Origin of the sequence: Nocardia flavorosea, assembly GCF_015477805.1 — a bacterium.
GTDB classification, from domain to species: domain Bacteria; phylum Actinomycetota; class Actinomycetes; order Mycobacteriales; family Mycobacteriaceae; genus Nocardia; species Nocardia flavorosea_A.
In genome coordinates this window covers 1-113,402 of the sequence record NZ_JADLQL010000005.1, presented here as the reverse complement: position 1 = coordinate 113,402, position 113,402 = coordinate 1, and the positions used below count along the sequence as shown (strand labels likewise).

Genomic DNA, 113,402 nt, shown 5'->3' with positions numbered 1-113,402 from the left:
CTGAGCCCGGCGGCCGGCGCGGCCACCACGCGTGACACCGCGCTGAGCAACCGGCGCGGCTCGCGGCCGGGACGGTGCCGAACACGCGAGCCGGAGGCCGAACTTGCCAACCCGGCCGCCTGGACTACGGTTGCCCCGTGACCGTTCTCGCCGTACCGGAAACCACCTCGACCGCCACCGAACTGCTGGCCTATCTGCCCAGCCCGCCGCAGGGTGTCTGGGATATCGGGCCGTTCCCGCTCCGCGCGTACGCGGTGTGCATCATCGTCGGCATCATCGTCGCCATCTGGTGGGGCGAGAAACGCTGGCAGGCCCGCGGCGGTGAGGCCGGCACCGTCCTGGACGTCGCCGTTTTCGCCGTACCGTTCGGACTGATCGGCGGCCGGCTCTACCACGTCGCCACCGACTGGCAGAAGTACTTCGGCGCCGACGGCAACCCCGTGGATGCCTTGAAGATCTACCAGGGCGGCCTCGGGATCTGGGGTGCGGTATTCCTCGGCGGAATCGGTGCCTGGATCGCCTGCCGCATCTACAAGATCCCGCTGCCCGCGCTCGGTGACGCGATCGCCCCGCCGATTCTGCTCGCCCAGGCCATCGGCCGGCTCGGCAACTACTTCAACCAGGAACTCTACGGCCGGGAAACCGATCTGCCGTGGGGCCTGGAGATCTACCTGCGCTTCGACGAGTCCGGCCGGCTCGACATGATGAACGGTGTGTCCTCCGGCGAGGTCCATTCCGTCGTGCATCCGACATTCCTCTACGAGCTGCTGTGGAATGTCGCGGTGGTGCTCGCACTGGTCTATATCGACCGGCGTTTCCGGATCGGGCACGGGCGGCTGTTCGCCCTGTACGTCGCCGGCTACTGCTTCGGACGCTTCTTCGTCGAACTCATGCGCGACGACGAGGCCACCCAGATCGCGGGTATCCGGATCAACTCCTTCACCTCCGCCCTGGTCTTCCTGGCCGCCATCGCGTACTTCCTGTTCGCCACCAAGGGCCGGGAAACCCCCGAACAACTCCGCTCCGAGTGGGGGCCGCGCCCGTGGCCCTGGCAGATCGGCGCCCTGCGGACTGCAGGCGAGGCGTCCGAGACCGGTTCCGGCGCGGAAGCTTCGGCCGCCGCACCCGATTTCGAGACCGGGAACGAGTCCGAGTCCGGGGAGTCCGGTCCTGCGGACCCGCTCGAGAAGGCGGCGGTGACGAAGGAGGACGGTGAGTCCGGCACCGGCGATTCGCTCGCGAAGCCGAAGGGAGCCGGCGAGCCCGAGAAAACGGACGACTCCGCCGATTCCGCAGCCGGCCCGCAAGTTTCGTCCGCCGAGGCCGATCCCGCGGACCCGGGCGGGTCTGCGGAGCCGCCGAAATCCGCGACAGGCGAAGATGCCGTGGATCCGAAGTCCAGCGCGAACGCCGAATCCGATGCTGCCCACACCGAATCCGTATCACCGGCGGATACGGATTCCGCGGCCACCGCACCGAAGAAACCCTGAGCCGGCCGGAACAGCCTTCCACAGCCCAACACGAGGTACGGGCCCTAACCTTGCGCTGCCGGATGCGGCGCCACGTCACAGCGGGGGGAGCGAGCGAAGAACGACGAGACAGATACTCCCCGGACTCTGCGCCGCCGAAGAGCCCTGCCCATGACTGCCAACTCGAGGTTCGGGGCATGTCTCGTTCTGGAGCGACCGAGCGGGGAGCGCAGGAGTGAAGAACGAGATCAAGGGGTCCCGATCCCTGCGCTGCCGGAGGCGGCGCCGATAACACAGGAGGAGCAGTGACCGATCCGTACCAGCAGGGCGGACCGCAGTACGGCCCGCCGGGCACCGGCCCGGATCTGAGTAAAGCGCCGGGATATCCGTCGCAACCGCAGGCACAGCCCTACCCGTCCCAGCCGTACGGCGCGCAGCCGTATCCGGGGCAGCCGGACCCGCAGTACGGGGCCGCACCCGGGTACGGGCAACAGGATCCCGTTTACGGTCAGCCGGGCGCTTACGGACAGCCGGGGCCGGGCTACGGCGCGCCCATGGGCTACAACCCGATGGACCCGGAGGCCCCTTACGGCCGCGATATGTACGGGGTGCCGCTGTCGGACAAGCAGAAGATGGTTGCGGGCCTGCTGCAGATCTTCTTCGGTTACCTCGGGATCGGCCGGTTCTACCTCGGCGATACCGGGGTGGGGATCGGCCAGATCGCGGCCAGCATCTTCACCTGCGGTATCGCCGGGTCGATCTGGGGGCTCATCGACGGCATCATGATCCTCACCGGCAAGGTGACCGATACCCACGGTCGTCCACTGCGGGACTGAATCCTCCCGGTATGCGGAATGCGGGTCCACCCACAGTGGGCCCGCATTCGTGTATCCGGGGCGATTCGTAGCGCCGAGGTAAGAGTTGCGCACGGCCCCCGGTTCGTCCTGACGCGGGCGGCGTTGGGTCGCCGTTCACTCAGAGTTCGGCGGCCCCGACGCCGTCCGCGGGCCGGACGGGACGCCGGACTCCGGCAGGTTAGGCTCGACTCGTGATGCGACGGACGAAGATTGTGTGCACCCTCGGCCCGGCCACTGCCACCGAGGAACGTATTCGAGAGCTCGTCGAAAGCGGTATGGACGTCGCCCGGCTGAATTTCAGCCACGGCGAGCACTCCGACCACGCCGAAAACTACAAGAAGGTGCGGCAGGCCTGCGAAGATCGCGGCCGCGCCGTCGGCATTCTCGCCGATCTGCAAGGCCCGAAGATCCGGCTGGGGCGTTTCGCCGAGGAACGCACCGTCTGGGCAACCGGTGAGGTCGTGCGCATCACCGTCGACGAGATCGTCGGTGATCACGACCGCGTCTCCACCACCTACAAACAGCTCGCCGCCGACGCCAAATCAGGTGACCGGCTGCTCGTCGACGACGGCAAGGTCGGGCTGGAGGTGATCCGCGTCGAGGGCAACGACGTGGTGTGCGAGGTGACCGAGGGCGGCCCGGTCAGCAACAACAAGGGTGTTTCGCTGCCGGGGATGGATGTCTCGGTGCCCGCGCTCTCCGAAAAAGACATCGAAGATCTGGAATTCGCCCTGAACCTGGGCGTGGATTTCATCGCGCTCTCGTTCGTCCGGTCGCCGTCGGATATCGAACTCGTCCACGATGTGATGGACCGTGTCGGACGGCGGGTGCCGGTGATCGGCAAATTGGAGAAACCCGAGGCGATCGACAACCTCGAGGCCGTGGTCCTGGCCTTCGACGCGGTGATGGTGGCCCGCGGCGATCTCGGCGTGGAACTGCCGCTCGAGCAGGTGCCGATCGTGCAGAAGCGGGCCATCCAGATGGCCCGCGAGAACGCGAAACCGGTGATCGTCGCGACCCAGATGCTCGAATCCATGATCGAGAATTCGCGGCCCACCCGCGCCGAGGCCTCCGATGTGGCCAATGCCGTCCTCGACGGCGCCGATGCGGTGATGCTGTCCGGTGAGACCTCGGTCGGCAAGTATCCGATCGAGACCGTGCGCACCATGGCGCGCATCGTGCACGCGGTGGAAACCGAATCCACCAATGTGCCGCCGCTGACGCATACACCGCGCACCAAACGTGGTGTCATCTCGTATGCCGCCCGCGATATCGGGGAGCGGCTCAACGCCAAGGCGCTGGTGGCGTTCACCCAGTCCGGCGATACGGTGCGCCGGCTGGCCCGTCTGCACACCCCGATCCCGCTGCTGGCGTTCACCCCCCTTCCGGAGGTGCGCAGCCAGCTGGCGCTCACCTGGGGCACCGAAACCTTCATCGTGCCCACCGTGGACAGCACGGACGCGATGATCAAACAGGTCGATCAGGCGCTGCTGAGCATGAACCGCTACAGCAAGGGGGACCTCGTGGTCATCGTGGCGGGCTCCCCACCGGGTACCGTCGGGTCCACGAACCTGATCCACGTGCACCGTATCGGCGAGGAGGACCACTGATGCCGAGCAACCCCGGAGACGCCCGGTGAGCGCGCCGGTCGACGAGACCGTCACCGACCGCCACCGCGATCTCGACACCCTGCTGGAGCTGCTGGACCTGGAGGAGGTGTCCGGGGATGTGTTCCGCGGGCACCATCCGGAGAAGGTCGCCAGCCGGACCTTCGGCGGGCAGCTGGTCTCGCAGGCGGTGATCGCGGCCGGCCGTACCGCCGGGGATCGGCCGATCCACGCGCTCAACGCCCATTTCGTCCGGGGCGGCGATGTGAAGAAACCGATCGACTTCCACGTCGAACGGCATCGCGACGGCCGCGCGTTCGCGAACCGGACCGTCACGGCGGTCCAGGACGGCCAGGAGCTGTTCGTGATGCTGGCCTCCTTCCAGGAGTGGGGGAAGGGGCTCGAACACGCGCACGAGCGGCCGGAGGTACCGGATCCGGAGACACTGCCGCGGATCCAGGAGAGCTTCGCCGGGTTCGAGGACAAGCTGGAGATGTTCGTCAACGCTCCGCACCCGATCGATATGCGTTACACCAACGATCCGGCCTGGATCCTCAAGGGCACCGGCGAGAAGTTGAACCACAACCGGGTGTGGATGCGCGCCGACGGCACCCTGCCCGACGATCCGCTGATCCATGTGGCCGCGCTGAGCTACTCCTCGGACACCACGGTGCTGGATTCGATCATCACCACGCACGGGCTGTCCTGGGGCCTGGACCGGATCGTCGCCGCCACGGTGAACCATTCCATCTGGTTCCACCGCCCGTTCCGGTTCGACGAATGGGCGCTGTACGCCACCGAATCCCCCGTGGCCGCAGGCTCACGGGGATTGGCGACCGGGCGCTTCTACTCTCGATCGGGTGATCTGCTGGCCACCACTGTGCAGGAAGGCGTTATCCGCCATTTCCCGGCACGGAGCTGATTGCGCGCGGGCGGTCAGAGCCGCTCGGCGAGCAGCGGTTCGAGATCGGCTTCGGTGCGCTCTTCGGCGCTGAGCGTGAACGGCGCACCGGGGCCGAATTCGTCCAGCCCCCGCAGCAGCCGATGTTCCAGCGCGTCGATGTAGCCGTCGGTCAATTCGGCCGGATCACCGACCAGGCTCAACGCGATCTCGAACGTCGCATGCCCGCACGGGTCCGCGCCGGGGTGCCCGGCGCGCCAGCGGCTGTCGAACTCCTGATGCCGCGAATCGTCTTCGGCGACCGGCAGCGTACAACGCCACGCGCACACCTCACCGTCGTCGAGGTGTTCGGCGAGGTCGGCCCGAACGGACTCGACGAGTCTGTCCAGCGTTTCCGGGGTCACATAAACATGAAGCGAAACATCCGAAATACGTTTCGGCATGCGCGATTCCTGTCGTGTGTCGAACCTGCAACGGAATGGATTTCTCGGTGTTCCGGACCGCGAGTGTAGTGCGCCTGGCTCGGAAAGTCAGACTCCGATTCGGCATCGTTGTCAATCGCCCGATATCGACGTGTCCACGGTTACGCGTACCAGCCGGTGTGCTGGGCGGCGACCAGCGGTGACAGCCGGGTCGCCGACGGGCCCGGCTGCACCACCAGCGGCGGCCGACCCCACTGGGGTTGCGCCGGTGTGCTCACCGGCGCCAGCGCCACCAGCAACGGCACCAGCGCCTCGGCGATCTTGTCTCCTACCTCGCAATACGCCTGCGCCGAAAGCCCCACCGGATCGCCGATGTTCTCCCGCCCCACCAGCGACAGGTTGTGCCGGCTGCGATGCAGTTCGGCCACGCTGCGCGCACCGGTGACCCGCGCGATCCGATATGCCTCCAGCAACGTGAACGTCCGCGACCCCGCCGCCGCCGTCTCGGCCACCTCGTCCCGGATGTTCTCGGTCATGGTGAGTACCAGATCCGCGCGATCGATATGCTCGGCTTTGAGCCTGCGGGCCCGGAAGTTACTCGGATCCCCGCCCAAACCGGTGATGGCCTCGGCGGCCCGTGGCTCCACCGGAAAACCCACCAGGGCGCGGGTCCCGGCGCTCTCGGCGGTGATCCCGGTCAGCCGGTATTCGACCGCGATGGAACGGGTCAGCCGTTCGGCGATCACCGAACGGCACACATTGCCATTGCAGACGAACAGGATGTGCATGCGGCTACGGTAGGTCGCTCGCGACCTGCGCAGAAGCGGTGTTCGCACGAAATCACATCCCCGCGCCGATGAATTCATCCGCCCTTAGCGTCGGGTTTCTCCAATGGTTCGGATACCCGCCGAGTCGGCCTTTTCCCACCGCAGCCAGGATCATCGGCGGTGACGAGATCGGCGAGCCCCGATACCGCTGTCCACAGCGGCTCGGCGAAACCTCGGCGCCGGTGAGGTGCGAGATCACCACTACTTCGGCATTGTGCTCGAGGATATGCCGGCCGGCGATCAGTAGGACCGGTTTGGGAGCCGAGGGGCCGAAGACCGGGAACACCACGTCGAGCCGGACACTGCGACTGATGGAACCCAGGCTCGACGCCTACATCGATCCCACACGCAGCCGAGGGTTCGATCTGCTGGTAGCTCATATCGACGGTGCTGCAGCAGGGCAAACGTGGGGCCGGCCGCTTCGATCTGGCACGGCGGGGTGAGGCGGCCTGCACCTCGACGACGGCGGCCTGGACGACAGCGATCTGGACGAGTTCACCGCCGAGACCGGTGACCGGACATTCGCCTTTGTCGGAGGTCATGGTGTGCGCCGAGCACGCCGGTCGGGGACTCGCCTGCGCCCTGCACAACCAGCTGCTGCGCAACCGGTCCGAGCAACGCGCGACATTGCTGGTGGAACCGGAAAACGAGTGTGCCTACACGCGGTACCGGAAGTGGGGCTGATACCGGGTCGGTCGGTTGCGCCCGAACTGGGAGAACGCGCCCACATTCGATGTGCTGATGCACGACCTGCCGCTCTGAACCTCAGGCCGGTGACTGCCGTTGTGTGGCTCGAACCGCTGTCGAATTGTGGTTCCGTAATGTGGATGCGTGAATCGATCGGGGCCGTTTTCCGGTAATCGGCCGGATGCCGCGCGGTGGCCGGAAAGCGTGCTGTTGGCGGGTGCGGTCGCAGGGGCGGTGCTGAGCGCGATCGATTGGCTGGGAATTCCGGTTGTGGTGGTGTGCGGGTTTCTCGCCGGGTTTCGGGCACGTTCAGCTCTGCCTGCGGCGGTACTCTCGATCGCGGTGGCGGCGGTGGCGGTGATCGTTGCCTTCGTCCGGCCGTCCGCGACGGCTTCCGTCGGTGTTTTCTCAGTTGTGCTCGTGGGCGCCGGCATGCTGCCCTGGTTCACCGGACGGCTCTGGCAGTTGTCGCGGGCGTTGGCTCGGGCCGGTTGGGAGCGCGCCGCACAAGCGCAGCGAGAGATGGCCTTGATCGGTGAGCAGGCGCGCCTACGAGAACGCCTGCTGATAGCCCGGGACATGCACGATGGGCTGGGGCATGAGTTGAATCTGATAGCGCTGTCCGCCGGGGCGCTGCAAGTGTCCGATGGGCTGTCCGCGGAGCACCGGGATACTGCCCGCCAGATCAGGACACGCGCGGCGGTAGCGGTGGACCACCTCGGTGAGGTGATCGGCGTCCTGCGGTCCTCGTCCGGAGCATCGGCCGCGCGGGATGTCGTCGGCCTGGTCGAGGACGCACGCGCCGCGGGCCTGCGGATCGAATTGCAGATCGCGGGCTCGCCGTCGGCGGCGCCCCGGATGGTGCAGCATGCCGTATACCGTGTTGTGCAGGAGGGGTTGACCAACGTGGCCAAACATGCGCCGGGCTCGACGACATATGTGGTGATCGGATTCCATGAGGCGCACACGGAGATGTCGTTGACCAACGGGCCGGTCCCGGTCGCCGCCAACTCGGCCGGGAACGGAAGCGGTCTCATGGGTTTGGCGGAGCGTGTTCGTTCGACCGGCGGAAGGTTGTCGCATCACCGCCTCGGTGACGAGTTCGTGGTCCGCGCATGGTTTCCCAACAGCCCCGCGGCTCTCGGCGACAACGGCGCTCCGATTCCGGAGATCGACTCGGGCCCGCGGATCATCGAACAGCGGCAGCGCGGCCGATCCCATCTCCGGATGGTCGCGGTGTCCGCCGTTGTGGTTCCCCTGGCGACCGGGGCGGTTCTGACCGGCGGATTGCGGATATGGGAGGCGATGACCGTTCGGAGCTCGGTCCTGGACGCGACCGCTTTCGACCGGTTCCGTGTCGGACAACACCGCAGTACGCTGGCCAATTACCTGCCTCCACAACAGTTGGCCGCGCCACCTGCGCCTTCGCCCGCTCCGGGCACGGTTTGCGAGTATTACGCAATCACAGCGAACCCGTTCGACGATCACTCGGGAGACGTCTACCGCCTGTGTTTCCGCGCCGTCGACGACGTACTGGTCGGCCTCGACGTGATTGCCGGGGGACACAGCCGATGATCCGGGTGCTGATCGCTGACGACGAACCGCTGGTCCGTGCCGGTGTCCGTGCCATCTTGTCTACCGACCCGCAGGTCACGGTCGTGGCCGAAGCCGCCGACGGTCACGAGGCGGTCGAGGGTGTGCGGCGACACCGCCCGGATATCGCTGTCCTGGATATCCGGATGCCAACTCTGGACGGCATCACCGCTGCGGTGCAGATCCGCGAGATCGCGCCCGGAACCGGATTGATCGTCCTCACCACGTTCGGTGAGGACGACTACATTCTGCGCGCGCTGAGCAGTGGCGTCGCCGGGTTTCTCACCAAGTCCGGCGACCCGGCGGAACTGATCGCCGGGGTGCGCGCAGTGGCGGACGGAGCTGCCTACCTGTCACCGAAGGTTGCGGCGCGAGTTGTCGCGCATCTGGCGAGCTCCGGGCAACGGTCCGCGGCCGGGCGCCGGGCCGGCGCCCGTGCCCGGGTCGAAGCGCTCACCGGGCGCGAGCGAGAAGTGTTGACCCTGCTCGGTGCCGGGCTGACCAACGGGCAGATCGCGCGGCGGCTGAACGTGGTGGAGGGGACGGTCAAGGCTCATGTGAGTTCGATCCTGGCCGCGCTCGGGGCCGACAACCGTGCGGCCGCTGCTGTGGTGGCCTACGAGGCCGGGCTTGCCCCGGCCGATTCCGGCACGCACGAAAGGCTCCGCTGATTTCATCGCGGCCAGCAGGGCACCGACCGTGCATGCACCTAGAACAACGCCGGCCAGCACGTCGTGTGGATAGTGAACTCCCGACGCCACCCGCGTTGCGGCCGCCACCACCGCCAGTACTGTGGCAGGAGCGGCGAACCTGCGTTGCGTGACCGCGAGCCCCACTGCCAACCCCGCCGCCAGCGTTGCGTGATTACTAGGAAAAGACCAGTCGCCGGGCTCCGGGCAGAGACCGGGCTCGAGCGCCGCACTCATGGCGCGGCAGGGACGCTCCTCATCCACCACCAGCTTCACGGATTCGCTGATGACGAATGCCCCGACCGTGCCCAGAGCCGTTGCCACGCTCGTCGCTACAGTCGACCACTGTTTGCCTCGAAGTCCTCGCCACGCCGACCACATCCACAGCGCGCCCAGGATCAGCAGGCAGGCCTCCCCGAACAACTCCACCGACTGTGCCACCCACGCGGGAGAATCGAAGGCACCGGCCAGCAGTCGATACATCCTCGCCGAAAGCCCCTCGGTGACCTCGATCGGTTGTGGCCGCCCCATTCCTCCCGGAGCCAGCCATGCCACGACGGCACCACCGGCTGCCGCCACCGAAACCGAAACCGCCGACCACCGGACCGCCTCGGTCCACATTCTGGTTCGCATGGCGAGCGACCTTAGGGGCGGTGACTACCCACCACATCGGCTGGACGACAAGCCGGCCGATATGACCATCGTCAGGGTTGACGCCGAAGAAAACCGGCAGTAAGCCCACCACAGCTTCTCGGCTCAGTGAGCCCGCAGTGTCGCGATCGGGAGCGCCCAGAGTCGATCGCCGAAGGAGCGCGAGGCGGTTCCGATAGGGAGTACGACGCCGGCGATGAATCGGTCGCGCTGAAGTTGCGGATTTCTCGAGCATGGCCACGTTTCGCAGGGACGTGGCGGGGACGCGCCTACGTCGAAGTCAAGGTGGTGTGCGGTGGCAGACGGAATGGACTCCGGCGCGCGCACTCTCTGCGGACTGCGTGAGGGTGGAAGAGAGGGCCGGGAATCGGAAACACCGTCCGACCTTGGTGCCGAGTGTGGGACTCGAACCCACACGTCCTTTCGGACAACGGTTTTTGAGATTGACTCACTGAATAATTGCAGGTCACGGGATCGTTGGTGATTGTGGGCGAATCGCCGTGACCTGGGCAGACACCCCGCTGACGGCGTTGGCGGGGTTTGTCGTGCGCGTACCTACTGCGGACCAGTTGCGGACTGACGGGCCTGGGGACTTTCCTTCCCCCTGCTTCCTCATACTGGCCATCTCTGAGCTGAGGGAAGGGCTAGTCAAGGGTGCCGAAGGCATCACGCAGTGACGCGAAGCGCCCTTTACTCGCCCGCACTGAAGTCAGATCATCGGGCCATGAGGAGGCTGGGGATCTCGTGCTGCGGGGTCTTCGTGGTCGTTGGTCGGGACCACAGCCGGTTGACTCGGCAGAGAACCGGCTGATTCGTGGACGACTGCGGGAGGTAAGTCGGGTACGGCACTCGTCGTGCCCACACTTCTCGGTTATCGAAAATTCAGCAATCTCGGATCGGTGGGTGCTGGCGCAGCGTGCGGCCGACGCACCGGCGCGCCGGGCGGTGAGGTACGAGCAAGGCCGCTGCGCGCCGAAGTGCGGCGGCGGCGCGCAGCGCCGGCGCCTCTTGATCCTGTATGGCGAAATTCGGCAACTGTCCCCGTGCAGTCAGGAGGACCGTCGAAAACGGGCGGGCAAGACTCTCACGCGCAGACTGTTGAGCGAATGAGTCGCGCGGCTTCGTCCGGTGTAGTGATCGTGGTGTCGATCCTGATGTTCGGTGCGGCGAGCGGTGGGGTTTCGTCCCATGCAGCAAGGCGTTCGTCAAAATCGCCGGTCGCCCGCTCTGTGATCCGAGAGATTGCCGTAGCTCGGTCGGAATGAAGCTCAACCACAGTCCAACTCACACCCGGAGTTGCCGCCACCACGGCGTCAATGACCTCCGGCTGGCCAGCATGGACAACTGGAATGCGGCCGGATTCAAGAAGTTGAAGTAGACCGGTGCGGTCGATCGCGTATCGCGCTCTGTAGCGAGTATTGGTCCAGATGAGATCGCCGGCTTCGAGTAACTGACTGAACTGTTCCGGGCTGGTCATTCGATAGCCGGAAGTCCGCCCGGGGCCGTCCTTGATCCGCTCGAAAAGCTGGAAGTCAGGATCAGTTCGCGAGAGAGCGACTGTCACAGTGTCCTTGCCGCTGGCTGGCGCCCCGTAAAGCAGTAACCCGGTATTCATTGGGCGGCAGACTCGCGTCGGAATCCCTCGATCAGTGATTGGGCCTGCTTCCGCAGCGGAGGGCTGTCGGGGTCGTTGTCGATGACGACGTGCGGGGCCGATGGCCGGAAATCGAGATTCAGACCGGCGCTGTACTCGTCCCAGTGTGCCAACTTCCATGCGTCCCGGGCCGCACCTCTACGACGGAGATACATCAACATGGTTTCGAGTGAGCACCGTACCCACACGAAGATAACGTCTGCGTGCTCCGTTTCGGCGCGGGCGGTCATGTTCTCTAGCCAGGACTGATCAGCGAACTCGCGGAGGTATGGCGCAGAGGCAATCGCAGAGTTGCCAACCTCAAGGTTGTCCTGGATGACGGCTGCAAGCGCCTCGTACTCGCGCGGACGAATACGATTCAGGTAGATGTCCGATTCCCGGTCGTCGATCGTCGAACCCAGGTCCTCAAGTGCCGGTTCGATGATCGGTCGGGCAATGGTGTCCTTGTCCAGGATTGCCCAGCTTGTCTCTCGTGCAAGCGTTCTTGCAAATTCGCTCTTGCCGCTTCCTGCATATCCCCCCACGCATACGACACGCGGCCGGACGGGCCGAGCCGGTGGGGTGATTGACAGGCTGACAGACGTTGGTGTGGTCACGATTCGGCCCGACCGATCGTGACTGGCGATGTACCCATCGGCCGCAAGCTGCTCCATGGCCTTCGTGATAGTGAGCTGACTCGCCTTCCACTCATCAGCGAGAGCCCGCGTGCTCTGGAGTCGTTGACCATCTCGAAGCCGGCCGGATTCGATGTCGTTCCGGATGGCCTGCGCGATCCGCAAGTGAGCAGGTAACGGACGCTGGCTTTTCTGTTCCGGCACGAATGGTCTCCTTCAGTAGCAGTTGCACCCTAGAGGGTAGCAGTTGCCTCCAACGCTTCTACCTGGGGTTTCCCTCGGTATGTAACGGTTCGGTATCGGCATTGCGGGTAGCAATTGCTTTCAAACGAAAGCAGTTGCTACTGTTGGCTCACCGGAATCGCCGGCTCTCCCAAATCAAGGAGCTTTCAAAATGGCTATGAAGAATCTGTGGTTCACCCCGGCGTTCGAAGACGCGTTCCCGAAGGGCCTGTTCCTGCTCGGCGAGGTCGAGCCGATGTTGGAGTTCAACTCCGACCGCAACGCGCCGAAGCGGCAGCGCCAGGACCTCGACGCCGAAGGCAATGGCACCGGTAAACGTCTGTGGAAGGCCACGGTCACCGACCCGGCGGCCCCGAATGCTCGACAGGCGAGTTTCGATCTGGTGTTCGTCGCCGATGTCATGCCGGTTCCCTCCACCCCGGAACTGGCGCCCGGCATGCGCCCGATCGTGTTGGAGGGCTTGCAGGTCAAGCCGAAGATTGCCGGTCAGGGCGAGTTCAAGAGCATTGGCTGGAACATCCGCGCGACCGGTTTCGCCGGTGACAACTCCGGTTCGAAGCAGTCGCCGGCTGACCCGGGTGCGGCTCGGCCTTCCGGTAAGGCGGCGTGATGCGGGCGGCGGATCAGTCGGTGGGCATGCGTCTTGCGCACGGGTCCGCCGCACTCATCATCCTGGGCGTGGGGGCGGCAGCGTTCCGGCTGTCGTTCTCCACCCTGGAAGACCTCGCCCGGCTGGCTCGGATGCCTGCTGATGATGCGTGGTTGTTCCCGCTGATCGTCGACGGAACCATCCTGCTCGCCACCTTCGGGCTGCTGGTCTGCTCGCAGCACAAGTCCGAACGCAACTTCTTCCTCGGCGTGCTGGTGGTCGGCTCCCTGGTCTCGGTCGCCGGCAACTCCGTCCACGCGGTCGCCGCCGGTCAACCCTTACCCGGGTGGGCTGCCGCGTTGGTGGCGGCGGTGGCCCCTATATCCCTGCTGGTCGACACCCACGGGCTCGCGCTGTTGTTCCGGGTCGCTGCCCGCCAACGCGCCCAAGCCGACCCCGAACTCATGCCGGTGACTGAACCCGAACCGGACTCGCCGGCTGCACCTGTCGAGTCCGCTCCGGAACCAGTGACCGAACCGGCTCCCGAACCCACTGCTGTTCCTGCTCTCGCGCCGGTCCCTGACCCGGTCCCGGCCCCTGCTCCGGTGCTGCCTGCGCCGATTCCCGCTGTTCGTTCCTCGCGGCCGGTGCAAACGATGCTGCCGCTCGCTGTCCCTGTTGGGGGTGCCTGATGTTCTCCAAATCCACTGTCCTGGCTACCGCGGTCCTCGTCCCGCTGCTGTCCCTCATCCCGGCCGCCGACGCCGTCGCCGCTCCGGCTCCGGCTCCGTGCGCCATGTTCTGCGAGGACAAGGTGCCCTCGGCCGATGAGTGCGCGATGTTCTGTAACGAACCGCCCGCCCCGCCTGCCAACGCTCAGGGCTGCCGCCTGTTCTGCGACCTCGGCGAATCCCGGAACCCGGAGGTGCTGTGATGATCTCGCCCGACCTGCTCATCATGGGCGGTTCCGCCGCAGTGTCCACGTTCACCCTGTGGCACTGGCGCCGCCTCGACGGAGTGAAACAACCCGCCCATGCCGCTGCTTCGGTCCCGGTGGATCTCGGGCCGGCTGCCTCGATCGTCACCGACTCCAAACAGCTCGCCCTGATGTGGCCGGCGCTCAACCTCGGCTCATGGGAAAAGGGCTATCCCAACGTCACCGCCGCGAACCTGACCGAGTCGGGGATGCTGGTCGAAATCCAGATGTTGGGCGGCCAGTCACTCAAGGACTGGAACAACGACGCCACCCGCGACGCCCTCGCCCACTACTTCGCCGTCCCCGATGTGGTGGTGTCCTCGCCGGCACCGGGATTCGTGCACCTGGAACTGCGCACCACCGACACCCTCGCCGACTCCGCCCCGGTCACCGATCTGCTGGCCTACGGCGTGGACCTGGAAGCGGTCCCGGTCGGAGTGACCGAAGACCATGATGTGTGGCGGCTGCGGGTCCTCTACGGACATATCCTGCTGGCCGGCGCCACCGGTTCGGGTAAGGGCAGTGTGTTGTGGTCGCTGCTCAACGGTATCGGTCCCGCGATCAAGGCCGGACTGGTGGATGTGCGGCTCGCCGATCCGAAGGGCGGGGCGGAGTTCGGTCGCGGGGAGGACCGGTTGTTCACCCGCTTCGCTGTGGACACGGCCTCCATCCTGGCCATGCTCACCGAAGCCGTCGCCGAGATGGACGAACGACTGGCCCGGATGCGCCAGGCCGGTCTCCGCAAACTCGTTCCTTCCACCGATGAGCCGCTGATCCTGATCATGATCGACGAGGCAGCCTCCCTGTCGTCGTACGCCAACCGCGACGACCGTGATGAGTTCCGCCGGCTGACCGGGCTGTTGCTGTCCAAAGGCCGCGCTGCCGCGGTGTCGATGGTCGCGGCGTTGCAGGACCCGTCCAAAGAGACCATGCCCAACCGGCAACTTTTCCCGATCCGCATCGGTCTCCGGTTGGACGAACCGACCCAAACCGCCATGGTTCACGGCCAAGGCGCCCGGGACCGCGGTGCACGCTGCGACGAAATCTCCGAACACACACCCGGTGTCGGCTACGTCGGAGAAGACGGCACCACCGGGTTCACCCGGGTCCGCGCCTACTGGGTCACCGACAACGACGCAGACCGGATCGTCGAGCAGTACTCGCCGGCTACCCCGGATCTGTCCCCGCAGGCCGACTACTCCGACTTCGACCCCGACGACTTCGGCGATATCGAGGGCGAAGGGCTGGTGGCGGCATGACTACCACCACCGTGGCCACCGTCGCCGGATTCGCGGCGGTACTGGTGACCTTCCTCGCTGCTCACCAGGTCGCCGACTACTGGGTCCAAACCTGCCACCAAGCCGGCACCAAGGGCGGTCCCGGATGGCCCGGACGCCTCGCGTGCGCCCGCCACGTCGCTACCTACACCCTCACCCTGGTCATGATGCTCGGCGCCGTGATCTGGGTGACCGGACTGTCGGTCTCGCTCACCGGGCTACTCGTCGGGCAGACGGTTTCCGCGGTGTCGCACTACATCGCCGACCGCCGCACTCCACTGCGTGCGCTGGCCTGCGCGATCGGTAGCCGCGAGTTCTGGAACCTCGGCGCCGGCCACCTCGGTTCCGGTGCCGCAGCACTCGACCAGTCCTGGCACACCGGCTGGCTGTGGCTGGCCGCGCTGCTCACCGTCGCTCTCTGACCCATCCACACCACTCCCCAGCCCCGAAACGGAGAACACCCATGTCCCGCAACCCGATCCCCACCGCCCCCGCCGACGTGATCGACCTCGCGAGTCGTCGCCGCTGCGCCCTCGAACGCGCCGGAGCTGACCCGGTCTCGGTCGCGGTCGCCATGTTCGCCGAGACCGGTGAGGTGCCCGGCTGGGACTTCACCACCGACGACTCCGATGGTTCGGGGTGGGCGGCATGAACACCACCAGACGGCCTCGGCTGCTGGATCTGTACTGCAAGGCCGGTGGCGCCTCGATGGGCTATCACCTCGCCGGCTTCGATGTCGTCGGCGTGGATATCGAGGCTCAGCCGAACTATCCGTTCGAGTTCTATCAGGATGATGCCCTGAACTACCTGGCCCTTCACGGGCATCATTTCGATGCCATCGTCGCCTCACCGCCGTGCCACGACCACACCACCCTGTCCTCGCGCGCCGGGGTCAACGGCTCCGGTTGGCTGTTGGACGCCACCCTGGAAGCTCTCGCCGCCCAGCCTCGGCCGTGGATTGTCGAGAACGTCATGGGGGCGCGGATGCGGGCTGATGTCGTGCTGTGTGGATCCATGTTCGGCCTGCGCACCTACCGGCATCGCAAATTCGCTGTTGATCCCCGACTCCCGTGGTTGCCTCCGGTTCCGTGGCACCCGGTCCACCGGGTCCGCACCAGCACGAAGAAGACCCGCAAAGACTTCGCCGCCGGCATGCACATCTCCATCACCGGCGACGTCGGCGCCTGGACCGGCCCGGCCTGTATGGGCATCGACTGGATGACCGGCAAAGAACTCGCCCAAGCAATCCCACCCGCCTACACCCAACACCTCGGCGCCCACCTGCTCGACCTCCTCGCCGGCCCGGAAGCGGGTGCGGCATGAGCGAGAACACCGAACGGCGGGAACCGAACCGGATCGTCGTGGAAGCCGCCAAGCAAGTCCGCTCCAAACGTGGTCGCCGGCCCCGCCCCGATCTGCACGCCCCCAGCCCCGATCAACTCGCCCTGTTCGACCCGGAGAACCAGTCATGAGCCTGACACTTTCAACCACCAACCACGGCAACAGTTCCACTGCCACCGTTTCCACCACCGGTCAGCGTCGCGACGTGTTCGACCTGCTCGGCCTTGCGGTCCTGAATTCCGGCTGGTACCTCGTCACCGGGCTCGCTACCGCAATCCACTGGGCCATCCTGTTCCCGCCGATCTCCGTTCCGGTCGGTCTCGCTGTAGCGGCGGGTGTGCTGGTCGGGTGGCCTTCCGGGGTAGCGGTCGGTGTGGCGTTCGCCGGACTGCTGTTGCTGTGGCGTCGGGCTCGCCCGCAGCAGTTCGCCCGATGGATCACGGATCGTGCCCGGTCCCGGTTCCTGACCTGGTGGCGCTACCAGCGGAACTGGGCTCGCCTGATGAAAGCCTGCCACCTGACGGTCTCGACCCAAACCCGCATCGTCACACCGCGCCTCGCCGGCGTCGAGATCGGGAAAGGCACCGATCGGGTCAGGTTGCGGATGTTGGAAGGCCAGTGCCCGGCCGACTACGAGAACCGTGTCGAGACCATCGCCCACGCCTTCAACGCCGACCAATGCCATGCCTCGATTGTCGGCCCGGCCACCGTCGAACTGCGGTTCCGATTCGGCGATGCCCTCGCCGAAACCGTCACCGTGCCGCGGGTGGATCACTGGACGAAAGGACGTGCTGCCTGATGACTCCTGTTACCTCGACCGATAAGGCTGAGGTCCCGATCCGGCAGACCGCGGCCGAACGTCGTAGCCTGCCGGATTTTCGGGATATCGCCGAAGCCACCGCCGAAAAATACGGGGTCTGCACCCGGCCCCTGGTGATGAAGGTCTTCGATCCCGAGATCGGCACCAACCGCTACGTCGGCGTCCCGTGCAAAGCCTCCCTGGAATCGGTGTGCCAGCCGTGCGCGATGCGGCACAAGTTTCTCCGGGCGACCCAGCTTCGTGAGGGCTGGCACATGGAGACCGAACCCGAACACACACCCCTGGAACCCACAGAGGCCCAAATCGATCTGCTGACGGCTCGCTCGGACCTGTTCGACACCTTCCAGCAGGCCAAGGCAGACGGTGACACGTCGATGATGGACGCGGTCCGCGAGGTGGTGTCGGACCTGGACGCGGAGATGAAGGAATCTGGGTTCCGTGGCCGGCTGCCCGCTTTGGATCCGACCGAGAAGACCCGCCGCAAACGCTCCACCGCTCGTCGCCAAGATGCCCCGAACCTGCCGCGGCGCAAGGTCTCCAAAACCACGATCGGCCGCCAGTTCGCCGGCAAGTACAGGCCCTCGATGTTCGTCACCCTCACCCTCCCGGGCTACGGGCAGATCAACCGCGACGGTGGCGGGTTCGACAAGAAGGGCAACCCGGTCTCCGACGGCTCACCGCGCGACCCGAAAAACTACGACTACCAGACCGCGGCCCGCGATATCGCGTTCTTCGCCGACCTCGTCGATCGGTGGATTCAGAACCTGCGCCGGGTCGTCGGCTACAACGTCCAGTACTGGGGCGCGATCGAACCCCAGCGCCGCGGCGCCCCGCACCTGCACATCGCTCTTCGTGGCGCGATCTCGCACAAGATCATCGAACAGGTCACGGCAGCGACCTACTTCCAGGTGTGGTGGCCGCGCTTCGACCCCCAAGACGAGATCTACCCCGGCGATATCGTCCCGGTCTGGGACCCGGGCAAGGCCACCTTCGTCGACCCGCACTCCGGGGCCGCGCTGCTCGATATCGAAGACGCCCTCGACGTGCTCGGTGAGATGGAGGAGTGGCGGCCGGCGCATGTGATTCGGTTCGGGGAGCAGGTCGATTCCAAGGGCATCCTCGGCGGAACCCAGGAGGCCGCCCGCCACATCGGCTACATGACCAAATACCTCACGAAGTCGATCAACGAAGTCCTCGAACCCGAAACGCAACGCGCCGCCGATCACTACGAACGCCTCCACGCCGAGCTGCAGCATGTGCCGTGCTCGAAGTCCTGCCCGATCTGGCTGCGCTACGGCATCGTCCCCAACGGCGCCACCGAGAAGACCGTTCCGGGCCGGTGCCGCGGCAAGACCCACCGTCGGGACCTGCTCGGCATCCCTGGGAAACGGACCCCGAACTCACGCCAGTGGTCGGGCAAAACGCTGCCGGATCATCGCGCGGACCGGGTGGAGTTCGTCCGGGCACTGCTCGCCGAACACGGCATCGAAAAGCCCGACAACCCCAAGCTCCGATATTCGCTCGTGAAACCCGGGGACAAGAGCGCCCCACCGCGGGACCACATCATCATGGCCGCCATCGCTCAACGTCTGGCCTGGCGCGCCGAGTACAACCAAGCGCTGCTCGGCGCCGGCCCACCAGACGAACTCGGAATTCCCGCAATCCCAGAAGCGGCATGAGAAAGGACAGCACGATGGGCGAGGAAGAGATCTACCTCAGGGCAAAGGACTGCGAGGCATTGACCGGGATACCCGCGGCTACCTGGCGATGGTGGGCGCACGTCGGTCAAGGTCCGGCCAGCTTCAAACTTGGCCCTCGCCGGCGAGTATGGCGTAGGTCTGTCGTTATGGCCTGGATCGCCGAGCAGGAGAAGGCGACTGGAACCGGTGAGGCGGCCTGATGACGACTCGGCGCAACCCACGCTCAGGGGTAGAGGATCGCTGGTACCCGACCGTAGTGATCGTGGACCCGGTGACCGGTGAGAAGACCAAGAAAAAGGCAAAATCCGACCGCGCCGGCAAGGGTAAGCGCTGGCGAGCACGCTACGTCGACCCGAACGGCGTAGAACGGTCTCGCTCGTTCGACACCAAAGCAGCCGCTCAGAAATTCCTTGACGGTGACGTGACCACGAAGGTTGTCACCGGGACATGGGTCGATCCCGACCGTAGTGGCGTCCTGTTCGAGGTTGTGGCGGAGAAGTGGTACACGACGAAGAAATTCCGCAAACCGAAAACGGTGGCCGGCTATCGGTCGCTCCTGGACACGATCATCCTGCCGCGCTGGCGCTCGGTTCCTCTGCGCGACATCGAGTTCGAGGACATTCAGGAGTGGGTGGTCGTTCTCTCGGAGTCCGGCAGTGCTCGCTTCCAGGGGCGTGGTTTGTCGGCGTCTCGGGTGATCCAGTCGTATCAGGTGCTCAGCCAGATATTGCGGTTCGCGATCAAGTCGAAGCGGCTCGCGCTGAACCCGGCGGAAGACATCGATTTGCCCTCGATGAGGTCGGGGGAGCGACGCTATCTGACCCATGTGGAAGTGATGAAGCTGGCGATGGCGTCGGCCCGGTTCCGTCCGCTGGTGCTCACCCTCGGATATACCGGGCTCCGGTTCGGTGAGGCTATCGCGCTCCGGACCTCGGATGTGCTGCTGGATCAACGTCGTATCCGGGTCAGCCGTTCGGCAACCGCGGTGCCTGGTCAGGGGATGGTGGAAACGGACACGAAGAACCACACGACTCGGGTGGTACCGATTCCCGGGCTGCTGGCCAAGGACATGGAGAGTTTGCTGGCCGGCCGACGGGCGGAGGCTTTTGTCTTCCCGAGCCATAAGGGTGGATTCCTCACCTCGACCGAGTTCCGCTGGGTGTTCGACCAGGCGGCACGGGATGTCGGTCTCGCCGGCGTCGTTCCCCATGGCCTCCGGCACACGGCGGCGTCGTTGGCTATCAGCGCCGGTGGAAACATCAAGGTGGTTCAGCGGATGCTCGGGCATAAGACGGCCACGCTGACGCTCGATCTGTACGGGCATCTGTTTCCCGATGATCTGGACGCGGTGGCGGACGGAATGGACTCCGGCGCGCGGGCTGCTGCGGACTCTCTGCGGACTGCGTGAGGGTGGAAGAGAGGGCCGGGAATCGGAAACACCGTCCGACCTTGGTGCCGAGTGTGGGACTCGAACCCACACGTCCTTTCGGACAACGGTTTTTGAGACCGTCGCGTCTGCCAGTTCCGCCAACTCGGCGCACCGGGTGGAAATGATAGCCCGCCGCGCCCGGATCTCCGAATTCCGGGTCGGTTATGGCGGCTGAGGGCCGTTGTGCAGGGTGTATGCGGTGACGCTCGGAGGTGGGCGGTAGTCTCTACACCACCCGATCGCGTGACGGCGGATCGACGGCCGGGGATCGGTGTCGATCCGCCGTCCGCGGGACCGGGACGAGGCATCGGAACCAGAGGGGTCGTTTATGGGCACTAGTGCGGACGCCGGGGCGAAACGGGTGGTTGTCGCCGAGGACGAGGCGTTGATCCGGATGGATCTGGTGGAGATGCTGACCGAAGAGGGCTACCGGGTCGTCGGGGAGGCCGGGGACGGGCAGCAGGCCGTGGATCTGGCCGTGGAGCACCGCCCGGACCTGGTGATCATGGATGTGAAGATGCCGCGCCGCGACGGGATCGATGCGGCGGCCGAGATCGCGTCGAAACGCGTTGCGCCCGTGGTGATCCTGACGGCGTTCAGTCAGCGGGACCTGGTGGAGCGGGCGCGGGACGCCGGTGCGATGGCCTATCTCGTGAAGCCGTTCACCAAATCGGATCTGGTGCCCGCGATCGAGTTGGCGGCGAGCCGGTTCCACGAGATCACGGCGTTGGAGAGCGAGGTCGCGACGCTGGGGGAGCGCCTGGAGACACGTAAGCTCGTCGAGCGGGCCAAGGGGGTGCTGATGCAAACGCAGGGGTTGAGTGAACCGCAGGCGTTCAAGTGGATTCAGCGCACCGCGATGGATCGCCGCACCACCATGAAAGCGGTCGCGGAGGTCGTGCTGGAGAACCTCGCACCGCAGTGAGGCGGCCCGTTCGCCGGTGGCGCGTTACCGGTGAGTGGGACTGTTTTACCGGCCGGAAACAGATCCGAGTCGAGAATTCGCTGCGAGATGATCGCGATGACCCGAATGTCACACGGGATCAACATACCGGAGTTATGTTTCTCACAAGTCGGCGTTGTCGGCGGCCCGGTTCGGCCGGGGATTGATGAGGAACATAGGGGTAGATCGTGTTCGTTTCGACATGGTCGGGTAAGTCGCGGCGCAGCCGCCGAGTCCACGGGATTGTTTCGGTCGGCGCAGCGGCCGTATTGGTTCTGGCAGGTTGCGGGGACAAATCCGCGAGTGATCCGGAGGGGGCCGGCGCCGGCGGGCTGTCCATCCAGCCGCTGATGCAGATCGATGCCGCGGGCAAGGAGGTACCGGCCGCCGATGCCGCTGCGGCGGCCGATCCGGCGGGCGACGGTAAGGCGATCTGCCCGCCCACCACGTCCATCGCCATGGCCGGTGCGCTGACCGGCCCGGATGCGGCGCTCGGGATCAATATCGTCAACGGGGTGCATCTGGCGATCGATCAGCACAACAAAGCCAATCCGAACTGCCGGATCCAGGTGAAACCATTCGACACCGAAGGCGATCCGCAGAAGGCCAGCCAGGTGATTCCGCAGATCGTGAACGATCCGTCGGTTATCGGTGTGGTCGGCCCGGCGTTCTCCGGCGAGACCAAGGCCACCGGGCAGATCCTCAGTGATGCGGGGCTGGTCGCGGTATCGTCGTCGGCCACCAATGCGAGCCTGACGAAGAACGGTTGGAAGACCTTCTTCCGGGGTCTGGCCAACGATGACGTGCAGGGACCGTCGGTGGCGAAGTATCTGGTGGATACCGCCGGGTACAAGAAGGTCTGCGTGGTCCAGGACAACACCGATTACGGTGTCGGCCTGGCGAAGAGCATCACCGCCGGTCTGGGCGCGGCCGCCGATCCGGCCTGCGCGGCCAGTATCAAGAAGGGGGACAAGGACTTCTCCGCCACCGTCGCCAAGATCGCCGGCGCGCAGCCGGACGCGATCTTCTACTCGGGCTACTACGCCGAAGCGGCCCCGCTCGTGCAGCAGTTGCGGGACGGCAATGTGGAGGCGACGTTCGTCTCCGCGGACGGCACCAACGATCCGCAGTTCGTGAGCCAGGCCGGTGATGCGGCAACCGGCGCGGTGCTGTCCTGCCCGTGCGGTCCGGCACCCGAGGAATTCGCCACCGCATACCAGGAACTGCACGGTCAGGCCCCGGGTGTGTACTCCGTGGAGGCCTACGATCTGGCCACCATCCTCGCGACCGGTATCGACGCCGGCAAACTGACCCGCCCCGACCTGCTGGAATATGTCCGCGGCTACAACGGTGACGGCCTCGCCCGGCACTACGAGTGGGACGCGGACGGGGAACTGTCCGCCGCGTTGATCTGGGTGTACCAGGTCGGCTGACCGCTGCGCGAGCGGTACGCGCACCCGGTGGGTCCGGGCGCGTACCGCTCGCTGCCCCGGTGCGGATCCGAGGACGAGGGCGGATAGCCGATGACAGCAGCCATTGCGGCCGATACGGCAGTCTGGGCGCAGGGATCGATCGATTTCAACTACGAGGGGGTAATAGACCAGTTCTGGCGGCTGACCGTCGACGGTCTGTCCTACGGCGGGATCTACGCGCTGGTGGCGGTGGGCTACACCCTGGTCTACGGCGTACTCCGCCTGATCAACTTCGCCCACTCCGAAGTGTTCATGCTCGGAATGTTCGGCCAGTACGTGGGCCTGATGCTGCTGGGTTTCGCACCGAGCGGTAACGCCTACAGCGAGGGCATCGTGCTCACGGTCGTCTACCTCGGTGTGGCCATGCTCATCGGTATGGCGGTGTCCGGGGCGGCCGCGGTCGGGTTGGAACGGGTGGCCTACCGGCCGCTGCGCCGCCGCGGCGCGAAACCGCTGACCTTCCTGATCACCGCGATCGGTATGTCGTTCGTCCTGCAGGAGTTCGTGCATTTCGTACTGCCGCAACTGTGGCCGGGCCTGGGCGGTAACAATGCTCAGCAGCAGATCACCCTGGTCGAACCCGAAACCCAGTTCACGATCGCCGGCGCCGAGGTCACCAATGTGACCCTGGTGATCGTGGTATCGGCGGTGGCGCTGGCGATACTGGCCGAGGTGCTGATCAATCGCACCCGGTTCGGCCGCGGTATCCGCGCGGTGGCCCAGGACCCCGATACCGCGACCCTGATGGGTGTTTCGCGGGAGCGGGTCATCATGCTCACGTTCCTCATCGGCGGTCTGCTGGCCGGTGCCGCCGCCATGCTGTACGTGCTGAAGATTCCGCATGCCGTGATCTTCAACGGCGGATTCATCCTGGGAATCAAGGCTTTCGCCGCCGCCGTGCTGGGCGGTATCGGCAACCTGCGCGGGGCGCTGCTCGGCGGTCTGCTGCTCGGCCTGGTGGAGAACTACGGGCAGATGCTGTTCGGCACCGAATGGCGCGATGTGGTGGCCTTCCTGGTGCTCGTGCTGGTGCTGTTCTTCCGGCCCACCGGCATCCTGGGGGAGAGTCTCGGAAGGGCGCGCACATGACCACTGCGGCGACCGAGAAGAAGAGTCACGGATTCGGCGACGAGATCCGGGCGTGGTGGTCCGGGCTGAGCCGACCGGCGCAGTGGTCGGTAGCGGTACCGGTCCTGGTACTGCTTGCGCTGTTGCCGCTGTTCCCACCGCCGCTGCTGGACACTCCGGGTACCAGTTTCGGCGGTGTGCTCGCGCAGTTCGCGATGTACGCGCTGATCGCCATCGGCCTGAATGTGGTTGTGGGCCAGGCCGGTTTGCTGGACCTCGGCTATGTCGGGTTCTACGCCGTCGGCGCATATACAGTGGGGCTGCTGACCAGCCCCAACAGCCCCTGGAACCAGACCGGCGGCGGCTGGCTGAACTCCGATTGGGCCTGGCTGGCCTGTGTGCCGCTGGCGATCATGGTGACCGCCGTATCGGGTCTGCTGCTCGGTTCGCCGACCCTGCGCCTGCGCGGCGACTACCTGGCGATCGTGACCCTCGGTTTCGGTGAGATCGTCCGCCTGCTCGCCGACAATCTGGGGGAGCTCACCAACGGCAGCCTGGGCCTGTCCGGTATCACCTATCCCCGGGTCGGTGAATCCGAAGCGCATCCCAACGGCGTGTACTCCGCCGGGAACGTCGGTTCACCGGAGAGCTCGAATCTGCTCGACCGCGCCGGCTCGGGTACCTGGTGGTACTGGGTCGGTATGTTCGCCGTGGTCGTGGTCCTGCTGGTGGTCGGCAACCTGGAACGGAGCCGGGTGGGCCGGGCCTGGGTGGCGATCCGCGAGGACGAGGACGCCGCCGAGATCATGGGCGTACCCACCTTCAGATTCAAACTGTGGGCATTCATGATCGGCGCCGCCATCGGCGGTCTGTCCGGGGCGCTGTTCGCCGGGCAGGTGCAGTTCATCAATCCCACCGGATTCAACATCATCAACTCGATGCTGTTCCTGTGCGCGGTGGTGATCGGCGGGCAGGGCAACAAGCTCGGCGTCATCGTCGGCGCCTTCCTCGTGGTGTACCTGCCGAATCGGCTGATGTCGGTGTCGATCGTCGATACCCGGGCCGACGCCTACGTGCAGCTGGCAGTCGTCGGGGTGCTCTGCGTGGCCTTGCTGGTGGGCCGGCGGTGGTGGTTCCGGGGGCTCGCGGGCTGGTCGCGATGGGTGTATCTGGCGGTGAGCGTGGTGGCCGCGGTGTACGCCGTCCTGCTGCTGAGCAGCCTGATCCTCTTCGACGAGGGTGCCCAACAGCGCCTCGGCGACCTGAAGTATCTGTATTTCGGTATCGCACTGGTGGTGATGATGATCCTGCGTCCCCAGGGCCTGTTCCCGGTCCGGCAGAAATTGCTCGCTTTCGGCCGGCCGATCGTGCGGGCCGTCCGGCGGCCGGCGCCGGGCACGACCGCGGAGGAGACCTCGTGACCGGCCCGCACGCGGGGGACGCCCTCTTCGACAACGACGATATGGCCGCCGGTTATACCGCCGAGCCGCACGCCGAAGCGGCGGGGGAGGTGGATGTGACCGCGGTCGATCCGGCGCTCGCCGACGATACCGCGGTCGCCGACGTGGTGGCCGCGCACCGCAAAATCCGCACCGGGATCGGCGAACCGCTGCTGCGCACCGAGGACCTCACCGTACGGTTCGGCGGGCTCACCGCCCTGGATTCGGTGAGTTTCGAGATCCGCCGCGGCGAGATCCTGGGATTGATCGGGCCGAACGGTGCCGGCAAGACCACCTGCTTCAACGCCATTACCGGTGTGTACCGGCCGAGCGCGGGCACGGTGTTCTTCGACGGAAAACCGCTCACCAAAACGAGGCGGCACGCGATTACGAGACTGGGTATCGCGCGGACCTTCCAGAACGTGCGCCTGTTCGGTGAGATGACCGCCCTGGAGAATGTCGTGGTGGGGACCGACGCCCGCCACCGCACCTCCGTCCCGGGCGCGATACTGCGCACGGCACGGCACCGGCGGGAAGAACACGACGCCATCACCCGGGGAATGGCGCTGCTGGAATTCGTCGGTATCGCGCCGCGCGCGGTGGAGAAGGCCCGCAATCTCTCCTACGGCGATCAACGCCGGTTGGAGATCGCGCGGGCGCTGGCCACCGAACCGAAACTGCTGTGCCTGGACGAACCGGCCGCCGGGTTCAACCCGAGCGAGAAATCCGCGCTCATGGATCTGATCCGCAAAATCCGCGATGACGGGTTCACGGTGCTGCTGATCGAACACGATATGCGGCTGGTCATGGGCGTGACGGACCGGATCGTGGTGCTGGAGTTCGGCCGCAAGATCGCCAACGGCCTGCCCGCCGATATCCGTGCCGATCCGGCGGTGATCGCCGCCTACCTCGGAGTGCCCGATGACGAACTGACCGCCGAGGATGTCTCGGTCTCCACCGTGGCGCTGCGCGCGCAACAGGATCCGGCCGCCGGCGCCGGCGAGGAATCGGAGGATCGGTGATGACCGCACCGAAACGCGCAGAACCCGGCGGTGAACTGTTGCTCGAGGTGGCCGATATCGTCGTCGGTTACGGCAGAATCGAGGCGTTGCACGGTATTTCACTACACGTGGCCGAAGGCGAACTGGTGACACTGCTGGGTGCGAACGGCGCCGGTAAGACGACCACCATGCGCGCACTCTCGGGTCTGCTTCCGCTGACCAGCGGCCGAATCATGTTCGAGGGCAGCGATATCAGCCGGGTACCGGCGCATCGGCGGGTACTCGCCGGGCTGGTGCAGGCGCCGGAGGGGCGCGGTGTGTTCCCGGGGATGACAGTGCGGGAGAACCTCGATATGGGGTGTTACGCCCGGCCCTTCCGGAACAAGGCCGACTATGCCGCCGCCGTGGAACGGGTCTTCGAACTCTTCCCCCGGTTGCGGGAACGGGAGAAGCAGGCCGGTGGCACGCTGTCGGGCGGCGAACAGCAGATGGTGGCCATCGGCCGCGCGCTGATGGCCCGGCCGCGGCTGTTGCTCCTGGACGAACCGTCCATGGGCCTCGCGCCGATGGTGATCCAGCAGATCTTCCGGATCATCGCCGAGATCAATGCCACCGGTACCACCGTGCTGCTGGTGGAACAGAACGCCCGCCAAGCGCTGGCCCGCAGCGACCGCGGCTACATCCTGGAGACCGGTGCGGTCACCGAATCCGGGCCAGGTCGCGAACTGCTCGACGACCCGGCCGTGCAAGCGGCGTATCTCGGCGTCGGTTGAGTGGCGACGACACTCCCTGGGCTCTGTGTCGGAGGTAGTCCCTAGACTCTCCGGGTGTGACCCCACCGACCACTGCGCAGCCGAGCCTTCCCGCCCCCGCCGATCCTTCCGGAGCGCCGGAAACCCGGCCCACGCTGCTGCTACTGGACGGGCATTCACTGGCCTACCGGGCGTTCTTCGCGTTGCCGGCGGAGAATTTCCAGACCGTCACCGGTCAGACCACCAATGCGGTGTACGGGTTCACCGCCATGCTCATCAACCTGCTGCGCGATGAGAAACCCACCCATGTCGCCGCCGCCTTCGATGTCTCCCGGCAGACCTTCCGGGTCGATGCGTTCCCCGAGTACAAGGCGAACCGGGCGAAAACCCCGGACGAGTTCCGCGGCCAGGTCGAGCTCACCAAGGAGGTGCTGGGCGCCCTCGGTATCCCGGTGATGGCGATCGAGGGCTACGAGGCCGACGACATCATCGCCACCCTCACCACCCAGGCGGTACCGCAGGGTTACCGGGTGCTCATCGTCACCGGCGACCGCGATTCACTTCAACTGGTCGAGGAGAACGTCACCGTCCTCTACCCACGGAAGGGCGTTTCCGACCTGACCCGGTTCACGCCGGAGGAGGTGGACAAGAAATACGGTCTGAGCCCGTCCCAATACCCCGACTATGCGGCGCTGCGCGGCGACCCCAGCGATAACCTGCCCGGCATCCCGGGGGTGGGGGAGAAAACCGCCGCAAAATGGATCCGCGAATACGGCGATCTGAACGCCTTGGTCGACAAGGTGGACGAGGTGCGCGGCAAGGTCGGCGACGCGCTGCGCGCCAACCTGAGCAGTGTGGTGCTCAACCGCCAGCTCACCGAGATGGTCCGCGACGTACCGCTGCCCTACACTCCCGACCAGCTCGCCCAGGGCGCCTGGAACCGGGAGCGGATCCATCAGCTGTTCGACGATCTGGAGTTCCGGGTTCTGCGCGACCGGCTGTTCGAAACCTTGGCCCCGCCCACCGTCGAAGCCGAATCGGGTTTCGAGATCAGCGGGCAGACGCTGACGCCGGGCAGTGTCGCGGACTGGCTGGCCGAGCATGCGAAAGCCGGTGCCCGGCACGGTATTTCGATCACCGGTAGCGGCGTTCCGGCCGCCGGTGATGTGCGCGCCCTCGCGATTTCCGCCGCAGACGAAGAGTCCGCCTATATCGATGTCACCGCCCTCACTTCCGAGGACGAAACCGCGCTCGGGGCCTGGCTGGCCGATCCCGCCCCAGGGAAGGCCCTGCACGAGGCCAAGAGCGCGCTGCATGCGCTCCGCGGCCGCGGCTGGACTCTGGCGGGGCTCACCAGTGATACCGCTCTCGCCGCCTACCTGGTCCGGCCGGGTCAGCGCAGTTTCAACCTCGACGATCTGTCGTTGCGTTACCTGCATCGGGAACTGCGCACCGAAACCGAGGCGGCGCCGCAGTTGTCGCTGCTGGATGCCGAGGATGCGGTCGATACCGAACTCGCGCAGGGGGAGATGCTGCGCGCCCGCGCCGTGGCCGATCTGTCCCATGCGCTGGACGATGAACTCGACAAGATCGAATCGCGGCCGCTGCTGGACGAGATGGAACTGCCGCTGCTCGGGGTGCTCGCCGAACTGGAGGACGCCGGGATCGCGGTCGATATCGACCAGCTCACCGAACTGCAGCGACAGTTCGCCGACAAGGTTGCCGATGCGGCGAACGCGGCCTACGGGGTGATCGGTAAACAGATCAACCTCGGCTCGCCGAAACAGCTGCAGGTGGTGCTGTTCGACGAGCTCGATATGCCCAAGACCAAACGCACCAAAACCGGTTACACCACCGACGCGGACGCACTGGAATCGCTGTACGAGAAGACCGAGCATCCGTTCCTGCAGCATCTGCTCGCGCACCGCGACGCCACCCGCCTCAAGGTCACCGTCGACGGCCTGCTGAAAGCCGTCGCCGACGACGGCCGCATCCACACCACCTTCAACCAGACCATTGCCGCCACCGGCCGGTTGTCGTCCACCGAACCGAACCTGCAGAACATCCCCATCCGCACCGATACCGGCCGGATGATCCGGGATACGTTCGTGGTCGGCGACGGCTACGAATCGCTGATGACCGCCGACTACAGCCAGATCGAGATGCGCATCATGGCGCATCTGTCCGGTGACGAGGGGCTTATCGAAGCCTTCAACTCCGGCGAGGATCTGCACAGTTTCGTCGCGTCGAAGGCCTTCGACATCCCGATCTCCGAGGTGTCGCCGGAACTGCGCCGCCGGATCAAGGCCATGTCCTACGGCCTGGCCTACGGTCTGAGTTCCTACGGGCTGTCCGCCCAGCTGAAGATCAGCACCCAGGAGGCGAAGGAACAGATGGACATCTACTTCGCCCGGTTCGGCGGGATCCGCGATTATCTGCAGGCCGTGGTGGAACAGGCCCGCAAAGTCGGTTATACGCAGACCCTGTTCGGCCGCCGCCGCTACCTGCCGGACCTCGACCACAGCAACCGGCAGCGCCGCGAGGCCGCGGAACGGATGGCCCTCAACGCCCCCATCCAGGGCACCGCCGCCGATATCATCAAGGTCGCCATGATCAATGTGCACCGGGCGTTGGCCGATTCGGGCCTGCGGTCGCGGATGCTGCTGCAGATCCACGACGAACTCGTCCTCGAGGTGGCACCGGGTGAGCAGGAGCAGTTGCGCGATTTGGTCCGCGACAATATGTCCACGGCGATCGAGCTGTCTGTGCCCCTGAGTGTTTCGGTGGGTATCGGACGCAGCTGGGATTCCGCCGCGCACTGAGCCGGAAGTGTCGCCGGTTTCCGTCGGTCCCGGACCGGCCACCGGCCCTCGAGCCCTACGAACCGCTGTGCCGGAGTAGGCGCCCGGGCAGCGGGATGGCCGGCCTGGAGTCTGCTGCGTCACCGGCCGGTTCGGGAAAACTCCGGGTTACGTGTCGATGACCAGCGGAAACACTACTGTGGGGTAGCCAAAACCCCGGCGTGTATGTGGTTGCCATCCGCCTGGGGAGTCTTTATCCTCGACACCGTGCAAATCCACGCCGACGGCCTACGTGCCGCGCCGATTCTCGCGGACCGCGAGGGCGCGGTGCTTCTTGCGCGCATCGCCGAGCCGGCCGGGCGGGTACTTGCCGTAGTAGTAACCCGCCGTAGCGGGGTCTGATTCGGACCGGCCCCCTCGCTGCGGGCCCCCCTTTTCTCGATTTTGCTGGTCCCCCAACCTGCCGACCTTCTCTGGGAAGACCTACGTACTCATGACCACACTGACTCTGGACAACGACGCCCTGACCACCGCCGCTCCTCGTAGCCTGCGCACCGAATGCGCGGAGCTGACCGCGGCCCAATTCCATGAACGCTTCGGCGAATGCGCCGGTCCGATCCGCCTCGCGGGCTGGTCGTCCACCGGTGCGCGCGGCGGCGCGTTCACCGCCACCCTCGAATTCCCGGGGTGGTCCCGTTCGGTGGTGGCCGCCGGTAGCCCGATCGCGGCCATGACCTCCGCTCTCTACGAGGCCGGCTACCCGGTGGAGATCTTGCGCTTCCACCAGCGGCGGACCGCCGCGGGAACCGCCACCTTCGTGCAATGCGAATTCGACGGCCGGCGCGGCTGGGGCGTGGCCCTCGCGGCGGACGGTGCGCAATCCTCGGTGCGCGCGATGATCGCCAGCGTGAACCGCCTGGTCGCCCAGCGCTGAACCGCTGATCCGGCGCCGGTATCGCCCCGGCGCCGGTGACGACGCGACGGCGGGCTCCACACCATCCCCGGAAAGTGTGGAGCCCGCCGTCGTCCGCCGATTCTATTCGGAGACTTCGCCGTTGGCGGCTTGCTGCTCGGCGAGTTGCTTACGAACCTCGTCCATATCCAGCGCCTTGACCTGGGTGACGAGATCCTCGAGTGCGGGCGGCGGCAGCGCCCCCGGCTGCGCGAAGACCAGAACGCCCTCGCGGAAGGCCATGATGGTCGGGATCGACTGGATATTGGCGGCCGCGGCCAGGCCCTGTTCGGCCTCGGTATCGACCTTGCCGTGCACGACATCGGGATGCTTGTCCGACGACGCCTCGTAGGTGGGTGCGAAACTGCGGCACGGTCCGCACCAGGAAGCCCAGAAATCGACGAGTACCACGTCGTTGCTGGTGACTACCTCATCGAAATTCTGCTGCGTCAGTGTCTGGGTGGCCATGACGTCCTCTCGTGGTCGGTATACAGGCTGCAACGCCGGCCCCGGCCGCGGTTGTTCCACGGCGGTGTCGTACGCCACCGGACCCCACCCTACGTGCCGCGTATCCGTCGCGCGGGCGTCCGGTCAGCCGTGTTCGGCGATCGGCCAGGCCCGGCGGCGGTCCCCGTCCCAGCGGCGTAACCCGACCACGGTCGCGACCGTGTCCTTGTCCGCGGCTACCGCGCTCACCGCCTCTCCGATGTGTTGCGGCAGTACCCGACGGGCCAGGGTGATATGCGGCGTCCACTGGTTCGGATGCAGATTCGCCGGGACATCCGGGCACGGTGCCACGATCTGGTACACCCGCCGATGCCAGGCCAGGAGTTCTTCCGACGGCACCACCGCGCGTACCAGGATCGGCCGGCGCGCCCCGAACACCAGCACACCGCCGAGCCGGATCGAAAACGGCCGGAAAGGTAAACGAGCCAGGCCGGTTTCGATACGCGGCCAGATCTGCCGGGCCACCGCCACGGTGATATGCGGCCGGTGACTGTCGGCATCGCCGGCGCGGGCCCCGCGACCCAGACCGGGCAGGCCCGCGGCGGCGAGCAGTTCCCACTGCCGCCGGATCCGCTGCTCGGCCGCCTCGTCGAGCAGTAATTCCACCGACTGCACCATGATCTGCAGACGGTAGCGGTTGACTCGCCGGATATCCGGCGGATCGGCCGGGCTCGTGCGGCCGGATCAAATCTCGGTTACTACGGCCGTGTTGCACCGCCGGTTCGCCTACTGTGCTGACAACGTCCTCGAGTGGAAGTGCCGGCCGCGACCACCGAGGCGGTCCGTGGGCCATATTCGTTGCGACGGCAGGTGGTGGGACAGTGGCGGTGGCTTATCGATCCCGTTCCCGGATCCGGTGGATGGTGTGCGCGCTCGCCGGTGTGCTGCTGACGGCCGGCTGCGTGACCAATATCGAGGACACCGGGCCGATCCCGCCGAAGATCACGGTGCGGCCCGTGCCGGAACTGGCGGCCCGCGTACCGCCCGATATCGCCGCGGCCGGGGAAGTGGTGGTCGGGGTGAACGTGCCCTATCAGCCGAACGAATACCGCGACCGGCGCGGCGCGATAGTCGGCTTCGATATCGACCTGATGGATGCCGTGACCGCGGTACTGGGAATCCGGGCCCGCTATACCGAATCGGCGTTCGAGAAGATCATCCCCGCGGTGCAGGCCGGGACCTACGACATCGGAATGTCGTCCATAACCGACACCCTCGAACGGGAGCAGCAGGTCGATTTCGTCACCTACTTCAGCGCCGGGGTGCAGTGGGCGCAGCGCGTCGGCGACGATATCGACCCGGAGAACGCCTGCGGTAAACGTGTGGCAGTCCAGGCGACGACCGTAGAACATATCGAAGAAGTTCCGGCCAAGAGCGACGCATGCGTCGCCGCCGGGAAGGATCCGATCATCATCGACGCGTTCGACGAGCAGAGTGCGGTCACCAACGCCCTGGTCCTCGGCCAGGTCGACGCCATGTCCGCGGATTCCCCGGTGACGGCGTATGCCATCGAGCAGACCGACGGGAAGATCGAACCGGCGGGCCCGGTCTTCGATGCCGCCCCGTACGGGTGGGCGGTGGCCAAAGGGTCCGCGCTCACGCCGGTCCTGCGGGATGCGGTGCAGCAGCTGATGGACAGCGGACAGTACCGGCAGATCACCGAGAACTGGGGTGTGCAGGAGGGGGCGCTGCGCACCTCCGTGATCAACGGCGCGAGGAGCTGACGCCATGACGCGACGGTACCTCCGTCTCCACTGCGGCCTCCTCGGACCGCATGAACACCACCCGATGGAGCTGCTATGACGACGGACCCGGGCGCGGTACGCGAAGAACCCGAACCGATCGAGGCCGTGCCGCTGCGCCGCCCCGGCCGGTGGCTGGCAGCCGTGCTGATCCTGGTTCTGGTGGGCCTGTTCGTCTACGGTGCGGCGACCAATCCCGCCTATCGCTGGGATGTGTACTGGCAGTATCTGCGGGATACCCGCATCGCGGCGGGTGCCGTGGTCACCCTGGAGCTGACCGTGCTGGCGATGGTGATCGCCGTGGCGCTCGGCACGACACTCGCGGTGATGCGGCTGTCGCCGAACCCGGTGCTGCGGGCCACCGCCTGGGTGTATCTGTGGGTCTTCCGCGGCACCCCGGTGTATGTGCAACTGGTGTTCTGGGGGTTGGTGCCGTCGCTGTACCAGCACGTCGCGCTCGGTGTGCCGTTCGGGCCGCGGCTGTTCGAGCTCGATGTGCAGAGTCTGCAGGCCGCGTTCGCGTTCGCGGTGATCGGGCTGGGGCTCAACGAGGCGGCGTATATGGCCGAGATCGTCCGGGCCGGAATCAATTCGGTGGGGGAGGGCCAGCGGGAGGCATCGATCGCGCTCGGGATGTCCTGGTCGCAGACCATGCGCCGGACCGTTCTGCCGCAGGCCATGCGAGTGATCATTCCGCCGACCGGCAACGAGCTCATCAGCATGCTGAAAACCACCGCGCTGGTCACCGCCATCCCGCTCAGCACGGACCTGTTCGGCCGCGCCCGCGATATCTACGGCGTGAATTTCCTGCCGATCCCGCTGCTGCTGGTCACCGCGACCTGGTATCTGGCCATCACCAGCATTCTGATGATCGGCCAGTATTACCTGGAGAAATACTATTCGCGCGGTATTTCGCGGCAGTTGACGGCGAAACAGTTGCAGGAACTGGCCGACGCTCAGGGAGAGGCACAGTCCAAATGAGTGCGACGAGTCCCGAGCCGATGGTCCGCGCCGACCGGGTGCACAAGAACTTCGGTGCGCTGCGCGTGCTCAACGGGATATCCCTGGAGGTCCGCCACGGTGAGGTGCTGTGCCTCATCGGCCCCTCCGGTTCGGGAAAATCCACGTTCCTGCGCTGTATCAACCATCTCGAACAGGTGAGCGCGGGCCGGTTGTATGTGGCGGGAGAACTCGTCGGCTACCGGGAGAAAGCGGGCCGGCTCTACGAACTGCACCCCCGCGACGCCGCGCGGCAGCGCCGGGAGATCGGGATGGTCTTCCAGCATTTCAACCTGTTCCCGCACCGGACCGCGCTCGGCAATGTCATCGAAGCACCGATGCAGGTGAAAAAGCTCCGCAAGGCCGCGGCCACCGAACGAGCGCAGGAACTGCTGGAACGAGTCGGCTTGGCGGACAAGGCGAACGCCTACCCCGCGCAGTTGTCCGGCGGGCAGCAACAGCGGGTCGCCATCGCCCGAGCCCTGGCGATGGAGCCGAAACTCATGCTCTTCGACGAGCCCACCTCCGCCCTCGATCCCGAACTGGTCGGCGAAGTGCTCGCGGTGATGCGCGAACTCGCCGATTCGGGCATGACGATGGTCGTGGTCACGCACGAGATGGGTTTCGCGCGGGAGGTCGCCGACCGGCTGGTGTTCATGGACCAGGGTGTGGTGGTCGAGGCCGGGCCGCCGGCGGACCTGCTGGCGGCCCCGCGCCACGATCGGACCAAGGAGTTCCTTTCCCGGCTGCTGTGAGCTGCCGGTGGTCACCGGGACCCCGGCGTACTCGCCTCCGGTATGCGTTCACCACCGGTGCACCCGGGCGGTGACCTGTTCGGTGAATTCGCCGGTCGACGCCTGCCCGCCCAGATCGGCCGTGGCGATACCGGCGGCGAAGGTGGCTGCGACCGCCCGGTCGATCCGGTCTGCGGCAGCGGCCGCCGCCGGGTACGGCCGGTCCTGCCGGGTGGCGATCCAGCGCAGGAGCATGGCCGCGGACAACTGCAGAGCCACCGGATTCGCCCGGTTGCGGCCTGCCAGATCGGGTGCCGCGCCGTGTACCGCTTGCGCCATGGCCCGAGTCCGCGAGCAGTTGAGGGACGCGGCGGTCCCCAGGGATCCGGCCAGTTGAGCGGCGAGATCGGAGAGAATATCGCCGAACAGGTTCTCGGTGACCAGTACGTCGTAGTCGCCGGGTGCGCGGACAAGATGCGCGGCCGCCGCGTCGACGTGTTCCTCGGCCACCGCCACCCCGGGGTATTCGCCTGCCACCGCGTAACAGGTGTCCCGGAACAATCCCATGGTCAACGGCAGCACATTCGCCTTGTGCACGATCGTCACCCGGCCGCGGCGTTCGGCGGCCAGCCGGAACGACTCGTGGGCGATGCGCTCACACGCCGCGCGGGTCACCAGGCCGACCGACAGCGCGATATCCGGCGTGGGACAGAATTCCCCGGACCCGACGGCCATATTGCGGTCCGCGTAGAAGCCTTCGCTGTTCTCCCGCACGATCACCAGGTCGATATCTGGGGCTGCGGCGCGGATGCCGGGCAGGGCCCGCGCCGGGCGGATATTGGCGTACAGGCCGAAATGGCGGCGGATCACGCCGCCCGGCGCGATCCGGTGTTGCGGGGGATAGGCCGCGTTGTCGTGCGGGCCGAGGATCCAACCGTCGGTATCGGCCAGACCGTCAAGGGTGGATTCAGGTAACGTGGTGCCGAATTCGTCGATTGCCCGGCGGCCCATGGGCAGCGGCACCCATTCCGGCGCGGGCCGGCCTTCGGCCGTCAGTGCCTCGTCCACCACCCGCCGCGCCGACTCCACCACCTCGGGGCCGATGCCGTCGCCGTCGACGAGACCCAATCGCAGCGGTCGTCCCGATACCGTCCGGTTCATCCGGTCATCGTCGCAGGAGTCAGGCCGGCGAGCGGTGACCGGTCGCCCGGTGTGGTCACCCCGGGGTGTCGTCCGGCGCCGGCGCGAGTACCCGGTCGCGCCGCCGCTGTGCTCGCGTCGGTGCAGGCCGCGTCGACGGTCCGGGCCCGCCGGCGTCATGCGGGCCTTGTCGGGCCGATCCTGCGGCTGCTATCTTAGTGATATCACTTTGATAGATGGAGGATGTCATGAAGTTCCGCGACGTCGCACGAGTCAACGGGTTCGTGGTGTTGCTGATCTGGCTGGTTCTCACGATCGCGCTGGCGGCGGTGGCGGTGGCGGGCTTCGTCGCTTTCGGGCAGAACCAGAACGTCGCCGGGCTGGTCGGGGCGATCGTGGCCTGCGTGGTGGCCGTCCTGCTGTTGCTCGGAATCACCGGGCTGACCGTGGTGGACCCCAACGAGGCGAAGGTCGTCCAGTTCTTCGGCCGGTATATCGGGTCGGTGAGTGAGCCCGGATTCTTCTCGGTGCTGCCGCTGACCGACCGGCGCAGCATCTCGCTGCGGGTCCGTAACTTCGAAACGCAGAAGCTGAAGGTCAACGACGCCGACGGTAACCCGGTGGAGATCGCCGCGGTGGTGGTCTACAAGGTGGTCGACAGTTTCAAGGCCGCGTTCGCCGTGGACGACTACGAAGAATATGTGGAGACCCAGTCGGAGGCGGCGGTCCGGCATCTGGCCACGACGCATCCCTACGACGCCCACGACGACAACCGCACCAGCCTGCGTGATGGCGCCGAGGTCGCCGAGGAGCTCACCGCCGAACTGCGCGATCGCACCGAAACCGCGGGTATCGAGGTCATCGAAGCGCGGATCACCCACCTCGCCTACGCGCCGGAGATCGCCCAGGCGATGCTGGTGCGGCAGCAGGCGAACCAGGTCGTGGCCGCGCGTACCCGGATCGTGGAGGGTGCGGTCGGCATGGTGGGGCTGGCGCTGGAACGGCTCACCGCCGAGGGCATGGTCGACCTGGACGAGGAGCGCAAGGCCACCATGGTGTCGAACCTGCTGGTGGTGCTGTGCGGTGACCGGCCGGTGCAGCCCGTGGTCAATTCGGGATCGCTGTACAGCTGATGGCCGAACGCAAGAAGGTCCTGCTCCGGCTCGACCCCGCGGTATACGACGCAGTGGCGAAATGGGCAGCCGATGATCTGCGCAGTGTGAACGCCCAGATCGAATTCGCGCTCCGGCGCGCTCTCGAGCAGGCCGGCCGCTCGCCGCGTAACTCCCGCGGCGACGATTCCTGAACAGTGCCGCTTCCTCCGGGCTCACGACCACCGTGGGCCCGGAGACGTTTCCACGGGGAGAGGCGCCGACCGGGCCCGGAGGCCGGCGGAAGGGCGCAGCGAACGAGCGCGATACGGGTTACTCGGCCCCGGTGCCAGGTTTATGGCTGACGAAAATGGCCGTACCCGGGAATATCTGCCCGCGTAGCGGACTCCACTGTCCCCATTCCCGGTCGAGCCATTCCGGCCAATCCGGCTCGACTATGTCGTCGAGTAACAACCCGGCCGCCACAATCTCCCGGACCCGATCGCCGATCGTGCGGTGGTGCTCCACATAAGTGCAGCGTCCGTCGGCATCGAACTCCGTGTACGGGGTGCGGTCGAAATAGGGGAATACGGCTTCGAGACCGTCCGGCCCGGGATCGTCGCGGAAGATCCAGCGCATCGGATGGTTCACCGCGAACACCCAGCGCCCGCCGGGGCGCAGTACCCGGGCGACCTCACGCATCACCCGCGCGGAATCGGCGACGAACGGCACGGCGCCGAAGGCCGAACACGCCAGATCGAAGGATTCACTCGCGAACGGCAGGGCTTCCGCCCCGGCTTGGACCAGCGGCACCCGGGGCCCGCCCCGGTTCATGGCGGCAACCCCCCGTGACAACATTCCCATCGACAGATCCAGGCCCACCGGATGTGCTCCCTGACCGGCCAGCCAGCGGGCACACGGGGCCGAACCGCAGCCGAGTTCGAGGATCCTCTTCCCGGCGATTTCGCCCAGGAGCCGCATATCGCCCTCGTGCAGGCCCTCCGGGCACCAGACGAACTCACCCCCCGGACTAGCGGTGCCCAGGAACTCTCCATGGGTATCGTGGTACTGGCCGGCGTCGGCATCCCACCAGCGCCGGCTCGCCCGCTCGCTTTCTTTCGAATCGACTCGCGAGCGTGCGGCACCCGTGGTTCCCAGCAGTGCGGTGGCCTGAGCGTGGCGATCTTGAACGAGGTCGTCGGACACGACGCGAAGCTTATAGATCCGCAGCGGGGGGTCGTTTGCCCGGCTGGATACGGGTCGCGTACGCTGAACCCGCAAGTGATCACACCCGGACCCGCTGGGTGTATCGCAGCGTACCGAAAGTCTCAATGTCCGCAACCGATCACAATCCGTCCGGAGCAAACCGCCACATGCCCACCACCGTCACCTCGCCGCAGGTAGCCGTCAACGATATCGGCTCCGCCGAGGATTTCCTCGCCGCCATCGACGCCACGATCAAGTACTTCAACGACGGCGATATCGTCGAAGGAACCATCGTCAAGGTCGACCGCGACGAGGTCCTGCTCGACATCGGTTACAAAACCGAAGGCGTCATCCCGTCTCGCGAGCTCTCCATCAAACACGATGTCGACCCGAACGAGGTCGTTTCCGTGGGCGATGAGGTGGAGGCCCTGGTCCTCACCAAGGAGGACAAAGAGGGTCGCCTGATCCTGTCCAAGAAGCGGGCTCAGTACGAGCGCGCCTGGGGCACGATCGAGGAGCTCAAGGAGAAGGACGAGGCCGTTCGCGGCACTGTGATCGAGGTCGTCAAGGGCGGTCTGATCCTCGATATCGGTCTGCGCGGCTTCCTGCCCGCGTCGCTGGTCGAGATGCGCCGCGTCCGCGATCTGCAGCCGTACGTCGGCAAGGAGATCGAAGCCAAGATCATCGAGCTGGACAAGAACCGCAACAACGTGGTCCTGTCGCGCCGCGCCTGGCTGGAGCAGACCCAGTCCGAGGTGCGCAGCGAATTCCTGCACCAGCTGCAGAAGGGCCAGGTCCGCAAGGGTGTGGTCTCCTCCATCGTCAACTTCGGCGCCTTCGTCGATCTCGGCGGTGTCGACGGCCTGGTGCACGTCTCCGAGCTGTCCTGGAAGCATATCGATCACCCGTCCGAGGTGGTCGAGGTCGGCAACGAGGTCACCGTCGAGGTTCTCGACGTCGACCTGGATCGCGAGCGCGTCTCGCTGTCGCTGAAGGCCACCCAGGAAGATCCGTGGCGGCAGTTCGCCCGCACCCATGCCATCGGCCAGATCGTGCCGGGCAAGGTCACCAAGCTCGTTCCGTTCGGCGCGTTCGTCCGCGTCGAGGAGGGCATCGAGGGCCTGGTGCACATCTCCGAGCTGGCCGAGCGCCACGTGGAGGTCCCGGACCAGGTCGTGGTCGTCGGCGACGACGCGATGGTCAAGGTCATCGATATCGACCTGGAGCGCCGCCGGATCTCGCTGAGCCTCAAGCAGGCCAACGAGGACTACAGCCCCGAGTTCGATCCGTCGAAGTACGGCATGGCCGACAGCTACGACGAGCAGGGCAACTACATCTTCCCCGAGGGCTTCGATCCCGAGACCAACGAATGGCTCGAGGGCTTCGACAAGCAGCGCGAAGAGTGGGAAGGCCGCTACGCCGAGGCGGAGCGCCGGCACAAGATGCACACCGCGCAGATGGAGAAGATGGCGGCCGACGCCGCGGCCGAGGCCGTCAACGGCGGCGGTTCGTCGAACTACTCCTCCGAGAGCGGCGCGCAGTCCAGCGCCCCCGCGGAGTCCGGTGGTTCGCTCGCCAGCGACGCCCAGCTCGCGGCCCTGCGGGAGAAGCTCTCCGGTAACGCCTGAGGCGTCCGCAGGTAGCCCCCGAAGAAACGAACGAGAACCCCGGTTCATTGCGAACCGGGGTTCTCGCTGTCAGTAGCCCACCGTGAACCGCCGCTGGATATGCTGCGGCAGTTCGGTTTCGTCGAGGAGCGCCACAGCAAGATCCTCGGCCGAGATATCGCGACCGCCGGTGTCGAGTAGCTGGTCGCCACCCACGCGGAATCGTCCGGTGCGCTCACCCGGCTCGACTCGTCCCGATGAGGGACTCAAATAAGTCCACAGGCGGTTGGACACGCGATACACATTCAGTGCGTCTCGTAACGCGGACACGACGTGGTGATACTCCGCGGGGACGCCGAGACCGCGTGGCAAGTTTTCCGCGAAACCGGGTTCGTCGACGAACTGTCGTCCGGGTGCCACCTCCAGGCTGCCCGCCCCGCCGACAACTATTACCCGGATACCGGGATGCCGCACCAGTGCATCGACCATGGCGTGTGCGCCCACCATGGAATCGCCGGCCCGGTCGATGGTCTCGGCAATACCGTGCCCCGTGTTCACGGCACTGATCACCACATCCAGGCCGGTGATGGCCTCGGTGATACTGCCCGCGTCGCGCCGGCCGGCCACCTGCCATCCGGTGGCACCGCTGTCGTGCGAAATGCGCGCGGCCGCCGGAGCCTGGCGAACTTTTCCATGCCGAGATATCCGCCCTCGTACGCGAACTCGACCTGTAGATATTCCACGAACCCGAGAACGGCCCGGCACGGGTATGCGCCGGGCCGTCCTCGGGAAGTCTGTCAGCCGGCGGGCGCGGGGATCCAGCGCATACGCACCCGGGGGACGACGGGCCGGTGACGTTTGGCCGCGAAACTGTGTTGCGCCGGGACCACGAAAACGGTGAACCACGAACGCCGGTTTTGGCGCAGATATCTCGCGACCGCCGGAATAAGAATGCAATGCACGCGACCCGCCGAACCCAGCCGGTGGCGGCCTGTACGGATATCTCTGGTGCGCATACTCTTTCCTTCGCTTGTCGTAACAAGTGCTATCGGAAAAAGGAGAATTGCGGTCGATATTGCGGCACGCGCAGATTATCGGAGTAATTCGTCGGGCCCGGACATTTCCGGATCGGGCAGCCGTGGGCGTGTCGGACGGCTACCGCGGTTCGACCTCTCCGGCGCGGGCCGGGCACCGGATGCGAAACTGAGCCAATGTTACGAATCGGCCTCACCGGAGGTATGGGCGCGGGCAAATCGACGGTCGCGCGGGCGCTTGCCGAACACGGGGCGGTGATCATCGATTCCGATGTCATCGCGCGGGAGGTGGTGGCGGCGGGGACTCCCGGCCTGGCCGCCCTCGTCGAGGCGTTCGGCGCGGATATCCTGGCTGCCGACGGCAGTCTGGACCGGCCGGCCCTCGCGGCCAAGGCGTTCCGCGACGGCGAATCCCGGGCGACCCTGAACTCCATCACCCATCCGCTGGTGGGGCAGCGCACCGCCGAACTGCTCGCCGCGGCCGCACCGGACGCCATTGTGGTGCAGGATGTTCCGCTGCTGGTGGAGAACAATATGGCACCGTTCATGAATCTGGTGCTGGTCGTGGACGCCGCCACCGAAACCAGGTTGCGGCGACTTGTCGAATTCCGCGGTGTGGACGAAGCCGATGCGCGCGCCCGGATCGCCGCGCAGGCCACCGACGAACAGCGTTACGCCGCCGCCGATGTGCTGCTGGACAACAACGGTGCCGCCGGTGCGGTGGAAGCCGAAGTCGCGCGGCTGTGGGAACGGCGGCTGGTGCCGTTCGAAGCGAATATGCGCGCCGGTGTCGCGGTGCGGCCCGAGTTCGGCTTCGTGGACTCCCGGCCGGAGTGGGCCGCGCAGGCGCAGCGCTTGATTGCGCGATTGCAGGTCGCGGCCGGTGCGGGAGCCGTGCGGGTGGACCATATCGGCGCCACCGCCGTGCCCGGCGTTCCCGCACCGGATGTGCTCGAACTGCAGATCACGGTTGCCGAACCGGCCGCGGCCGACGGTCTTCGGGATGCCCTGGGCGGAGCTGGGTTCCCGCTGTCTCCGGTGCCGCTCCCCAACCCGGTGCCCGGTGCCGGGGACGGGATCACCGCGGCGCGGTGGCACGGTAGCGCGGATCCGGGCCGTCCCGCCTTCGTGTACCTACGGGTCGCGGGCAGTCCTGCCCAGGAGTTCGCTCTCGCGTTCCGTGACCGATTGCGGGCCGATGAGCGGATCCGCACCGAGTACACCGAGGTGATCCGTGCGGCGGCGGCGAAAGCCGCGGGGCTCGAGGCGGACGAGGCGTGGGCGGCGTACACCGCGGCGTGCGAACCCTGGCTGACCGGAGTGTTCCGGCGGATGAGCGACCCCGGCGCCGAGCGCTCGTAGGGACGAACTGTCGACAACCCCGGCCGGCCGGTTCGGAACCGCGCGCAGCGTGGAGACTCACATCCAGGTGAGAGGCATGCTCAAGGATTCGGTCCAGGCCAGGAAGTCGTGGCCGTGGGCGGCGATACCGTCGATGGCGCGGGTGGCGGTGGCCACGGCTTGCTCGGCGGTGGCCGCGTCGAGCAGGCCGCTGGCGTGGGCGGCCAGCAGTTCGTCCACATCCAGGAGCTGGGTTTCCCGGCCCGTCCGGACCACCAGGTCCAGGTAGTGGTCGACCGAGCGCCAGCGTTTCGGTTCGAACTCGCCGAACTCCCCGATATCGATGTAGTAATCCTGGTCGCGTAGATGGGCCGGACGGAAGTGGAACACCGTTGCGCGGATGCCGAGCGTGGGCAGCAGCCAGGATTCGAGGTAGTGGAACTGGGGGTGGTCGGCGGTGCGGGCCATGTACAGGCCCCAGGGCTCGAGGTGGTAGCGCTCGACGGTGCGGATGAAACCTTTCGGGTCGGTGTTGGTCAGTTCCGCGATATCGAAGTACTCCACCTTCGGCCGGTGGACATGCACACTGGCGGCATTGGTCACAGTTGCAGAATCTACCCAGACCGCCGGTGTTGTGCTCGGTGCCGTATCCGCCCATCCGGCGGTGTGACCGCTGCCGCGGTGGAGGCCGGGGAGAGTGTCGGTGGTCGGGCTTAGTCTGGGCATATGGCATTCGCAACCGAACTCCGTGCGGCCGGCGTCACCGGCACCGAGGCCGACGGGCAGACTCCCCTGGCGAAATCGGAGTTCCGCCCGGTCGGCGAGATCGAGCGGACCGGCGGGCGGTTCGAGGTCGTCAGCCCGTACCGGCCTGCCGGTGATCAGCCGGCCGCGATCGACGAGCTGGAACGCCGGATCACGGCCGGGGAGCCCGATGTGGTGCTGCTGGGCGCCACCGGTACCGGTAAATCCGCCACCACGGCCTGGCTCATCGAACGGTTACAGCGGCCCACGCTGGTGATGGCCCCGAACAAAACCCTCGCGGCGCAGCTGGCCAACGAGCTGCGCGAAATGCTCCCGCACAACGCGGTGGAGTATTTCGTCTCCTACTACGACTACTACCAGCCCGAGGCCTATATCGCGCAGACCGATACCTATATCGAGAAGGACAGCTCGATCAACGACGATGTGGAGCGGCTGCGCCATTCGGCCACCTCCGCACTGCTGTCCCGGCGCGATGTCGTGGTGGTGGCGTCGGTGTCCTGCATCTACGGTCTGGGCACCCCGCAGTCGTATCTGGATCGGTCGGTGCTGCTGGAGGTGGGCGCGGAGGTCGACCGGGACGCGTTCCTGCGCATGCTGGTGGACGTCCAGTACACGCGGAACGATATGTCGTTCACCAGGGGTTCGTTCCGGGTGCGCGGCGATACCGTCGAGATCATCCCGTCCTACGAGGAACTGGCGGTGCGGATCGAATTCTTCGGCGACGAGATCGAGGAACTGTATTATCTGCACCCGCTCACCGGGGATGTGGTGCGCAAGGTCGATATGGTGCGTATCTTCCCGGCCACGCACTATGTGGCCGGTCCCGATCGGATGGCCCGGGCGGTGACCGATATCGAAGCCGAGCTCGAACAACGGCTGGCCGAATTGGAGGGCAAAGGCAAACTGCTCGAGGCGCAGCGGTTGCGGATGCGCACCCAATACGACCTGGAAATGATCCGTCAGGTCGGCTTCTGCTCGGGTATCGAGAACTATTCGCGGCATATCGACGGGCGGCCCGCGGGTTCGGCCCCGGCCACCCTGCTCGACTATTTCCCCGACGATTTCCTGCTGGTCATCGACGAATCGCATGTCACGGTGCCGCAGATCGGCGGTATGTACGAGGGCGATATGTCGCGGAAGCGCAATCTCGTCGAATACGGTTTCCGGCTGCCGTCGGCGGTGGACAACCGGCCGTTGACGTGGGAGGAGTTCGCCGAGCGGATCGGTCAGGCGGTGTACCTTTCGGCCACGCCGGGCGATTACGAACTCGGCCGCGCCGGTGGCGAGGTGGTCGAACAGGTCATCCGTCCCACCGGTCTGGTCGATCCGCAGGTGGTGGTCAAACCCACCAAGGGCCAGATCGACGATCTGGTGCACGAGGTCCGGCTGCGGATCGAACGCGACGAGCGGGTCCTGGTCACCACGCTCACCAAGAAGATGGCCGAGGATCTCACCGACTATCTGCTCGGGCTGGGCCTGCGCGTGCGCTATCTGCACTCCGAGATCGATACCCTGCGCCGCGTCGAGCTGCTGCGCCAGCTACGCCTCGGCGAGTACGACGTGCTGGTCGGTATCAACCTGTTGCGGGAGGGGCTGGATCTGCCCGAGGTATCGCTGGTGGCGATCCTGGACGCCGATAAGGAAGGGTTCCTGCGCAGTACCAAAAGCCTCATCCAGACGATCGGCCGCGCCGCCCGCAATGTCTCGGGCGAGGTACACATGTATGCCGACAAGATCACCGACTCGATGCGTGACGCCATCGACGAGACCGAACGCCGCCGGGCCAAACAGCTTGCCTACAACGCGGAAATGGGGATCGATCCGCAGCCGCTGCGCAAGAAGATCGCCGATATTCTCGATCAGGTCTACTCCGAAGCCGACGACGAGGTGGCGGTGGGCGGATCGGGCCGTAATGCCAGCCGCGGCCGGCGGGCCCAGGGCGAACCGGGCCGGGCGGTGAGCGCGGGCATCGTGGAGGGGCGCGATATCAAGTCGATGCCGCGGGCCGAACTGGCCGATCTGGTGGCCGAACTGACCGATCAGATGATGAACGCGGCCCGCGAACTGCAGTTCGAGCTCGCGGGCCGGCTCCGCGACGAAATCGCCGACTTGAAGAAGGAGCTGCGCGGTATGGACGCGGCCGGTTTGAAATGACCGCGCCGTGTTCCCGCGGACGGTCAGCCCTGGGCGGCCATCCATTCGTCGACCCGCCGTTCGGCCTCCTCGCGGGAGACGTCTTCCACGCGGGTCATCACCACCCACCGGTGGCCGAACGGGTCGAGCAGGGCGCCGTAGCGGTCACCGGTGACGAAGGTGGCCGGATCTTCGGCGACCTTCGCGCCGTGCTCGCGGGCGCGGGCGATGACCGCGTCGACATCCGGGCAGTAGTGCACCAGCGAGGTGTGTACCCATTCGCCGGTGGGGGCCAGTACGTTCTGGTCCGGTACCGGCATACCCATCTGGATCGTCGAATCGCCGATCTGCAGTTCGGCATGGGCGGGCTGGCCGCCGGGCATATCGTTGCGGGAGATCACCTCGGCGCCGAAGACGGCACTGTAGAAATCGATCGCGGCGTTGCCGTCCGAAACGGCGATGAACACGTTGATCGAGTGGTAGCCGTCGGGAATCGGATTCACTGTTTCGCTCATGTGTTCGAGTCTGCCGAGGTGAATCGAAGGGTTCTTGTAAGAAAGCGACAGGTTTCCCATGCCGGCGGATCTCGGCGTGCCCGACTGCATGCAGCGGACGGAATCGCTGAACAACCGCCCCGTAGCCCGGGACCGGTGTCGTGAGCGGCCCGGGATTCGCACCGCGCCCCGCGCCCGCACCGGGCGATCGGAAGGCGATTCTGCATCCGCACGAACAGGAGCGTTATCGCACCCTGGAGCGGTTGGCACCCGGGGCGGCGGTGGCCGATTACGTCGAGTGGTATTGGGCCGTGCGCTGGGATATGCGCGGGCGTGCGCCCTACTTTGCCGAGGTGCTCCCGTTTCCGTGTGTGCATCTCACTTTCGAGCGCGACGGTGATCGTTACGGGGGGTTCGTCAACGGTGTGTGCACCCGGAAATTCGTCCGGGAGCTCGCCGGTCGCGGGGAGACCTTCGGGGTGCGATTCCGCCCCGGCGGATTCGGGGCTTTCACCGGTGTCGACGTGTGCGGGCTGCGGGACCGGGCCGTGCCCGCCGCGGACGTACTGCCCGATATCGGCGATCTCGCCGATCAGGTGCTGGCCACGCCCGCCGATACCGACCGGCGCCGGCTGGTGGAGGACTATCTGAGTATCCGCCCCCGGCGCGCCGACCCGAACTACCGGCTCGTGCTGCGGATCGCGGCCGCGATGGCGAACGATCCGGAGCTCACCCGGGTCGATCGCGTCACCGAGCGTTTCGGTGTTTCGGCGCGAACGCTGCAGCGGCTGTTCCGCCGGTACATCGGTGCGGGACCGAAATGGGTGTTGCGCCGGTACCGGCTGCAGGACGGTGCGGATCTGCTCGCCCGCGGCCGCACCGCCGATCTCGCCGCGCTCGCTGCCGACCTGGGGTATTTCGATCAGGCCCATTTCACCCGCGAGTTCGCCGCCGAGGTCGGAATGGCACCGCTGGAATATGCCAAGAATTCGTTACGCTCGCGCGATGAGGTGACTTCCAAGGTGCTGCCTGCCTCATAATCGGATTTCGGATTCGACATGTAAGCGGTACCCGTCGGCGAGAGCTAGGAGCTGCACATGGATGTCGTGGTATTGATCGGCCGGGTGATGTTCGTCATCCTTTTCCTGAGCTCGGCGCTGGGGCATTTCACCCAGACGAAAGCCATGGCCGGCTACGCGCAGTCCAAGGGCGTACCCATGCCGGAGATGGCGGTCCGGGCCTCGGGTGTGCTCATGTTGCTCGGGAGTATCAGCATTCTGCTGGGAATCTGGGCGGATCTGGGCGCCTTGCTGTTGCTGGTGATGATCGTGCCCACCATGATCATGATGCACAGTTTCTGGAAGGAAACCGATCCGGAAGCGACCCAGTCGGAGACCATCCAGTTCAACAAGGACCTGGCGCTCGCGGGCGCCCTGGTGATGCTGTTCGGCTTTTTCGCGCATACCGAGGAATTGGGGCTGACGATTACCGGTCCGCTGTTCTGACCGTGGCCCGTATTCGCAATTCGGTGAACCGGTGCGGTCCCCGGGTACGGCCACGCTGTGAGGAAAATCCCACGGCGACAATGGTGTTCGCCCTTCTTGTGACGTGTCACATGTTCGTTCGCGTGGTGACGGGAACGTCCAGGTAGATACGGCCGCTGTCGCCGCCGTCGGCAAAAATGTGAAACACCGATGCCGCCACGGCGCAATGTGATGTAGAACGAATCCAGTTACTCGGGCCTCTGTTACGGCTATGGTCTACGCAGTCGCTGCGCCGTTGCCGACTTTCCGGCAGCGTTCGGTGCAGCCGCGTTTATACCCCGCACAGTTGGAGGAGAGAATGACCGCCTACCGGACCATTGTCGTCGGTACCGACGGCTCGGACTCGTCGTACGTCGCCGTGGACAAGGCCGCCGCATTGGCGGGAGCTGCGGGTTCGACACTGATCGTGGCCTGCGCCTACTACCCGACCGACGACCGTGACGTCGCCGCCGCGAGCGATATGCTCAAGGACGAGGCATATCAGGTTCGTGGTTCGGCGCCCACCAACGAGATTCTGCGCACCGCCCGGGATCGGGCCGTGGCGGCCGGCGCCAAGGAGATCGTCGAGAAGGCGATCGTCGGAGAACCGGTCGAATCCCTGCTGGACCTGGTCAAGGAAACACAGGCCGATCTTCTCGTGGTCGGTAACCGGGGCCTGAATACGCTGGCCGGGCGATTGCTGGGTTCGGTGCCCTCGGATGTGGCGCGGAAATCGAAATCCGATGTCCTGATCGTGCACACGGTGCGCTGAGCCGCGCAACGGCCGCATTTCGCCCCGCCCGGAACATGTTCCGGGCGGGGCGAAATGCGGGTGGGGCACAGCCGACCGGTGCATCCGGGCGGCACGCCACAAAACCGGCTTCAGCCCGACCGGTGCCGCGAACTTTCCGTACTGAAGCAGGGGTGCATCGCTCGCCGGCCCGACCGACCGACTCGGGTGGTGCAACTCACGGCACGGGGATGCTCGGAGCGGTCCCTTCGATGGTCGGTGTCGCCGGGCGGCCCGGGCCGGGGCTGATGGCCGGCTCTGAACTCGTACCGGTCGGCGAGCACGCCCGGCGTGGTCGAGCGCCCGATCCGGTCCAATGCTCGGTTTCGGTCGAATGTCCGACGACGCCGCACGCCCGGCGCGGTCGAACGCGGTCCGGGTCAGTGGGCGAGTCGACCCAGTTCGGGCGGGAGGTCGGCACTGTGCACCACGGTGAGCCGCTGGGTCGCGCGAGTGAGGGCGACGTACAGATCGTTTCGGCCGCGCGGTGACTCGGCGATCACCGCGCTCGGCTCCACCAGGTACACCGCATCGAATTCCAGGCCCTTGGCCTCGGTCACCGTCAGTACCCGCACCGATTCACCGGCCAGCTCGGCCAGCTCGCCGACGTGCTCGGCCGGGGCCAGTACCGCCGCGGTGCCCGGGCCCTGCTCCGCGGCGAGCAGACCGGCCAGTGTCGCCGCGATCTCCGCCGCGGCCACCCGATGCGCGCGCGGTACGCAGCCCGTTTCCCGCACCGAGCGCGGGACCTGGGCAGTGGGGTCGATCGCGGCCAGCACATCCGCGGCGACCGCCATGATCTCGGCCGGCGTGCGGTAGTTCACCGTCAGCTCCGTGCGTTTCCAGCGTTTGGCCACATAGGGTTCCAGCATCTGCGCCCACGAATGCGCGCCCGCCGGGTCGCCCGTCTGTGCGATATCCCCGACCACGGTGACCCACCGGTTCGGGATCCGGCGCATCACCATGCGCCAGGCCATTTCCGATAGTTCCTGTGCCTCGTCCACGATCACATGCCCGTAGGTCCAGCTGCGGTCGCCGGCCGCCCGTTCGGCGGTGGTCTGCCGGTTGCGAACCTGCTGACGTTCGGCGAGCTGGCTCGCATCGATCAGGTCGTAGGCCATCAGGATCTCCGGGTCGAGTTCGTCCTCCAGATCCTGCGGGGCCGAACCGGTCAGGATGTCCAGGGCATCCTGGGCCTCGGCGAGCTGGGCGCGCCACCGCCGCCGGGCCCGTTCGCGTTCCTCTGCGTCGTCGGTGCCCAGGAGTTCGGCGAGTTCGTCGAGCAGTGGCGCGTCGGCGGCGCTGAACTCGCCGCTGCCGGTGCGCAGGAGTTCTGCGCGGTCGGCAGGGTCGAGGATTTTGCCGGCGGCGCGGTCGAGCCGTTCGGGATCGGCGAGCAGATCGCCGAGAACCTGCTGCGGAGTGAGCAGCGGCCACAATTCGGCCAGCACCCGGGTGACCGTGGCGTCGGCGCGTAGTTCGTCGCTGATCTCGCTGAGATCGGCGGCGCTGAGCAGACTGCGGCCACCGCCCAGCGGGTCGGCGCCCATGGTCTGCGCCAGCTGGTCGGTGAGTGCTTCGATCACCATCGAGACGAAGATCGGCCGGGCCAGATTGTGCGGACGGCGCGATGAGCGGGCCCGGCCCCGGGCGCGGGTCACGATTTTGCGGTCCAGGGTCACCGGATAGCCGTCGAAGGTCAGGGTGATGGGTTCGCGCGGCACCTCCTGCCGGTCGCGGACGGCGTTCTTCAGGATGTCGAGAACCTGCAGCGACCCCTTGATCTCGCCCGCGCGCAGCGAATCCTCCAGGGTCGCCTTCACTCCCGGGTACAGGTCGCCGATGGTGGACAGCAGCACGCCGGTCTCACCGAGGGACGGCAGGACCTGGCCGATGTAGTCGAGGAAGGTGGCATTGGGGCCGATGATCAGCACACCGCTCTTCGCCAACTGCTGGCGATAGGTGTAGAGCAGGTATGCGGCGCGGTGCAGCGCGACCGCGGTCTTACCGGTACCCGGCCCGCCCTGCACCACCAGCACGCTCTTGTGCTCGGCGCGGATGATCGCGTCCTGCTCGGTCTGGATGGTTTCCACGATGTCGGACATATGCCCGGTGCGGGCGGCGTTCAGGGCCGCGAGCAGGGCGCTCTCGCTGCCGACCCCGCCGTCGGAGGCGGTGACACCGGCGCGGCGGGCGGCGTCGAGGTCCAGATACTCGTCGTTGACCGCGGTCACCCGGCGGTTGCGGGAGCGGATATGGCGCCGGCGGGCCACGCCGTCGGGCGCGGCGGTGGTGGCCAGGTAGAACGGCCGGGCCAGCGGGGCGCGCCAGTCCAGGAGCAGGGTTTCGTAGTCGTTGTCCTCGTCGAGGATGCCGAGGCGGCCGATATAGCGCTGTTCGGGACCGTCCTCGCCGTCGGTGAGATCGATCCGGCCGAAGCACAGGCCGTGCTCGGCGGCATCGTATTTGGCCAGATCCTCGGTGTAGAGCTGGGTGAACGACTCTCGTTCGGTACGCGCCTGCGGGGTGCCGCCGGTTTCCAGCAGTACCGTGCGCAACCGCTGGTCGGCGTAGGCGCGCATACCGTCCAGCCGGTCGTACAGCACCGACAGGTGCGCCTGCTCCTGATCGATATCACGGGTCGCCGCATCCTGCGGTGACTCGGCGGCGTCCAGGGCGCCTGCGCGTTCCTGGGTGCGGTTGTCGGGCAAGTTCTGGCTCCTTCTCACCCACGGCGGGACAAGTTCGGCGGACACGAAAATGTGTAGTGCACCCGTCGCGCTGTGGTGTGCACAGAGTTGTCGAGTCTACTGCCGACTCCGGCGACATGAAGTTTGCGCAGGTCGGCGGCCTGTTGTCAGGAGACGTTGCTGTTGTCGCCGCGCAGCCCCCGCCCGCGGGTGGCATCGTGGCGGCCCGGCGGTTTGGCTTCGTACATCGCAATATCGGCGTCGTGCAGTACCGCTTCCGGCGTGCGGGTATCGCCCGGTTCGAGTGTGGTGACCCCGATGGAGGCATTGACCGCGATCCGGTGCCCGCGCGCGACGATCGGTTCCGCCATGGCCGCGCGCAGCCGCTGCACCAGCGGTTCGAGTTCGCCGTCGCCGGGGCGCCCGGCCAGCAGGACGAGGAATTCGTCACCGCCGAGGCGGCCGACGAGGTCTTCGGCCCGCAGTGCGCGCTGCAACCGGTGGGCCACGATCCGCAGCACCGTATCGCCGATGGCGTGGCCCATCGTGTCGTTGATCGATTTGAAGCCGTCCAGATCGATGAACATCACGGTGGACACTCGGCGGTGCGCCCCGCTGGCGGCCAGCGCCCCCGACAGCTGCGACAGGATGAGCGACCGATTGGCCAGTCCGGTCAGCGGATCGTGGGTGGCCTGGTATTCGAGCTGGCGGCGGCCGGCCAGATACTCGGTGATATCGGTGAACGAGCACACCGCCGCCGCACCGGGCTCGTCGGGAGCCAGCAGTCGGCTCGACACACTCAGCCAGCGGCGGCGGCCGTCCGGCCGGCCGATCGCGAAGACGAAGGCGGTGACCGTTTCGCCGGTCGCGAGAGTCCGCGCGACCGGATGCCGGGCGGGGGGCATCGGTGCGCCGTTGGCGTCGAGCCATTCCACCGGCAACTGGGCGATCCTGGAGCCGACCACCGGCATCTGGTCGTCGATGCCGAGGATGCGCCGGGCGGCCGGATTCGCGGAGCCGATGATGCCGCCCTGGTAGATGACCGCCACGCCTTCTTCGAGCTGCGCCACCACGGTGGTGAAGTGCTGTTCGGCACGGCGCTGGGCCCGTTCGGCGCGCCGCTGGGCCGACAGGTCGTGGATGACCACCTGGTAGGCCAGGCGGTCGTGCCAGGCGGTGAGCACCGACACCGTTTCCGTCGGCACCTCGCGACCGTCCAGCGCGAGCAGGATCATCTCGGTGGGGTCGGTGGCGATACCGGTTGCGGTGAGGCCGGCGATCCGCTCGAACATGGTCCGGCGCGAATCGGGGTGTACGAAGCGGGCGATGTCCTGACCCAGCACTTCGGCGAGGTTCTTCGCACCCAGGATCCGCAGGCATGCGGGGTTGGCGTAGACCACGATGCCGCGTTCGTGGACACAGATCCCGTCGGGGGAGTGCTCGACCAGGGACCGATACCGATGCGCGAGTTGCTCGGCGGCGGAGGCCCTGCGATCTCCCATACCAACCCCCATCGTCGGCTGACCCGGACATTCAAACACGGCACTACTCCGGTATCCACACGCGTAGAGCTCGTCCTGTGGACAGGCTGTCTCCGGCGATCACGTCACAACGTGTTCCCGGCGGTGCCGAGTGGTTGCGAACCGGAGAGGGAGATGCTGTGCGGGACATCGGACTTCATCACCGATCTTATGTCCATTGCCGGGATCGTGCGGTCACGGTCACAGCTGGGACACGAGACTGTCCGGTCGGTACGGCCGGTCGGACGGTGCCGGGCGGCCCGGTCGCAGCCGGTGCCGGACCGGCGTGATCGGTGACACGCCCCGGTGCCCGGCCCGATTGACCTACCCTGGGAGATAGGAGTCGGTCCGGCTCGCCCGGCGCCCCGTCCGGTAGGGGCGGACAGTACGCTGCCCGGGCCGCGCAGTCCGTGGATTCAGGCCGTATCCGCCGGCGGCCGGCCGTTCGGCGAAACTTGTCGGTGGGCCGTCCTAGCATCATCGCGGGCCGATCCGCGGCCCGAGCCGAAAGCGACGACCGGGCAGTACCGGCCGTCTTCTGCGCCGCCGCCCGTACCGGGCCGGTCGCGGCGGCTCCAGCGGAACGACATCATGGCGCGCCTGCCGGCGCGACGACGAACAGATACGAGAAGGGACCGACCTGGTGGCGGAACGCCTGACTGTGCGCGGCGCGCGGGAGCACAACCTCAAAGGGATCGACCTCGACCTGCCCCGCGACAGTCTGATCGTCTTCACCGGCCTGTCGGGGTCGGGGAAGTCCAGCCTGGCCTTCGATACGATCTTCGCCGAGGGGCAGCGCCGGTACGTGGAATCGCTGTCCGCCTACGCCCGGCAGTTCCTGGGCCAGATGGACAAACCCGATGTGGATTTCATCGAAGGTCTCTCACCCGCCGTCTCGATCGACCAGAAATCCACCAACCGCAACCCGCGCTCCACCGTCGGCACCATCACCGAGGTGCACGACTACCTACGCCTGCTCTACGCCCGCGCCGGTGTCCCGCACTGCCCGGTGTGCGGCGAGCTCATCGCCAAACAGACCCCGCAGCAGATCGTCGACCAGGTGCTGGCCATGGAGCCCGGCGTCCGCTTCCAAGTGCTCGCGCCGGTGGTGCGTACCCGTAAAGGCGAGTTCGTCGATCTGTTCGACCAACTGAACTCGCAGGGCTACTCCCGGGTCCGGGTGGACGGGGTGGTGTATCCGCTCACCGATCCGCCGAAGCTGAAGAAGCAGGAGAAACACGATGTGGAGGTGGTGGTCGACCGCCTCGCCGTCAAACCGGCCGCCAAACAGCGGCTCACCGATTCCATCGAGACCGCGTTGCGCCTGGCCGACGGGATCGTCGTCCTCGATTTCGTGGACCGTGACGAACACGCGCACGATCGTGAACGCCGCTTCTCCGAGAAACTGGCCTGCCCGAACGGCCACGCCCTCGATATCGAGGATCTGGAACCGCGGTCGTTCTCGTTCAACTCGCCCTACGGTGCCTGCCCCGACTGCACCGGTCTCGGTATCCGCAAGGAAGTCGACCCGGAACTCGTCGTTCCCGACCCGGAACTGAGCCTGGCCGACGGCGCCATCGCGCCCTGGTCGCGCGGGCAGAGCGCCGAGTACTTCCTGCGCCTGCTGTCCGGGCTGGCCGCCGCCCAGGGCTTCGATCTGGACACTCCCTGGCGCGAACTACCGGCCCGGGCGCGTAAAGCGGTGCTCGAGGGTAGCTCGGACCAGGTCCATATCGTCTACACCAACCGGTACGGCCGGAAACGCTCTTACTATGCCGATTTCGAGGGCGTGATGCCGTTCCTGCAGCGGCGGCTGGACAACACCGAATCCGAGCAGATGAAGGAGCACTACGAGGGCTATATGCGGGATGTCCCGTGCCCGGTGTGCCACGGCGCGCGCCTGCGGCCGGAGATCCTGGCCGTGACGCTGTCCGCCGGGCCGGAGCGGAAATCCATCGCCGAGGTCAGCGAACTCTCCATTCGCGACTGCGCGCAGTTCCTGAACGCGCTGACCTTGGGGGAGCGCCAGGCGGCCATCGCCGGTCAGGTTCTCAAAGAGGTGCAGGCCCGGCTGGGTTTCCTGCTCGATGTGGGCCTGGACTACCTGACCCTGTCCCGCGCCGCGGCCACTCTCTCCGGCGGGGAAGCGCAGCGGATCCGGCTCGCCACCCAGATCGGGTCCGGGCTGGTCGGAGTGCTGTACGTACTGGACGAACCTTCGATCGGGTTGCATCAGCGCGATAACCGCCGGCTCATCGAAACACTGACCCGGCTGAAAGACCTGGGCAACACTTTGATCGTCGTCGAACACGACGAGGACACCATCCGCGCCTCGGACTGGGTCGTCGATATCGGCCCGTTCGCCGGTGAACACGGCGGCCAGGTGGTGCACAGCGGTCCCTATTCCGAACTGCTCGCCGATCCGGCCTCGCTCACCGGCGCGTATCTCTCCGGCCGGGAGCGTATCGAGATCCCGATGCTGCGGCGGCCGGTGAACAAGAAGCGGCGGGTCACCGTGGTCGGTGCACACGAGAACAATCTGCGCGGTATCGATGTGGCGTTCCCGCTGGGTGTACTCACCGCGGTCACCGGGGTCTCCGGATCCGGTAAATCCACGCTGGTCAACGACATCCTGGCGACCGTGATGGCCAACAAACTGAACGGTGCGCGCCAGGTGCCGGGCCGGCACACCCGGGTCAACGGGCTGGATCAACTGGACAAACTCGTGCGGGTGGACCAGTCGCCGATCGGCCGTACCCCGCGGTCCAATCCGGCCACCTACACCGGGGTGTTCGACAAGATCCGCAGCCTGTTCGCCGCCACCACCGAGGCGAAGGTGCGCGGCTATCAGCCGGGCCGGTTCTCGTTCAACGTGAAGGGCGGCCGCTGCGAGGCGTGCTCCGGCGACGGCACCCTGAAGATCGAAATGAACTTCCTGCCGGATGTGTACGTGCCCTGCGAGGTCTGTCAGGGCGCACGTTACAACCGGGAAACCCTCGAGGTGCACTACAAGGGCAAAACCATCGCCGAGGTCTTGGATATGCCGATCGAGGAGGCCGCCGAGTTCTTCGAACCGGTGACCTCGATCCACCGCTATCTGGCCACCCTCGTCGATGTCGGCCTGGGATATGTGCGCCTGGGCCAGAGCGCGACCACCCTCTCCGGTGGTGAGGCGCAACGCGTGAAACTGGCGGCCGAACTGCAGAAACGCTCCAACGGCCGCACGGTCTACATCCTCGACGAACCCACCACCGGCCTGCACTTCGAGGACATCCGCAAACTGCTCGCGGTGATCAACGGCCTGGTCGACAAGGGCAATACCGTGATCGTCATCGAACACAACCTGGACGTCGTCAAGACAGCGGATTGGGTGATCGATATGGGACCCGAGGGCGGGTCCGGCGGCGGAACAGTGGTCGGCGAGGGGACACCCGAGGATATCGCCGCTACCCCCGGCAGCTACACGGGTGAATTCCTGAAGGAGATCCTGGCACAGCCCGCGGCCACGTCGCCGGCGACGGAGACGGGTGCGGTGAAACCGGATACCGCACGGGCACGTAAGTCCACGGCCAAGAAGGCGCCGGCGGCGAAGAAGACCGCGAAAGCGCCGGAATCGTCCGAGAACGCGGCGAAATCGCCGGACCCGCAGAAGGCCAAGCGCCTGGCCCGCAAGGCCGCTGCGCTGCGCTGAGGGCATCGGCGCCCCGGGTCACCGGCACCGGGGCGCCGGTAACCGCAACATGGCGGCCCCGCGAACCGCGCAGTCGCCCGGAATCGTGCGAGGGTATCCGTCAGTAGACCGGGCCGGTGTACTTCTCGCCGGGGCCGGCCCCCGGGGCGTCGGGTATGGCGGAACTCTCCCGGAAGGCCTTCTGCAGTGATTGCAGACCCTCCCGGAGCGGCCCGGCGTGCGGTCCGAGGTACTCCACCGATGCGGTGATCAGACCCGCCAAAGCGGTGATGAGGCGCCGCGCCTCGTCCATATCCCGGCGCGGACTGTTCTCGGGATCGTCGTCGCCGAGCCCGAGCTTCTCCGCAGCCGCACTCATCAGCATCACCGCTGCCCGGCTGATCACCTCCACGGCGGGGATCTCGGCCAGTTCGCGCACATCGCCCTCGGGCTGTTCGGTCATGGTGTTCAGCCTAAGCGCGCCTCGGCGGCAGCCGTGCCGGGGTCGTGAGCGGATGTGCGCCGCGCCTCGTTTCTACCGGTCCGCCGTCCCGGCCGCGCGCAGTATCCGCAACTGGCCGATCTCGGTCGCGTTCTTCAGCAATTCCACATTGACCCATGCCGCCAGGTGAGCGCGGGTGAGTCCCGCGTCGGCCGGCCACGGGTAGGACGTGGCCCGTTCGAGTTCTGTGTCATCGCTTCCGTCGAGGACTCCGAGCCACTGCTCGCGTAGGTCGTTGATCCAGGCGAGGGCGGCCGCCGTATCGCCCGGCCAGTAGACCTCGGTGCGGTCGGGTACCGGCCGTTGCTCGGCGTGCGCGATCGCCGAACTCCACCACCAGCCGATATGCCAGGTCAGCCAGGCAACGGTGGTCGCGGGGATCGGATCGGGTTCGGTTTCGGCGAAATCCGGGCGCCAGCGCCCGTCTGGACCGCGGTGGACCGTCCAGATCACCTCCGCGGGTGCCCAGTGGGTATCGTCGTCGGTCAGGGCGTCGAAATGGAGCTGGGACAGCGACCAGACCAGGTCGAACTGCCAGCGGAGTAGGTCGCGTCGGCTGCTCACGGCGTCGACCCTGTCAGGCGGCCTCGCGAATGGGCAACCGGTTTTCGTACCGGGCTGCGACCGGGCGATTCGTTCATCCGGTGCGGAACTGTTAGACTCGTCGGCGACGACCGCCCCGGTCCTGTCCGGGGCAGACAAGTGGAGCCCGACTCCCACCGTTGCCGGCGAGGGATCGCCTGGTCAAACGGTCCGGTCACCCGCCTTCGCGGTGGGATCACGGTCCCGGATGAACCGGGAGTGTGGCGCAGGTATCGCACCTGCGTGGATCGGTCGACATCGGGCCCCGTCGGCGGTGAAATACCGCGACGGGGTTTTCGTGTTGAACAAGGGGTTCATTTCGAGCGGTCGTCGGATGACACCGCTAGACCTAGGAGGCCCCATCAGCACTGAGACCCGCATCAACGATCGCATTCGTGTTCCCGAGGTCCGGCTCATCGGACCCGGCGGAGAACAGGTTGGGATCGTGCGTGTTGAAGATGCACTCCGCGTCGCCCTGGAGGCAGACCTGGACCTCGTAGAGGTCGCACCGGACGCACGTCCGCCGGTCTGCAAGATCATGGATTACGGCAAGTTCAAGTACGAGACCGCGCAGAAAGCGCGCGAGTCCCGGAAGAACCAGGTCCAGACCGTGATCAAGGAACAGAAGCTGCGGCCCAAGATCGACAATCACGACTACGAGACCAAGAAGTCCAACGTCGTGCGCTTCCTGGAAGCCGGGGCGAAGGTCAAGGTCACCATCATGTTCCGGGGACGCGAACAGTCCCGGCCCGAACTCGGTTTCCGGCTGTTGCAGCGGCTGGCCTCCGATGTGGCGGAATTGGGTTTCGTCGAGACCTCGGCCAAGCAGGACGGCCGCAACATGACGATGGTCCTCGCCCCGCACAAGGGCGCGAAGACGCGGGCCAAGGCCGCGCAGGATTCGGCCCGGCCGCAGTCCGGCGGCGCGGCGCCGAATGCCGGTCGGCCGGTCGCGCAATAACAACGGCGTAGCCGTGAACACTGCGGCGCACCGCCGCACTCGCGGCGTACGCCGCAGCGATATTGCGTCGAGCCCGCAATAACGCTGATCAGTACACCTGGTCCGCCCCTGCGCGGGCACGACACAGATTGAGGTTGCCATGCCGAAGATGAAGAGCCACAGCGGCGCTTCCAAGCGTTTCAAGGTGACCGGTAAGGGCAAGCTGCGCCGTCAGCAGGCCAACCGCCGGCACCTGTTCGAGTACAAGTCCTCCCGCCGGACCCGCCGTCTGGAAGGCACCGAGGCCGTCGCCCCTGCCGACGTCCGCCGGGTGAAGAAGCTGCTGGGTATCTGATTCCCGTTTCCGGGACAGATACCGTCCGGTACCGCCTGCGCGACCGGACGCCGATGAACCGACCCACTCGGGTGCCCAGTACGACGAGCACCCCCAAGATCGATTAGGACTGACCAGTGGCACGCGTCAAAAGGGCCGTCAACGCTCAGAAGAAGCGCCGTTCGATCCTCGAGGCCTCCAAGGGCTACCGCGGACAGCGCTCGCGCCTGTACCGCAAGGCCAAGGAACAGCAGCTGCATTCGCTCACCTACGCCTACCGGGACCGCCGGGCGCGTAAGGGCGATTTCCGTAAGCTGTGGATCGCGCGTATCAACGCCGCGGCCCGCGCCAACGACATCACCTACAACCGCTTCGTGCAGGGCCTGAAGGCCGCCGGTGTGGAGGTCGACCGCAAGAACCTCGCCGAGCTGGCCGTCTCCGACGCCGAAGCGTTCGCCGGCCTGGTCGCGGTTGCCAAGGCCGCGCTGCCGGCCGATGTCAACGCTCCGGCTGCCTGAGCGGTGATTGCGTAGCCGGATTTCGGTCCGGCCTTTGGACGTGGTGAAGACCCCGTTCTCCGTGTGAGTTCACGGAGAACGGGGTCTTCGTCGTTTTCCGGACTTGCCATCGAGGGTGGTGCCGGCTAATACTTAGCCATATGGCTAAGTATTTGGAGTCGCTGGACGTGGTGTTCGCCGCGCTGTCGGATCCGTCCCGGCGGGCCGTGGTTCAGCGACTCGGGGCCGGGCCGGTCAGTGTCGGCGAGCTGGCCCGGGATCTGCCGATGACCCTGCCGTCGTTCATGAAGCACCTCCGGGTCCTGGAGGACAGCGGATTGATCCGGACGGTCAAAACCGGCCGGGTGCGGCAGTGCACGCTCGAACGCGATCGGTTCGTCCTGATCGACGGCTGGCTGGCCGAACAACGACGTATCTGGGAAGACCGCACCGACCGGCTCGAGCAATTCCTCCTCGAAACCACGGAGTCCACCGATGAATCCTGATCTCGATCTCACCCTGCACCGCGTGATCCGCGCGCCCCGTACCCGTGTGTGGGACGCCTGGACCGACCCGGACAATCTGGCTCGCTGGTGGTTGCCCGCCCCGGCTCGATGCCGCGTCGAGCGGCTGGAAGTCCGGCCTGCCGGGGCCTTCGTCACCAGAATGAGCGACGGCGGTGCCGAATTCGTCCCGCACCTCGATGCCTGCTTCCTGGCGGCCGACGAGTACGAACGCCTCATTTTCACCACCGCGCTCGACAGTGCGCTGCGCCCGGCCGCCGGTGAGTTGCTGATGACCGCCGAGATCACCCTGCGGGACCATCCCGAGGGGACCGATTACCGGGTTCTGGTCCGGCACGGGGATCCGGCCGCCCGGGCCCGGCACCAGGAACTCGGCTTCGAGTACGGGTGGGGGACGGTAACCGACCAGTTGACGGCACTCGTCGAGGAAGGGGTTCGGGCATGAAACTGGTGCTCACCGAATTCCTCACCCTCGACGGTGTCACGCAAGGTCCGGGCGCGCCCGACGAGGACATCAGCGACGGTTTCACCCGTGGCGGCTGGATGGTGCCCTACCTGGACGAGGTCTTCGTCCGGCGCACCTCCGAATGGCTCGACGCCGCCGACGGGCTGTTGTTCGGCCGCCGGACCTATACGGCCTTCGCGCGCGACTGGCCGGCGGTGACCGATCCCCGGGATCCGTTCGCCGGACGGATGAATGCCCTGCCGAAGTACGTGGTGTCGGGCACTCTGGCGACGGGCATCTGGGCGCCGACGACCGTGCTGCCGGGCGATCCGGTGGCGACGGTCGCGGACCTGCTGCGGCGCCCGGGCCGGGAACTGCAGGTCCATGGCAGCTCCCGGCTCGGGGATACGCTGCTCGCCGCCGGCCTGGTCGAGACCGTCCGCCTCGCCGTCGCGCCTACTGTGCTGCGGTCCGGGCGGCGGCTACTCGCCGGGGCGGGGCCCGCGACCGCCCTCCGGCTGACCCGCCACGAGGCCACCGATCTCGGCTTGCTCCTGCTCGAATACGACGTAGTCGGCGCCGCGCCGTTGGCCGAATACGACGGTGTCACCCAGTTCCTCTGAGATCGCGGTGCACGGTGTCGGTGGTGGCCCGGCCACGTTGCCACGGTCGGGCGGCTCCGCCGATCCGCTCGGAGAAACCTCGTTGAGGTGCACCCGCAACGCGGTGGCCGTGGAAAACGGTTCGCGTCCGGTCCGGCGGACCTGGCAGTCTTGCGGAATGCGTGAATACCCGGTGTCGTTGCCGAGCGGGGGACAGCTCTGCTGTACGGATTTCGGGGGCACCGGAATCCCGGTTCTGGCGTTGCACGGCACCTTCGGCCGAGGAAGAATCTTCGCCGGCCTGGCGCGCGAACTCGCCGGCGTAGCCCGCATCATCGCGCCGGATCAGCGCGGGCACGGTGGCACCGGCCGGCGCGACAGCTATACCTGCGCCGATTTCGTGGCCGATGCCGCTGCGGTGCTGGAACAACTCGGGCTCGCCCCGGCAGTGGTGCTCGGCCACTCCCGCGGGGGGATCACTGCGTATCAGCTCGCCGCGCGGCATCCGGAACTCGTTGCGGGGCTCGTCGTCGAAGATGTCGGGCCGGTGATGCGGCAACCCGAGATCGCCCATCCCGTGTTGGATGTCCGGGGCTGGCCCGCCACCGCGCCGACCGAGGCGGATCTGGCCGCCACGTTGCAGGAGCGGGGAATTCCGGATGCGAGCTATTTCCTGCAGAGCGCCGTCACGACACCGGATGGGCGCCACCGGTTCCTCTTCGACTGGGACGACATGATGGCGGTGCAGCTCAGCGGCGTCGGTGACTGGTGGCCGGACTGGCTCGGTTCGGACTGTCCGGCACTGGTCCTGCGCGGTGAACACAGTGCGATGCTTCCGGCCCGGCTCGCCGAGCAGATGGTGACGCGCAGGCCCGGTGCCCGTGCGGTCGAGATCGCCGAGGCCGGCCACTGGGTCCATGACGACGCTCCGGTGGCGACCGCCGCCGCGATCGCCGCGTTCCTGGCCGGCTGAACAGCGGGCTTCGGTACCGTCGAGATCTGCCGGGGCGGATCGGGGAGCCGGCCGGTCCGGTGCTCGGCCGCGAAATACCCCGCTCGCCGGGCCGGCACTACGATCTACGGGTGCGTGGTCAACAGGAAGCCATCGACTGGCGCAATTCCCGCGTCGTCGCCGCCGCGAAGCTGCATCGGGGGGCGGCGCGTAAGAAGGCCGGGCGGTTCCTGGCCGAAGGCGCCAACTCGGTGGGGGCGGCGCTCGATACCGGGCGGGTCCGGGAACTGTTCTACTCCGCCGAAGGCGCCACCCGCGAACATGAGCTGATCGCCGGTGCCGCGGCCGCCGGGGTGCGGACGACGCTTGTCACCGACCGGGCTGCGCAGGCGCTGGGGGAGACCGTCACGCCGCCGGGTCTGGTGGCCGTCTGTGATCTGGTCGATGTGCCGCTCGACCGTATCCTGCCGGCGAAACCCGGCGCGGAGATGCCGCGGATACTGGCGGTGCCGGTCGGTATGGCGGATCCGGGCAATGCGGGGACGCTCATCCGCGTGGTCGACGCGGTGGGCGCGGACGCGGTGGTGCTGGCCGGGGACAGTGTCGACCCGCACAACGGAAAATGCGTCCGCTCGTGCGCGGGCAGCCTCTTCCATGTGCCCATCGTGCGTGAGCGCGAGACAGATACTGTGCTGGACCGGATCGAAGCGGCCGGAATCGCCACCGTGGCCACCGCGGCCGACGGCGAACTCGACCTCGAGGACGCGGGTGACTTGTTCACCGGTCCGGTGGCCTGGCTGTTCGGCAACGAAGCACACGGTCTCGACCCGGCGGTGGCGCGCCGGGCCCGGCACCGGGTCCGGATCCCGATCCGGGGGCGGGCCGAAAGTCTCAATATCGCCGCGGCCGCCGCGATCTGTCTCTATGCGAACTCCCGGGTACGGCACGCTGCGAGGTCGCAGACCTAGATCACGGGGCCGGCGGCGCAGTCGGTCCCGGCGGTGTTCGGTCGGCAACCAGTCCTGCCGTGGCCGTTGCGGGTTGTGTTCGGCCGTAGTGCTCGAGCGATTCACATACCGTTCTCGTACAGGTCGGTGAGCATCTCCTCGGCCCAATCGGCGGCGATCGCTTCCGGTCCGGTCACCCGCAGCGCCGTCAGCACGGTGAGCAGCATGCCGGTCGACATGAAACGGCGGGTTTCGGCGACCGAGGCGCCGGTCAGTTCGCGGTTCAGGCGGTAGATCCGGCCGTACCGTTCGCGCACGACCGGGCCGATTTCCGGATCGCCCGCGGCGGCGAATCCGTGCAGGAGCAGTTGGAGCAGGGTCCGGTCGGCCAGGAACTCATCGAAGGCATCGGACATCGCGTCCATCGGTTCATCGTCGCCGGCGGCGGCCGCGGCCGCGGTGAAGATGGCTTCGATGCGATCGCACACCTGGCCGAACGCGGCCAGGAACAGGCGTTGTTTCGAACCGAAGAGGCGGATGACATACGGCTGGGAGACGCCTGCTCGGCGGGCGATCTCGTCGGTGCGGGTGGCGGTGTAGCCGGTTTCGGCGAAGGCGGAGACCGCGGCGTCCAGAACCTGGGCGCCGCGTTCTTCGGCGGTCATCCTGGTCCTGCTCGATTCCGGCATGGTCCTCCTCGGGTCACTCCTATCCGACAGGTTATCAGTCGATGCATACCGTGCCCGGGAAGGCTCGTTTTCGGTCGATTGCGACAAGGGCTCGACATGAACGAAAGCCACCGCCGGCGGCCGCCGGATCAGCCTTTGTGGACCGTGACCAGGGGCTCGTCCGCGGTGGCGGGTGTGACCGGGGGTGTGCTTCGCGACCGCTGCCCGGCGGTGGCATACAGCACGACGAGCAGCACGCTGAACCACACGTACCCGTTGCCGATCACCTGTTCCCATACCGACCAGTCCAGCTCCCGGCCCTCGTTCCCGGGGAGGTCGCTGTGCTCGGCGCGAACGAACACCACGGCGGTGGCGAGCACAGCGACATACCAGCCCGCGGCTCGCGGCCACGGCAGTGTGGTTGCGAACCCGGCCATCGCGAGCAGGGCCGGGGCCACCCAGACCCAGTGGTGAGACCAGGAGATCGGGGAGACGAGCAGTGCGACCACCGCGTTCACGGCGAGCGCGATCATCGGCGGGGTCCCGGCCCGCCGGATGGCGGCCACGGCCAGCGCGACCAGGGCGGCGGCAGCCACCAGCCACAGTGCCGTGGCGGGCGTGCCGGTGATCCCGAAGCGGGCCAGTACGGCCTGAACGGACTGATTGGTCTGGTACTCCGACCCGCTCAACCCACCGACATTGCCGAACCCGCCGAACCAGTACCGCACCGATTCGTCGGGCATGACCGCGAAACCGATCACCGTGGCCACCGCGCCGCTCACCGCGGCTGTCACGGCGGCCTTGTAGTCCTTGCGGATCAAGAAGAAAAGGACGAACGCGGCGGGTGTGAGTTTGATCGCGGCGGCGATCCCCAGAAGCATGCCGCGCGGCCAGCGTGGATTACGGGTCAGGCAATCGGCGGCTACCAGGCCCATCAGGATCAAGTTGACCTGACCGAAGTCCAGCGTCGACCAGATGGGTTCGAGCAGCAGCGCCAGCGGCGTCGCCGTCGCGCAGACCAGAACGGCGAGTTTGCGCTGGTCCTGGGCCGGCCACAGTTGCCGGGCCACCAGGTACAGCGTGATCGCCAGCGCGCCCACCGATACGGCGAGGTAGGCGATCACCGCGGTGGCCCACGGCAGCAGGGCGTAGATACCCAGCGCCAGCGCGGCGAACGGCGGATAGATGAACGGCAGGCTGATATCGGCGGCCGTTTCCGGCAGCTGTCCGTAGAGATCGCCGCCGGAGCGCCACTCCTCGACCCCGAGCCGGTACACCTCGAGATCGATGTACTCGCCGCTGATCGCGCGGAAAGGGTCGACGGGTCGCGACATCAGTACCCACGTCACGATCATCGCCAGGAGCGGTAGCAGCCAGATCGCCTGCCGGCGGGCACGTCCGGCGAACGTTTCGGTGCGGGTCGGGGCGTTCGTCATCGGGAGGGACTTTACCGGTTCGAGGTGTCGTCGCACCCCGGCAGTGATCGGCGGGGGATATCGGCGTGAACCGGCCACCGGGCATCGAATACGATTCCACCAGCAGCAATACGGGCGCCGGAGCCTACCGGGGTCCGCTCACCGATGCCTAGGGGAGAGACGAGTAGACCGTGGCCGACGACACCGACGCAGGCGCAGCGACCGGCGGGCAGGAATCCGCGCTCACCGAGGAAGCCCTGGCCGCCGCGGCCGCGGCCGCCGAAAAAGCCTTCGCGGCCGCCGCCGACCTGGATGCCCTCGCCGCCGCGAAAACCGAGCATATGGGTGGTAAATCGCCGATCGCGCTGGCGCAGCGGTCGCTGGGCAGTCTCCCGAAAGCCGAGAAAGCCGACGCCGGTAAGCGGGTCAACGTCGCGCGCGGGCGGGTCTCCCGGGCGTTCGAGGAACGTCGGCAGGCGCTGGTGGCCGAACGCGATGCGGCGGTCCTGGTTGCCGAGGCGATCGATGTCACACTGCCCGCGAATCGGGGGCCGGTCGGCGCCCGGCATCCGATCACGGTCATCTCCGAACAGGTCGCCGATGTATTCGTCGGGATGGGCTGGGAGATCGCCGAGGGCCCAGAGGTGGAAACGGAGCATTTCAACTTCGATGCGCTGAACTTCCTCCCGGACCATCCCGCACGCACCATGCAAGACACCTTCCATATCGCGCCGGCCGGGTCGCGGCAGGTGCTGCGCACCCATACCTCGCCCGTGCAGGTGCGTTCGATGCTCGAACGCGAACTGCCGATCTATGTGGTGTGCCCGGGCCGTACCTTCCGCACCGACGAACTCGACGCCACCCATACGCCGGTCTTCTCCCAGGTCGAAGGGCTGGCCATCGACAAGGGCCTGACCATGGCGCATCTGCGCGGCACGCTCGACGCGTTCGCGCGGGCGCTGTTCGGTCCCGACACCACCACCCGGATCCGGCCCAACTACTTCCCGTTCACCGAGCCCTCCGCCGAGGTGGACGTCTGGTTCCCGGACAAGAAGGGCGGCGCGGGCTGGGTCGAATGGGGCGGCTGCGGCATGGTCAACCCCAAGGTGCTGATCGCCAGCGGTATCGACCCCGACGAATACAGCGGTTTCGCGTTCGGGATGGGCCTGGAGCGCACGCTGCAGTTCCGCAACGGCATCCCCGATATGCGCGACATCGTGGAGGGTGATGTGCGGTTCACCCTGCCCTTCGGTATCCGGTCCTGATTTCCCGAGCGAGAGAGCGAACACCCACAGTGCGAGTAGCGCAGTCCTGGCTGACCGAAACGATCCGCCGCACCGTCCCCGATTGGGAGGTCACGCCGGAAGAACTCGATGCCGGATTCGTCCGGGTCGGGCTCGAGGTCGAGGAGATCGACCGGCTCGAACCGGTGGGCGGCGATATCGAGCATCCACTGGTGGTCGGCCGGGTCGCCGAGATCACCGAACTCACCGAGTTCAAAAAGCCCATCCGCTTCTGCAAGGTCGATATCGGGGCGGACGAACTCCAGGAGATCGTCTGCGGAGCGACCAACTTCGCCGTCGGCGATCTGGTGGTCGTGGTGCTGCCCGGCGGGGTGCTGCCCGGTGGCTTCGCCATCTCCTCGCGTAAAACCTACGGGCATATCTCCAACGGCATGATCTGCTCGGTCGCCGAACTCGGTATCGGCAAGGATCACTCCGGCATCCTCGTACTGGAACCCGGTACCGCCGAGCCCGGTACCGACGCCAACGAACTGCTCGGCCTCGGCGATACCGTCATCGAGCTGAATATCACCCCCGACCGCGGCTACTGCTTCTCGGTGCGCGGGCTCGCGCGGGAACTGGCCTGCGGTTTCGATCTCGAATACGCCGACCCCGCCGTCCGAACGCTGCCGGAAGGGCCGGATGCCTGGCCGGTTCGGGTGGAAGCGGAATCGCGCTGCACGCGGTTCGGGGTCCGCCGGGTGACCGGTATCGACCCGCAGGCGGTGAGCCCGTGGTGGCTGCAGCGGCGGCTGCTGCTGTCCGGTGTCCGGCCCATCTCGCCCGCCGTCGATGTGACCAACTACGTCATGCTCGAACTGGGCCAGCCGCTGCACGCGTTCGACGCCGCGAAACTCAGCGGTGGCCTGGTGGTCCGCCGCGCCCGGACCGGCGAAACCCTGCGCACCCTCGACGACACCGAACGCGAACTCGACGCCGAGGACGTGGTGATCGCCGACAACACCGGCGTGGTGTCGCTGGCCGGTGTGATGGGCGGGGCGTCCACCGAAGTGAGCGCCGAGACCACCGATGTGGTGCTGGAAGCCGCGACCTGGGACCCACTGCTCATCTACCGCACCGCGCGCCGGCACAAACTGGTGTCGGAGGCGAGTAAACGCTACGAACGGGTGGTGGATCCGGAACTCAACCTGGCCGCGCTGGACCGCGCCGCGACGCTGCTCGCCGAAATCGCGGGCGGCACGGTCGAGGCCACGCTCACCGATATCCGCACCCAGCTCGAGCCGGCCCCTCCGATCCGCATCGATATCGACCTGCCGGACCGGGTGGCCGGTGTTCACTACCCCCCGGGTACCTCCGCGCGCCGGCTCACCCAGATCGGCTGCCAAGTGGAGGTCGCTGTCGACGAGGCCAGCGGTCACGGCCAGCTGGCGGTGACGCCGCCGTCGTGGCGGCCGGATCTGGCCCAGCCCGCCGATCTGGTGGAAGAGGTACTGCGGCTGGAGGGGCTCGAGCAGATCCCGCTGGTCCTGCCGCAGGCGCCGGCGGGGCGCGGCCTGACCGCCGTGCAGCGGCGCCGCCGGGCGGTGAGCCGGGCGCTGGCCTTCGCCGGCTGCGTCGAGGTGCCGCCGCCGGTGTTCCTGCCCGCGGGTGTTTTCGATACCTGGGGCCTGGAAGCCGATGATCCGCGGCGCACGACGACCCGGGTGCTGAACCCGCTGGACGTCGAACGCGCCGAACTGGCCACCACCCTGTTGCCGGGCCTGCTCGAGATCGCCGCTCGCAATATCTCGCGCGGCGCCCGCGATCTCGCGCTCTACGGGATCGCCCAGGTAGTGCTACCGGGCCCGGACACCAAAGCGGTCGACCCGCTGCCCGTGGACCGGCGTCCGACCGATGCCGAGATCGCCGAATTGCTGGATTCGCTGCCCGCGCAGCCGCAGCATGTGGGGCTGGTGCTGACCGGCTGCCGGGAACCGCGCGGTCCGTGGGGGCCGGGCCGGGCGGCCGAGGCCGCCGATGCCTTCGCCCTCGCCGACGTGATCGCGGAGGCGGCGGGTGTCCGGATCGAGCGCCGGCCCGGGAAGTACCTGCCCTGGCATCCGGGCCGCTGCGCCGAACTCGTGGTCGGCGATACGGTCGTCGGGTACGCAGGTGAACTGCATCCCGGGGTGCTGGAACGGTCGGGCCTGCCGCCGCGTACCTGCGCCGTAGAACTCGACCTGGATGCACTGCCGCTGACCGAATCCCGGCCGGCGCCGGCCATTTCCCCGTTCCCGGCGGTGCTGCAGGATGTATCGGTGAGTGTTCCCGCGGAGGTTCCGGCGGCCGCGGTCGAGACGGCGTTGCGGTCCGGCGGCGGGGAACTGCTCGAGGATATCGCGCTGTTCGATGTCTACGAGGGCGCGCAAGCCGGTGCAGGCCGTAAATCGTTCACCTACGCGCTGCGGTTCCGGGCCGGCGATCGCACCCTCACCGAGGACGAGGCCAGTGCCGCGCGCGATGCCGCGGTGGCCGCCGCCGCGGACGCGGTGGGCGCTGTGATCCGTTCATAGACAACCGGCTTGCGGTCGGTCCGAACGGGCGGGCCGGAAGTCGTAGGCTGGTCGTATGAGTGAACCGAACGCAGGCGATCCGGGCGCGCTCGCCGCGCGGTTGGCGGCCCTGCCCGACGAACAGTTGCTGGCCGTACTCGTCGTCGCCACGGCGGGCCGGGAGGAACTGGCCCCGCTGTACGAGGTCGCGACCCGGTTGCTGTCGGATACCGGACGTGCCGCCCCGGCCGGTATCACCGGAAACGCGCCGACGAGCGTTCCCGCCGGCAGTGCGGTGGAGTCGGCGGCGGCGCAGATCTCCGGTGCCGTAGCGGGCGGCGACGGCACCACGGGCGGTTACACCGGTGGCGGCCTGCCGACCTTCGACTCGGTCCGCGACAAGGTACAGCGGCGGATCGGAACAGCGTTCGGCCACCGGGAACTCGACCGGCAGAGCGCGGCCGGGCGCGGTGTCGAGGAACAATGGGAAGCGCGAGAACAGGCGGCGCGCGAACGCCTCGAACAGATCCGGACCTCCCTGCACGAAGGAGACGGTCGCTAGGTCCGGGCCCGGTGGTGCGCGCGATTGCGGCCGCCACGCACTGTAATGGGTCGCGGTACTCGCCCCGAGGCCACAGTGTCGTGCGGAAAACCGGTGGCGGCAGGGACAGTTCAACGATCACCGCATTCATCGCATCAGCCGTCCTGCCGGCGACCGCCGACCTCGCCCATATGTCGACGCCCACAGGTCTCACTGCGGCCTCCCGTTGTGATTCGGCCCACGCAATAGTCGCGGCGCTATCGCGGGATCTCGTGATTCGTGGGGTAACCGCAGGTCAGAGCGATTACTCCGGTGGTGTTCCCGGAAGATGTGGTGGTCGTGCCGCGGCCGCACCGATCCGTCTCAGACAAGTATGTCGCCGGTGCCCGGCCCGATATAGGCTCGTCACGCCGTATCGCCTACACGGCCGGTCACCGCTCGGTGACCGTGCAGCGATACGTCCGCTTCGCTGCGGCCTGCGCCGGCCGCAGGAACCCGATCCGAAGGAGAATCGGTGACCGAAACCGCCGACGCGACGGCCCGTGCCCTTGCCGACCGGCTCCTCGACGCGCAAGTGCGGTGGCTGCTCGACGAGGTGAGCGGCGACCGGTTCGCCGAGGTCGTCGCCCGTGATGTGGCAGCTGTCCTGGATGTGGCGGCCACCGTACCCGCCGGTGAAGTGGTCGGAGTCGAGCAGCTCGAAAGCACGGTCGCCACGGTCGTGGACAAAGTCGGCGGTAGCGCCGTGCTCGCCGATACGGTCGGGCTGTTCGCCGACGCGATCTACGACAGTATCGCCGCGAACGAAGACCACACCCTCGGCGAACTGGTCGAACGCGAACCGGTCGAGGCGCTGCTGCAGAAGATCGTCGATATGCACCAGACCCAGGAGCGGGTGCTGGAACGACTCACCGACAGCCCACTCGTCGCCACCGTCGCCTCCAAATTCGTGGACAAACTGGTCGGCGATTTCGTTGAGGCCAACCGGCAGCGGGCGGAGAAGATCCCCGGTATGGGCACCTTGATGTCGCTCGGCCAATCCGCCGCCGACCGCGCCCGCAAAGCCGCCGAGAGCAACACCATCCTGGGCGATATCGCGGGCAAGGGCGCCATGTACGCGCTCAAACGCACCAACAACGCAATCCGCGAAATGCTGCGCGACGCCCCCGTGCACGACGCCACCATGGAATTCTGGGATCTGCACGCCGACGAACCGATCAGCGGCCTGCGCGAATACCTCACCAAACAGGATCTGAACGAGCTGGTCCGGCTGTGCTACCGGATCGCGGTGACAACCCGGGAGAAGGAGTATTTCGGCCTGCTCGTCGACGAATGCGTCCAGGTGTTCCACGAGAAGTACCGGGACCACACCCTCGCCGCCGTGCTCACGGAGCTGGGCTTGACGGGTGATGACATCATCACCGAGATCCTGCGCTACGGCCCCGCTGTAGTGGAAGCCGCGAAACGCGATGGTGTGCTGGAACAGCTCCTGCGGGAACGCTTGGAGCCGTTCTATCACTCGGACGAGGTCCTGAAGATCCTCGCGCCCACGGGGTAACGCCGGATCGACCGATCCGGGCTCGCCGCCGACCGCGATTTCGTTCCGGACTCGGGCCACTGGGCAAGTATCGCGGCGTTCGGTGCGTATACCCGCGAGCGGGCGACTCAGGCCGACGGCGAAGGCACGCGCGCCGACTCCTTCTCCGATCCGTTGCCACCGGAGCCGTTCTGCGCCGCGGCGGCGCGCTCGGCCAGCAGGTCGCGGATCTCGATCAGCAGTTCGGTATCGGTCGGGACCGGCTTCTCCGTATCGGCGCCCTTACGGGCGAGGTACCGCTTCTGCACGGTTCTCATCGGCAGGATCAGCGCGAAATACAGCACCGCGGCGACCATTACGAAATTGATGGCGGCGCTGATGATCGGTCCGAGTGCAACGAAGGTTGCGGGCTTGCCGGCGACCAAGGTGACGCCGAAACCGAGCTGGCCGTTGCCGCCCAATACGGCGAGCAGGGGTTCCAGCACACCCTTGGTGACCGAGGTGACGATCGCGGTGAACGCGGTACCCATCACCACGGCGACGGCCAGGTCGATGACGTTGCCGCGCATCAGAAAATCTTTGAAACCCTTGAGCATCCACCCAACTCCGTATCGAAATGCTGCTGTACACCGTCGGCCGGGGGCTCCCGCCGGCGGGTCGATCGTGGTGGCCGTCCGAGCTCCGGCACCACCCGGCAGGAGATGGTGGCAGCCCAGCAGACGGCGCGCAAACCGGACGCGGCGTGCAGGGGGAGCAGTCCCGTCCACGTTCGGCGCCTGGGCACCGAAGCATCTCGGTGTGCCCCGGGCGGCCCGGTCTGTGGTCCCGTACCCACGAGTTTCGGCGCCGCGATACCGGAATTCGCCGCCGTTGCTGCAAGAATCGGCTTCGTGTCTTGATTGCGCCCGGCGGGCGACCCCGGGAGCCGCTAGGGTCGGGACACATCCGAGCGTATCGCTATCCAACAGGAGGATTCCGTGGCATCGACATCGATGGGCCGTGCGGTGCGGGGGTTCAACTCCGGAGTGGTGGCGCTGCTGCGCGTCCCGTTTCTGGGGCCGCTGATGAGCAAAGGGTTCGTGGAGATCGAGTACGTGGGCCGGCGGTCGGGCCGGATCTTCCGTACCCCGGTCAACTTCATGAAGAAGGGGGACGAATACGTCATCGGTGTCGCCATGCCCGACAAGAAAACATGGTGGCGGAATTTCCTCGGCGAGGGCAGCCCGATCCTGCTGCATTTCCGAGAGGGACAGATACGCGGGCATGCGACGGCCCGGCGCGACGAGAAAGGCCGGGTGACCGTGCGGGTCCGCCCGGATACCACCGCCTGACCGGAGCCGGGCGACGGAAAAGGTGATGCGCCGCGAGCGGGTGGTGGGTAATGTGCCCGCCATGTCGAGTCCGGAAGCATCCAGGGCAGGGCTGTCGGTCACCCCCGTCAGCCCCTGATCCCTTGTTCCGCGGCGGTGCCCTCCGCTGCCGGTACCGCCCACCGGCGACCTTCTGGTAGCTGACCGGGGTGGCGAGACGTTATGCCATGTCTCTCCCACCTCGGAGTTCCTTAGATGCCTTGTGCTCTCTATCTGCTTGCCATGGCGATTTTCGCCATGGGTACCTCGGAATTCATGCTCGCCGGGCTCGTCCCGGACATCGCCGCCGACCTCGGCGTCGATATCGCCGATACCGGCCTGCTGACCTCGGCGTTCGCCGTCGGAATGGCCGTCGGCGCGCCGCTGATGGCGGCCCTCGCCCGGAATCGGCCGGTGCGGGCGAGCCTGCTGGTCTTCGTCCTCGTATTCCTGGCGGCGCATATCGCCGGGGCTGTCACCGGCGAGTTTCCGGTGCTGATGGCGACCAGGGTGGTGGCAGCCCTCGCCAACGCCGGATTTCTCGCCGTCGCCATGACCGCCGCCACCGGGCTGGTTCCCGGCGACCGGCGGGGTCGCGCGCTGGCGATACTGCTTTCGGGGACCACGATGGCCACCATCGCGGGGGTTCCCGGCGGTGCGCTGCTGGGCGCGGTGTTCGGGTGGCGCATCACTTTCTGGGCGGTCGCGCTGCTCTGTGTGCCTGCCGCGATCGGCGTGCTCACCGGAATCCCGGCCCGGACGCGGGACGCGGACAACCGTGACCTCGGCCTCGCCGCCGAACTCACCGTGCTGACCCGTCCCCGCCTGCTGGCCGTCATGCTGCTCGGCGCTCTGGTGAATGCCGCCACCTTCGGTGCCTTCACCTTCCTCGCCCCGCTGGTGACGGACCGGTCCGGGCTGGGCGGCCTGTGGGTGCCGGTCGCGCTGGTGCTTTTCGGCGCCGGATCGTTCGCCGGAGTCACCGTCGCCGGCCGGCTGTCCGACGCCCGCCCCGGGGTGGTCGTCGCGGTGGCGGGACCGCTGCTGTGCGCCGGCTGGTTCGCGACGGCGGTCTCCGCGGACCGGCCCCCGGTATTGCTGGCCCTCGTCTTCGTCCAAGGCGCGTTGTCTTTCGCGCTCGGCAGCACCCTGATCGCCCGTGTCCTGCACGAGGCCGCGGCGGCGCCGGCCATGGGCGGGTCCTATGCGACCGCCGCGCTCAATATCGGAGCTGTGGTGGGCCCGCTGGTGGCGGCGTTCGCCTTGGGAACGCGGCTCGGGGCACTCGGGCCGGTCGTGAGCAGCGGTGTACTCGTGGCGACCGCGTTGCTGGTGATCCTGTGTTGCCGCGCCGTCCTCGCCGGGGATGCTGCCGTGGCACCGGTTCGGTAGGTCCTTCGCCGATGCCACCACGACCGGAGTGTCTCGGACGGCCTGAGGCGGGTGCGCGGATACCGGCTGTGGACGGTGACGACCGCGACGATGGCGGTGGTCTCCGCCGCGCTGCTGCGGATCTGCTGGCCAACGCCGCCGAACTCGTCTCCGGGTGGGGGATCGTCGCGACCGCGGTGTGGTTGCCGAGCCGGCACTGCGGTCGACCGGAAGAATATGCGGCGAGCGATGAATTCCGGCGGCGCGCGGCGTCGGAGTAGTGACCACAGCGGTGCGGACGGTCGCCCGCGGTGATTCCCGGTACGGAGGAGAGATAGATGAGTACAGGTAAAGATCTCGCGTTGTCGCATATCGCCGTGATGGTCGGCGATCAGCAGGCCGCGCTGGAGTTCTATCGCGATGTGATCGGGCTCGAGGTGCGGGCCGATGTACCGCTGGGCCCGATGCGCTGGGTGACTGTCGGGCCTGCCGGGCAGCCCGGCCTCGAGTTCCTCCTGGAGACACCGGATATGGTGCCGGACCCGGTACAGCGGGAAGAGGCGCAGCGGCGGCTCGCCGCCGGCGCGCACGGGACACTCATCTTCACCACGGAATCGGCCGACGCGACGTTCGCGCGGCTGCAGGACGCCGGTGTCCGGGTGACCCAGGAACCGGCGGACCAGCCCTACGGCGTGCGTGACTGCGGTTTCGCCGACCCGTGGGGTAACTTCCTGCGGTTCTCTCAACCGCTCGGCTGACCCGGGCGCGGCGGCCGGATCGACTACGGTTCGGGCGATGCCGTGTGCGTCGTCACAGACCGGGACGGGTCGGGCGACCATACTGTCCGACCATGGGCGATGCGCAGACCGGTAGTGGAAACGACGCGACCCGGCCGCTCCGCGAGGATATCCGGTTCCTCGGTGGCGTACTCGGGGATACGATCCGCGATCACGAGGGGCCGGAGGTTTTCGACCTCGTCGAGAAGGTCCGGGTGGAGGCGTTCCGGGTGCGCCGGGAAGAGGTGCGGCGCAGCGCGGTCGCCGAAATGCTGGCCGGGGTGGATATCGCGGTGGCGCTCCCGTTGATCCGGGCGTTCAGCTACTTCGTGCTGCTGGCGAATCTGGCCGAGGATATCCAGCGCGACCGCCGCCGCGCCGTGCACGAGGCCGCGGGCGAGCCGCCGCAGGATTCCTCGCTGGCCGCCACCTACCGCAAGCTGGACGCGGCCGGAGTGCGCGGGGAGCGGGTCGCCGAACTACTCGCCGACGCCCTGGTGTCGCCGGTGATCACCGCCCATCCCACCGAGACCCGCCGGCGCACGGTATTCGACACCCAGGCCCGGATCACCGATCTCATGCGGCAGCGGCTGCGCGCACCGGCAGCCGAACAGCCCGGCCTCGACCGGGAGATCCGCCGCCAGGTGCTCACCCTGTGGCGGACGGCGCTGATCCGGTTGTCCCGCTTGCGTATCCAGGACGAAATCGCGGTGGGGCTGCGGTATTACGACCTGACACTGCTCGACGTGATTCCGGCGATCAACGCCGATGTGCGGGCGGCGCTGTGGGCACGCTGGCCCGAGCAGCGGCTGCTGCCGAAACCGATTCTGCGCACCGGTTCGTGGATCGGGGGCGACCGGGACGGCAACCCGTACGTGACCGCCGAGGTGGTGCGGACCGCCGCCGCGCATGCTGCTGGTGTCGCGTTCGGGCGGTACCTGCGTGATCTGGCGCAGCTGGAGAAAACGCTCGCGGTGTCGGCGCGGCTGGCTCCGGTGTCGCCGGCGTTGCGCGCGCTGTCGGATGCGGGATACCCGGATCCCGATATCCATGCCGACGAACCGTACCGCCGGGCGCTCTACGGCATCCGGGCGCGGCTCACGGTGACCGCACGCGATGCGCTGCGGGCCGTGGGAGCCGGCGCCGGCGATGCCGCGGCGACCCTGCCGGATTCGGTCGCCGCGGCCGACAGCCCGCTGCGGGACTTCACCGGCCGGGGTTCGGTGGTGACCGGTGTCAGCCCTTACCCGTCACCGCAGGAACTGCTGGACGATCTGGATGCCGTCGACGCTTCCCTGCGTGCGAGCGGGGACGGTCTGCTCGCCGACGACCGGCTGGCGGCCCTGCGGCATACCGTGGAAGCGTTCGGTTTCCATCTGCAGGGCCTGGATATGCGGCAGAACTCCGAAACCCACGAAGAAGTGGTGGCCGAACTGCTGGCGTGGGCCGGAGTGCACGCCGATTACGCGAGCCTGCCCGAAGCCGGCCGGGTGGATCTGCTCACCGGGGAACTGCGCACTCGCCGTCCGCTGCTGGGTCCGCATGCGCGGCTGAGCGAACTGGCTGCCAAGGAACTGGGCATCATCCGGGCCGCGGCCGAAGTGGTGGCCGCGCTGGGGCCGGAGGCGGTGCCGAACTACATCATCTCCATGTGCACCTCGGTCAGCGATCTGCTCGAGGCGGCGCTGCTGCTGAAGGAGGGGGGCCTGCTCGATCCCGGCGAGGCCGGCGGTGCTCCGTTCTGCCCGGTCGGGATCGTGCCGCTGTTCGAGACCATCGAGGATCTCGCGGCCGGTGCGGCCACGCTCGGTGCGGCTCTGGCGGTCCCGGAATACCGGGAGCTGGTCGCCGCGCGCGGTATGCGCCAGGAGGTGATGCTCGGGTATTCCGATTCGAACAAGGACGGCGGATATCTGGCCGCCAACTGGGCGCTCTACCGCGCCGAGCTGGATCTGGTGGAGTTGGCGCGGGAGCAGGGAATCCGGTTGCGGCTCTTCCACGGTCGCGGCGGCACCGTGGGCCGCGGCGGCGGGCGCAGCTACGACGCGATCCTGGCCCAGCCGGCCGGGGCGGTGCGCGGAGCGCTTCGGCTCACCGAACAGGGCGAGGTCATTGCCGCGAAGTACGCCGAACCCGGTTCGGCCTACCGCAACCTGGAATCGCTGATCGCGGGCACACTCGAATCGACCTTGCTCGATGTCGAGGGTCTGGGAGCCGACGCCGAATCCGCCTACGCCCTCATGGACGATCTCGCCGCCCGCGCCCGCGCCGCCTACGCCCGGCTCGTGCACGACACCCCCGGTTTCGTCGACTATTTCCGGCAATCGACACCCGTCGCCGAGGTCGGCGATCTCAATATCGGCAGCCGTCCGGCCTCCCGCAAACCCACGAAATCCGTCGGCGATCTCCGCGCCATCCCGTGGGTGATGTCGTGGAGCCAGGCCCGGGTGATGCTGCCCGGCTGGTATGGCACGGGGACCGCGCTCGAGGAATGGGTGGACGGCGATCCGGAGCGGCTCGCCCGTCTGTCGGATCTGTACCGGCGGTGGCCGTTCTTCCGCACCGTGCTGTCGAACTTGGCTCAGGTGATGGCCAAAAGCGATCTCGCGATCGCGGCCCGCTATGCCGAACTGGTCGAGGACAGCGAACTGCGGGAACGGATCTTCGGGATGATCGAACGCGAGCATGCCCGGACGGTCGCCATCCACGCCGCGATCACCGGGAACGATCACCTGCTTGCCGATAACCCCTCCCTGGCGGAATCCATCCACAACCGGTTCCCGTACCTGGAGCCGTTGAATCAGATGCAGGTCGAATTGCTGCGCCGGCTGCGCGCCGGCGACGATTCCGAACTGGTCAAACGCGGGATCCTGCTCACCATGAACGGATTGGCCACGGCCCTGCGGAATTCGGGCTGACAGCCGTCCGGGACCATGGGCGCTGAAACGCTCCGTCCCGGATTCTGGGCATTACGCGCCGAGACGGTGTCGACCGGCGGCGCTCGGCGGCAACAGGGAAGGCTGCGGCCCGTCGTGCTCCGAATTGTCATATCGGCGTCGTACCGTCGGCATCATGACGACATGGAACGAGTTCACTGCGGAAGCGCCGCATATCAGTGAGATCTTCCGCCGCCGCCATCTCGCGACGGGCAACCTGTGCATGCTCGCGACGTTGCGGTCGGACGGATATCCCCGCATCAGCCCGGTGGAACCGATGATTTTCGAGGAGAAACTGGTGATCGCCGGTATGCCCGGCACCACCAAATTCCGGGATCTGCTGCGCGATCCCCGGTTCTGTCTGCATACGGCCACGGTCGACACCATGGTTTCCGAGGGCGACGCGAAACTCTTCGGCGTCGTGGTCGACGATCCGGATACCGCGCTGCACACTCGTTTCGCCGAGTTCCTGTACGAGGACAGCGGGATGGACCTGCGCGGCCAGGCGTTCGACCACTTCTTCGTCGCCGACCTCACCTCCGCATCGTCGGTGGAGGTCGGCGACGACACCCTGAAGATCACGATCTGGAAGCCGGGCGAGGGGGAGCGGGTAGTCGAGAAGAAGTAGCCGCGGCAACGGTCCGCGCCCCCGTGCGTCCGGCCGGGCGGCGCCGCACCAGCTGCCGCCGCGGCGCCCCGGCGCTGGTCTTCTACGTCGTCACCGGACCCCGCGCGTGCACTGTCCGTGCCACGGCGCGCGTATCGCCAAGACATTGCGCGAGCCCGGATGCCCACCCACCGATCACCGGCACGGCTACACAGCCGACCGGCGTGGCAGGACACCGATCATCACGTCGGCGCGCGTCATCCGGGCTGATCGGGCACCGCTCTCACACCGATCTGGGCGCGGCCCGGCAGCGCACATTGCACGTCCCGTACTGAAAAGTCGGTGAATCCGGCGATTACCCGACGCGTTTCTGCGCGTCCAACTCGGGCGGTGCCGCTTCGTCCGGGAGAGCGAACGACGACAGAGCGCTGCTCGCGCCACCGGCAAGGAGCCGCGTGCGCAGCGCAGCCGGCATCCGGGTCAGCAGGCGGGTGGCCAGGGCGTTGAACCGCAGGTGCGCCCGGGAGCGGGGGATTCCGCGGCGCAGTACACCGGGCGCCGCCTCGCGGCAGCGTCGCACATAGTCGCGCAGTTGTCGTTCGTAGACGGTGAACGCCTGCTGGTGTGCGCCGCCGGCTTCGGCGAGGGCCCGCGCCAGCAGGTAGGCGCCGACGACGGCCAGGGTGGTGCCGCCGCCTACCGCGGGACCCGGGGCGTATCCGGCGTCCCCGACCAGCGATACCCGCCCCCGCGACCACGAGTCCATCCGGATCTGGCTGATGGCATCGAGGTAGAAGTCGTCCGCCCGGTCCATCTCGTCGAGCAGCCGGGGGATCTCCCAGCCCTCGTTGCGGTACTCCGTCCGCAGCAGCCGGCGCTGGGCGTCGATATCGCGGTGGTCGTAGACCAGTTCGGTGGGGTGGCGGAACAGGAATACGGCGCGGGCCTGCCCCGTCTGCGCCACGGGGTACATGGCGGCGATCCGGTCCACCGCGTTGTACAGCACCGTGTGCGTCGTCAGCTCGCGATAGTTCGGCAGGGTGCCCACCGCGAGATATCCGCCGAGGTGGTGGCTCAACTCGTCTTCCGGGCCGAAGATCAGCCGGCGCACTGCGGAGTGCAGGCCGTCGGCGCCGAGGACGAGATCGAACCGGCCGGTGCGACCGCTGTCGAAGGTGACGTCGATACCGGCGGCGTCCTCGGCGAGAGCGGCGATCGAATCGCCGAACCGGTACTCGACCCGGTCAGCGGTGGCGTCCTGCAGGATCGTCGCCAGGTCGCCCCGCATGATCTCCAGGTGCCGGTCGTCGGCGAAGGCTTCCGAGATATCGCGCAGATCGACATCGATGGAGGAGCCGCCCGGCAGTTCGTAGCGCAGCGCGGAGGTCTCCACCCGAGCCGCCTGGAGCCGGGGGAGTAGGCCCATCCGGTCCATCACCTCGCTCGCGGGTGCGAAGAGGTCCACCGCGTGCCCGCCCAGCCCGAGCCGGGGTCGCGGGGTGTGTTCGACCACCACCGGCGTGTACCCGTAGCGCTGCAACCAGTACGCGAGCACCGGCCCCGCGACGCCGGCGCCGGAAATCAGGATGTCCACCACTGCTCCTCGTTCGTTTACTTAACGGTCGGTAAACGAGTTTACTTACCGGGCGGTCAACACGCTAGGGTGGTTCGATGCCCAGAGCCCGATCCACCGAGACGCGTGACCGCATCCAGGCCGCCGCACTGGAACTGTTCGCCGCCCACGGGATCCGGGAGACCAGCCTGCGCCAGATCGCGGAACGCCTGGGTATCACCAAACCCGCGTTGTACTACCACTTCGCCTCGCGGGAAGACCTCCTGCGCAGCCTGATGCAGCCGCTCGTGGACGATGTCGAAGCCGTGATCGCCGCGGACGAGGCGCGGTACGGCAACGAGCCGGTGGACGCACGCGAGCTGCTCACCCGCTATTTCGACGTCTCCTACGCGCACCGCGCAGTAACCGCCCTGCTGCTGCGCGATATCGCGCCCCTGGGCGAACTGGGCTTTTTGCAGAATGTGGTGGACTGGCGTCGCCGGCTCACCACGCTGCTGGTCGGTCCGGACGCCGGTGTCGCCGACCGGGCACGCGCCATCGTGGCACTCGGTGGTCTCGGTGATTGCCTGGTCCTGCTCGCCGACGTCCCGGTGGACGAACTGCGGACCGCGGCCGTGGACGCGGCCTGTGCGGCGCTGGCGGGCAGGGGTGCTGCCGACCCGACGCCCACGGCCCCGGTGGACTAGCGTTCGGCCGCCCTTGCGGCATTCGGGGACACGGGGTGTGTGGCCGGACGGCGGCCCGGGTGGATCATCCCGCCGGGTGCGAGGGTCCGGCGCCATCGTGGCATGGGGTCTTTCCGGTCGAGTCCTCGGCACCGTTCACCGCACGTGGAAATGCTGTAAGAGCCGTTCCAGCGCGGACGGTGCCCGGGGCGTTGTCTCGTCCAGTTCGATCGACCGGGCCAGCAGGATCGTGTATCCGATCGAGCCGAGCATGCCGAAGATCACCACGGTGAGCGCTACCTCTCCCCACGGCATGTGAAATCCTCTCCGTGCCAGCGGTAGCCGCGGGGGTAGACCCGGTTCGGCGTGATGAGCGCGGCGTTCTCGGTGATGATCCGGCGGATATCGGCGGCGTGCGCGAGTCCGGGAACGATGACGGCGCGCGCATCGTATTCGGCGGCGTACCGGGCGAGTGCGTGCGCGGCGACGAACGGCCGGGCGTTCGTTCGCACCGTATGCAGCAGCCGGCATCCGTAGCGCTCGGCGACTGCGTGCAGGTCGATATCAGCGACGGGGATATCCAACCGGATGAGCGCGACCGCTGCCGGTGTCCGGTCAGGCATGCTCATCGTCCTCGGCCCAACTCTGCAGGGCTTCACGGATCAGTTCCAGGTGGGCGAGCGTGGGTAACGCCCACGCGGTGGGCAGACGCTCGATGGATTCGCCGCGGACCCGCACCGGCAATGGCTCATTTGCGCACATGATGAATCCCCGCTCATGACATAGGCTTTGGCGTGCGCCCGGTGCGGGGTCGGGCACGCGGCATCAGCGGCCTTTTCGGCTGCACTGGTTGTGTTGTGACAGACCACCGGTTTCCGGCACTCCTGGCGTCGAACCGGTGTTCTCGACTGCGATTCGAGGTGGCCCGCACCGGGCGCACACTCAGTAGAGCTCTGACTCAGCCGGATTGGGAAGCCGGAAACTGGATTTTCCAAGACAAATCTTTGAAATTCCTCCACAATCATTGCGGGGCTGAGGTTTCCATGTACCAGCTTCCCTGTGCGGGCTTCCAGAATTCACATTTACTGTTAGCAAAGGCAACCACATGGCAAAAGGATCGACACGTACGAACGCGTCCACGCTGCCCAGACGGGCCCTGGGCCGACAACTACGCAAACTCCGCGAACGGGCCGGATTCACGCAGTCGGCGGCGTCGCGAGTAGCCGAGATCTCTCCCCAGTCGTACGGGCGCATCGAAGACGGCTGGCAGACGAAGGTCACCGACTTGGGTCTGAATGCGCTGGCGAATGCGTACGAGGCAACCGACGCGGAGCGCAGGCTGCTACTCGACCTCGCCCGCGAGATCCGCGAGGCCACTGCGTCCGGTGGCGGATGGTGGCGCGCCTACGCCGACGCGATGGTGTCGGGATTCGATCATTATCTCGCCCTGGAGGAGGCGGCGAATTGGGTGACTTCCTGGCAGACGACCGTGGTTCCCGGCCTCTTGCAAACTCGCGACTACCGGCAGGCGCTCACCTGGGCCACGAACCCGGATCGCTCCACAGAGGAAGTCAACCGAACCTTGGACCTTGCGCAGCGACGCCAGAACCTCTTGGACCGACCGAACTTCAAGTTCGAGGCCATTCTTACCGAAGCGGTCCTCCGGTATAGGGTCGGCAGCTCATCTGTCATTGCAGACCAGGTGAAACACCTGATCGAGAGGTCTGAATCTCCCGGTGTCGAGGTACGGATAGTGCCCAACACCGAGACCAACCCGGTCGGACTGATGTCGCGCTCATTCGTTCTGTTCAGCTTCCCGCCGCTGCGTGCCTCCAAACTCCAGGAACCGCCTGTGGCCTTCATGGAGGGCTTCACCGGTGATCTGTATATCGAGCGCACGGCGGAGGTGGCGAAGTACTCTCGCGAAGCCGAACGTATCCGGCATGTAGCGTTGTCCCCGTCGGCATCCAGGGACTTGATGCTGCGGATTTCGAAGGAGTGAGAATGATCGACTTGTCTCGGGCCTCCTGGTTCAAGAGCAGCCGTAGCCAAGGGGGAAGCGATTGCGTCGAGGCTGCCCACCTGGACGACGGGCATGTCGGCGTCCGCGACTCCAAGAACCCCTCCGGCCCCGCCCTGATATTCACCCCCGGTGAATGGGACACCTTCCTCGCCGGTGTCAAGGATGGCGAGTTCGACCGCTTCTGACCTGGCGAATCACGACCCCCGGACCCGGTAGCAGTACCGGACTCGGGGGGTCTGTTCGTAGTTGTGTCAGCGTTGTACTGGGTCAGGCAATCAGTCCGAGTGTTTCGTCGGCGTTGTCAGCACCGACTGTCACCGAGAACCGCACCCCGAGAGCGCGTGCTAGACGGTCCAGCACTGCCGGCCTCGGTACACCGCCACCGCCGGCCTCGAGCCGGGACACAGCCGGCTGTGTCATCTGTGCTCGTCTGGCCAGTTCCGTCTGCGATATGCCCAATGCGGTCCTGCGCTTGAATACTGCCCGCACCAACGCGATCTCGACCCGTGCGATTTCGCGCGCACTCCGGTACTCGTCGGTGTCTCTTTTTGCGGCCGGCACCGGGTCGTCGGCGATCCGGTCGTGTGTGCTCATCGCCGGTCCTCCTTCGAGGTGTCGATCATCCCGATAACCTCATCGATATCTGGCTCTCGGAGCAGAGCCGTCGCGCCTCCTCGGCCGGCAGCACTTCGAACCGTTCGTTGTCCCGAGTCTTGCGGAATGCGGTCAGCATGACGATGTGATCTCCGGGTGCGAACCAGTAGGTCACCCGCACGTCTATCGGATGCAGGTGGATGCGTAGTTCCCGAGCCTCGTCCCCGAGTGATCGGGACAAGGGCATCCCGAGGGCAATTCCTTCTTCCGGCAAACCGACTACTTCATCGACACGCGCAAGTTGCGTCGGTGTCACGGTATCCCGGCTGTATCGCTCGGCGACGGGTGGTGCTCGATGCGCCGGGCTTTCAGGCGGTTGTCCGCAGGATGCGGAGGGTGAGGGTCAGTCCGAGCGCGATGGCGATCGTCGCGAATGCGGTCGTACCCGGTGACCGGGTGAGCAGCGCGGTGCCCGTGGCGAAAACCAGGCAGGACACTGCCGCGAGCAGGGCGGTGCCCCGTTCCATTCCCGCGACGCGAACAGGTCGCCGGCGCGTGCTCCGATGACGAGCGGTGCTCCGGGTGACGGCCATATCCGAACCTTCCGTTTTCGTTCCGCACCTTTTCCGGTGTTCGCTGGTAACGACCCGGTTGCGAAGGAAACGGCACGGACCATTGCGGGTGAGCGTGGTCACGCCGTGAGCGCCGGTGCGGTGGCCGGCCGACGCTGGACCGGAGAACGGGTTGTCGGCAGATCGGTAACGGCCTGTTACGCAGTGGGCCGAACGGGTAGCGCGATCAGGTGGCCAGACAAGGTAGCGGCGCGCTGCCGCGCCGGGAGAGGCCCGGATTGTGGCGACGATCACGCGGTGATCGGCGTGATGCCCCCCGGGGCTGCGGTGTCCATCGAACATGCGGGTGTTGTGGGTGCAGGAGGTGGTGGTGTGACCGCGCTGGAATCCGCGCCGATGACGGGATGGGACGACGCGACACTGGTCGACCGCGCCCGTGACGGTGATATGTCCGCCTATGAGCAACTGGTGGTCCGGCACCAGGGCCAGATGTTTCGCTTGGCGGTGAAGATGCTCGCCGATCGCGGCGAGGCCGAGGATATCGTCCAGGAGGTCTTCCTCGGTGCGTGGCGGCGGCTGACCCAGCTCAACGACGATGCCGCATTCGTCGGCTGGCTGTACCGGATGACCACCAACCGCTGCCTCAACGTGCTGCGCGCCCGGCGCCCGCAGGCCGACGTCGATCCGGACACCACCGAATCGCCGCGCGCCGATATCCGGCCCGAGCACGCGGTGCAGGTCAGCAGTCAGCTCGAAGCGCTCAACGACGCGTTACGGGTGCTGACCGCCGAACAACGCGCCTGCTGGCTGCTGCGCGAGGTGCACGGCCTGTCCTACGAGCAGATCGGTGACATCGTCGGCGCGAACACCACCGCGGTCCGCGGTCGGATCGCGCGGGCGCGAGCACAGTTGTCCGAGGTGATGAAGCCATGGCGGTGAACGAGACGAACAACACCACAGAACAGGGCTACCGGCTGCCGTGCGGCCGGGAACTGGAACAGGTATGGGAACGGCTCGACGCGGTCGAGTCCGGGCGCCCCGACGCCCACGAGGCGGTGTGCCCGCACTGCCGGGCGGCGCGGGAAAGCCTGCTCGCGTTGCGGGCCGCGACCCGGGAGCTGGTGGCCGAACCCGAACCGCCGCCGCCCGGGCTCACCGGGCGCATCATGTCCGCAGTCCGGTCCGAGATGCGGCGCGGCCGCACCGTGGACCTTCCCGATACCGGCCCCGGCTCGGTGGAGATCAGTGCACAAGCGGTGGCGGCGGTCCTGCGGTACGCGGCCGATTCGGTGCCCGGGGTACGGGCCCGGCGATGCCGGATCCGGCAGGCCGGGGCGGACGACGGCGCACCGCGGACGGTCGATGTGGAGATGAGCATCGCTCTCCCGGCGGGCGGCCCTCCGGTCGGCGATGTGCTGCCGGCGGTGCGTGCCCGCATCGCCGCCGCCCTCCCCGACCACATCGGCGTGGAACTGCGCCGGCTCGATGTGCACATCGCCGACCTGTACCACGCGGACGGCCCCGGCCCGGGAGGCGACCGATGACGGCCGCCCGCGCCACGGTGATCGTGGCGGCACCGGTGATCGCCGCGGTGGCCGCCCATGCCGCGGCGAACACACCTGGAGTGGTCCGGCTGGAACCCGGTGTCCGCGGATTGCTGGACACGGTCGTGCGCACGGGCCGGCAACGATGGACCGGTACCGAACCGGCCCCGGCCGGCGGTATCCGGATCCGGCAGACCGGGGCCGGGCTCGTGGTATCCGCCGATATCACGATCGCCGCCGGCCGGCCGGCCGCCGAGATCGGCTGCGCGGTTCAGCGGCGGATCACCGAGGCGGTTCGCGAGCACACCGGGCAGCAGGTGGACCGCGTATGCGTATGCATCATCGATATCGCCGGACCCGCCGGAGCGTGGCTGTGACCGCCGACGCCGAGCTCGCCGAGAAGATCATCGCCGCCGTGACGGCACACGCCGGATTGCGCCCCGCGGCGCCGATCACCGGGGATCGTACGGGCTGGTGGTCCTTCGACGCGCGCAAGTACGCAGTGGGACTGACCTCCACCATGGTGGAGGTCCGGGTCGTTGCCACCGCGCTGCCCTTGACGCCGCTACTGGACGATCTCGCTGCCGCGATCAGGCGGCTGCTGTCGGGAACACGCTGGGAGACGGCCGAATTGCGGCTGATGGTCACCGAGCTCGATGCTGCCGCCCTGTCGGGCACAGGAGGTGATGCAGGTCACCCCAGTGAGGCGTGAGGTTCCCGTTCGGCCGGTGTCCCACAGACAGCGGCACACGAATACCGCTGCGCGGCAGCGGGCCGACAACCCAACGAGGAGCAACCATGACCACTCCGGCCACTGAGAAGAAGTCCGTTACCGATACCGCATCCGGGGCGGCGCCCACGCGCGGCGCAGCGGAGAACCGGGGATCGGCGCGCAAGACCGACCTGGTCACCGAGCAGGGCACGACGACGATCGCCGATATCGTGGTGCAGAAGGTCGCCGGCCTCGCCGCCCGCGAAGTCAACGGCGTGCACGAACTCGGCGGTAATGCCGCCCGCGCGTTCGGGGCGCTGCGCGACCGCATTCCGGGCGCGTCGTCGAGTGCCGGGCAGGGAGTTTCGGTCGAGGTCGGCGAAACCCAGGCCGCGGTGGATCTGCAGATCGTCGTCGAATACGGCGTCGCCATCGCGGAAGTGGCGCGGGTCGTACGCCGCAATGTGATCTCGGCGATCGAGCAGATGACCGGACTGGAAGTCGTCGAGGTCAATATCAACGTCAACGATGTCCACCTCCCCGGTGAAGACGACGAGGCCGACGTGCCCACCGGCCGGGTCCAGTAGCCGGGTCCCGGCTGTCGTGGAGAGGAGTCGACTGTGAACGCCACTTCGATTTGCCTGGCGATCGGTCTCGCGCTCGGATTCGCCGCCGCGTTCGGCGGATTCGGCGCCTTCGCCATCGTCCTGGTCTTCGCTGCGGCCGGCCTGCTGGTGGGCCGGTGGCTCGACGGCCGGCTCGACCTCGACGGTGTGCTGCGCACCGTCGGCCGGGCCCGGGAGCGGCGGTGACCACCGCGACCGCCGAATTGCCCGGCGAAACCACCGTCAGCGAACGGGCGGTCCGGCGGATCGCCGCCGAAGCCGCCCGTGAGGTCACCGGCGTCGGCGGCCGCGCCGAGGTGGAGGCAACGGTATCCGGTGATCGCACCACGCTCGAGGTCCGGCTCCCGGTGCGCTATCCCGAACCGGTCGGGCGGGTCACCGAGGACTGCCGCGACCATCTGATCCGGCGGACCGAAGAACTGACCGGTCTCGGCGTCTCCCGCGTCGATATCGTGGTCAGCGCGATGGTCCGGCCGGCCGCCACGACCGGGCGGGTGCGATGATCCGGCGGCCGCGGCGCACCGTACTCGCGGTGCTGGTCGCGCTGCTGCTGTGTACGGCGTGCCTCGCTGTGATCGTCTCGCTGATCCAGCGGCTCACCGGCACCCGCGAATTCTTCTCCTACGACAGCGCCGCTCGCGAGCTGCACGCCCTGTCCTGGGACAACCCGCTGGTGGCCGCCGTAGCACTGATCGCCGCCGCGATCGGTGTTCTCCTGCTGCTGGCCGCTGTGCTGCCGGGCCGGGCGACAGTTCTGCCGTTGCGTTCCACCGGCCCGGCCGACGGGGTCGCGGCGGGGGTGCGCCGCAAGGATCTGTGCGCCGTGCTGGGTGCCGCCGCGAACTCGGTGGCCGGCGTGCATTCGGCCCGAGTCAGGATCCGCCGCCACACGGTGACGGTGACGGCGCGCACCGATCTGCACGGTAATCAGGGCCTGGCCGACCGAGTCTGTGACGCCGTCCGGGACCGGGTCCAGGAAATCGGTTATCCGGTGCGGAAGGTGCGCGCCGGGTTGCACGCTCCCACTCCCACGGCGCGCGACCGTCGCAGGTCCCGCCCGGAGGTCTCGCGGCGCACCGGGGCAACCGGGACGAAACCGGCGGCCGCGGTATCGCCGGGAACAGGAGGAACGTGATGGCGCGATCCGATCATCCCGCGGTCGCCAACCGGATCGTGGCGGCCCTGCTCGGCGCCGCGCTCGCCGCCGGTGGCGGGCTGGCGCTGGCCGCCCATTTCGACCTGTTGAACTGGGTGGATCCCGACGCCCGGCTGGTTCCCGGCACCGCCGCACCGCCCACGTGGGTTTTCGTCGCGGTGATCGCCGCCGCCGCGCTGATCGCGGTGCTGTGCCTGCGCTGGCTGTTCGCCCAGTTCTTCCGGATGCCCGCGTCCCGGCCGTGGCGGATCGACACCGACGATACGGCCGGGCAGACCACACTGTCGTCCCGGACGGCCGCGGCCCCGGTCGCCGCGGATATCGAGGAGTTCCCGGGAGTGCGGTCGGCCGCCGCCTGGCTGGCCGGCCCCCGGGATGCCCCCGAGTTGTACCTCATCGTGCAGGCCGAACCCGATGCCGATATCGGTGCGCTGCGGCAGCGTATCGCCGACGATGCGGTGCTCGCCCTGAGCCGGGCGCTGGAAGTCGACGAGATCGCTGTCGAACTCGAACTGCGTTTCGCCGACGCGGGCCGGCCCGCCCGGTTGCAGTGAGCGGGCGGCAGCTCGGCCTTTCCGCCGGTGTACTCGGCGGCGGCCCGGGATCCGCCGCGCGGGCCGCGCCGATCGGGTGGACGTCAGTCGCCGGTGAATTCGGGCGTCCGCCGCTCCAGCATGGCCGAGACAGCCTCGCCGTGATCGGCGGTGTGGTGGGTGATGGCCTGCATGGCGGCGGAGAGTTCGAGCAGGGTTTCCAGGCTCTGGTGCTGTCCCTCGCGGAGCAGGCGTTTGGTCATCCGGAGAGCGTGCGGCGGATTCACCGCGATATCGGCGGCCAGGCGGTGGGCGGCTTCCAGGAGCCGGTCGGGTTCGACGACCTCGTTGACCATGCCCCAATCGAGGGCGGTGGCCGCGTCGATGGCCGCGCCGGTGAACGCGAGCTGGCTGGCGCGGGCCATACCGACCGCGCGGGGAAGCAGCCACGCGCCACCGTCGCCGGGGATGAGGCCGAGGCGGACGAAGCTTTCGGCGAAGGTCGCGGTGGTGGCGGCGATGCGCATATCGCACATCAGCGCCAGATCGCAGCCGGCCCCGATCGCGGGACCGTTCACCGCGGCGATGGTGGGGATTTCACAGTGGTACAGCGCTTTCGGAATGCGCTGGATTCCGTGCCGGTAGCCCTGGCGCAGTTCGGCGGGGGTGCCGCCGAACATCCCGGACTTGTCGCGCATGTGCTTCACGTTGCCGCCGGCGCTGAATGCCGTGCCCGCGCCGGTGAGGATCGCGACGCGCAGGGAATGATCCCGGTTGGCCTCGGTCACCGCGTTCTCCAGGGCTGCGATGGTCGCCTCGTCGGAGATCGGGTTGCGCTGTGCGGGGTTGTCGATGGTCCAGACGACGATATCGCCGGTGCGCTCCACGCGCAGGGGTGCGGTCACGGTTGCTCCTCGGGCCACGATGCTGCGGTTGTCTGCGGCAGCGGTGCTGCGATTGCCTGCCCCGGCCGTGCTGCGGTTGTCTGCGCCGGCCGGGCGGCGATTGTCTCCGCCAACAATGCCCGATCGGTCGTGGCACCGTCGCGCTGCGGTGGTTTCGCCGTCCGGGAGCAGGGTGTCGGCGAGCTCCGGCGCCGGGAAAGTCACGGCGGATCCCGCCACCCGATTCGACGTCGACGCGCGGGACACAGTCGGCGACCGGCGGTCTGCGGGAAACGGCAGTTCGGTGGTGGCCGGCGGATCCGCGCGGGTCGCCCGCCGGTTTTCGTGATGATGGTTGATCCTGACTGTGTAGCCGGTCAGATTGCGAGCGCGTGCCGCGATGCGGGGCAGGGCGTCGGCGAGTTCGGCATCGGCTACGCATCCGAGATCGATATCGAGCAGTGTGTCGATGGCATGTTCCAAGGCTTGGATCTGGGACCGGAACGCGTCATTCGAACACATGTTCTAAGCGTAGTTCATATGTCGAGTCGCGAACTCCGATCGGGTCGCTCGGTGTACCGGCCCTTCTGGCGTTTCGAAATCGTGGCCCGCGCCGTTCGGTGTGTGGCGGGGGTTCGGGTCGTGCGCTCATGCTGCGCTGTTGTGGATGATGGGAAGGGTGTCCGAACCCATCGATGAATGAGCTTGCACGATCGTGCATAATCATCACATGGCTGATCACACGGATATGCCCGACCGGACCGCGCCCCTGCGGGTGGCCGTCGCCGGTGCCAGTGGTTACGCGGGCGGCGAAGTGCTGCGTCTGTTGCTGGGGCATCCGGAGTACCGAGCCGGGCGCCTCGAAATCGGGGCGCTCACCGCGGGCAACAACGCCGGAACCGCGCTGGGCGCGCTCCAGCCGCAGCTGCTGCCGCTTGCCGATCGCCTCCTCGCTCCGACCACGGCCGCCGAACTGGCCGGGCACGATATCGTCTTCCTCGGCCTGCCCCACGGCCAGTCGGCTGCCCTGGCCGCCGAACTGCCCGATTCGACGGTGATCATCGACTGCGGCGCCGATTTCCGGCTCACCGACCCCGCCGCCTGGGACCGTTACTACGGCGGGCCGCACGCGGGCAGCTGGCCCTACGGCCTCCCGGAACTACCGGGCGGGCGGGCGGCGCTGCGGGGCGCCACCCGGATCGCGGTGCCCGGATGCTATCCAACCGTTGCCAGCCTGGCCCTGGCACCCGCGATGGCGGCGGGCATCATCGACCCGGATGTGACCATCGTGGCCGTCACCGGTACCTCGGGAGCAGGCCGCAAACTCGATGTGGGCTTGCTCGGCTCGGAGGTCATGGGGTCGGCCCGCGCGTACGGGATCGCCGGCGCGCACCGGCACACACCGGAGATCGCCCAGAACCTGACTGCCGTCGCGGGAAATCCGGTGCGGGTCTCCTTCACCCCGGTCCTCGCGCCCATGCCGCGTGGCATTCTGGCCACCTGCACCGCTCCCGTGCGAGTCGACGCCGCACAGGCCCGCACGGTCTACGAAAAGGCATACGCCGACGAACCGTTCGTGCATCTGCTGCCCGAAGGTGTCCTTCCGCAGACCGGTGCCGTGCTCGGCGCGAATACGGTCACCCTCCAGGTGACCGTGGACCCCGACGCCGGCCGGCTGGTGGTGATCGGCGCGATCGACAATCTGACCAAGGGCACCGCGGGCGCCGCGGTGCAGTCCATGAACCTCGCGCTCGGCCTCGACGAGACCGCCGGGCTGCCCACCGTAGGAGTGGCTCCGTGACCACCGACGCCAACCTCGTCCACAACCAGGGTGTCACCGCGCCGCTGGGTTTCCGGGCGGCCGGAATCGCCGCGGGACTCAAGGCCAGCGGTAAACCCGATCTCGCGCTCGTTTTCAACGAGGGTCCCGATTACGCCGCCGCGGGCGTGTTCACCAGCAACCAGGTGAAGGCCGCTCCCGTGCAGTGGTCGCAGCAGGTACTGAAATCCGGGCGGCTGCGCGCGGTGATCCTGAACTCCGGCGGCGCCAACGCCTGCACCGGCCCGCTGGGTTTCCAGGACACCCATCGCACCGCCGAAGAACTCGCCACCGCACTGAGCAACTGGGGCACCGAAACCGGTGCGGGCGAGGTCGCGGTGTGCTCCACCGGCCTGATCGGCGACCGGTTGCCGATGGACAAACTGATCCCCGCCGTCACGGAGATCGTGCACGAGATGGGCGGCGGAATGTCCGGCGGAACCGACGCCGCACACGCCATCATGACCACCGACACCGTGCCGAAAGAAGCCTCCCTGCACCACCCGGGCAAATGGAACGTGGGCGGAATGGCCAAGGGCGCGGGCATGCTCGCGCCGTCGCTGGCCACCATGCTGGTGGTCCTCACCACGGATGCCGTCGCCACCCCGGACCAACTCGACACCGCCCTGCGCAGGGCCACCCGGCGCACCTTCGACCGGCTGGACGTGGACGGTTCGATGTCGACCAACGACACCGTGCTGCTGCTGGCCAACGGCGCCAGCGAGGTCGCGCCGAGCCAGGAGGAACTGGACGCCGCGGTGCTGGCGGTCTGCGACGATCTGGCCGGTCAGCTGATGGCCGACGCGGAGGGCATCACCAAACGCGTACTGGTCACCGTGCAAGGCGCTCGCAGCGAGGACGACGCGCTCACCGCGGCCCGCATCATCGCCCGGGACAGCCTGGTCAAAACGGCGTTGTTCGGTTCCGACCCGAACTGGGGCCGGGTGCTGGCCGCGGTCGGCACCGCGCCCTTCCGGCTGGACCCGGACGTGATCTCGGTGTCGTTCAACGGCTTCCCCGTCTGTATCGACGGTACCGGTGCGCCGGGAGCCCGTGACATCGACCTGTCCGGCGCCGATATCCACGTGGTGGTCGATCTGCGTCTCGGCGACGGATCGGCGACCGTGCGCACCACCGACCTGTCCTACGCCTACGTCGAAGAGAACTCGGCCTACAGCTCATGACCGAAGCGATCCACCAGCTGTCCGCGCTGGACAAAGCCCATATCCTGGCCGGCGCACTGCCCTGGCTGCAGAAGTTCCGCGATAAGATCGTCGTGGTCAAATACGGCGGTAACGCCATGATCGACGACGACCTCAAACGTGCTTTTGCCGCCGATATGGCCTTCCTGCGCACCGTCGGCGTCCACCCGGTGGTCGTGCACGGCGGCGGCCCGCAGATCTCGGCCATGCTGAAACGGCTCGGCCTGGACGGAGAGTTCCGCGGCGGTTTCCGCGTCACCACACCCGAGGTGATGGAGGTGGTGCGGATGGTGCTGTTCGGTCAGGTCGGGCGAGAGCTGGTCGGGCTGATCAATGCGCACGGGCCGTACGCCGTCGGTATCTCCGGTGAGGACGCCCGGTTGTTCACCGCGACCCGCCGCACCGTCGATATCGACGGCGCGGCCACCGATATCGGCCTGGTCGGCGATGTCACCGATGTCCATCCCGACGCTGTTCTCGACCTCATCGGCGCCGGTCGGATCCCGGTGGTCTCGACCATCGCACCCGACGCCGACGGCGTGGTGCACAACATCAACGCCGATACCGCCGCGGCGGCACTCGCCGAGGGAATCGGCGCGGAGAAACTGGTCGTCCTGACCGATGTCGAGGGCCTCTACACCGATTGGCCCGACCGTTCCTCGCTGACCAGCGTGATCGACACCGACGCGCTCGCCGACCTGCTGCCGTCGCTGGATTCGGGAATGGTCCCCAAAATGGAGGCGTGCCTGCGCGCGGTACGCGGCGGTGTCCCGGGCGCGCACGTCATCGACGGCCGCATACCCCATTCGGTACTGCTGGAACTGTTCACCGGGGAGGGGATCGGCACCATGGTCACACCGGCGGCGGATAAGGAAAACGGAGTCAGAGCATGAACACTGCGCAATTGCGGCAACGGTGGTCGAATGTGATGATGCGCAACTACGCCACCCCCGAGGTCATGCTGACCAGGGGCAACGGCGCGGTCGTGTACGACGCGGACGGCAACCGCTATGTCGATTTCGTAGGCGGGATCGCGGTCAACAGTCTCGGGCACGCGCATCAGGCGATTCTGAGCGCGGTGATGGACCAGCTCGGGACGCTCGGTCACGTCTCCAACCTCTACGGCAGCGAACCGGTCGTCGAACTCGCCGAAACCCTGCTGGCGCATTTCGGTGACGGGGAGGGTCGCGCGTTCTTCTGCAACTCCGGGACCGAAGCCAACGAGGCGGCGTTCAAACTGGCCCGGCTCACCGGCCGGCGCAAGATCATCGCCTGTGATGAGGCCTTCCACGGCCGCACCATGGGTGCGCTCGCGCTCACCGGCCAGCCGTCCAAGCGTGCACCGTTCGAACCGATGCCCCCCGGCGTGGTGCATGTGCCGTACGGCGATGCGGCGATGCTGGAACGCGCGGTGGATTCCGATACCGCCGCGGTGTTCCTGGAACCGATGCTGGGGGAGAGCGGTGTGGTGGTCCCGCCGATGGACTACCTGGTGCGGGCCCGGGAGATCACGGCCCGGCACGGCGCGCTGCTGGTCCTGGACGAAGTGCAGACCGGTATCGGCCGGACCGGGAAGATGTACGCGCACCAGGCATTCGGAATCACCCCCGATGTGATGACCCTGGCGAAAGGGCTGGGCGCGGGTCTGCCGATCGGTGCCGTCCTGGCCGCCGGGCACGCGGCCGATCTGTTCACCCCCGGGATGCACGGCAACACCTTCGGCGGTAACCCGGTCTGCGCCGCCGCGGCACTGGCGGTACTGCGCACCATCGCCGAGGAAGGTCTGCTGGACCACGTCGAATCCGTCGGCAAGCGGCTCAGCGACGGTATCGCCGTCCTGGAACATCCGCTGATCGCCGAGGTGCGCGGCGCCGGCCTGCTCATCGGTATCGGCCTCACCCACCCGGTCGCGCCGCAGGTGGAAGCCCGCGCCCGCGCCGCGGGGTACCTGGTGAACCCGGCCAAACCCGATGTCATCCGGCTGGCGCCGCCACTGGTGCTCACCGAAACCCAGGCCGACAATCTGGTGCTGGACCTGCCGGTGATCCTCGACGAGGTACTGGCCGAGACGAAAGGGGCCCGGGGATGACCTCGACCACGGTCCGGCACTTCCTACGCGACGACGACCTGACCCCCGCCGAGCAGGCCGAGGTCCTCGCCCTGGCCGCCGAATTGAAGAAGAACCCGTTCGCCCGCCGCCCGCTGGAGGGACCGCGCGGGGTGGGGGTGATCTTCGACAAGAACTCCACCCGCACCCGCTTCTCCTTCGAACTCGGTATCGCCCAGCTGGGCGGCCACGCGGTGGTGGTCGACGGGCAGACCACCCAGCTCGGCCGCGACGAAACCCTCGCCGATACCGGCCGAGTGCTCTCCCGCTATGTCGACGCCGTCGTCTGGCGCACCTTCGGCCAGCAGCGCCTCGAGGAAATGGCGACGACGGCAACGGTTCCGGTGGTCAACGCGCTGTCCGACGAATTCCACCCCTGCCAGGTGCTCGCGGATCTGCAGACGATCACCGAACGCAAAGGCGACCCGAAAGGCCAGGTGCTGACCTACCTCGGCGACGGCGCCAACAATATGGCGCATTCGCTGCTGCTCGGCGGGGTGACGGCCGGGATGCATGTGCGGATCGCGGCACCCGCGGGTTTCCAGCCGGCGGCCGAGGTGCTTTCCGCGGCCCGGGCCCGGGCCGCGGAAACCGGTGGCAGCGTCACCGTCACCGACGACCCGTACACCGCGGCGGACGAGGCAGATGTCCTGGTCACCGATACCTGGACCTCGATGGGGCAGGAAAGCGACGGCCTGGACCGGGTGGCGCCGTTCCGCCCCTACCAGATCAACGCCGGGTTGCTCGCCTACGCCGCCGCCGATGCCATCGTCCTGCACTGCCTGCCCGCCCATCGCGGGGAAGAGATCACCGACGAGGTACTCGACGGTCGCCAGAGCGCGGTGTGGGAGGAGGCGGAGAACCGCCTGCACGCGCAGAAAGCCCTGCTCGTCTGGCTGTTGGAACGCGAAGGCGCACAGCGACGATGAGCGAGACCCGCACACATTCGACCGGCCCGGTCACGGCCGCCACCCGGGCCGGGCGGCAGTCGCGGATCATCGCGCTGCTGGCCGCGCATCCGGTCCGCAGCCAGACCGAGCTGGCCAATCTGCTTGCCGCCGAGGGCATCGAAACCACTCAGGCCACGCTGTCCCGCGATCTCGACGAACTGGGAGCGGTCAAACTCCGCGCGGCCGACGGCGGCGCGGGTGTCTATGTAGTTCCCGAGGACGGCAGCCCGGTCCGCGGGGTCACCGGCGGTACCGGCCGGCTGGCGAAACTTCTCGGCGATCTGCTGGTCTCCACCGATTGCAGCGGCAATATCGCGGTCCTGCGCACCCCGCCGGGCGCGGCCCATTTCCTGGCCAGTGCCCTGGACCGGGCGGCACTTCCCTATATCGTCGGCACGATCGCCGGCGATGACACCATCGCCGTGATCGCCCGCGAACCTCTCACCGGCGCCGAACTGGCCGCGAAAATCGAGAATCTGGCCTGACCCGGCCCCCGCGCCGGCCACGGGTCCGGTGTCAACGTTGCCAGTGCGGTGTATTGCGGATCGCGGTGCGGTAAGCGACCCAGCGGCCTGTCGCGCCGGCGGCGGCGCACAGCAGTGTGGCGGCGGAAACGACGAACAACACGGAGAAGATGACGACCACGCCGGGTTGGCGATCGGCCAATCCCGCAACAGTTCCCAGCCCAGCGGTCGCGGTGCCGAGTCCGGAACAGATGACGGCGAGAATACGACCGGCCCGCCGGCCCGACAACAAGAGTGCACCGGTGCCGTCGTAGAGAACCGCCAGCGAGGCAAAGATAAGCGTCGCCACCGCGTCGCCGGACGGGTTCCCGCCGGATATCATGAACCCGAGCCCGACGAACGTCATGATCGTGGGAATCAGCCCGGTCAAGAGCACGAGTATTCCGGCGGTGAGAGCAGTGGCCCGGGATGGGCGCGTTGCGAACCGCTCGTCCCGTCCGGCGGCTCCGGCCGCGTGCGGATGTGCCGCGGCCATCGGTCCGGGCGGCGGGCCCGGGGCGCGGAATTGCGGCGCGACCGGTGCCGGGGAAACCGGGACCCCGCCGTTGGGCGATAGGTTCAGCGCGGTCGGTGCCGAACGGCGGAGGTCGCCCGCGATATGCCGGCCCGCCAGCGCATCCCGGGCGGCTGTGGTGAATTCGCTGCAGGTGGCGTAGCGGTCATGGCGCTGTTTGGCCATTGCGCGTTCCAGTACCGCGTCGATACCGGAAGGCAGGTCGGGCCGGCCGGCGGTGAGCCGCGGCACCGGCTGGGAGAGATGGCCCATGACCACCTGGCCAGGGTTGGTCGAGGCGTACGGCGCATGGCCGCTCAGGAGCGCGAAGAGGGTGCACGCGAGCGAGTACTGATCGGAGCGGTGGTCGACCTTTTCGCCGGACAGTTGTTCCGGCGATCCGTAGGCCAGTGTCGCGGTGAACGTACCGGTCGCGGTGACCTTGGTGCTGGCGGCGTCGGTGAGCCGGGCGATCCCGAAATCGGTCAGGATCGCGCGGGTTTCGCGGAAGGCATCGGCTTCGGCGATGAGGATGTTGGCCGGTTTCACATCACGGTGCAGCACACCGCGGCTGTGTGCGTAGTCGAGCGCGGCGGCGGTTTCGGCGAGTAGCCGTACCGCAGTCGCCGGAGGGTGCGCGGCGGCGTCCCAGGAGGCGGCGTCTGTGCCGCGGATGTATTGCATGGCGATCCACAGATGCCCCTCGTCGGTGCCGCGATCGAGCACCCCCACGATGGCAGGGTGTTCCAGTCGGGCGATGACATCGGCCTCCCGTTCGAAGCGGCGGACCAATTCGGGGTCGGTGGAGAGCTCGCGGTTCAGCAGTTTCAGGGCGACGCTGCGCGGAAGTCGTGGATGCCGGGCGAGATAGACGGTCCCCATCCCGCCCTTGCCCAATACGCCGTCGATCCGGTATCCGGCGAAACTCGCCCCGACCCCCAGCATCCGCCGCTCCCTCCGTCACCGTCCGAACGCCGCGACGCTACCGCACCCAGGAACCGCCGGTCGTGTGGGCCGAGGCGGAACCCTATGGGGGAGTGGCGTCGACGATGGGCGGGGGCGGTCGCAGAGCTGTTCGGGCCCGGGCTCTGCTGCCGGGCAGGTGCGCACTCCGCCCGGAGGATCCGCCGGCTCGATTCGCGCGTGGACCGACTGTCGCGCCGGGACCGGCTCAGTGGTTGTTCACCAGTTCCTGCAGGAACGGGGTGGCGAGTTCGATGCCCATCACACCCAGTGCCAGGGCGGCGTTTCCCAGCGTGACGACGATGAAGCCGATGGTCTCGTAGTTGTCCTGCGCCCACTGTTGCAGTGTCTGCACGGTCTTCTCCTCCCTTGCGATATGCACCTACAGGGTGTGACCAGAGTCTCACCTATGGAGTGGTCGGCCAAGAGGTGTTATCGAGTTGGGAGGCGCGATGCCATGCGGTCACCGCAGGTAGCGGGCCATCCGACCCCCGGTTATGAATGAGATTGCATCATCGTGCATAATCATTTGCAACGGCGGCGCGAGCCGGACCGGCAACGGGCCAGCATACTGCTGGAGAACGGTCGCCGGACCCCGCGGAGACCGCACACCCGAGAACGAACAACCAACGAACACATCCTAGGGAGCACCAGAACATGTCCGATCGCGTCGTACTCGCCTACTCCGGTGGGCTGGACACCTCTGTGGCCATCAGCTGGATCGGCAAGGAGACCGGCGCCGAGGTCGTGGCCGTCGCCATCGACCTGGGGCAGGGCGGCGAGGATATGAACGTGGTGCGCCGGCGCGCCCTCGACTGCGGCGCCGTCGAAGCCGTGGTGATCGATGCCCGCGACGAATTCGCCGACGAATACTGCCTGCCCACCATCCAGGCCAACGCCCTCTACCAGGACGAATACCCGCTGGTTTCGGCGATCAGCCGGCCGCTCATCGTCAAACACCTGGTCGAGGCCGCGAAATTCCACGGCGCTTCGACCGTCGCGCACGGCTGCACCGGCAAGGGCAACGACCAGGTCCGCTTCGAGGTCGGCATCGGGGCACTGGCGCCCGATCTGAATGTGATCGCCCCGGTCCGCGACTACGCCTGGACCCGGGAGAAGGCCATCGCCTTCGCCGAGGAGAACAAACTCCCGATCAACGTCACCAAGAAATCGCCGTTCTCCATCGACCAGAACGTCTGGGGCCGCGCCGTCGAAACCGGCTTCCTCGAGGATCTGTGGAACGCGCCCACCAAGGACGTCTACGACTACACCACCGACCCCACCGTCAACTTCGAGGCTCCCGACGAGCTCATCGTCACCTTCGAACGCGGTGTCCCGGTCGCCATCGACGGCCGCCAGGTCAGCGTTCTCGAAGCGATCGTGGAACTGAACCGCCGCGCGGGCCGTCAGGGTGTCGGCCGGTTGGACATGGTGGAGGACCGGCTCGTCGGCATCAAGAGCCGCGAGATCTACGAGGCGCCCGGCGCGATCGCACTGATCACCGCACACCGTGCCCTCGAAAGCGTCACCCTCGAGCGTGAGCTCGGCCGGTACAAGCGGCAGGTCGAACAGCGCTGGGGTGAGCTGGCCTACGACGGCCTGTGGTTCTCTCCGCTCAAACGCGCCCTCGACGCGTTCGTCGCCGAAACCCAGCAGCACGTCAGCGGCGATATCCGCATGGTCCTGCACGGCGGCAATGTGACCGTGAACGGCCGGCGCAGCGAACAGTCGCTCTACGATTTCAACCTCGCGACCTACGACGAGGGCGATACTTTCGACCAGTCGCTGGCCAAGGGTTTCGTGCAGCTGCACGGCCTGTCCTCGAAGGTTGCGGCCAAGCGCGATCTGAACCAGAAGTAGCAGGTCGCCACGCCCGGTCGCGCGAAACGGTTCACGCTCGGGTGACCCGTTGTCTACCTGTCGCGAGTTTCGTGCCGTATTCCGCCGGGCCGGTGCTGCCGACTGCGGCGCCCTGTGTTCCGGGACTGCAACGGTGAGATCCCGCAGGAGTCGCTGCAGGCGGTCCCAGGCGGTCGCCGACGACCTCTCGGGGCCGAGCATCAGGCTCGGGCCGGCCCGTCGCCGGTCCGTACGGTGACCTGGTGACCTGGTGACCTGTGCGCCGAATTCCGGCCCGCGGACCATGGCCCCGAGAACAACAACTCGGCGATTGTCCCCGAGGTGCTGCAGATGGACATGTGGAGCGGCCGGGTGGAGTCGAAGGGGCACCGGGACAACGTGCCGGTACCGTACGGCGGAATCGGCCCCGTGCCGCCGGCCGCGCCGGTCGCGGCTCCGCCGTTTCCGAGGCGGACAGCGACCCGATCAGAGGGCCGATCCGGGGAATGGCCGCGCATTCGCCGGCGGCCCGCCGGGCACGCCGAGTGGCAGCACACAAACCAATACCGTAGGGCGGGCAACCCGGCCGGTATATCGAGACGTGGGAGACAGAGTGGGCACCAACGAAGGCGCGTTGTGGGGTGGCCGGTTCGCATCCGGCCCTGCCGAGGCGATGGCGGCGCTGAGTAAATCGACCCAGTTCGACTGGGCGCTCGCGCCCTACGACATCCGGGCGTCCAAGGCGCATGCCCGGGTGCTGAACAAGGCCGGTCTGCTGTCGGACACCGATCTCACCGCAATGCTCACCGGCCTGGACCGGCTGGCCGCGGATGTCGAGTCGGGTGCTTTCGTGGCCGCCGAATCGGACGAGGATGTCCACGGTGCGCTCGAACGCGGGCTCATCGAACGAGTCGGCACCGAACTCGGCGGCCGGTTGCGGGCCGGGCGTTCCCGCAACGACCAGGTCGCGACCCTTTTCCGGATGTGGTTGCGCGATGCGGTGCGCCGGGTCGCCGCCGGGCTGGTCACCGTTGTGGACGCACTGGTCGAGCAGGCCGCCGCCCATCCTGATGCCGTGATGCCCGGCAAAACCCATCTGCAGGCCGCGCAGCCCGTACTGCTGGCGCACCATCTGCTGGCGCACGCCCACCCGCTGCTCCGGGATATCGACCGGCTGCGCGATTTCGACAAACGGGCCGCCGTCTCCCCGTACGGTTCGGGTGCGCTGGCCGGTTCCTCGCTCGGTCTCGACCCGGAAGCCATTGCCGCGGACCTGGATTTCGATGCCGCCGCCGCCAACTCGATCGATGCCACCTCGTCCCGGGATTTCGCTGCCGAGGCGGCATTCGTGCTGGCGATGATCGGTGTGGACCTCAGCCGGATGGCCGAAGAGGTCATCATCTGGAGCACCCCCGAATTCGGCTACGTCACCCTGGCCGATGCCTGGTCGACCGGGTCGTCGATCATGCCGCAGAAGAAGAACCCGGACGTTTCGGAGCTGACCCGCGGCAAAGCGGGCCGCCTGATCGGCAACCTCACCGGCCTGTTGGCGACGCTGAAGGCGCAACCCCTGGCCTACAACCGGGATCTGCAGGAGGACAAAGAGCCCCTGTTCGATTCGGTGGCCCAGCTGGAACTGCTCCTGCCCGCCATCGCCGGGCTGGTAGCCACACTCACCTTCCACACCGACCGGATGGCCGAACTCGCACCCGCCGGCTTCACCCTCGCAACGGATATCGCGGAGTGGATGGTCCGGCGCGGAGTCCCGTTCCGGGTCGCACATGAAGCGGCCGGTGCCTGCGTCCGCGCCGCCGAGACACGCGGGGCCGGGCTCGACGAGCTGACCGACGCCGAATTCGCGGCGATCGACCCGTCCCTCACCCCGGAAGTGCGCGAGGTGCTGACCGTCGAAGGTTCTGTGGCTTCCCGCAACGCCCGCGGCGGCACGGCAGGGGAGCGGGTGCGTGAACAACTGGCCGAGGTCCGGCAGGCCGCCGGCGATATCCGCGCCTGGCTGAGCTGACCGGATACCGCACTCCGGCAGGTGTCCGGGATCATCCGCTCGCGCCACCGGTAGTCCGGTGCGCGCGCGGATGACTGGCCGGAACCGTATCGTCGTGCGGAGTGGCGATGTCATCGCGGTTTTTCGCGAACCGTGCCGCCGGAGCGCGACAGTCGATAGTGCTCCTTGATGGAAAGCCGCTGATAGTCCGCGGAGGTCTGTCGGGGACCCGGTTCAGTGTCCGCCGCCGGGGCGTGCCTGGGTGGTTCGGTGTCCGGGAGACCCTGGCAGTCCGGCTTTGCGCTGACAGGGTCGCGGCGGGCTCCGCCGGCGTACCGAATGAGTATCGCCGGGTAAACCTGCCGGTGCCCGGCGAGCACAGCCCCTCTCGGGCCTTGGAGCGCCGGATGGCTCGACGGGATTCACCTCGGATTGGCGATTCTTAATGCCCATACGTAGATATGCGCATTATCGCAGGTATTCGAAAATTGGCCCTGACGACAGAACAACACGGAAGGGCACTCCGGAGACCGCCGTACCGAGTTCAGCGAGTGGGTGGTGCCGCGGTGGCGACCTCGAGCACCCCGGCGAACCACGGGCTGAACTCATGCGGTGCTTCCTGCAGCCGCCGGCGCAGATCGTCCGGATTCATCCAGCGGTACGCCGCGACCTCGGCCGGGTCGGGTTGCGGGGCAGCGTCATCGAGTAGCCCGATCAGGACGTGATCCCATTCGTCCTCGACAAAGCCGCTGCGCGGATCTTCCGCGCGGTACCGGTAGACCCCCACCTCGGTCAGCGGTACCCGTAGTCCCATTTCCTCGCCCAGGCGAATACCGGCGGCGTCGGCAACCGATTGCCCGGGCGCCGGGTGGCCGCAACATGTATTGGACCAGCGCGCCGGGAAGCGGGTCTTGCCGAGCGCGCGCTGTTGCAGCAGCACCTGCCCGCTGCTGTCGTATACGAGCACCGAGAACGCCCGATGTGGTGTTCCCGGTGCGCGGTGGGCCTCGGCCACCGCGCACGACCCGACCGTGTTTCCGGCCGCGTCCACCAGTTCCACGGGCAGTGATTCCCGGTCGGTGGGCGAGCTCGGCAAACGGGTCGTATCGGTCACGATCCCCACCCTAATCGGCGCGGGTGTGCGGTCCCGCCGAGGTAGCAGGTACATGATGTAGATGTCACAACGGACGGCCGGTCCGGAGTGCGATATGGCAGGCTTTGGTGCATACCTCGTGGTTTGTGAGGTAGACCACGCCACGGGCAGGGCTGGGAGTGGAACGTGAAGTTGAGTGTGCGAGGTTTGATGGGATCGGCGCAGCGGGTCATGGCCACCGCGCAGAACGGTCTCGAAGTCATCCGCTTCGGCGGGCTCGGACGCGATACCGACTCCTCGCCCTTCGAAATCGTCGAGCGCCGGCCCATGTACCGGTTGCGGCACTACTTTCCGGCAGAGGCCGGCGGCGGCCCGGTGGTTCTGCTCGTACCGCCGCTGATGGTGAGCGCCGACATCTGGGATGTCAACGGTGACGACGGTGCCGTCGGAATTCTGCATCGCGGCGGAATAGATTGCTGGGTCGTCGATTTCGGTTCCCCGTCGACGGAGGAAGGCGGCTGGCAGCGGGATCTGGCCGATCACGTCCTGGCCGTGCACAGCGCTATCGACACCGTTTGCGCGGCGACCGGCCGCACCGTGCATCTCATGGGCTACTCACAGGGCGGTATGTTCGCCTACCAGGCCGCCGCGTTCCGTTCGGGTAAGGGAATCGCGAGCATCGTCACCTTCGGCAGCCCGGTCGATATCGTCGCCGGGATGCCGCTGGGGCTGCCGCACGCCGCAGTGACGGATCTGGTGGATTTCGCCGCCGACCATGTGGTGCCCCGGCTACCGATCACCGACCGGATGGTGCGGATCGGTTTCCAGCTGCTTGACCCGGTGAAAACCACGAAGGCACGGATCGATTTCCTGCGTCAGCTGCACGACCGGGAGGCCCTGCTGCCGAAGGAGCGCCAGCGGCGGTTCCTGAGCAACGAGGGCTGGGTCGGTTACGCGGGACCTGCGGCGGCGGATCTGCTGAAACAGTTCGTCGTGCACAACCGGATGATGCTCGGAGGTTTCGTGATCCGTGATCAGCCGATCTCGCTGGCCGACCTGAAATGCCCGATCCTGGCGTTCGTCGGCGAGGTCGACGAAATCGGGCAGCCGGCCGCGGTGCGCGGCATAGTCCGTGCGGCCCCGCGTGCCGAAGTCTATGAATCCACGGTGGTCTCGGGGCATTTCGGTTTGGTCGCGGGTTCGATGGCGACCCGCTGCACATGGCCCCGGGTGCGTGACTGGGTGGTCTGGGTCGAGGGCGGTGACCCGCTGCCGGAAGAGATCGTGCCGATGGCCGACCAGCCGCCCGGAGATGCCCCGCGGACCGCCCTGCTGCGCGCCGTGCACACCGCCACAGCCCTGGCGGAGGCCGGTGCGGGGGTCGGGCGGGCACTGGAGCAGGTGGCCGCGAACACGGTCCGTGGCTCGGTCGGCCTGGTCGAGGGCGCGGCCCGGACCCTGCCCCGGTTGACCAGACTCGGCACAATCCAATCCGGTACCCGGATCTCCATCGGCCGGTTGCTGGCCGAACAGGCCCGCCGGACACCCAACGGGGAGTGCTTCCTGTTCGACGACCGAGTGCACACCCACGCGGCGGTCGATGCCCGGATCGAGAACGTGGTGCGCGGGCTGATCTCGGTGGGGATCCGCCCGGCGACCCGGGTCGGAGTGGTGATGGAGACCCGGCCCAGCGCGCTGGTGACCCTCGCCGCCCTGTCCCGGATCGGCGCGGTCGCGGTGCTGCTGGCACCCGATAGCGATCTGGCCACCGCCCTGGAACAGACCGGGACGGCGATCCTGGTATCGGATCCGGAGAACGTGCGCCACGCTGTGGCGACCGGGGCCCGGGTGCTCGTACTCGGCGGCGGCGATTCGCGGGGCCTGGCGGTGCCGGCGGGTACCGACCTCGTGGACCTGGAACAGATCGATCCGCAGCGGGTGCGGATACCGGGCTGGTACAAACCCGACCCGGGCCGCGCGCGGGAACTCGCCTTCATCCTCGTTTCCGGGGCCGGGGACCGCCTGGATATCAAGTACATCACCAACCACCGCTGGGCACTGTCGGCGTTCGGCACCGCCTCGGCCGCCGATCTCGACCACAAGGACACGGTGTACTGCCTGGCTCCGCTGCATCATTCGTCCGGACTGCTGGTGAGCCTGGGCGGCGCCATCGCCGGCGGAAGCCGGATCGCGCTGGCCAGATCGCTGGATCCCGCGCAGTTCGCCGAGGAGGTGCACCGGTACGGGGTCACGGTCGTCACCTACACCTGGACGATGCTGCGCGATATTCTCGACGCCGAGGTCTTCCCGGCCGGATACCCGCACCCGATCCGGTTGTTCATCGGTTCCGGTATGCCCGCCGGATTGTGGCGGCGGACGATGGAACAGTTCGCGCCCGCCCGGGTGCTGGAGTTCTACGCCTCCATCGAGGGCGATGTGGTGCTGGCGAATGTGCCCGGGGTGAAATTCGGCTGCAAGGGCCGTCCGGTACCGGGCACGGCGCGGGTCGAACTGGTGGCCTTCGACCCGGTGTCGGGCCAGGTCATGGTGGACGACAGCGGATACGCGCGGCGTTGCGCGGACAACGAGGTCGGTTTGCTGATCGGGTCGGCCGGGGCGAATGTCGATCTCTCCCGCGGCGGGTTGCGCGGAGTATTCGAACCGGAGGATTCCTGGCTGCCCACCGAGAACCTGTTCCGCCGGGACAGTGAGGGCGACTACTGGCTGGTCGACCGGATCGATACGGTGATCCGGACCCGCCGCGGTCCCGTATTCACCCAGCCGGTCGTAGACGTGCTCAACGATATCGCCGCGGTCGATATGGAGGTTGCCTACGCACTGCCGGCCCGGGATCGGGTGCTGGCGGTGGCCGCGGTGAGTGTGCGGCCCGGCTACGAACTCGACGCCGCCGATGTGACCGAAGCGCTGCGGTCGCTGCCGCCGGTCCAGCGTCCCGACCTGGTCTACGTCGTCGACGATATCCCCCGGAGTCCGTCCTACCGGCCCGCGGCGCACCTGGTACGGGACACCTGCGCCCCCCGACCCGGTCCGCACACCTGGTCCTACAACGCGGATTCGGAGACCTACGAGGAGCTCACCGAGGCGGGGTCGCTGGGACTGCTCATCTGAGCGTTCGCGGGTGGCCGCGCCGAGGATCGCATCAGGGCTTCGGGCGCCCCGATGCTCGTACTCGCGGCGGCGTCCGCCGCCTCCGCACACACGGCGATCGCCGCGGCCGGGGACCGGAATCCGCCGCTGATCCACCGGGCGGGCCGACGGTGCGGGGCCCGGTGACCGGAGAACACCCGGCTTCGTCCGGCGTGGTGGGGTGTCGAACGTCCGCGGTGCGCTCGGCTCCGGGACCGCCGAGGTCGGCCCCCTTCCTCGCCGAACCCAGGCTCACCAGGGGAGCCACCGAGGTCGGGCGCAGCGGTCAGCAGCGGAATTCGGTGACGGCGGAGAGTACGCGGTCGAGTTGGCCGCGAGTGAGCATGGGCCACAGCGGCAACCGCACGATCGTCGCCGCGAACCGTGCGCTGCGCGTGCAGGGGATCGGCGTACGACCGTATTTGAGTCCCGCGGCACTGGAGTCGAGCGGTACGTAGTGGAACGGGGCCACGATGCCCCGGTCGGCGAGATGCCGGATGAACGCGTCGCGGGTGTCTTCCGTGGGCAGCCGGAGATAGAACAGGTGGGCGGTGTGCCGCCGGTCCGGCGGCACGGCCATCGGCGCCACATCCTGGCTTGCCGCCCATGACGCCAAACCGGCCGCGTAGCTATGCCACACCCGGTGCCGGGCCCGCTGGATCGTATGGAACTCGGCCAGTTGCGCGTCGAGTACCGCGGCGTTCAGTTCGCTGGGTAGATAGCTCGACCCGATGTCCTGCCAGGAGTACTTGTCCACCTGTCCGCGCAGGAACCGTGCCCGGTCGGTGCCCTTCTCCCGGATGATCTCCGCACGGCCCATCAGGATGTCGTCGGAGAGCAGCAGGGCGCCGCCCTCGCCGCAGTGCACGTTCTTGGTGTCGTGGAAACTCTGTGTACCGAAGGTTCCGAGCGTGCCGAGAGCCTTACCTCGCCAGGTGCCGCCGAGGCCGTGCGCGTTGTCCTCGATGAGCGCCAGCCCGTGTCCGCGCGCCAGTGCACCGAGCGCGGCCATATCTGCCGCCACCCCGCCGTAGTGCATCACCACGATCGCTTTGGTGTGCTCGGTGATCGCCGCTGCGACGGCCGCTGGGTCGATATTGCCGGTTGTCTCGTCGATATCGACGAAAACACAGGTCGCGCCGTGTACGGCGAAGGCGGTGGCCGCGGAGGTGAAGGCGAAACTGGGCACGATCACCTCATCGCCCGGGCCCAGTTCCAGCAGCAGCGCGCCCAGTTCCAGCGCATGTGTGCACGAGGTGGTGAGCAGGACATGCGGGGCGCCGGTGATCTCGGCGAGTTTCGCGGTGGCGGCGGCGGTGAACGCACCGTCACCGTGACAGTGGTCGGATTCCAGAACCGCGGTCACATTGGCAAGTTCGGCGGCCGCCCGGTACGGCCGGCTGAAGATGATCCGATCGCTGTGTTCGCCGCGGAAAGGCGGGGACTCTGCGGGGGTACGCCGTACTGTCGTCGCGGTGCCCGGCCCGCTCATCCGGCCGCCACCTCGGCGCGCGGCCGGGCGAGGGACTGCGCGGTATCGGCCGCCGGCCTGGGCGTGGGCGATTCGATGGTGAGGTACAGCGGTTTACCCACCAGGATGTGCAGGACCACGCCGAGGTATTCGGCGATGAGCCCGAGCGAGAACAGCAGCGCGCCCGCGCACAGCAGGAGCACCACGATGATCGACGCCCAGCCTTCGGGATTGCCGCCGCCGCCGGTCAACGCGGACCAGATGATCACTGCGGCCAGGATCGTGCCGGCCAGCGCCAGCGTGACCCCGAGCAGGCTCACGACACGAAGCCCGCGAGTGCCGGTGCACAGCACCATCTTCCAGAACAACGAGAACAGACGCCGGTAGTTGTACCCGGATTCCGGGCGGCCCTCGCTGCGCAACCGCACCGGGGTCGCCGCGGTCCGGCCGACCACCCAGGTCAGCGCGACATCGAGGTAGGCGCCGTTGGCCGCGACCTCGGCCAGCCGGCGCCCGATATCGCCCCGGATCAACCGGAAGCTTTCGAACCTGGTCGAGTCGGGGAAGGCGAACAGCGTGGCCAGAACGAGTTTGGCGCCGCGGGAGGTGAGATTGCGCAGCGGCCCGTGCGGCCGGGTGTTGGTGGGCCGGGAGTACACCAGATCCGCGCGCTGCCGGTATGCGGTGTCGAGGAATTCGGCGATGGCGGCGGGATCGTGCTGGCCGTCCTCGTCCATGGTGACGATCCAGCCCCCGCGCGCTGCGGCCATCCCGGCGATGGTGGCGGCGTCCTGCCCGTAGTTGCGGCTCAACCAGATCACCCGGACCAGCGGATTCTCCCGGGCCAGCCGCTGCAGGACCAGATCGGAGCCGTCCGGCCCGCAGTCGTGTACCAGCACGATCTCGGCCACCCGGAAACGCAACCCGCCCGGTGTGGTGGTGATCGTGGCGTATTCGCCGAGTTCGCGGACGAGCGGGGCGACGGTGTGTTCGCCGCGGTACACCGGTACCACCACCGAAACCCCGCATACTCCGGGCGAATCGGGATCCGGCACGATGCCCGGCGGATCCGGTGGGGGCCACGGCGACCCGGGGACCGTGCGGGCGGCAGAGCCGGCTGTCGCCGGCCGGGGGGTGTCCGGTGCGGAAACGAACCTGGGCGGAAACGGCATTGGCGAGATCGACTTTCGACGGAGGATAACGCGTGCCGGGTCTCGATGACGCTGGTGAGCCCGAGAAATGCGAACTCTAGCAGGTGTACCCGGTGCGGCGCGGGCAGATTCGATATGCGTCGTTACGGTCGATCGCGCGGCTGCAGCCGGTATGGTCTGGGTTCCGTGGCGGATGGTCGAGCCGATGATCGGCGGGATGCGCTCCGGTGGGGTCCGGTGTACGCGGCGGGGGCGGTGGCCGCCTACCCGGCGGATATGCCGGCGAATTCCCGGCATATCTACCGCGGCGACACCGAGGTCCGGTACGCGCCGCTGTGGGTGATAATCGGACGTTCCTCGAGGGTGGGGAAGTTCCCGCTGCCGGTGCCCGCGCACCGGCCGGCCGGTGCGCAGGTGATCGAAGAAGCCGGACTGCTCGATCGACCGCCGGCCGGACTCGCACACCCCCGGCGCTCCCCGGCCTGGACGATCGGCGGTGCGACGGCCGTGGGACTACCCGAGCCGTCACTTCTCCGGATCGCCCACCGGCGCGGTTCTCGGCACAGCGGCCTGGCACCCACCGACAGGGAGACCGCCGGACTCATGGCCGCGAGATCATGACGAGCGAGCACACCGAAACCCCGGCTCACGGCACCGGCCACGACGAAGTCGCGCGCGAACATCATCGGGTCGGCGATCGCGAAGAACCGGACCGGCACTCCGCGGACTCCCGGCACATCACGGGATCCGCCGCCGATCGGGTCCAGCTCTCGAAAGGGCCGGGAACTTCTGCCGGTAGCCCGGTGCCGATCGCCGCCGAGTGCGGAGATCCACCGGGCGACGCCGTGCGGCGCTCGGATGGTCCGGCCGCATCGCTATCCGGTTCCGGGGCCGGAAGGATCCGTGGCAATGGACCGAACGCGCTGCTACGCCTGGCGAAGCGCCGGGAGATCGCGTTCGCGATGGTCGGCGTCGTGAATACCGCGATGGGTATTGCGCTCACCGTCGCCTGGCTGGCGCTACTGGGGGATTCGGTGCCGCCGTCCGTAGGGGTCGTTGCCGCCTACGTCACCGGTATCGGGGTGGCGTTCGTCCTGCACCGGCGGCTGGTGTTCCGGGTCCACGGGCAGGTGCTCCGTGATTTTCTCGGGTTCGCCGTCGTGAACTGCGGGGGTCTGGCCGCCAACGCGGTGCTGCTCGAGGTCGCCGTCAGCCTGTTCGGATTCCCGCCGGCGCCGTCCGCGGTGGTGGTCATGGGTGCGGTCGCGGCCGGCACCTTCCTCGGGCACCAGTACATCTCGTTCCGCCGGCCTGCGGTGTGAGCGCGATATCGGAGGGCGCCGGGGATCGATCCGCGGCCGGGTACGCTTCCATTCCATGTCCGAGCACACCATTCTGGATCCCACGCTGCTGAGCCTGCTGGCCTGCCCGCAGGACAAGGGGCAACTGCACCTGGTTCGCACCGGCGACGGCGCAGACGTGCTGTACAACCCGCGGTTGCGCGTTGCCTATCCGGTCGACAACGGGATCCCGGTACTGCTCGCCGACGAGGCCCGCGCGGTCGAGGAGGCCGAACACGCCGATTTCGCGCGGCAGTTCGGGGAGTAACACCGCAGCGCTCATTGCGCGCCGTCCTGAACCTCACCGATATCGCCGGTGAGGTAGCGCTGCACCGTGGGGCCGACGGCGGCGACCAGCCGGTCGAGCGGCAGTTCGGTGACCGGATCCAGCTTCACGATCTTGCGCGACATGATCACCCCCATGATCTGGGATGCGGCCAGCGCCACTCGGAGCCGGCCGTCATCGGTTTCCGTGGCGATTCGCCGGCGGATCCGCTCGAAGATCACCGAGAGTAGGAAATCCCGCGCCGGTGAGGTGTCACCACCGGCGACGAGGCTGCGGAACAGGGCCACGGCACCGGTGCCGGCCGGCGAATCCCACACCGCGATCACTGCGCCCACCAGGGTTTCGCCGAGTTGATCCACGGGGGTCGAATCCACCCGGCCGAGCACGACCTCCGGGTCGACCGGTAGTTCCACCACTGCCGCGAACAACTGCTGCTTCGTCCCGAAATAATGGTGGACCAGGGCCGGGTCGACGCCGGCGTCCGCCGCCACCGCGCGGATCGAGGTCTTGTCGAACCCGTTTTTCGCGAATCGCCGCCGGGCCGCGTCCAGGATCGCCGCCCGGGTGCCGGAGGTGCCCGGCCTACGGCCCGGCCTGACGGGCTGGTTCTCCCGAGCGGTGCTCATGCGGTGCGGCGACGCAGGGTGGCGGCGCCCGCGCCCAGGGCCACTGCCGCGAACCCGGCCACGATCGCCAGATCCCGCCACATGAGCCCGGTCGGCTCACTGTGCACCGACACTTCGTGCAGCGCATCCACCGCATAACTCAGCGGCATCACATTACTGATCACTTCCAGCCAATCGGGTAGCTGTTCGCGGGGAACCAGCAGTCCGCACAGGAAGATCTGCGGTGCCGCCACCAGCGGCATGAACTGAACCGCCTGGAACTCCGTTCGGGCGAACGCGCTGCACAGCAGCCCCAGCGCAACCCCCAGCATCGCGTCGGCCATCGCGATGAGCACCACCCACCCGGGATTACCGGCCGCGTCCAGCCCCAGCAGACCGAACGAGACCAGGCAAGCCACGGCTGCCTGCGCGGCGGCCGCGAGCGAGAACGCCGTCCCGTATCCGCCGAGCAGGTCGAGTTTGCTCAGCGGCGTGGTGAGCAGCCGCTCGAGTGTGCCGGAGCTGCGTTCGCGCTGCATGGCGATAGCGGTGATCAGGAACATCACGATGAACGGAAGGATCCCGAGCATGCTGATCCCGACCCGGTCGAACAGGCTCAACGGCTGCTGCGGTGTGGCCGGCACATCCTGATAGATGAAGTAGAGCAGGGCCATCAGCAGTGCCGGTACCACCAGGATCATCGCGATCGTGCGGTGATCGTTGCGCAGTTGCCGCAGGATGCGGGTGGTGGTGGCCGTGTACGCCGCGAACATTCGCGGCCCGGTGCTGCTGTCCACTACCTGTGCGGCGGGGCCGGGGTGTCCGGGTGCGGCGTTTTTGCTCGTCCTGGTCGAAGGGGCGGCACGGTGACGTTTCCCTACCTCCTCCGGGCTCGACCCGCTCATACCGGTTCTCCCATTGTGATGAGGGCCAGGAAAGCCTGTTCGAGGTTCTGCTCGCCGGTGCGTTCGCGTAGTTCGTCGGGGCTCTGTTGAGCCAGCAGCCGGCCGTCTCGCATGAGCAGCAGCCGGTCGCAGTGTTCGGCTTCGCCCATCACGTGGCTCGACACCAGCAGGGTCGTACCGCCGGCGGCCAGTTCCCGGAACTTCTTCCACAGTTCGACCCGGAGAACCGGGTCCAGCCCGACTGTCGGTTCATCCAAGACCAGCAGCTCCGGGGCGGCGACCAGCGCGCATGCCAGCGAGGCCCGGGTGCGCTGTCCACCGGAGAGTTCGTCGCCGCGCTGGTCGCGGTGGCCGGACAGTCCGACAGCATCGAGTGCCGCATCGACCGCCTCGCGCCGGGCTCCGTAGAGCGCGGCGAAGTACGCGACATTCTCGTGGACGCTGATATCGGCGTAGATGCTCGGCGCCTGGGTCACGTAGCCGATCTGCCGCCGCAGCCGCGCACTGCCCGCCGGTGAGCCGAGCGCTGTGATCTGCCCGGCAGCAACGATCTGGGTGCCCACGATGCTGCGCATGAGAGTGGTCTTCCCGCAGCCCGAGGGCCCGAGCAGCCCGGTGATCGAGCCGCGGGGGATGGTAAGCGAAATATCGTGCAGTACCTCCCGTTTACCGCGTCGCACCGTGAGGTTCCGTACCTCCACCGCGCCTTGTGTACCGGTCACGGACATGAGCCGCCCCTGTTCATCCGGATAGAATTCATCGTGTGTTGAATTGTTCGCCCGAGTGCCGCCCGGTGCAAGGTCTGTACAGGGAAAACACGTCAACCCGGCTCGCCACCGGTGCGATGTCCTCGCCGGAGCGGCATTGTCGACCAGAATCGGATCGGCTCCTGTCCCGCCGCGACCGTCGGCATCACCGCGATCCGAATGAACGTCGAGAGCACCGGGGGCCTGACTCACCTGCAACGACGCCGGGGGATGCACCGGCACGGTGGTGTTTGTTCCGGCCACCGTCCACGCGACGGTCCGGGGTGTCCGAGTCCGGACAGGATGCGCCGGCACCCGACCCCGGCGCATCCGCCGCACACCGGTTGCGACAATCCTCGGGTGAGTGCCGAGGAACTGGCTGTTGATCCACTGACCGCCGCCCGGCGCCTACTCGGCGCGACCCTGTGGTCGGGTTCGGTGGGTGCCTATCTGGTCGAAGTCGAGGCCTACGGCGGCGACCCCGCCGGTCCGTGGCACGACCCGGCCGCCCACTCCGGTCGCGGCCGGACTCCGCGAAACGCGGCGATGTTCGGCCCGCCGGGCAGGCTCTACGTCTATCGCAGCTACGGAATGCACACCTGCGCGAATATCGTCAGCGGGCCGGACGGAGTGGCGTCCGGCGTGCTCCTGCGATCAGCGGAGATCATTGCCGGTCACGACATCGCCCGGTCCCGCCGGCCGGCCGCCCGGGGTGCCGACGACCTGGCGCGCGGCCCCGGCAACCTGGGCAGCGCCCTCGGAATCCAACTGGACGACTACGGCACCGACGTCTTCGACCCGGACTCGGTGATTCGGCTGGAGCTCGGCCCGCACGCCGATCCGTCCCGGATCGCCGCCGGTCCGCGGGTGGGCGTGAGTACGGAGGCCGACCGCCCGTGGCGGCTCTGGCTGCACGACTCCCGCGCGGTATCCGTCTACCGCCGCAGCCCGCGGGCTCCGCGTATCGACGAATCGGCCTGACCCGGTTCCGATGCGCCGGCCCGGCTGTCCGTGGGCCGGCGCATCCGTTCGCACCGCCCGCGAAGCGCTCACGATGGTAGGCGAAGATGAACCCGTGAGCAGCGACATCATCGACGAACTGACCTGGCGCGGTCTCATCGCGCAGTCCACCGACCTCGACGCGCTCCGAGCGGCGCTGGCCGCCGGCCCGCGCAATCTCTATGCCGGTTTCGACCCCACCGCCGCCAGCCTGCACGCGGGGCATCTCGTCCCGCTGCTGGCTCTCAAACGGTTCCAGCGGGCCGGGCATCGGCCGATCGTCCTGGCCGGTGGCGCGACCGGACTGATCGGCGACCCGCGCGACGTCGGAGAGCGCACGATGAACTCGGCAGATACTGTCGCCGACTGGGCCGAACGGATCCGTTCCCAGCTCGAGCGGTTCGTCGACCTGGACGATTCGCCGACCGGTGCCCTCATCGTGAACAACATGGAGTGGACCGGCGCGCTGAGCGCCGTCGACTTCCTCCGGGATATCGGCAAACACTTCTCGGTGAACGTGATGCTGGCGCGGGACACGGTCAAGCGGCGGCTCGAAGGCGACGGAATCTCCTACACCGAATTCAGCTACATGCTGTTGCAGGCCAACGACTACCTGCAGTTACGCCGTGAGTACGACTGTGTGCTCCAGGTGGGCGGCTCGGACCAGTGGGGCAACATCATCGCCGGTGTCGAGTTGAATCGTCGTGTGGACGGGGCTGCGGTCCACGCCCTGACCGTTCCGCTGGTGACCTCGGCCGACGGCAAGAAGTTCGGTAAGTCCACCGGCGGCGGCAGTCTGTGGCTCGACCCGGAGCTCACCAGTCCCTACGCCTGGTACCAGTACTTCGTGAACACCGCCGACGCCGATGTCGTCCGCTACCTGCGCTGGTTCACCTTCCTGGAGCAAGACGAACTGGCCGAGCTCGAGCTGGCGACCGCGGAACGGCCGCACACCCGGGAGGCGCAGCGCCGGCTGGCGGCCGAGATGACCACGCTCGTGCACGGTGCGGACAACACCCGCGCCGTACAACTCGCGAGTCAGGCGCTGTTCGGCCGCGCGGAACTGCGCGATCTCGACGAGCCGACCTTGGCGGCCGCGTTGCACGAAGCCGCCGGCGAAGGGGAAATCGCGGAGGTCGCGCCCGGCCAGGACACGATCGTGGACCTCCTGGTGGCTTCCGGCCTGTGTGAGAGCCGCGGCGCAGCCCGCCGGACGGTGAACGAGGGCGGGGCAGCGGTCAACAACGAGCGCGTCAAGGACCTGGAATGGACGCCGGAAACCGGTGACTACCTGCACGGCAAGTGGTTGGTGCTGCGGCGCGGAAAGCGCAATTTCGCCGGAGTCCGGCGGGCGATCTGAAATTGATCTTGGTGGGCTGGGTCACAAATTGTCGGCCCGGCTCGCCGGATCGCCTGTCTGCGAGCCTCTGACCTGCGCAAACGTGGTGCCGAAGTGGCGATTTGACGTAGCGTTATCCGCCGCGTAACTTATTCAACGTCAGAGCGACACGGACACCGACCAGGGGCCCGGAGCGAGGCGGAAACGCCGAGCCGGAGGGACCAGGGACAACGAGGTTGTACGGGGAGCGCCTGGCGGATCGGCCGAAGATGCGGAGTTTGACTCTGAGCCACTGGCCGGTTAAGGTAGAAAACCTGCCCCAACGAAGTACTGGATAGCCCAGTCACTGAGTTGTGTGCGTGTGTTCTTTGAGAACTCAATAGTGTGTTGATGAATGTCAGTGCCAAATATTTAATTTGGTTTCGGTTCTTCATACCCCCGTGTGGAGGGCCGAACATTTAAGTCAGCTAAATTCCGGC

Annotated in this window: 118 protein-coding genes, 1 tRNA gene and 2 pseudogenes (1 of these 121 running past the window's edge); 85 read left to right on the top strand and 36 right to left on the bottom strand. The window is 67.5% G+C overall.

Annotation, left to right across the window (positions count from 1 at the left end):
• The 5 genes and pseudogenes from trpA to IU448_RS22105 form a co-directional block, all read left to right on the top strand.
• A protein-coding gene (trpA, locus tag IU448_RS22125; protein ID WP_195057598.1) for a tryptophan synthase subunit alpha crosses the window boundary here: on the top strand, positions 1-4 show its 3' end. Its footprint begins 797 nt before the window's first position; 4 of the gene's 801 nt are visible here — the last part of the coding sequence; the start codon falls outside the window, past its left edge; it ends in the stop codon at positions 2-4.
• A gap of 178 nt (positions 5-182) precedes the next feature.
• Positions 183-1,035, top strand: a pseudogene (lgt, locus tag IU448_RS29605) (prolipoprotein diacylglyceryl transferase); the annotation flags it as partial.
• A gap of 739 nt (positions 1,036-1,774) precedes the next feature.
• Entirely contained in the window at positions 1,775-2,305 is a 531-nt protein-coding gene (locus IU448_RS22115) for a TM2 domain-containing protein (protein WP_195057597.1), read from the top strand.
• A gap of 212 nt (positions 2,306-2,517) precedes the next feature.
• Entirely contained in the window at positions 2,518-3,936 is a 1,419-nt protein-coding gene (gene pyk, locus IU448_RS22110) for a pyruvate kinase (RefSeq protein ID WP_195057596.1), read from the top strand.
• A gap of 25 nt (positions 3,937-3,961) precedes the next feature.
• Positions 3,962-4,855, top strand: a complete 894-nt coding sequence (locus tag IU448_RS22105) for an acyl-CoA thioesterase (RefSeq protein WP_195057595.1) — start codon at positions 3,962-3,964, stop codon at positions 4,853-4,855.
• A gap of 14 nt (positions 4,856-4,869) precedes the next feature.
• On the opposite strand, the gene IU448_RS22100 is transcribed toward IU448_RS22105, so the two are convergent.
• A complete protein-coding gene (locus IU448_RS22100; RefSeq protein WP_195057594.1) occupies positions 4,870-5,277 on the bottom strand; it encodes a hypothetical protein in 408 nt (135 codons plus the stop codon).
• A gap of 140 nt (positions 5,278-5,417) precedes the next feature.
• Positions 5,418-6,044, bottom strand: coding sequence for a low molecular weight phosphatase family protein (locus tag IU448_RS22095; RefSeq protein ID WP_195057593.1), 627 nt, complete (start codon positions 6,042-6,044; stop codon positions 5,418-5,420).
• 426 nt (positions 6,045-6,470) lie between these two features.
• Between IU448_RS22095 and IU448_RS22090 the strand changes: the two genes are divergently transcribed.
• From IU448_RS22090 to IU448_RS29120, 3 genes are all read left to right on the top strand, one after another.
• The gene (locus tag IU448_RS22090; RefSeq protein ID WP_195057592.1) at positions 6,471-6,767 is read left to right on the top strand and encodes a hypothetical protein; all 297 of its coding nucleotides are present in this window, start codon (positions 6,471-6,473) and stop codon (positions 6,765-6,767) included.
• 147 nt (positions 6,768-6,914) lie between these two features.
• The gene (locus IU448_RS22085) at positions 6,915-8,345 is read left to right on the top strand and encodes a sensor histidine kinase (protein ID WP_195057591.1); all 1,431 of its coding nucleotides are present in this window, start codon (positions 6,915-6,917) and stop codon (positions 8,343-8,345) included.
• Positions 8,342-9,034, top strand: coding sequence for a response regulator transcription factor (locus tag IU448_RS29120; RefSeq protein ID WP_228813917.1), 693 nt, complete (start codon positions 8,342-8,344; stop codon positions 9,032-9,034). Before IU448_RS22085 ends, IU448_RS29120 begins: the two co-directional genes overlap by 4 nt.
• 63 nt (positions 9,035-9,097) lie before the next feature.
• On the opposite strand, the pseudogene IU448_RS29785 reads toward IU448_RS29120, so the two are convergent.
• Positions 9,098-9,433: pseudogene (locus tag IU448_RS29785) on the bottom strand (phosphatase PAP2 family protein); the annotation flags it as partial.
• On the opposite strand from IU448_RS29785, the gene IU448_RS29115 reads away from it, so the two are divergent.
• On the top strand, positions 9,339-9,788 hold the full coding sequence (locus IU448_RS29115; RefSeq protein ID WP_228813915.1) for a hypothetical protein: 450 nt from the start codon (positions 9,339-9,341) through the stop codon (positions 9,786-9,788). The pseudogene IU448_RS29785 and the gene IU448_RS29115 overlap by 95 nt on opposite strands.
• 999 nt (positions 9,789-10,787) lie before the next feature.
• Here the strand turns inward: IU448_RS29115 and IU448_RS22075 are convergent.
• Together IU448_RS22075 and IU448_RS22070 are read right to left on the bottom strand one after the other, a co-directional pair.
• Positions 10,788-11,267: a kinase gene (locus IU448_RS22075; protein WP_324188671.1), complete on the bottom strand. Its 480-nt coding sequence runs from the start codon at positions 11,265-11,267 to the stop codon at positions 10,788-10,790.
• 47 nt (positions 11,268-11,314) lie between these two features.
• Positions 11,315-12,175, bottom strand: coding sequence for an AAA family ATPase (locus IU448_RS22070; protein ID WP_324188670.1), 861 nt, complete (start codon positions 12,173-12,175; stop codon positions 11,315-11,317).
• A 190-nt stretch (positions 12,176-12,365) separates the two neighbouring features.
• Between IU448_RS22070 and IU448_RS22065 the strand changes: the two genes are divergently transcribed.
• The 11 genes from IU448_RS22065 (at position 12,366) to IU448_RS22015 (ending at position 20,325) form a co-directional block, all read left to right on the top strand.
• Positions 12,366-12,824, top strand: a complete 459-nt coding sequence (locus IU448_RS22065) for a hypothetical protein (protein WP_195057589.1) — start codon at positions 12,366-12,368, stop codon at positions 12,822-12,824.
• 26 nt (positions 12,825-12,850) lie between these two features.
• Positions 12,851-13,495, top strand: coding sequence for a DUF2637 domain-containing protein (locus tag IU448_RS22060; protein WP_195057915.1), 645 nt, complete (start codon positions 12,851-12,853; stop codon positions 13,493-13,495).
• Entirely contained in the window at positions 13,495-13,737 is a 243-nt protein-coding gene (locus IU448_RS22055) for a hypothetical protein (protein WP_195057588.1), read from the top strand. The genes IU448_RS22060 and IU448_RS22055 overlap by 1 nt, the downstream gene beginning before the upstream one ends.
• Entirely contained in the window at positions 13,737-15,038 is a 1,302-nt protein-coding gene (locus IU448_RS22050) for an FtsK/SpoIIIE domain-containing protein (RefSeq protein ID WP_195057587.1), read from the top strand. Before IU448_RS22055 ends, IU448_RS22050 begins: the two co-directional genes overlap by 1 nt.
• Positions 15,035-15,478 carry a DUF3307 domain-containing protein gene (locus IU448_RS22045; RefSeq protein WP_195057586.1) on the top strand — a complete coding sequence of 148 codons (444 nt, stop codon included), beginning with the start codon at positions 15,035-15,037 and terminating at the stop codon, positions 15,476-15,478. Before IU448_RS22050 ends, IU448_RS22045 begins: the two co-directional genes overlap by 4 nt.
• Positions 15,479-15,519: 41 nt before the next feature.
• Positions 15,520-15,708 (top strand): hypothetical protein, encoded by a 189-nt coding sequence (locus IU448_RS22040; protein ID WP_195057585.1) that lies wholly within the window; start codon positions 15,520-15,522, stop codon positions 15,706-15,708.
• A complete protein-coding gene (locus IU448_RS22035; RefSeq protein ID WP_195057584.1) occupies positions 15,705-16,379 on the top strand; it encodes a DNA cytosine methyltransferase in 675 nt (224 codons plus the stop codon). Before IU448_RS22040 ends, IU448_RS22035 begins: the two co-directional genes overlap by 4 nt.
• Positions 16,376-16,528 (top strand): hypothetical protein, encoded by a 153-nt coding sequence (locus IU448_RS22030; RefSeq protein WP_195057583.1) that lies wholly within the window; start codon positions 16,376-16,378, stop codon positions 16,526-16,528. The genes IU448_RS22035 and IU448_RS22030 overlap by 4 nt, the downstream gene beginning before the upstream one ends.
• Positions 16,525-17,196 (top strand): hypothetical protein, encoded by a 672-nt coding sequence (locus tag IU448_RS22025; protein WP_195057582.1) that lies wholly within the window; start codon positions 16,525-16,527, stop codon positions 17,194-17,196. The genes IU448_RS22030 and IU448_RS22025 overlap by 4 nt, the downstream gene beginning before the upstream one ends.
• Positions 17,196-18,896: a replication initiator gene (locus IU448_RS22020; RefSeq protein ID WP_195057581.1), complete on the top strand. Its 1,701-nt coding sequence runs from the start codon at positions 17,196-17,198 to the stop codon at positions 18,894-18,896. Before IU448_RS22025 ends, IU448_RS22020 begins: the two co-directional genes overlap by 1 nt.
• A 283-nt stretch (positions 18,897-19,179) precedes the next feature.
• A complete protein-coding gene (locus IU448_RS22015; RefSeq protein WP_324188669.1) occupies positions 19,180-20,325 on the top strand; it encodes a tyrosine-type recombinase/integrase in 1,146 nt (381 codons plus the stop codon).
• Positions 20,326-20,367: 42 nt separating this feature from the next.
• Here the strand turns inward: IU448_RS22015 and IU448_RS22010 are convergent.
• A tRNA-Leu gene (locus tag IU448_RS22010) sits at positions 20,368-20,454 on the bottom strand.
• A gap of 220 nt (positions 20,455-20,674) precedes the next feature.
• Here IU448_RS22010 and IU448_RS22005 point away from each other — a divergent pair.
• The 9 genes from IU448_RS22005 to IU448_RS21970 all read left to right on the top strand — a co-directional run bounded on the left by IU448_RS22005 (position 20,675) and on the right by IU448_RS21970 (position 30,756).
• Entirely contained in the window at positions 20,675-21,271 is a 597-nt protein-coding gene (locus tag IU448_RS22005; RefSeq protein WP_062978728.1) for an ANTAR domain-containing response regulator, read from the top strand.
• 260 nt (positions 21,272-21,531) lie between these two features.
• Positions 21,532-22,722: a branched-chain amino acid ABC transporter substrate-binding protein gene (locus IU448_RS22000; protein WP_195057914.1), complete on the top strand. Its 1,191-nt coding sequence runs from the start codon at positions 21,532-21,534 to the stop codon at positions 22,720-22,722.
• Between the two features lie 90 nt (positions 22,723-22,812).
• Positions 22,813-23,850, top strand: a complete 1,038-nt coding sequence (locus IU448_RS21995; RefSeq protein ID WP_195057579.1) for a branched-chain amino acid ABC transporter permease — start codon at positions 22,813-22,815, stop codon at positions 23,848-23,850.
• Positions 23,847-25,250, top strand: a complete 1,404-nt coding sequence (locus IU448_RS21990; RefSeq protein ID WP_195057578.1) for a branched-chain amino acid ABC transporter permease — start codon at positions 23,847-23,849, stop codon at positions 25,248-25,250. Before IU448_RS21995 ends, IU448_RS21990 begins: the two co-directional genes overlap by 4 nt.
• 41 nt (positions 25,251-25,291) lie before the next feature.
• On the top strand, positions 25,292-26,290 hold the full coding sequence (locus IU448_RS21985) for an ABC transporter ATP-binding protein (protein ID WP_195057913.1): 999 nt from the start codon (positions 25,292-25,294) through the stop codon (positions 26,288-26,290).
• Positions 26,290-27,042: an ABC transporter ATP-binding protein gene (locus IU448_RS21980; RefSeq protein WP_195057577.1), complete on the top strand. Its 753-nt coding sequence runs from the start codon at positions 26,290-26,292 to the stop codon at positions 27,040-27,042. Before IU448_RS21985 ends, IU448_RS21980 begins: the two co-directional genes overlap by 1 nt.
• 56 nt (positions 27,043-27,098) lie before the next feature.
• Positions 27,099-29,843, top strand: coding sequence for a DNA polymerase I (polA, locus tag IU448_RS21975; RefSeq protein ID WP_195057576.1), 2,745 nt, complete (start codon positions 27,099-27,101; stop codon positions 29,841-29,843).
• A gap of 246 nt (positions 29,844-30,089) precedes the next feature.
• The gene (locus IU448_RS29440; protein WP_267467224.1) at positions 30,090-30,224 is read left to right on the top strand and encodes a hypothetical protein; all 135 of its coding nucleotides are present in this window, start codon (positions 30,090-30,092) and stop codon (positions 30,222-30,224) included.
• Between the two features lie 91 nt (positions 30,225-30,315).
• On the top strand, positions 30,316-30,756 hold the full coding sequence (locus IU448_RS21970; RefSeq protein ID WP_195057575.1) for an alpha-isopropylmalate synthase regulatory domain-containing protein: 441 nt from the start codon (positions 30,316-30,318) through the stop codon (positions 30,754-30,756).
• A gap of 102 nt (positions 30,757-30,858) precedes the next feature.
• On the opposite strand, the gene trxA is transcribed toward IU448_RS21970, so the two are convergent.
• Both trxA and IU448_RS21960 read right to left on the bottom strand, forming a co-directional pair.
• Positions 30,859-31,242: a thioredoxin gene (gene trxA / locus IU448_RS21965; RefSeq protein WP_195057574.1), complete on the bottom strand. Its 384-nt coding sequence runs from the start codon at positions 31,240-31,242 to the stop codon at positions 30,859-30,861.
• 123 nt (positions 31,243-31,365) lie between these two features.
• Positions 31,366-31,899, bottom strand: a complete 534-nt coding sequence (locus tag IU448_RS21960) for a 2'-5' RNA ligase family protein (RefSeq protein ID WP_195057573.1) — start codon at positions 31,897-31,899, stop codon at positions 31,366-31,368.
• Positions 31,900-32,141: 242 nt separating this feature from the next.
• On the opposite strand from IU448_RS21960, the gene IU448_RS21955 reads away from it, so the two are divergent.
• From IU448_RS21955 to IU448_RS21945, 3 genes are all read left to right on the top strand, one after another.
• Positions 32,142-33,005: an ABC transporter substrate-binding protein gene (locus tag IU448_RS21955; protein WP_195057912.1), complete on the top strand. Its 864-nt coding sequence runs from the start codon at positions 32,142-32,144 to the stop codon at positions 33,003-33,005.
• A 75-nt stretch (positions 33,006-33,080) separates the two neighbouring features.
• Entirely contained in the window at positions 33,081-34,004 is a 924-nt protein-coding gene (locus IU448_RS21950; RefSeq protein WP_195057572.1) for an amino acid ABC transporter permease, read from the top strand.
• Positions 34,001-34,777 carry an amino acid ABC transporter ATP-binding protein gene (locus IU448_RS21945; protein WP_280458972.1) on the top strand — a complete coding sequence of 259 codons (777 nt, stop codon included), beginning with the start codon at positions 34,001-34,003 and terminating at the stop codon, positions 34,775-34,777. Before IU448_RS21950 ends, IU448_RS21945 begins: the two co-directional genes overlap by 4 nt.
• Positions 34,778-34,825: 48 nt before the next feature.
• Here IU448_RS21945 and IU448_RS21940 read toward each other — a convergent pair whose 3' ends face one another.
• Positions 34,826-35,917 (bottom strand): isocitrate/isopropylmalate dehydrogenase family protein, encoded by a 1,092-nt coding sequence (locus IU448_RS21940; protein ID WP_195057571.1) that lies wholly within the window; start codon positions 35,915-35,917, stop codon positions 34,826-34,828.
• 227 nt (positions 35,918-36,144) lie between these two features.
• Between IU448_RS21940 and IU448_RS21935 the strand changes: the two genes are divergently transcribed.
• Together IU448_RS21935 and IU448_RS21930 are read left to right on the top strand one after the other, a co-directional pair.
• Positions 36,145-37,029 carry an SPFH domain-containing protein gene (locus IU448_RS21935; RefSeq protein WP_195057570.1) on the top strand — a complete coding sequence of 295 codons (885 nt, stop codon included), beginning with the start codon at positions 36,145-36,147 and terminating at the stop codon, positions 37,027-37,029.
• A complete protein-coding gene (locus IU448_RS21930) occupies positions 37,029-37,202 on the top strand; it encodes a hypothetical protein (protein ID WP_195057569.1) in 174 nt (57 codons plus the stop codon). The genes IU448_RS21935 and IU448_RS21930 overlap by 1 nt, the downstream gene beginning before the upstream one ends.
• Before the next feature lie 118 nt (positions 37,203-37,320).
• Here IU448_RS21930 and IU448_RS21925 read toward each other — a convergent pair whose 3' ends face one another.
• Positions 37,321-38,193 (bottom strand): class I SAM-dependent methyltransferase, encoded by an 873-nt coding sequence (locus IU448_RS21925; protein ID WP_195057568.1) that lies wholly within the window; start codon positions 38,191-38,193, stop codon positions 37,321-37,323.
• Positions 38,194-38,360: 167 nt separating this feature from the next.
• Here IU448_RS21925 and rpsA point away from each other — a divergent pair, with 167 nt between their 5' ends.
• On the top strand, positions 38,361-39,821 hold the full coding sequence (rpsA, locus tag IU448_RS21920) for a 30S ribosomal protein S1 (protein WP_195057567.1): 1,461 nt from the start codon (positions 38,361-38,363) through the stop codon (positions 39,819-39,821).
• 69 nt (positions 39,822-39,890) lie between these two features.
• Here rpsA and IU448_RS21915 read toward each other — a convergent pair whose 3' ends face one another.
• Entirely contained in the window at positions 39,891-40,565 is a 675-nt protein-coding gene (locus IU448_RS21915; protein ID WP_195057566.1) for an NAD(P)-dependent oxidoreductase, read from the bottom strand.
• 446 nt (positions 40,566-41,011) lie between these two features.
• Here IU448_RS21915 and coaE point away from each other — a divergent pair, with 446 nt between their 5' ends.
• A complete protein-coding gene (gene coaE, locus IU448_RS21910) occupies positions 41,012-42,196 on the top strand; it encodes a dephospho-CoA kinase (protein WP_195057565.1) in 1,185 nt (394 codons plus the stop codon).
• A 57-nt stretch (positions 42,197-42,253) separates the two neighbouring features.
• Here coaE and IU448_RS21905 read toward each other — a convergent pair whose 3' ends face one another.
• Positions 42,254-42,778 (bottom strand): DUF402 domain-containing protein, encoded by a 525-nt coding sequence (locus tag IU448_RS21905; RefSeq protein ID WP_280458980.1) that lies wholly within the window; start codon positions 42,776-42,778, stop codon positions 42,254-42,256.
• 123 nt (positions 42,779-42,901) lie between these two features.
• Between IU448_RS21905 and uvrB the strand changes: the two genes are divergently transcribed.
• A complete protein-coding gene (uvrB, locus tag IU448_RS21900; RefSeq protein ID WP_228813909.1) occupies positions 42,902-45,094 on the top strand; it encodes an excinuclease ABC subunit UvrB in 2,193 nt (730 codons plus the stop codon).
• Between the two features lie 23 nt (positions 45,095-45,117).
• On the opposite strand, the gene IU448_RS21895 is transcribed toward uvrB, so the two are convergent.
• The gene (locus IU448_RS21895; protein WP_195057563.1) at positions 45,118-45,588 is read right to left on the bottom strand and encodes a VOC family protein; all 471 of its coding nucleotides are present in this window, start codon (positions 45,586-45,588) and stop codon (positions 45,118-45,120) included.
• Between the two features lie 140 nt (positions 45,589-45,728).
• On the opposite strand from IU448_RS21895, the gene IU448_RS21890 reads away from it, so the two are divergent.
• The 3 genes from IU448_RS21890 (at position 45,729) to IU448_RS21880 (ending at position 47,862) form a co-directional block, all read left to right on the top strand.
• The gene (locus IU448_RS21890) at positions 45,729-46,607 is read left to right on the top strand and encodes a DUF6597 domain-containing transcriptional factor (protein WP_195057562.1); all 879 of its coding nucleotides are present in this window, start codon (positions 45,729-45,731) and stop codon (positions 46,605-46,607) included.
• A 57-nt stretch (positions 46,608-46,664) separates the two neighbouring features.
• Positions 46,665-47,072 (top strand): DoxX family protein, encoded by a 408-nt coding sequence (locus IU448_RS21885; RefSeq protein ID WP_195057561.1) that lies wholly within the window; start codon positions 46,665-46,667, stop codon positions 47,070-47,072.
• Positions 47,073-47,409: 337 nt separating this feature from the next.
• The gene (locus tag IU448_RS21880; RefSeq protein WP_195057560.1) at positions 47,410-47,862 is read left to right on the top strand and encodes a universal stress protein; all 453 of its coding nucleotides are present in this window, start codon (positions 47,410-47,412) and stop codon (positions 47,860-47,862) included.
• Between the two features lie 398 nt (positions 47,863-48,260).
• On the opposite strand, the gene IU448_RS21875 is transcribed toward IU448_RS21880, so the two are convergent.
• Together IU448_RS21875 and IU448_RS21870 are read right to left on the bottom strand one after the other, a co-directional pair.
• Positions 48,261-50,591, bottom strand: coding sequence for a HelD family protein (locus tag IU448_RS21875; RefSeq protein WP_416383035.1), 2,331 nt, complete (start codon positions 50,589-50,591; stop codon positions 48,261-48,263).
• A gap of 146 nt (positions 50,592-50,737) precedes the next feature.
• Complete coding sequence (locus tag IU448_RS21870) at positions 50,738-52,072, bottom strand: diguanylate cyclase domain-containing protein (protein WP_195057559.1); 1,335 nt, start codon at positions 52,070-52,072, stop codon at positions 50,738-50,740.
• Positions 52,073-52,733: 661 nt separating this feature from the next.
• Between IU448_RS21870 and uvrA the strand changes: the two genes are divergently transcribed.
• Entirely contained in the window at positions 52,734-55,781 is a 3,048-nt protein-coding gene (uvrA, locus tag IU448_RS21865) for an excinuclease ABC subunit UvrA (RefSeq protein WP_195057558.1), read from the top strand.
• Positions 55,782-55,881: 100 nt separating this feature from the next.
• On the opposite strand, the gene IU448_RS21860 is transcribed toward uvrA, so the two are convergent.
• Together IU448_RS21860 and IU448_RS21855 are read right to left on the bottom strand one after the other, a co-directional pair.
• Complete coding sequence (locus IU448_RS21860) at positions 55,882-56,223, bottom strand: DUF1844 domain-containing protein (RefSeq protein WP_195057557.1); 342 nt, start codon at positions 56,221-56,223, stop codon at positions 55,882-55,884.
• Positions 56,224-56,295: 72 nt separating this feature from the next.
• Positions 56,296-56,826, bottom strand: a complete 531-nt coding sequence (locus tag IU448_RS21855; RefSeq protein ID WP_195057556.1) for a DinB family protein — start codon at positions 56,824-56,826, stop codon at positions 56,296-56,298.
• Positions 56,827-57,178: 352 nt separating this feature from the next.
• Here IU448_RS21855 and infC point away from each other — a divergent pair, with 352 nt between their 5' ends.
• From infC to IU448_RS21815, 8 genes are all read left to right on the top strand, one after another.
• Positions 57,179-57,805 carry a translation initiation factor IF-3 gene (gene infC / locus IU448_RS21850; protein WP_195057908.1) on the top strand — a complete coding sequence of 209 codons (627 nt, stop codon included), beginning with the start codon at positions 57,179-57,181 and terminating at the stop codon, positions 57,803-57,805.
• A gap of 139 nt (positions 57,806-57,944) precedes the next feature.
• The gene (rpmI, locus tag IU448_RS21845; RefSeq protein ID WP_033245213.1) at positions 57,945-58,139 is read left to right on the top strand and encodes a 50S ribosomal protein L35; all 195 of its coding nucleotides are present in this window, start codon (positions 57,945-57,947) and stop codon (positions 58,137-58,139) included.
• 116 nt (positions 58,140-58,255) lie between these two features.
• Positions 58,256-58,636 (top strand): 50S ribosomal protein L20, encoded by a 381-nt coding sequence (gene rplT / locus IU448_RS21840; RefSeq protein WP_033245214.1) that lies wholly within the window; start codon positions 58,256-58,258, stop codon positions 58,634-58,636.
• Positions 58,637-58,776: 140 nt separating this feature from the next.
• The gene (locus tag IU448_RS21835; RefSeq protein WP_195057555.1) at positions 58,777-59,121 is read left to right on the top strand and encodes an ArsR/SmtB family transcription factor; all 345 of its coding nucleotides are present in this window, start codon (positions 58,777-58,779) and stop codon (positions 59,119-59,121) included.
• The gene (locus IU448_RS21830; RefSeq protein WP_195057554.1) at positions 59,111-59,584 is read left to right on the top strand and encodes an SRPBCC domain-containing protein; all 474 of its coding nucleotides are present in this window, start codon (positions 59,111-59,113) and stop codon (positions 59,582-59,584) included. The genes IU448_RS21835 and IU448_RS21830 overlap by 11 nt, the downstream gene beginning before the upstream one ends.
• A complete protein-coding gene (locus IU448_RS21825; protein ID WP_195057553.1) occupies positions 59,581-60,207 on the top strand; it encodes a dihydrofolate reductase family protein in 627 nt (208 codons plus the stop codon). Before IU448_RS21830 ends, IU448_RS21825 begins: the two co-directional genes overlap by 4 nt.
• A 157-nt stretch (positions 60,208-60,364) precedes the next feature.
• Complete coding sequence (locus tag IU448_RS21820; protein ID WP_195057552.1) at positions 60,365-61,159, top strand: alpha/beta fold hydrolase; 795 nt, start codon at positions 60,365-60,367, stop codon at positions 61,157-61,159.
• A gap of 110 nt (positions 61,160-61,269) precedes the next feature.
• Complete coding sequence (locus tag IU448_RS21815) at positions 61,270-62,106, top strand: RNA methyltransferase (RefSeq protein WP_324188668.1); 837 nt, start codon at positions 61,270-61,272, stop codon at positions 62,104-62,106.
• Positions 62,107-62,207: 101 nt separating this feature from the next.
• Here the strand turns inward: IU448_RS21815 and IU448_RS21810 are convergent, their stop codons facing one another.
• Both IU448_RS21810 and IU448_RS21805 read right to left on the bottom strand, forming a co-directional pair.
• A complete protein-coding gene (locus tag IU448_RS21810) occupies positions 62,208-62,774 on the bottom strand; it encodes a TetR/AcrR family transcriptional regulator (RefSeq protein ID WP_195057551.1) in 567 nt (188 codons plus the stop codon).
• 128 nt (positions 62,775-62,902) lie between these two features.
• Complete coding sequence (locus IU448_RS21805; protein ID WP_195057550.1) at positions 62,903-64,189, bottom strand: glycosyltransferase 87 family protein; 1,287 nt, start codon at positions 64,187-64,189, stop codon at positions 62,903-62,905.
• Between the two features lie 170 nt (positions 64,190-64,359).
• On the opposite strand from IU448_RS21805, the gene pheS reads away from it, so the two are divergent.
• The 4 genes from pheS (at position 64,360) to IU448_RS21785 (ending at position 70,042) form a co-directional block, all read left to right on the top strand.
• On the top strand, positions 64,360-65,433 hold the full coding sequence (gene pheS / locus IU448_RS21800) for a phenylalanine--tRNA ligase subunit alpha (RefSeq protein WP_195057549.1): 1,074 nt from the start codon (positions 64,360-64,362) through the stop codon (positions 65,431-65,433).
• Positions 65,434-65,462: 29 nt separating this feature from the next.
• Positions 65,463-67,964 carry a phenylalanine--tRNA ligase subunit beta gene (gene pheT, locus IU448_RS21795; protein WP_195057548.1) on the top strand — a complete coding sequence of 834 codons (2,502 nt, stop codon included), beginning with the start codon at positions 65,463-65,465 and terminating at the stop codon, positions 67,962-67,964.
• 55 nt (positions 67,965-68,019) lie between these two features.
• Positions 68,020-68,505 carry a hypothetical protein gene (locus IU448_RS21790; protein WP_195057547.1) on the top strand — a complete coding sequence of 162 codons (486 nt, stop codon included), beginning with the start codon at positions 68,020-68,022 and terminating at the stop codon, positions 68,503-68,505.
• 493 nt (positions 68,506-68,998) lie between these two features.
• On the top strand, positions 68,999-70,042 hold the full coding sequence (locus IU448_RS21785; protein ID WP_195057546.1) for a hypothetical protein: 1,044 nt from the start codon (positions 68,999-69,001) through the stop codon (positions 70,040-70,042).
• A 107-nt stretch (positions 70,043-70,149) separates the two neighbouring features.
• On the opposite strand, the gene mscL is transcribed toward IU448_RS21785, so the two are convergent.
• Positions 70,150-70,617, bottom strand: a complete 468-nt coding sequence (gene mscL / locus IU448_RS21780; protein WP_195057545.1) for a large conductance mechanosensitive channel protein MscL — start codon at positions 70,615-70,617, stop codon at positions 70,150-70,152.
• A gap of 381 nt (positions 70,618-70,998) precedes the next feature.
• On the opposite strand from mscL, the gene IU448_RS21775 reads away from it, so the two are divergent.
• The 6 genes from IU448_RS21775 to IU448_RS21750 all read left to right on the top strand — a co-directional run bounded on the left by IU448_RS21775 (position 70,999) and on the right by IU448_RS21750 (position 77,081).
• Positions 70,999-71,352 (top strand): hypothetical protein, encoded by a 354-nt coding sequence (locus IU448_RS21775; RefSeq protein ID WP_280457899.1) that lies wholly within the window; start codon positions 70,999-71,001, stop codon positions 71,350-71,352.
• 234 nt (positions 71,353-71,586) lie between these two features.
• Positions 71,587-72,762, top strand: a complete 1,176-nt coding sequence (locus tag IU448_RS21770) for a Cmx/CmrA family chloramphenicol efflux MFS transporter (protein WP_195057544.1) — start codon at positions 71,587-71,589, stop codon at positions 72,760-72,762.
• A gap of 68 nt (positions 72,763-72,830) precedes the next feature.
• The gene (locus tag IU448_RS21765) at positions 72,831-73,022 is read left to right on the top strand and encodes a hypothetical protein (RefSeq protein ID WP_195057543.1); all 192 of its coding nucleotides are present in this window, start codon (positions 72,831-72,833) and stop codon (positions 73,020-73,022) included.
• A 57-nt stretch (positions 73,023-73,079) separates the two neighbouring features.
• Complete coding sequence (locus IU448_RS21760) at positions 73,080-73,499, top strand: VOC family protein (RefSeq protein WP_195057542.1); 420 nt, start codon at positions 73,080-73,082, stop codon at positions 73,497-73,499.
• A 92-nt stretch (positions 73,500-73,591) separates the two neighbouring features.
• Entirely contained in the window at positions 73,592-76,435 is a 2,844-nt protein-coding gene (ppc, locus tag IU448_RS21755) for a phosphoenolpyruvate carboxylase (RefSeq protein ID WP_195057541.1), read from the top strand.
• Positions 76,436-76,589: 154 nt separating this feature from the next.
• Complete coding sequence (locus tag IU448_RS21750) at positions 76,590-77,081, top strand: pyridoxamine 5'-phosphate oxidase family protein (protein ID WP_195057540.1); 492 nt, start codon at positions 76,590-76,592, stop codon at positions 77,079-77,081.
• 334 nt (positions 77,082-77,415) lie between these two features.
• Here the strand turns inward: IU448_RS21750 and IU448_RS21745 are convergent, their stop codons facing one another.
• Complete coding sequence (locus IU448_RS21745; RefSeq protein ID WP_195057539.1) at positions 77,416-78,654, bottom strand: FAD-dependent monooxygenase; 1,239 nt, start codon at positions 78,652-78,654, stop codon at positions 77,416-77,418.
• Between the two features lie 77 nt (positions 78,655-78,731).
• Here IU448_RS21745 and IU448_RS21740 point away from each other — a divergent pair, with 77 nt between their 5' ends.
• Positions 78,732-79,319 carry a TetR/AcrR family transcriptional regulator gene (locus tag IU448_RS21740; protein WP_195057538.1) on the top strand — a complete coding sequence of 196 codons (588 nt, stop codon included), beginning with the start codon at positions 78,732-78,734 and terminating at the stop codon, positions 79,317-79,319.
• 135 nt (positions 79,320-79,454) lie between these two features.
• Here the strand turns inward: IU448_RS21740 and IU448_RS21735 are convergent, their stop codons facing one another.
• Genes IU448_RS21735 through IU448_RS21725 form a run of 3 tightly spaced genes read right to left on the bottom strand, consistent with a single transcriptional unit; the run spans position 79,455 to position 80,060 of the window.
• Positions 79,455-79,613, bottom strand: coding sequence for a hypothetical protein (locus IU448_RS21735; RefSeq protein WP_195057537.1), 159 nt, complete (start codon positions 79,611-79,613; stop codon positions 79,455-79,457).
• The gene (locus IU448_RS21730) at positions 79,595-79,921 is read right to left on the bottom strand and encodes a hypothetical protein (protein WP_228813907.1); all 327 of its coding nucleotides are present in this window, start codon (positions 79,919-79,921) and stop codon (positions 79,595-79,597) included. The genes IU448_RS21735 and IU448_RS21730 overlap by 19 nt, the downstream gene beginning before the upstream one ends.
• Positions 79,914-80,060 (bottom strand): hypothetical protein, encoded by a 147-nt coding sequence (locus IU448_RS21725; protein ID WP_195057536.1) that lies wholly within the window; start codon positions 80,058-80,060, stop codon positions 79,914-79,916. The genes IU448_RS21730 and IU448_RS21725 overlap by 8 nt, the downstream gene beginning before the upstream one ends.
• A 343-nt stretch (positions 80,061-80,403) precedes the next feature.
• Between IU448_RS21725 and IU448_RS21720 the strand changes: the two genes are divergently transcribed.
• Both IU448_RS21720 and IU448_RS21715 read left to right on the top strand, forming a co-directional pair.
• Positions 80,404-81,300, top strand: a complete 897-nt coding sequence (locus IU448_RS21720) for a helix-turn-helix domain-containing protein (protein WP_195057535.1) — start codon at positions 80,404-80,406, stop codon at positions 81,298-81,300.
• A 2-nt stretch (positions 81,301-81,302) separates the two neighbouring features.
• Complete coding sequence (locus tag IU448_RS21715; RefSeq protein WP_195057534.1) at positions 81,303-81,506, top strand: DUF397 domain-containing protein; 204 nt, start codon at positions 81,303-81,305, stop codon at positions 81,504-81,506.
• An 82-nt stretch (positions 81,507-81,588) separates the two neighbouring features.
• Here IU448_RS21715 and IU448_RS21710 read toward each other — a convergent pair whose 3' ends face one another.
• Genes IU448_RS21710 through IU448_RS21700 form a run of 3 tightly spaced genes read right to left on the bottom strand, consistent with a single transcriptional unit; the run spans position 81,589 to position 82,442 of the window.
• On the bottom strand, positions 81,589-81,915 hold the full coding sequence (locus tag IU448_RS21710; RefSeq protein ID WP_195057533.1) for a helix-turn-helix domain-containing protein: 327 nt from the start codon (positions 81,913-81,915) through the stop codon (positions 81,589-81,591).
• A 25-nt stretch (positions 81,916-81,940) separates the two neighbouring features.
• Positions 81,941-82,231 (bottom strand): type II toxin-antitoxin system RelE/ParE family toxin, encoded by a 291-nt coding sequence (locus IU448_RS21705; RefSeq protein ID WP_280457903.1) that lies wholly within the window; start codon positions 82,229-82,231, stop codon positions 81,941-81,943.
• A gap of 52 nt (positions 82,232-82,283) precedes the next feature.
• Positions 82,284-82,442, bottom strand: a complete 159-nt coding sequence (locus IU448_RS21700; protein WP_228813905.1) for a hypothetical protein — start codon at positions 82,440-82,442, stop codon at positions 82,284-82,286.
• Between the two features lie 417 nt (positions 82,443-82,859).
• Between IU448_RS21700 and IU448_RS21695 the strand changes: the two genes are divergently transcribed.
• From IU448_RS21695 to IU448_RS21655, 9 genes are all read left to right on the top strand, one after another.
• On the top strand, positions 82,860-83,426 hold the full coding sequence (locus tag IU448_RS21695) for an RNA polymerase sigma factor (protein ID WP_280457904.1): 567 nt from the start codon (positions 82,860-82,862) through the stop codon (positions 83,424-83,426).
• Positions 83,417-84,031 carry an Asp23/Gls24 family envelope stress response protein gene (locus tag IU448_RS21690; protein ID WP_195057530.1) on the top strand — a complete coding sequence of 205 codons (615 nt, stop codon included), beginning with the start codon at positions 83,417-83,419 and terminating at the stop codon, positions 84,029-84,031. Before IU448_RS21695 ends, IU448_RS21690 begins: the two co-directional genes overlap by 10 nt.
• Entirely contained in the window at positions 84,028-84,408 is a 381-nt protein-coding gene (locus IU448_RS21685; protein ID WP_195057529.1) for an Asp23/Gls24 family envelope stress response protein, read from the top strand. The genes IU448_RS21690 and IU448_RS21685 overlap by 4 nt, the downstream gene beginning before the upstream one ends.
• Positions 84,405-84,743, top strand: a complete 339-nt coding sequence (locus IU448_RS21680) for a hypothetical protein (protein ID WP_195057528.1) — start codon at positions 84,405-84,407, stop codon at positions 84,741-84,743. The genes IU448_RS21685 and IU448_RS21680 overlap by 4 nt, the downstream gene beginning before the upstream one ends.
• A gap of 86 nt (positions 84,744-84,829) precedes the next feature.
• Positions 84,830-85,330, top strand: a complete 501-nt coding sequence (locus IU448_RS21675; protein WP_195057527.1) for an Asp23/Gls24 family envelope stress response protein — start codon at positions 84,830-84,832, stop codon at positions 85,328-85,330.
• A gap of 33 nt (positions 85,331-85,363) precedes the next feature.
• A complete protein-coding gene (locus tag IU448_RS21670; RefSeq protein WP_195057526.1) occupies positions 85,364-85,555 on the top strand; it encodes a hypothetical protein in 192 nt (63 codons plus the stop codon).
• The gene (locus IU448_RS21665; protein ID WP_195057525.1) at positions 85,552-85,872 is read left to right on the top strand and encodes an Asp23/Gls24 family envelope stress response protein; all 321 of its coding nucleotides are present in this window, start codon (positions 85,552-85,554) and stop codon (positions 85,870-85,872) included. The genes IU448_RS21670 and IU448_RS21665 overlap by 4 nt, the downstream gene beginning before the upstream one ends.
• Positions 85,869-86,504, top strand: a complete 636-nt coding sequence (locus tag IU448_RS21660; protein ID WP_195057524.1) for a DUF6286 domain-containing protein — start codon at positions 85,869-85,871, stop codon at positions 86,502-86,504. Before IU448_RS21665 ends, IU448_RS21660 begins: the two co-directional genes overlap by 4 nt.
• Entirely contained in the window at positions 86,504-87,079 is a 576-nt protein-coding gene (locus tag IU448_RS21655; RefSeq protein WP_195057523.1) for an alkaline shock response membrane anchor protein AmaP, read from the top strand. The genes IU448_RS21660 and IU448_RS21655 overlap by 1 nt, the downstream gene beginning before the upstream one ends.
• An 83-nt stretch (positions 87,080-87,162) precedes the next feature.
• On the opposite strand, the gene IU448_RS29100 is transcribed toward IU448_RS21655, so the two are convergent.
• Positions 87,163-87,963, bottom strand: a complete 801-nt coding sequence (locus IU448_RS29100) for a crotonase/enoyl-CoA hydratase family protein (RefSeq protein WP_280457908.1) — start codon at positions 87,961-87,963, stop codon at positions 87,163-87,165.
• Positions 87,964-88,672: 709 nt separating this feature from the next.
• On the opposite strand from IU448_RS29100, the gene argC reads away from it, so the two are divergent.
• Genes argC through IU448_RS21620 form a run of 6 tightly spaced genes read left to right on the top strand, consistent with a single transcriptional unit; the run spans position 88,673 to position 94,505 of the window.
• Positions 88,673-89,743, top strand: a complete 1,071-nt coding sequence (gene argC / locus IU448_RS21645; protein ID WP_228813903.1) for an N-acetyl-gamma-glutamyl-phosphate reductase — start codon at positions 88,673-88,675, stop codon at positions 89,741-89,743.
• On the top strand, positions 89,740-90,945 hold the full coding sequence (gene argJ, locus IU448_RS21640; protein WP_195057521.1) for a bifunctional glutamate N-acetyltransferase/amino-acid acetyltransferase ArgJ: 1,206 nt from the start codon (positions 89,740-89,742) through the stop codon (positions 90,943-90,945). The genes argC and argJ overlap by 4 nt, the downstream gene beginning before the upstream one ends.
• Complete coding sequence (gene argB, locus IU448_RS21635; RefSeq protein ID WP_195057520.1) at positions 90,942-91,856, top strand: acetylglutamate kinase; 915 nt, start codon at positions 90,942-90,944, stop codon at positions 91,854-91,856. Before argJ ends, argB begins: the two co-directional genes overlap by 4 nt.
• On the top strand, positions 91,853-93,052 hold the full coding sequence (locus IU448_RS21630) for an acetylornithine transaminase (protein WP_195057519.1): 1,200 nt from the start codon (positions 91,853-91,855) through the stop codon (positions 93,050-93,052). The genes argB and IU448_RS21630 overlap by 4 nt, the downstream gene beginning before the upstream one ends.
• Positions 93,049-93,999, top strand: coding sequence for an ornithine carbamoyltransferase (argF, locus tag IU448_RS21625; protein WP_195057518.1), 951 nt, complete (start codon positions 93,049-93,051; stop codon positions 93,997-93,999). Before IU448_RS21630 ends, argF begins: the two co-directional genes overlap by 4 nt.
• Complete coding sequence (locus IU448_RS21620) at positions 93,996-94,505, top strand: arginine repressor (RefSeq protein WP_195057517.1); 510 nt, start codon at positions 93,996-93,998, stop codon at positions 94,503-94,505. The genes argF and IU448_RS21620 overlap by 4 nt, the downstream gene beginning before the upstream one ends.
• A 31-nt stretch (positions 94,506-94,536) precedes the next feature.
• Here IU448_RS21620 and IU448_RS21615 read toward each other — a convergent pair whose 3' ends face one another.
• Both IU448_RS21615 and IU448_RS21610 read right to left on the bottom strand, forming a co-directional pair.
• Positions 94,537-95,982, bottom strand: coding sequence for a serine/threonine-protein kinase (locus IU448_RS21615; protein WP_195057516.1), 1,446 nt, complete (start codon positions 95,980-95,982; stop codon positions 94,537-94,539).
• A gap of 226 nt (positions 95,983-96,208) precedes the next feature.
• Entirely contained in the window at positions 96,209-96,355 is a 147-nt protein-coding gene (locus tag IU448_RS21610) for a hypothetical protein (RefSeq protein ID WP_156052351.1), read from the bottom strand.
• A 302-nt stretch (positions 96,356-96,657) separates the two neighbouring features.
• On the opposite strand from IU448_RS21610, the gene IU448_RS21605 reads away from it, so the two are divergent.
• Entirely contained in the window at positions 96,658-97,860 is a 1,203-nt protein-coding gene (locus IU448_RS21605; protein WP_195057515.1) for an argininosuccinate synthase, read from the top strand.
• Positions 97,861-98,440: 580 nt separating this feature from the next.
• Entirely contained in the window at positions 98,441-99,862 is a 1,422-nt protein-coding gene (gene argH / locus IU448_RS21600) for an argininosuccinate lyase (protein ID WP_195057514.1), read from the top strand.
• A 523-nt stretch (positions 99,863-100,385) separates the two neighbouring features.
• On the opposite strand, the gene idi is transcribed toward argH, so the two are convergent.
• The gene (gene idi / locus IU448_RS21595) at positions 100,386-100,955 is read right to left on the bottom strand and encodes an isopentenyl-diphosphate Delta-isomerase (protein ID WP_280457171.1); all 570 of its coding nucleotides are present in this window, start codon (positions 100,953-100,955) and stop codon (positions 100,386-100,388) included.
• A 189-nt stretch (positions 100,956-101,144) separates the two neighbouring features.
• Here idi and IU448_RS21590 point away from each other — a divergent pair, with 189 nt between their 5' ends.
• Entirely contained in the window at positions 101,145-104,063 is a 2,919-nt protein-coding gene (locus IU448_RS21590; RefSeq protein ID WP_228813967.1) for an AMP-binding protein, read from the top strand.
• Positions 104,064-104,367: 304 nt separating this feature from the next.
• Here IU448_RS21590 and rffA read toward each other — a convergent pair whose 3' ends face one another.
• Both rffA and IU448_RS21580 read right to left on the bottom strand, forming a co-directional pair.
• Positions 104,368-105,573, bottom strand: coding sequence for a dTDP-4-amino-4,6-dideoxygalactose transaminase (gene rffA, locus IU448_RS21585; protein WP_195057511.1), 1,206 nt, complete (start codon positions 105,571-105,573; stop codon positions 104,368-104,370).
• A complete protein-coding gene (locus tag IU448_RS21580; RefSeq protein ID WP_324188667.1) occupies positions 105,570-106,607 on the bottom strand; it encodes a glycosyltransferase in 1,038 nt (345 codons plus the stop codon). The genes rffA and IU448_RS21580 overlap by 4 nt, the downstream gene beginning before the upstream one ends.
• A 282-nt stretch (positions 106,608-106,889) precedes the next feature.
• Here IU448_RS21580 and IU448_RS21575 point away from each other — a divergent pair, with 282 nt between their 5' ends.
• The 3 genes from IU448_RS21575 to IU448_RS21565 are packed head-to-tail and all read left to right on the top strand — an operon-like array spanning position 106,890 to position 108,311.
• Positions 106,890-107,324: a hypothetical protein gene (locus IU448_RS21575; RefSeq protein ID WP_195057509.1), complete on the top strand. Its 435-nt coding sequence runs from the start codon at positions 106,890-106,892 to the stop codon at positions 107,322-107,324.
• Positions 107,321-108,025 (top strand): GtrA family protein, encoded by a 705-nt coding sequence (locus IU448_RS29095; RefSeq protein ID WP_228813901.1) that lies wholly within the window; start codon positions 107,321-107,323, stop codon positions 108,023-108,025. Before IU448_RS21575 ends, IU448_RS29095 begins: the two co-directional genes overlap by 4 nt.
• A 55-nt stretch (positions 108,026-108,080) precedes the next feature.
• Positions 108,081-108,311, top strand: coding sequence for a Trm112 family protein (locus tag IU448_RS21565; protein ID WP_195057508.1), 231 nt, complete (start codon positions 108,081-108,083; stop codon positions 108,309-108,311).
• 11 nt (positions 108,312-108,322) lie between these two features.
• Here the strand turns inward: IU448_RS21565 and IU448_RS21560 are convergent, their stop codons facing one another.
• From IU448_RS21560 to IU448_RS21550, 3 genes are all read right to left on the bottom strand, one after another.
• Positions 108,323-108,955, bottom strand: a complete 633-nt coding sequence (locus IU448_RS21560; RefSeq protein WP_195057507.1) for a TetR family transcriptional regulator — start codon at positions 108,953-108,955, stop codon at positions 108,323-108,325.
• A complete protein-coding gene (locus tag IU448_RS21555; protein ID WP_195057901.1) occupies positions 108,952-109,707 on the bottom strand; it encodes an ABC transporter permease in 756 nt (251 codons plus the stop codon). The genes IU448_RS21560 and IU448_RS21555 overlap by 4 nt, the downstream gene beginning before the upstream one ends.
• 128 nt (positions 109,708-109,835) lie before the next feature.
• Entirely contained in the window at positions 109,836-110,567 is a 732-nt protein-coding gene (locus tag IU448_RS21550; RefSeq protein WP_195057506.1) for an ABC transporter ATP-binding protein, read from the bottom strand.
• A gap of 378 nt (positions 110,568-110,945) precedes the next feature.
• Here IU448_RS21550 and IU448_RS21545 point away from each other — a divergent pair, with 378 nt between their 5' ends.
• Both IU448_RS21545 and tyrS read left to right on the top strand, forming a co-directional pair.
• Entirely contained in the window at positions 110,946-111,566 is a 621-nt protein-coding gene (locus IU448_RS21545; RefSeq protein ID WP_195057505.1) for a DNA-3-methyladenine glycosylase, read from the top strand.
• A 94-nt stretch (positions 111,567-111,660) separates the two neighbouring features.
• Positions 111,661-112,944: a tyrosine--tRNA ligase gene (tyrS, locus tag IU448_RS21540; protein WP_195057504.1), complete on the top strand. Its 1,284-nt coding sequence runs from the start codon at positions 111,661-111,663 to the stop codon at positions 112,942-112,944.
• The last annotated feature ends 458 nt before the right edge of the window (positions 112,945-113,402 follow it).

Coding starts and splice junctions, on each gene's coding strand:
- IU448_RS22100 (WP_195057594.1), bottom strand. CDS start 5,277: ATGCCGAAACGTATTTCGGATGTTTCGCTTCATGTTTATGTGACCCCG.
- IU448_RS22095 (WP_195057593.1), bottom strand. CDS start 6,044: ATGCACATCCTGTTCGTCTGCAATGGCAATGTGTGCCGTTCGGTGATC.
- IU448_RS29120 (WP_228813917.1), top strand. CDS start 8,342: ATGATCCGGGTGCTGATCGCTGACGACGAACCGCTGGTCCGTGCCGGT.
- IU448_RS29115 (WP_228813915.1), top strand. CDS start 9,339: ATGACGAATGCCCCGACCGTGCCCAGAGCCGTTGCCACGCTCGTCGCT.
- IU448_RS22065 (WP_195057589.1), top strand. CDS start 12,366: ATGGCTATGAAGAATCTGTGGTTCACCCCGGCGTTCGAAGACGCGTTC.
- IU448_RS22060 (WP_195057915.1), top strand. CDS start 12,851: ATGCGTCTTGCGCACGGGTCCGCCGCACTCATCATCCTGGGCGTGGGG.
- IU448_RS22055 (WP_195057588.1), top strand. CDS start 13,495: ATGTTCTCCAAATCCACTGTCCTGGCTACCGCGGTCCTCGTCCCGCTG.
- IU448_RS22050 (WP_195057587.1), top strand. CDS start 13,737: ATGATCTCGCCCGACCTGCTCATCATGGGCGGTTCCGCCGCAGTGTCC.
- IU448_RS22045 (WP_195057586.1), top strand. CDS start 15,035: ATGACTACCACCACCGTGGCCACCGTCGCCGGATTCGCGGCGGTACTG.
- IU448_RS22040 (WP_195057585.1), top strand. CDS start 15,520: ATGTCCCGCAACCCGATCCCCACCGCCCCCGCCGACGTGATCGACCTC.
- IU448_RS22035 (WP_195057584.1), top strand. CDS start 15,705: ATGAACACCACCAGACGGCCTCGGCTGCTGGATCTGTACTGCAAGGCC.
- IU448_RS22030 (WP_195057583.1), top strand. CDS start 16,376: ATGAGCGAGAACACCGAACGGCGGGAACCGAACCGGATCGTCGTGGAA.
- IU448_RS22025 (WP_195057582.1), top strand. CDS start 16,525: ATGAGCCTGACACTTTCAACCACCAACCACGGCAACAGTTCCACTGCC.
- IU448_RS22020 (WP_195057581.1), top strand. CDS start 17,196: ATGACTCCTGTTACCTCGACCGATAAGGCTGAGGTCCCGATCCGGCAG.
- IU448_RS22005 (WP_062978728.1), top strand. CDS start 20,675: ATGGGCACTAGTGCGGACGCCGGGGCGAAACGGGTGGTTGTCGCCGAG.
- IU448_RS21995 (WP_195057579.1), top strand. CDS start 22,813: ATGACAGCAGCCATTGCGGCCGATACGGCAGTCTGGGCGCAGGGATCG.
- IU448_RS21990 (WP_195057578.1), top strand. CDS start 23,847: ATGACCACTGCGGCGACCGAGAAGAAGAGTCACGGATTCGGCGACGAG.
- IU448_RS21985 (WP_195057913.1), top strand. CDS start 25,292: ATGGCCGCCGGTTATACCGCCGAGCCGCACGCCGAAGCGGCGGGGGAG.
- IU448_RS21980 (WP_195057577.1), top strand. CDS start 26,290: ATGACCGCACCGAAACGCGCAGAACCCGGCGGTGAACTGTTGCTCGAG.
- IU448_RS21970 (WP_195057575.1), top strand. CDS start 30,316: ATGACCACACTGACTCTGGACAACGACGCCCTGACCACCGCCGCTCCT.
- trxA (WP_195057574.1), bottom strand. CDS start 31,242: ATGGCCACCCAGACACTGACGCAGCAGAATTTCGATGAGGTAGTCACC.
- IU448_RS21960 (WP_195057573.1), bottom strand. CDS start 31,899: ATGGTGCAGTCGGTGGAATTACTGCTCGACGAGGCGGCCGAGCAGCGG.
- IU448_RS21955 (WP_195057912.1), top strand. CDS start 32,142: ATGGTGTGCGCGCTCGCCGGTGTGCTGCTGACGGCCGGCTGCGTGACC.
- IU448_RS21950 (WP_195057572.1), top strand. CDS start 33,081: ATGACGACGGACCCGGGCGCGGTACGCGAAGAACCCGAACCGATCGAG.
- IU448_RS21945 (WP_280458972.1), top strand. CDS start 34,001: ATGAGTGCGACGAGTCCCGAGCCGATGGTCCGCGCCGACCGGGTGCAC.
- IU448_RS21940 (WP_195057571.1), bottom strand. CDS start 35,917: ATGAACCGGACGGTATCGGGACGACCGCTGCGATTGGGTCTCGTCGAC.
- IU448_RS21935 (WP_195057570.1), top strand. CDS start 36,145: ATGAAGTTCCGCGACGTCGCACGAGTCAACGGGTTCGTGGTGTTGCTG.
- IU448_RS21930 (WP_195057569.1), top strand. CDS start 37,029: ATGGCCGAACGCAAGAAGGTCCTGCTCCGGCTCGACCCCGCGGTATAC.
- rpsA (WP_195057567.1), top strand. CDS start 38,361: ATGCCCACCACCGTCACCTCGCCGCAGGTAGCCGTCAACGATATCGGC.
- coaE (WP_195057565.1), top strand. CDS start 41,012: ATGTTACGAATCGGCCTCACCGGAGGTATGGGCGCGGGCAAATCGACG.
- uvrB (WP_228813909.1), top strand. CDS start 42,902: ATGGCATTCGCAACCGAACTCCGTGCGGCCGGCGTCACCGGCACCGAG.
- IU448_RS21895 (WP_195057563.1), bottom strand. CDS start 45,588: ATGAGCGAAACAGTGAATCCGATTCCCGACGGCTACCACTCGATCAAC.
- IU448_RS21885 (WP_195057561.1), top strand. CDS start 46,665: ATGGATGTCGTGGTATTGATCGGCCGGGTGATGTTCGTCATCCTTTTC.
- IU448_RS21880 (WP_195057560.1), top strand. CDS start 47,410: ATGACCGCCTACCGGACCATTGTCGTCGGTACCGACGGCTCGGACTCG.
- IU448_RS21870 (WP_195057559.1), bottom strand. CDS start 52,072: ATGGGAGATCGCAGGGCCTCCGCCGCCGAGCAACTCGCGCATCGGTAT.
- IU448_RS21860 (WP_195057557.1), bottom strand. CDS start 56,223: ATGACCGAACAGCCCGAGGGCGATGTGCGCGAACTGGCCGAGATCCCC.
- infC (WP_195057908.1), top strand. CDS start 57,179: ATGACACCGCTAGACCTAGGAGGCCCCATCAGCACTGAGACCCGCATC.
- rpmI (WP_033245213.1), top strand. CDS start 57,945: ATGCCGAAGATGAAGAGCCACAGCGGCGCTTCCAAGCGTTTCAAGGTG.
- IU448_RS21835 (WP_195057555.1), top strand. CDS start 58,777: ATGGCTAAGTATTTGGAGTCGCTGGACGTGGTGTTCGCCGCGCTGTCG.
- IU448_RS21830 (WP_195057554.1), top strand. CDS start 59,111: ATGAATCCTGATCTCGATCTCACCCTGCACCGCGTGATCCGCGCGCCC.
- IU448_RS21825 (WP_195057553.1), top strand. CDS start 59,581: ATGAAACTGGTGCTCACCGAATTCCTCACCCTCGACGGTGTCACGCAA.
- IU448_RS21820 (WP_195057552.1), top strand. CDS start 60,365: ATGCGTGAATACCCGGTGTCGTTGCCGAGCGGGGGACAGCTCTGCTGT.
- IU448_RS21810 (WP_195057551.1), bottom strand. CDS start 62,774: ATGCCGGAATCGAGCAGGACCAGGATGACCGCCGAAGAACGCGGCGCC.
- IU448_RS21805 (WP_195057550.1), bottom strand. CDS start 64,189: ATGACGAACGCCCCGACCCGCACCGAAACGTTCGCCGGACGTGCCCGC.
- IU448_RS21790 (WP_195057547.1), top strand. CDS start 68,020: ATGAGTGAACCGAACGCAGGCGATCCGGGCGCGCTCGCCGCGCGGTTG.
- mscL (WP_195057545.1), bottom strand. CDS start 70,617: ATGCTCAAGGGTTTCAAAGATTTTCTGATGCGCGGCAACGTCATCGAC.
- IU448_RS21770 (WP_195057544.1), top strand. CDS start 71,587: ATGCCTTGTGCTCTCTATCTGCTTGCCATGGCGATTTTCGCCATGGGT.
- IU448_RS21760 (WP_195057542.1), top strand. CDS start 73,080: ATGAGTACAGGTAAAGATCTCGCGTTGTCGCATATCGCCGTGATGGTC.
- ppc (WP_195057541.1), top strand. CDS start 73,592: ATGGGCGATGCGCAGACCGGTAGTGGAAACGACGCGACCCGGCCGCTC.
- IU448_RS21750 (WP_195057540.1), top strand. CDS start 76,590: ATGACGACATGGAACGAGTTCACTGCGGAAGCGCCGCATATCAGTGAG.
- IU448_RS21740 (WP_195057538.1), top strand. CDS start 78,732: ATGCCCAGAGCCCGATCCACCGAGACGCGTGACCGCATCCAGGCCGCC.
- IU448_RS21735 (WP_195057537.1), bottom strand. CDS start 79,613: ATGCCGTGGGGAGAGGTAGCGCTCACCGTGGTGATCTTCGGCATGCTC.
- IU448_RS21730 (WP_228813907.1), bottom strand. CDS start 79,921: ATGCCTGACCGGACACCGGCAGCGGTCGCGCTCATCCGGTTGGATATC.
- IU448_RS21725 (WP_195057536.1), bottom strand. CDS start 80,060: ATGTGCGCAAATGAGCCATTGCCGGTGCGGGTCCGCGGCGAATCCATC.
- IU448_RS21720 (WP_195057535.1), top strand. CDS start 80,404: ATGGCAAAAGGATCGACACGTACGAACGCGTCCACGCTGCCCAGACGG.
- IU448_RS21715 (WP_195057534.1), top strand. CDS start 81,303: ATGATCGACTTGTCTCGGGCCTCCTGGTTCAAGAGCAGCCGTAGCCAA.
- IU448_RS21710 (WP_195057533.1), bottom strand. CDS start 81,915: ATGAGCACACACGACCGGATCGCCGACGACCCGGTGCCGGCCGCAAAA.
- IU448_RS21700 (WP_228813905.1), bottom strand. CDS start 82,442: ATGGAACGGGGCACCGCCCTGCTCGCGGCAGTGTCCTGCCTGGTTTTC.
- IU448_RS21690 (WP_195057530.1), top strand. CDS start 83,417: ATGGCGGTGAACGAGACGAACAACACCACAGAACAGGGCTACCGGCTG.
- IU448_RS21685 (WP_195057529.1), top strand. CDS start 84,028: ATGACGGCCGCCCGCGCCACGGTGATCGTGGCGGCACCGGTGATCGCC.
- IU448_RS21675 (WP_195057527.1), top strand. CDS start 84,830: ATGACCACTCCGGCCACTGAGAAGAAGTCCGTTACCGATACCGCATCC.
- IU448_RS21660 (WP_195057524.1), top strand. CDS start 85,869: ATGATCCGGCGGCCGCGGCGCACCGTACTCGCGGTGCTGGTCGCGCTG.
- IU448_RS21655 (WP_195057523.1), top strand. CDS start 86,504: ATGGCGCGATCCGATCATCCCGCGGTCGCCAACCGGATCGTGGCGGCC.
- argC (WP_228813903.1), top strand. CDS start 88,673: ATGGCTGATCACACGGATATGCCCGACCGGACCGCGCCCCTGCGGGTG.
- argB (WP_195057520.1), top strand. CDS start 90,942: ATGACCGAAGCGATCCACCAGCTGTCCGCGCTGGACAAAGCCCATATC.
- IU448_RS21630 (WP_195057519.1), top strand. CDS start 91,853: ATGAACACTGCGCAATTGCGGCAACGGTGGTCGAATGTGATGATGCGC.
- argF (WP_195057518.1), top strand. CDS start 93,049: ATGACCTCGACCACGGTCCGGCACTTCCTACGCGACGACGACCTGACC.
- IU448_RS21620 (WP_195057517.1), top strand. CDS start 93,996: ATGAGCGAGACCCGCACACATTCGACCGGCCCGGTCACGGCCGCCACC.
- IU448_RS21615 (WP_195057516.1), bottom strand. CDS start 95,982: ATGCTGGGGGTCGGGGCGAGTTTCGCCGGATACCGGATCGACGGCGTA.
- IU448_RS21605 (WP_195057515.1), top strand. CDS start 96,658: ATGTCCGATCGCGTCGTACTCGCCTACTCCGGTGGGCTGGACACCTCT.
- IU448_RS21590 (WP_228813967.1), top strand. CDS start 101,145: ATGGGATCGGCGCAGCGGGTCATGGCCACCGCGCAGAACGGTCTCGAA.
- rffA (WP_195057511.1), bottom strand. CDS start 105,573: ATGAGCGGGCCGGGCACCGCGACGACAGTACGGCGTACCCCCGCAGAG.
- IU448_RS29095 (WP_228813901.1), top strand. CDS start 107,321: ATGACGAGCGAGCACACCGAAACCCCGGCTCACGGCACCGGCCACGAC.
- IU448_RS21565 (WP_195057508.1), top strand. CDS start 108,081: ATGTCCGAGCACACCATTCTGGATCCCACGCTGCTGAGCCTGCTGGCC.
- IU448_RS21560 (WP_195057507.1), bottom strand. CDS start 108,955: ATGAGCACCGCTCGGGAGAACCAGCCCGTCAGGCCGGGCCGTAGGCCG.
- IU448_RS21555 (WP_195057901.1), bottom strand. CDS start 109,707: ATGTTCGCGGCGTACACGGCCACCACCACCCGCATCCTGCGGCAACTG.
- IU448_RS21550 (WP_195057506.1), bottom strand. CDS start 110,567: ATGTCCGTGACCGGTACACAAGGCGCGGTGGAGGTACGGAACCTCACG.